At 61.3% G+C, this 113,493-nt stretch carries 112 protein-coding genes, 2 pseudogenes and 1 riboswitch (2 of these 115 only partly in view); of the genes and pseudogenes, 46 read left to right on the plus strand and 68 right to left on the minus strand.

The window, feature by feature from the left end; translation table 11 throughout:
- Both sbmA and LC298_RS15005 read right to left on the minus strand, forming a co-directional pair.
- Positions 1-332 carry the start of a peptide antibiotic transporter SbmA gene (gene sbmA / locus LC298_RS15000; protein WP_131569634.1) on the minus strand. 964 nt of this gene lie to the left of the window's left edge, so 332 of the gene's 1,296 nt are visible here — the first part of the coding sequence; it begins with the start codon at positions 330-332; its stop codon lies beyond the left edge, outside the window.
- Positions 333-1,021: 689 nt separating this feature from the next.
- A complete protein-coding gene (locus tag LC298_RS15005; protein ID WP_131569632.1) occupies positions 1,022-2,740 on the minus strand; it encodes a BCCT family transporter in 1,719 nt (572 codons plus the stop codon).
- A gap of 395 nt (positions 2,741-3,135) precedes the next feature.
- On the opposite strand from LC298_RS15005, the gene LC298_RS15010 reads away from it, so the two are divergent.
- Together LC298_RS15010 and LC298_RS15015 are read left to right on the plus strand one after the other, a co-directional pair.
- On the plus strand, positions 3,136-3,501 hold the full coding sequence (locus LC298_RS15010) for a hypothetical protein (protein WP_131569630.1): 366 nt from the start codon (positions 3,136-3,138) through the stop codon (positions 3,499-3,501).
- Positions 3,502-3,642: 141 nt separating this feature from the next.
- Positions 3,643-4,308, plus strand: coding sequence for a L,D-transpeptidase (locus LC298_RS15015; protein ID WP_131569628.1), 666 nt, complete (start codon positions 3,643-3,645; stop codon positions 4,306-4,308).
- 57 nt (positions 4,309-4,365) lie between these two features.
- Here LC298_RS15015 and LC298_RS15020 read toward each other — a convergent pair whose 3' ends face one another.
- The 3 genes from LC298_RS15020 to LC298_RS15030 form a co-directional block, all read right to left on the minus strand.
- A complete protein-coding gene (locus LC298_RS15020) occupies positions 4,366-5,163 on the minus strand; it encodes an FAD binding domain-containing protein (protein WP_131569626.1) in 798 nt (265 codons plus the stop codon).
- 22 nt (positions 5,164-5,185) lie between these two features.
- Positions 5,186-7,528: a xanthine dehydrogenase family protein molybdopterin-binding subunit gene (locus LC298_RS15025; protein WP_131569624.1), complete on the minus strand. Its 2,343-nt coding sequence runs from the start codon at positions 7,526-7,528 to the stop codon at positions 5,186-5,188.
- 112 nt (positions 7,529-7,640) lie between these two features.
- A complete protein-coding gene (locus tag LC298_RS15030) occupies positions 7,641-8,132 on the minus strand; it encodes a (2Fe-2S)-binding protein (protein WP_131569622.1) in 492 nt (163 codons plus the stop codon).
- Between the two features lie 489 nt (positions 8,133-8,621).
- Between LC298_RS15030 and LC298_RS15035 the strand changes: the two genes are divergently transcribed.
- Together LC298_RS15035 and LC298_RS15040 are read left to right on the plus strand one after the other, a co-directional pair.
- Positions 8,622-9,359: an ABC transporter ATP-binding protein gene (locus tag LC298_RS15035; RefSeq protein WP_131569865.1), complete on the plus strand. Its 738-nt coding sequence runs from the start codon at positions 8,622-8,624 to the stop codon at positions 9,357-9,359.
- A gap of 32 nt (positions 9,360-9,391) precedes the next feature.
- On the plus strand, positions 9,392-10,177 hold the full coding sequence (locus LC298_RS15040) for an ABC transporter permease (protein ID WP_199223310.1): 786 nt from the start codon (positions 9,392-9,394) through the stop codon (positions 10,175-10,177).
- A 99-nt stretch (positions 10,178-10,276) separates the two neighbouring features.
- Here LC298_RS15040 and pqqE read toward each other — a convergent pair whose 3' ends face one another.
- The 11 genes from pqqE to LC298_RS15095 form a co-directional block, all read right to left on the minus strand.
- Entirely contained in the window at positions 10,277-11,356 is a 1,080-nt protein-coding gene (gene pqqE, locus LC298_RS15045) for a pyrroloquinoline quinone biosynthesis protein PqqE (RefSeq protein ID WP_131569863.1), read from the minus strand.
- A 26-nt stretch (positions 11,357-11,382) separates the two neighbouring features.
- Positions 11,383-11,691 (minus strand): pyrroloquinoline quinone biosynthesis peptide chaperone PqqD, encoded by a 309-nt coding sequence (pqqD, locus tag LC298_RS15050; RefSeq protein WP_131569618.1) that lies wholly within the window; start codon positions 11,689-11,691, stop codon positions 11,383-11,385.
- Positions 11,688-12,467 (minus strand): pyrroloquinoline-quinone synthase PqqC, encoded by a 780-nt coding sequence (gene pqqC / locus LC298_RS15055; protein ID WP_131569616.1) that lies wholly within the window; start codon positions 12,465-12,467, stop codon positions 11,688-11,690. Before pqqC ends, pqqD begins: the two co-directional genes overlap by 4 nt.
- Positions 12,464-13,372, minus strand: coding sequence for a pyrroloquinoline quinone biosynthesis protein PqqB (gene pqqB, locus LC298_RS15060; RefSeq protein ID WP_131569613.1), 909 nt, complete (start codon positions 13,370-13,372; stop codon positions 12,464-12,466). The genes pqqC and pqqB overlap by 4 nt, the downstream gene beginning before the upstream one ends.
- 26 nt (positions 13,373-13,398) lie before the next feature.
- Positions 13,399-13,494: a pyrroloquinoline quinone precursor peptide PqqA gene (pqqA, locus tag LC298_RS15065; RefSeq protein WP_131569611.1), complete on the minus strand. Its 96-nt coding sequence runs from the start codon at positions 13,492-13,494 to the stop codon at positions 13,399-13,401.
- Positions 13,495-14,145: 651 nt separating this feature from the next.
- Positions 14,146-14,736, minus strand: a complete 591-nt coding sequence (locus LC298_RS15070; protein ID WP_223385692.1) for a hypothetical protein — start codon at positions 14,734-14,736, stop codon at positions 14,146-14,148.
- Between the two features lie 163 nt (positions 14,737-14,899).
- On the minus strand, positions 14,900-17,995 hold the full coding sequence (locus LC298_RS15075) for a molybdopterin dinucleotide binding domain-containing protein (RefSeq protein WP_131569609.1): 3,096 nt from the start codon (positions 17,993-17,995) through the stop codon (positions 14,900-14,902).
- Positions 17,988-19,166, minus strand: a complete 1,179-nt coding sequence (gene nrfD / locus LC298_RS15080) for an NrfD/PsrC family molybdoenzyme membrane anchor subunit (RefSeq protein ID WP_199223302.1) — start codon at positions 19,164-19,166, stop codon at positions 17,988-17,990. Before nrfD ends, LC298_RS15075 begins: the two co-directional genes overlap by 8 nt.
- Entirely contained in the window at positions 19,120-20,079 is a 960-nt protein-coding gene (gene dsrO, locus LC298_RS15085) for a sulfate reduction electron transfer complex DsrMKJOP subunit DsrO (RefSeq protein ID WP_223385693.1), read from the minus strand. The genes nrfD and dsrO overlap by 47 nt, the downstream gene beginning before the upstream one ends.
- Before the next feature lie 247 nt (positions 20,080-20,326).
- Complete coding sequence (locus tag LC298_RS15090) at positions 20,327-20,917, minus strand: DUF6691 family protein (RefSeq protein ID WP_131569607.1); 591 nt, start codon at positions 20,915-20,917, stop codon at positions 20,327-20,329.
- Position 20,918: 1 nt separating this feature from the next.
- Positions 20,919-21,479, minus strand: coding sequence for a YeeE/YedE thiosulfate transporter family protein (locus LC298_RS15095; RefSeq protein ID WP_131569605.1), 561 nt, complete (start codon positions 21,477-21,479; stop codon positions 20,919-20,921).
- Positions 21,480-21,744: 265 nt separating this feature from the next.
- Between LC298_RS15095 and LC298_RS15100 the strand changes: the two genes are divergently transcribed.
- A complete protein-coding gene (locus LC298_RS15100) occupies positions 21,745-22,830 on the plus strand; it encodes a YeeE/YedE family protein (RefSeq protein ID WP_131569603.1) in 1,086 nt (361 codons plus the stop codon).
- 158 nt (positions 22,831-22,988) lie between these two features.
- On the opposite strand, the gene LC298_RS15105 is transcribed toward LC298_RS15100, so the two are convergent.
- The 12 genes from LC298_RS15105 to LC298_RS15160 all read right to left on the minus strand — a co-directional run bounded on the left by LC298_RS15105 (position 22,989) and on the right by LC298_RS15160 (position 34,606).
- Positions 22,989-23,717 carry an HAD-IA family hydrolase gene (locus tag LC298_RS15105; RefSeq protein ID WP_131569601.1) on the minus strand — a complete coding sequence of 243 codons (729 nt, stop codon included), beginning with the start codon at positions 23,715-23,717 and terminating at the stop codon, positions 22,989-22,991.
- 1 nt (position 23,718) lies between these two features.
- Positions 23,719-24,423, minus strand: coding sequence for an HAD-IA family hydrolase (locus tag LC298_RS15110; protein ID WP_131569599.1), 705 nt, complete (start codon positions 24,421-24,423; stop codon positions 23,719-23,721).
- Positions 24,423-25,376 carry an MBL fold metallo-hydrolase gene (locus LC298_RS15115; RefSeq protein ID WP_131569597.1) on the minus strand — a complete coding sequence of 318 codons (954 nt, stop codon included), beginning with the start codon at positions 25,374-25,376 and terminating at the stop codon, positions 24,423-24,425. Before LC298_RS15115 ends, LC298_RS15110 begins: the two co-directional genes overlap by 1 nt.
- Positions 25,373-26,086 carry a ribulose-phosphate 3-epimerase gene (rpe, locus tag LC298_RS15120; RefSeq protein ID WP_131569595.1) on the minus strand — a complete coding sequence of 238 codons (714 nt, stop codon included), beginning with the start codon at positions 26,084-26,086 and terminating at the stop codon, positions 25,373-25,375. The genes LC298_RS15115 and rpe overlap by 4 nt, the downstream gene beginning before the upstream one ends.
- Complete coding sequence (gene cbbX, locus LC298_RS15125; protein ID WP_131569593.1) at positions 26,083-27,063, minus strand: CbbX protein; 981 nt, start codon at positions 27,061-27,063, stop codon at positions 26,083-26,085. The genes rpe and cbbX overlap by 4 nt, the downstream gene beginning before the upstream one ends.
- A gap of 69 nt (positions 27,064-27,132) precedes the next feature.
- On the minus strand, positions 27,133-27,552 hold the full coding sequence (locus tag LC298_RS15130) for a ribulose bisphosphate carboxylase small subunit (protein ID WP_131569591.1): 420 nt from the start codon (positions 27,550-27,552) through the stop codon (positions 27,133-27,135).
- 26 nt (positions 27,553-27,578) lie between these two features.
- Positions 27,579-29,045, minus strand: coding sequence for a form I ribulose bisphosphate carboxylase large subunit (locus LC298_RS15135; RefSeq protein WP_199223301.1), 1,467 nt, complete (start codon positions 29,043-29,045; stop codon positions 27,579-27,581).
- A gap of 39 nt (positions 29,046-29,084) precedes the next feature.
- Positions 29,085-30,164: a class II fructose-bisphosphate aldolase gene (fba, locus tag LC298_RS15140; RefSeq protein WP_131569589.1), complete on the minus strand. Its 1,080-nt coding sequence runs from the start codon at positions 30,162-30,164 to the stop codon at positions 29,085-29,087.
- 12 nt (positions 30,165-30,176) lie between these two features.
- Positions 30,177-30,656 (minus strand): phosphoglycerate kinase, encoded by a 480-nt coding sequence (gene pgk / locus LC298_RS15145; RefSeq protein WP_131569587.1) that lies wholly within the window; start codon positions 30,654-30,656, stop codon positions 30,177-30,179.
- Entirely contained in the window at positions 30,656-32,671 is a 2,016-nt protein-coding gene (gene tkt / locus LC298_RS15150) for a transketolase (RefSeq protein WP_131569585.1), read from the minus strand. Before tkt ends, pgk begins: the two co-directional genes overlap by 1 nt.
- Before the next feature lie 10 nt (positions 32,672-32,681).
- The gene (locus LC298_RS15155; RefSeq protein WP_131569583.1) at positions 32,682-33,554 is read right to left on the minus strand and encodes a phosphoribulokinase; all 873 of its coding nucleotides are present in this window, start codon (positions 33,552-33,554) and stop codon (positions 32,682-32,684) included.
- Between the two features lie 14 nt (positions 33,555-33,568).
- Positions 33,569-34,606: a class 1 fructose-bisphosphatase gene (locus tag LC298_RS15160; RefSeq protein ID WP_131569581.1), complete on the minus strand. Its 1,038-nt coding sequence runs from the start codon at positions 34,604-34,606 to the stop codon at positions 33,569-33,571.
- A gap of 111 nt (positions 34,607-34,717) precedes the next feature.
- Here LC298_RS15160 and LC298_RS15165 point away from each other — a divergent pair, with 111 nt between their 5' ends.
- Both LC298_RS15165 and LC298_RS15170 read left to right on the plus strand, forming a co-directional pair.
- A complete protein-coding gene (locus LC298_RS15165) occupies positions 34,718-35,668 on the plus strand; it encodes a LysR family transcriptional regulator (protein WP_131569578.1) in 951 nt (316 codons plus the stop codon).
- Positions 35,669-36,020: 352 nt separating this feature from the next.
- Complete coding sequence (locus LC298_RS15170) at positions 36,021-36,131, plus strand: pyocin activator PrtN family protein (RefSeq protein ID WP_263289226.1); 111 nt, start codon at positions 36,021-36,023, stop codon at positions 36,129-36,131.
- Positions 36,132-36,730: 599 nt separating this feature from the next.
- Here LC298_RS15170 and LC298_RS15175 read toward each other — a convergent pair.
- A complete protein-coding gene (locus LC298_RS15175) occupies positions 36,731-37,615 on the minus strand; it encodes a LysR family transcriptional regulator (protein WP_131569576.1) in 885 nt (294 codons plus the stop codon).
- 168 nt (positions 37,616-37,783) lie between these two features.
- Here LC298_RS15175 and LC298_RS15180 point away from each other — a divergent pair, with 168 nt between their 5' ends.
- The 6 genes from LC298_RS15180 to LC298_RS15205 all read left to right on the plus strand — a co-directional run bounded on the left by LC298_RS15180 (position 37,784) and on the right by LC298_RS15205 (position 44,776).
- Complete coding sequence (locus LC298_RS15180) at positions 37,784-38,632, plus strand: HAD-IIA family hydrolase (RefSeq protein WP_131569574.1); 849 nt, start codon at positions 37,784-37,786, stop codon at positions 38,630-38,632.
- Complete coding sequence (locus tag LC298_RS15185; RefSeq protein WP_131569572.1) at positions 38,632-39,558, plus strand: ABC transporter permease; 927 nt, start codon at positions 38,632-38,634, stop codon at positions 39,556-39,558. The genes LC298_RS15180 and LC298_RS15185 overlap by 1 nt, the downstream gene beginning before the upstream one ends.
- Before the next feature lie 3 nt (positions 39,559-39,561).
- Positions 39,562-40,476 carry an ABC transporter permease gene (locus LC298_RS15190; RefSeq protein ID WP_131569570.1) on the plus strand — a complete coding sequence of 305 codons (915 nt, stop codon included), beginning with the start codon at positions 39,562-39,564 and terminating at the stop codon, positions 40,474-40,476.
- A gap of 74 nt (positions 40,477-40,550) precedes the next feature.
- Entirely contained in the window at positions 40,551-42,104 is a 1,554-nt protein-coding gene (locus LC298_RS15195) for an ABC transporter substrate-binding protein (protein ID WP_131569568.1), read from the plus strand.
- Positions 42,105-42,182: 78 nt separating this feature from the next.
- The gene (locus LC298_RS15200; protein ID WP_131569566.1) at positions 42,183-43,055 is read left to right on the plus strand and encodes a metallophosphoesterase family protein; all 873 of its coding nucleotides are present in this window, start codon (positions 42,183-42,185) and stop codon (positions 43,053-43,055) included.
- Positions 43,052-44,776 carry an ABC transporter ATP-binding protein gene (locus LC298_RS15205; RefSeq protein WP_131569565.1) on the plus strand — a complete coding sequence of 575 codons (1,725 nt, stop codon included), beginning with the start codon at positions 43,052-43,054 and terminating at the stop codon, positions 44,774-44,776. The genes LC298_RS15200 and LC298_RS15205 overlap by 4 nt, the downstream gene beginning before the upstream one ends.
- Before the next feature lie 735 nt (positions 44,777-45,511).
- Here the strand turns inward: LC298_RS15205 and phnN are convergent.
- The 13 genes from phnN to phnG all read right to left on the minus strand — a co-directional run bounded on the left by phnN (position 45,512) and on the right by phnG (position 57,214).
- On the minus strand, positions 45,512-46,123 hold the full coding sequence (gene phnN, locus LC298_RS15210) for a phosphonate metabolism protein/1,5-bisphosphokinase (PRPP-forming) PhnN (protein ID WP_158284779.1): 612 nt from the start codon (positions 46,121-46,123) through the stop codon (positions 45,512-45,514).
- Between the two features lie 13 nt (positions 46,124-46,136).
- Positions 46,137-47,276: an alpha-D-ribose 1-methylphosphonate 5-triphosphate diphosphatase gene (locus LC298_RS15215; protein WP_131569561.1), complete on the minus strand. Its 1,140-nt coding sequence runs from the start codon at positions 47,274-47,276 to the stop codon at positions 46,137-46,139.
- Positions 47,277-47,354: 78 nt separating this feature from the next.
- Complete coding sequence (phnE, locus tag LC298_RS15220) at positions 47,355-48,908, minus strand: phosphonate ABC transporter, permease protein PhnE (RefSeq protein ID WP_131569559.1); 1,554 nt, start codon at positions 48,906-48,908, stop codon at positions 47,355-47,357.
- Positions 48,909-48,910: 2 nt separating this feature from the next.
- Positions 48,911-49,882 carry a phosphonate ABC transporter, permease protein PhnE gene (phnE, locus tag LC298_RS15225; protein WP_131569557.1) on the minus strand — a complete coding sequence of 324 codons (972 nt, stop codon included), beginning with the start codon at positions 49,880-49,882 and terminating at the stop codon, positions 48,911-48,913.
- 73 nt (positions 49,883-49,955) lie between these two features.
- On the minus strand, positions 49,956-50,864 hold the full coding sequence (gene phnD / locus LC298_RS15230) for a phosphonate ABC transporter substrate-binding protein (RefSeq protein ID WP_131569555.1): 909 nt from the start codon (positions 50,862-50,864) through the stop codon (positions 49,956-49,958).
- A 101-nt stretch (positions 50,865-50,965) separates the two neighbouring features.
- The gene (gene phnC, locus LC298_RS15235; RefSeq protein ID WP_131569553.1) at positions 50,966-51,811 is read right to left on the minus strand and encodes a phosphonate ABC transporter ATP-binding protein; all 846 of its coding nucleotides are present in this window, start codon (positions 51,809-51,811) and stop codon (positions 50,966-50,968) included.
- Between the two features lie 216 nt (positions 51,812-52,027).
- Positions 52,028-52,648 (minus strand): DapH/DapD/GlmU-related protein, encoded by a 621-nt coding sequence (locus LC298_RS15240; protein ID WP_131569551.1) that lies wholly within the window; start codon positions 52,646-52,648, stop codon positions 52,028-52,030.
- Positions 52,649-52,655: 7 nt separating this feature from the next.
- Positions 52,656-53,360, minus strand: a complete 705-nt coding sequence (gene phnL / locus LC298_RS15245) for a phosphonate C-P lyase system protein PhnL (protein WP_131569855.1) — start codon at positions 53,358-53,360, stop codon at positions 52,656-52,658.
- A gap of 2 nt (positions 53,361-53,362) precedes the next feature.
- A complete protein-coding gene (gene phnK, locus LC298_RS15250; RefSeq protein WP_131569549.1) occupies positions 53,363-54,139 on the minus strand; it encodes a phosphonate C-P lyase system protein PhnK in 777 nt (258 codons plus the stop codon).
- Positions 54,136-55,032: an alpha-D-ribose 1-methylphosphonate 5-phosphate C-P-lyase PhnJ gene (locus LC298_RS15255; protein WP_131569547.1), complete on the minus strand. Its 897-nt coding sequence runs from the start codon at positions 55,030-55,032 to the stop codon at positions 54,136-54,138. The genes phnK and LC298_RS15255 overlap by 4 nt, the downstream gene beginning before the upstream one ends.
- Entirely contained in the window at positions 55,029-56,144 is a 1,116-nt protein-coding gene (locus LC298_RS15260) for a carbon-phosphorus lyase complex subunit (protein ID WP_131569544.1), read from the minus strand. Before LC298_RS15260 ends, LC298_RS15255 begins: the two co-directional genes overlap by 4 nt.
- Before the next feature lie 3 nt (positions 56,145-56,147).
- Positions 56,148-56,759, minus strand: a complete 612-nt coding sequence (gene phnH, locus LC298_RS15265) for a phosphonate C-P lyase system protein PhnH (RefSeq protein WP_131569542.1) — start codon at positions 56,757-56,759, stop codon at positions 56,148-56,150.
- Entirely contained in the window at positions 56,759-57,214 is a 456-nt protein-coding gene (gene phnG / locus LC298_RS15270) for a phosphonate C-P lyase system protein PhnG (protein WP_131569540.1), read from the minus strand. Before phnG ends, phnH begins: the two co-directional genes overlap by 1 nt.
- A 105-nt stretch (positions 57,215-57,319) precedes the next feature.
- Between phnG and phnF the strand changes: the two genes are divergently transcribed.
- Positions 57,320-58,066: a phosphonate metabolism transcriptional regulator PhnF gene (gene phnF, locus LC298_RS15275; RefSeq protein ID WP_428977560.1), complete on the plus strand. Its 747-nt coding sequence runs from the start codon at positions 57,320-57,322 to the stop codon at positions 58,064-58,066.
- A 274-nt stretch (positions 58,067-58,340) separates the two neighbouring features.
- Here the strand turns inward: phnF and uxuA are convergent, their stop codons facing one another.
- Genes uxuA through LC298_RS15295 form a run of 4 tightly spaced genes read right to left on the minus strand, consistent with a single transcriptional unit; the run spans position 58,341 to position 63,025 of the window.
- The gene (gene uxuA / locus LC298_RS15280) at positions 58,341-59,528 is read right to left on the minus strand and encodes a mannonate dehydratase (RefSeq protein WP_131569536.1); all 1,188 of its coding nucleotides are present in this window, start codon (positions 59,526-59,528) and stop codon (positions 58,341-58,343) included.
- Between the two features lie 15 nt (positions 59,529-59,543).
- Positions 59,544-60,278 carry an FCD domain-containing protein gene (locus tag LC298_RS15285; RefSeq protein WP_131569534.1) on the minus strand — a complete coding sequence of 245 codons (735 nt, stop codon included), beginning with the start codon at positions 60,276-60,278 and terminating at the stop codon, positions 59,544-59,546.
- Positions 60,275-62,074, minus strand: a complete 1,800-nt coding sequence (locus tag LC298_RS15290; protein ID WP_131569532.1) for a glycoside hydrolase family 2 protein — start codon at positions 62,072-62,074, stop codon at positions 60,275-60,277. Before LC298_RS15290 ends, LC298_RS15285 begins: the two co-directional genes overlap by 4 nt.
- Before the next feature lie 3 nt (positions 62,075-62,077).
- Complete coding sequence (locus LC298_RS15295) at positions 62,078-63,025, minus strand: TRAP transporter substrate-binding protein (protein WP_199223300.1); 948 nt, start codon at positions 63,023-63,025, stop codon at positions 62,078-62,080.
- A 256-nt stretch (positions 63,026-63,281) separates the two neighbouring features.
- Between LC298_RS15295 and LC298_RS15300 the strand changes: the two genes are divergently transcribed.
- Genes LC298_RS15300 through uxaC form a run of 5 tightly spaced genes read left to right on the plus strand, consistent with a single transcriptional unit; the run spans position 63,282 to position 70,360 of the window.
- Positions 63,282-63,794, plus strand: coding sequence for a TRAP transporter small permease (locus tag LC298_RS15300; protein WP_131569528.1), 513 nt, complete (start codon positions 63,282-63,284; stop codon positions 63,792-63,794).
- Between the two features lie 11 nt (positions 63,795-63,805).
- The gene (locus LC298_RS15305) at positions 63,806-65,104 is read left to right on the plus strand and encodes a TRAP transporter large permease (protein WP_131569526.1); all 1,299 of its coding nucleotides are present in this window, start codon (positions 63,806-63,808) and stop codon (positions 65,102-65,104) included.
- A gap of 11 nt (positions 65,105-65,115) precedes the next feature.
- Positions 65,116-67,491 carry a glycoside hydrolase family 31 protein gene (locus LC298_RS15310; protein ID WP_131569524.1) on the plus strand — a complete coding sequence of 792 codons (2,376 nt, stop codon included), beginning with the start codon at positions 65,116-65,118 and terminating at the stop codon, positions 67,489-67,491.
- Complete coding sequence (locus LC298_RS15315) at positions 67,479-68,924, plus strand: mannitol dehydrogenase family protein (RefSeq protein ID WP_131569522.1); 1,446 nt, start codon at positions 67,479-67,481, stop codon at positions 68,922-68,924. Before LC298_RS15310 ends, LC298_RS15315 begins: the two co-directional genes overlap by 13 nt.
- Positions 68,921-70,360, plus strand: coding sequence for a glucuronate isomerase (gene uxaC, locus LC298_RS15320; protein ID WP_131569520.1), 1,440 nt, complete (start codon positions 68,921-68,923; stop codon positions 70,358-70,360). The genes LC298_RS15315 and uxaC overlap by 4 nt, the downstream gene beginning before the upstream one ends.
- 23 nt (positions 70,361-70,383) lie before the next feature.
- On the opposite strand, the gene LC298_RS15325 is transcribed toward uxaC, so the two are convergent.
- The 11 genes and pseudogenes from LC298_RS15325 to LC298_RS15375 form a co-directional block, all read right to left on the minus strand.
- Positions 70,384-70,740: a hypothetical protein gene (locus LC298_RS15325; protein ID WP_131569518.1), complete on the minus strand. Its 357-nt coding sequence runs from the start codon at positions 70,738-70,740 to the stop codon at positions 70,384-70,386.
- Positions 70,737-71,234, minus strand: a complete 498-nt coding sequence (locus tag LC298_RS15330) for a hypothetical protein (protein ID WP_131569516.1) — start codon at positions 71,232-71,234, stop codon at positions 70,737-70,739. Before LC298_RS15330 ends, LC298_RS15325 begins: the two co-directional genes overlap by 4 nt.
- On the minus strand, positions 71,231-72,841 hold the full coding sequence (locus LC298_RS15335; RefSeq protein WP_131569514.1) for a Fic family protein: 1,611 nt from the start codon (positions 72,839-72,841) through the stop codon (positions 71,231-71,233). The genes LC298_RS15330 and LC298_RS15335 overlap by 4 nt, the downstream gene beginning before the upstream one ends.
- A gap of 145 nt (positions 72,842-72,986) precedes the next feature.
- Positions 72,987-73,145: pseudogene (locus LC298_RS15340) on the minus strand (DUF736 family protein); the annotation flags it as partial.
- A 626-nt stretch (positions 73,146-73,771) separates the two neighbouring features.
- Positions 73,772-74,911 carry a Gfo/Idh/MocA family protein gene (locus LC298_RS15345; protein WP_131569512.1) on the minus strand — a complete coding sequence of 380 codons (1,140 nt, stop codon included), beginning with the start codon at positions 74,909-74,911 and terminating at the stop codon, positions 73,772-73,774.
- Positions 74,908-75,216 (minus strand): putative quinol monooxygenase, encoded by a 309-nt coding sequence (locus tag LC298_RS15350; protein WP_131569510.1) that lies wholly within the window; start codon positions 75,214-75,216, stop codon positions 74,908-74,910. Before LC298_RS15350 ends, LC298_RS15345 begins: the two co-directional genes overlap by 4 nt.
- Before the next feature lie 3 nt (positions 75,217-75,219).
- Positions 75,220-76,191 carry an ABC transporter permease gene (locus LC298_RS15355; RefSeq protein ID WP_199223299.1) on the minus strand — a complete coding sequence of 324 codons (972 nt, stop codon included), beginning with the start codon at positions 76,189-76,191 and terminating at the stop codon, positions 75,220-75,222.
- Positions 76,181-77,809 carry a sugar ABC transporter ATP-binding protein gene (locus LC298_RS15360; RefSeq protein WP_223385694.1) on the minus strand — a complete coding sequence of 543 codons (1,629 nt, stop codon included), beginning with the start codon at positions 77,807-77,809 and terminating at the stop codon, positions 76,181-76,183. The genes LC298_RS15355 and LC298_RS15360 overlap by 11 nt, the downstream gene beginning before the upstream one ends.
- Complete coding sequence (locus LC298_RS15365; RefSeq protein ID WP_131569508.1) at positions 77,755-78,957, minus strand: levoglucosan dehydrogenase; 1,203 nt, start codon at positions 78,955-78,957, stop codon at positions 77,755-77,757. The genes LC298_RS15360 and LC298_RS15365 overlap by 55 nt, the downstream gene beginning before the upstream one ends.
- Before the next feature lie 113 nt (positions 78,958-79,070).
- Positions 79,071-80,195 (minus strand): substrate-binding domain-containing protein, encoded by a 1,125-nt coding sequence (locus tag LC298_RS15370; protein ID WP_131569505.1) that lies wholly within the window; start codon positions 80,193-80,195, stop codon positions 79,071-79,073.
- A 58-nt stretch (positions 80,196-80,253) separates the two neighbouring features.
- A complete protein-coding gene (locus tag LC298_RS15375; RefSeq protein ID WP_131569503.1) occupies positions 80,254-81,078 on the minus strand; it encodes a sugar phosphate isomerase/epimerase family protein in 825 nt (274 codons plus the stop codon).
- A 293-nt stretch (positions 81,079-81,371) separates the two neighbouring features.
- Here LC298_RS15375 and LC298_RS15380 point away from each other — a divergent pair, with 293 nt between their 5' ends.
- The 3 genes from LC298_RS15380 (at position 81,372) to LC298_RS18210 (ending at position 84,511) form a co-directional block, all read left to right on the plus strand.
- Positions 81,372-82,775, plus strand: a complete 1,404-nt coding sequence (locus tag LC298_RS15380) for an ROK family protein (protein WP_131569501.1) — start codon at positions 81,372-81,374, stop codon at positions 82,773-82,775.
- 27 nt (positions 82,776-82,802) lie between these two features.
- Entirely contained in the window at positions 82,803-83,801 is a 999-nt protein-coding gene (locus LC298_RS15385; RefSeq protein WP_131569498.1) for a substrate-binding domain-containing protein, read from the plus strand.
- Positions 83,802-84,232: 431 nt separating this feature from the next.
- On the plus strand, positions 84,233-84,511 hold the full coding sequence (locus LC298_RS18210; protein WP_199223298.1) for a helix-turn-helix domain-containing protein: 279 nt from the start codon (positions 84,233-84,235) through the stop codon (positions 84,509-84,511).
- 783 nt (positions 84,512-85,294) lie between these two features.
- Here the strand turns inward: LC298_RS18210 and mntR are convergent.
- Positions 85,295-85,753: a manganese-binding transcriptional regulator MntR gene (mntR, locus tag LC298_RS15395; RefSeq protein WP_131569496.1), complete on the minus strand. Its 459-nt coding sequence runs from the start codon at positions 85,751-85,753 to the stop codon at positions 85,295-85,297.
- A gap of 91 nt (positions 85,754-85,844) precedes the next feature.
- Between mntR and LC298_RS15400 the strand changes: the two genes are divergently transcribed.
- Genes LC298_RS15400 through phnE (LC298_RS15415) form a run of 4 tightly spaced genes read left to right on the plus strand, consistent with a single transcriptional unit; the run spans position 85,845 to position 90,137 of the window.
- Positions 85,845-87,725 (plus strand): c-type cytochrome, encoded by a 1,881-nt coding sequence (locus LC298_RS15400; protein WP_131569494.1) that lies wholly within the window; start codon positions 85,845-85,847, stop codon positions 87,723-87,725.
- Complete coding sequence (locus tag LC298_RS15405) at positions 87,725-88,600, plus strand: phosphate/phosphite/phosphonate ABC transporter substrate-binding protein (RefSeq protein ID WP_131569492.1); 876 nt, start codon at positions 87,725-87,727, stop codon at positions 88,598-88,600. Before LC298_RS15400 ends, LC298_RS15405 begins: the two co-directional genes overlap by 1 nt.
- On the plus strand, positions 88,597-89,379 hold the full coding sequence (locus LC298_RS15410) for a phosphonate ABC transporter ATP-binding protein (RefSeq protein ID WP_131569490.1): 783 nt from the start codon (positions 88,597-88,599) through the stop codon (positions 89,377-89,379). Before LC298_RS15405 ends, LC298_RS15410 begins: the two co-directional genes overlap by 4 nt.
- Positions 89,379-90,137: a phosphonate ABC transporter, permease protein PhnE gene (gene phnE, locus LC298_RS15415; protein ID WP_131569488.1), complete on the plus strand. Its 759-nt coding sequence runs from the start codon at positions 89,379-89,381 to the stop codon at positions 90,135-90,137. Before LC298_RS15410 ends, phnE (LC298_RS15415) begins: the two co-directional genes overlap by 1 nt.
- A 3-nt stretch (positions 90,138-90,140) precedes the next feature.
- Here phnE (LC298_RS15415) and LC298_RS15420 read toward each other — a convergent pair whose 3' ends face one another.
- Both LC298_RS15420 and LC298_RS15425 read right to left on the minus strand, forming a co-directional pair.
- On the minus strand, positions 90,141-90,335 hold the full coding sequence (locus tag LC298_RS15420) for a hypothetical protein (protein WP_199223297.1): 195 nt from the start codon (positions 90,333-90,335) through the stop codon (positions 90,141-90,143).
- 187 nt (positions 90,336-90,522) lie between these two features.
- Positions 90,523-90,773, minus strand: a pseudogene (locus LC298_RS15425) (transposase); the annotation flags it as partial.
- A gap of 311 nt (positions 90,774-91,084) precedes the next feature.
- Here LC298_RS15425 and LC298_RS15430 point away from each other — a divergent pair.
- The 17 genes from LC298_RS15430 (at position 91,085) to LC298_RS15510 (ending at position 104,128) form a co-directional block, all read left to right on the plus strand.
- Positions 91,085-91,741, plus strand: coding sequence for a hypothetical protein (locus tag LC298_RS15430; RefSeq protein ID WP_199223296.1), 657 nt, complete (start codon positions 91,085-91,087; stop codon positions 91,739-91,741).
- Between the two features lie 223 nt (positions 91,742-91,964).
- Positions 91,965-92,195, plus strand: coding sequence for a hypothetical protein (locus LC298_RS15435; protein ID WP_199223295.1), 231 nt, complete (start codon positions 91,965-91,967; stop codon positions 92,193-92,195).
- 26 nt (positions 92,196-92,221) lie between these two features.
- Positions 92,222-92,401, plus strand: a complete 180-nt coding sequence (locus tag LC298_RS18215) for a PepSY domain-containing protein (RefSeq protein WP_223385700.1) — start codon at positions 92,222-92,224, stop codon at positions 92,399-92,401.
- 4 nt (positions 92,402-92,405) lie between these two features.
- Positions 92,406-93,071 (plus strand): response regulator transcription factor, encoded by a 666-nt coding sequence (locus LC298_RS15445; RefSeq protein WP_131569482.1) that lies wholly within the window; start codon positions 92,406-92,408, stop codon positions 93,069-93,071.
- Entirely contained in the window at positions 93,068-94,429 is a 1,362-nt protein-coding gene (locus tag LC298_RS18140; protein WP_131569480.1) for a sensor histidine kinase, read from the plus strand. The genes LC298_RS15445 and LC298_RS18140 overlap by 4 nt, the downstream gene beginning before the upstream one ends.
- 78 nt (positions 94,430-94,507) lie before the next feature.
- Positions 94,508-94,631: riboswitch (TPP riboswitch) on the plus strand.
- A 98-nt stretch (positions 94,632-94,729) separates the two neighbouring features.
- On the plus strand, positions 94,730-96,532 hold the full coding sequence (thiC, locus tag LC298_RS15455; RefSeq protein WP_131569478.1) for a phosphomethylpyrimidine synthase ThiC: 1,803 nt from the start codon (positions 94,730-94,732) through the stop codon (positions 96,530-96,532).
- 4 nt (positions 96,533-96,536) lie between these two features.
- Positions 96,537-97,526, plus strand: coding sequence for an FAD-dependent oxidoreductase (locus LC298_RS15460; protein WP_131569476.1), 990 nt, complete (start codon positions 96,537-96,539; stop codon positions 97,524-97,526).
- A complete protein-coding gene (gene thiS / locus LC298_RS15465) occupies positions 97,516-97,713 on the plus strand; it encodes a sulfur carrier protein ThiS (RefSeq protein ID WP_131569474.1) in 198 nt (65 codons plus the stop codon). The genes LC298_RS15460 and thiS overlap by 11 nt, the downstream gene beginning before the upstream one ends.
- Before the next feature lie 2 nt (positions 97,714-97,715).
- Positions 97,716-98,486 carry a thiazole synthase gene (locus LC298_RS15470; protein WP_131569472.1) on the plus strand — a complete coding sequence of 257 codons (771 nt, stop codon included), beginning with the start codon at positions 97,716-97,718 and terminating at the stop codon, positions 98,484-98,486.
- Positions 98,483-99,103 carry a thiamine phosphate synthase gene (locus tag LC298_RS15475; RefSeq protein WP_131569470.1) on the plus strand — a complete coding sequence of 207 codons (621 nt, stop codon included), beginning with the start codon at positions 98,483-98,485 and terminating at the stop codon, positions 99,101-99,103. The genes LC298_RS15470 and LC298_RS15475 overlap by 4 nt, the downstream gene beginning before the upstream one ends.
- Positions 99,100-100,065 (plus strand): HesA/MoeB/ThiF family protein, encoded by a 966-nt coding sequence (locus tag LC298_RS15480; protein ID WP_131569468.1) that lies wholly within the window; start codon positions 99,100-99,102, stop codon positions 100,063-100,065. The genes LC298_RS15475 and LC298_RS15480 overlap by 4 nt, the downstream gene beginning before the upstream one ends.
- A 2-nt stretch (positions 100,066-100,067) precedes the next feature.
- Positions 100,068-100,823, plus strand: coding sequence for a bifunctional hydroxymethylpyrimidine kinase/phosphomethylpyrimidine kinase (gene thiD / locus LC298_RS15485; protein ID WP_131569466.1), 756 nt, complete (start codon positions 100,068-100,070; stop codon positions 100,821-100,823).
- A gap of 311 nt (positions 100,824-101,134) precedes the next feature.
- Positions 101,135-101,344, plus strand: a complete 210-nt coding sequence (locus LC298_RS15490) for a hypothetical protein (RefSeq protein ID WP_131569464.1) — start codon at positions 101,135-101,137, stop codon at positions 101,342-101,344.
- Between the two features lie 532 nt (positions 101,345-101,876).
- On the plus strand, positions 101,877-102,539 hold the full coding sequence (locus tag LC298_RS15495; protein ID WP_131569462.1) for a GntR family transcriptional regulator: 663 nt from the start codon (positions 101,877-101,879) through the stop codon (positions 102,537-102,539).
- A 113-nt stretch (positions 102,540-102,652) separates the two neighbouring features.
- Positions 102,653-103,231: a biotin transporter BioY gene (locus LC298_RS15500; protein ID WP_131569460.1), complete on the plus strand. Its 579-nt coding sequence runs from the start codon at positions 102,653-102,655 to the stop codon at positions 103,229-103,231.
- Positions 103,228-103,674, plus strand: a complete 447-nt coding sequence (locus LC298_RS15505; RefSeq protein ID WP_131569458.1) for a DUF1284 domain-containing protein — start codon at positions 103,228-103,230, stop codon at positions 103,672-103,674. Before LC298_RS15500 ends, LC298_RS15505 begins: the two co-directional genes overlap by 4 nt.
- Positions 103,675-103,810: 136 nt before the next feature.
- Complete coding sequence (locus LC298_RS15510; RefSeq protein ID WP_131569456.1) at positions 103,811-104,128, plus strand: Dabb family protein; 318 nt, start codon at positions 103,811-103,813, stop codon at positions 104,126-104,128.
- 21 nt (positions 104,129-104,149) lie between these two features.
- Here the strand turns inward: LC298_RS15510 and panC are convergent, their stop codons facing one another.
- Positions 104,150-105,034, minus strand: a complete 885-nt coding sequence (panC, locus tag LC298_RS15515) for a pantoate--beta-alanine ligase (protein ID WP_131569454.1) — start codon at positions 105,032-105,034, stop codon at positions 104,150-104,152.
- Positions 105,031-105,876 carry a 3-methyl-2-oxobutanoate hydroxymethyltransferase gene (gene panB / locus LC298_RS15520; RefSeq protein ID WP_131569452.1) on the minus strand — a complete coding sequence of 282 codons (846 nt, stop codon included), beginning with the start codon at positions 105,874-105,876 and terminating at the stop codon, positions 105,031-105,033. The genes panC and panB overlap by 4 nt, the downstream gene beginning before the upstream one ends.
- Positions 105,877-106,085: 209 nt before the next feature.
- Here panB and LC298_RS15525 point away from each other — a divergent pair, with 209 nt between their 5' ends.
- Both LC298_RS15525 and LC298_RS15530 read left to right on the plus strand, forming a co-directional pair.
- Positions 106,086-107,219 carry an aminodeoxychorismate synthase component I gene (locus LC298_RS15525; RefSeq protein WP_131569450.1) on the plus strand — a complete coding sequence of 378 codons (1,134 nt, stop codon included), beginning with the start codon at positions 106,086-106,088 and terminating at the stop codon, positions 107,217-107,219.
- Between the two features lies 1 nt (position 107,220).
- Positions 107,221-107,505: a hypothetical protein gene (locus LC298_RS15530; protein WP_131569448.1), complete on the plus strand. Its 285-nt coding sequence runs from the start codon at positions 107,221-107,223 to the stop codon at positions 107,503-107,505.
- Between the two features lie 64 nt (positions 107,506-107,569).
- Here LC298_RS15530 and guaA read toward each other — a convergent pair whose 3' ends face one another.
- Entirely contained in the window at positions 107,570-109,141 is a 1,572-nt protein-coding gene (guaA, locus tag LC298_RS15535) for a glutamine-hydrolyzing GMP synthase (RefSeq protein WP_131569446.1), read from the minus strand.
- Positions 109,142-109,319: 178 nt separating this feature from the next.
- Between guaA and LC298_RS15540 the strand changes: the two genes are divergently transcribed.
- Positions 109,320-109,808 (plus strand): YciE/YciF ferroxidase family protein, encoded by a 489-nt coding sequence (locus tag LC298_RS15540; RefSeq protein ID WP_131569444.1) that lies wholly within the window; start codon positions 109,320-109,322, stop codon positions 109,806-109,808.
- Between the two features lie 64 nt (positions 109,809-109,872).
- On the opposite strand, the gene LC298_RS15545 is transcribed toward LC298_RS15540, so the two are convergent.
- The 5 genes from LC298_RS15545 to katG form a co-directional block, all read right to left on the minus strand.
- Entirely contained in the window at positions 109,873-110,487 is a 615-nt protein-coding gene (locus LC298_RS15545) for a 5'-methylthioadenosine/S-adenosylhomocysteine nucleosidase (RefSeq protein WP_131569442.1), read from the minus strand.
- A gap of 3 nt (positions 110,488-110,490) precedes the next feature.
- Positions 110,491-110,937 carry a PaaI family thioesterase gene (locus LC298_RS15550; protein WP_223385695.1) on the minus strand — a complete coding sequence of 149 codons (447 nt, stop codon included), beginning with the start codon at positions 110,935-110,937 and terminating at the stop codon, positions 110,491-110,493.
- A gap of 4 nt (positions 110,938-110,941) precedes the next feature.
- Complete coding sequence (locus LC298_RS15555; RefSeq protein ID WP_131569440.1) at positions 110,942-112,228, minus strand: RsmB/NOP family class I SAM-dependent RNA methyltransferase; 1,287 nt, start codon at positions 112,226-112,228, stop codon at positions 110,942-110,944.
- A 72-nt stretch (positions 112,229-112,300) separates the two neighbouring features.
- Positions 112,301-112,462: a hypothetical protein gene (locus LC298_RS15560; RefSeq protein ID WP_199223293.1), complete on the minus strand. Its 162-nt coding sequence runs from the start codon at positions 112,460-112,462 to the stop codon at positions 112,301-112,303.
- A gap of 146 nt (positions 112,463-112,608) precedes the next feature.
- Positions 112,609-113,493: the end of a catalase/peroxidase HPI gene (katG, locus tag LC298_RS15565; RefSeq protein ID WP_199223292.1), read on the minus strand. It continues 1,308 nt past the right edge of the window; 885 of the gene's 2,193 nt are visible here — the last part of the coding sequence; its start codon lies beyond the right edge, outside the window; it ends in the stop codon at positions 112,609-112,611.

Genomic DNA, 113,493 nt, shown 5'->3' on the forward strand with positions numbered 1-113,493 from the left:
GCCACGGAAATCTGAACGCCGAAATAGGTCGCGAAGAGAATGACCGCCGATCCCAATATGGACCAGATTTGCCAGCGGTGCGGGGACCATGTGAACCAGAAGGCGGCGAACATGCCCACCGCAATGATGTAGTAGACATAGAGCCACAGGAAACTCGGCGACCAGAAATAATGGATCCCGACGATCTGAGAATCTTCGGGCGTCGGCTGACCCAACCCGAGATATGCGCCCCATTCGCTCGCGCCCGCATACCAAAGCGCCATCGCAACGGCGGTCCAGACCAGCACGGACGGAAAGAACAGCTTTGGCTGGGGGAAGAAGGATTTGAACACAGCGGGCGGTCCTTGTGAGAGCTTGTCTTTGCGGCGAGGTGTAACGGAAATTGCGGCGAAAGCCACGTGGCGCGCGTCACATTCCCATCACGAGCGAGTGTGACGCGAACATGGCATGCCTCTCCGTTGCCACGCCCTGTCTCCAGTCTGGCCATTGAAAGATTCATGGGAAGCGGGCGGTCGTCGTCACGCTTCTATGAATGGTTTGGTGCGATCGGATCGACCGCCCGCCGGCTGCTCACCCGCCTCCCGGCCACGGCTCGCGGTCCCGTGGGACCGGCCGAAAAGCTGAAGGCTAGGGCCCGGCCGTAAGCTCTTGCCAGGCCGCATACCTTCTTGCGTTCCCCGGCCGGCACCGCATCCCTCCGCCTGATCGTCCGGTTCTAGACCCGGCTTCCCGTGGAGGAACGTCCGGCAATTATGCGGGAGATTTCAGAGGTGTGGATGGAACCCGGGCGGAAAAAATAAAATATCGAGACAGGGCAAAGGGTTAGAGGAAATAGTCAAAAAGACTTATCAACGTCCGGAATTCTTCTCCCTTCGGCAGGCCGTCTCGCCCCGTTCACCGTTTAACTCGATATGCGGAGCGATAGCGAAGCTCACCGGGACGAGAGCGTCCCGTCCCTCGGTCACAGAAGAGAGGAAAGGCGCGGACCGTGCCCGCGCCTTTGGGTTTTCGCAGGCAGCGGCTATTCGTCCGCCGGCAGCTTCCCGACCGGTGCCAACTCCTCTTCCGCAGAGCGCTCCGCATTCTTCCGCCGCTCGTTGGCAATCCCCCGGAATGTCGAGTACATCATCACCAGAAGGATGAAGGCGAAGGGGATACCCGTCGCGACCGCCGCGCCCTGCAACGCTCCAAGGCCGCCTCCGAGCAACAGCGCGATGGCAACAAGGCCCTCGAAGATTGCCCAGAAGACCCGTTGCGCCACCGGAGCATCGACCTTGCCGCCGGCAGTTATGGTGTCGATGACGAGAGAGCCGGAATCAGACGAGGTGACGAAGAACACGACCACCAGGAGAATCCCCACAAACGAGACGATCTGCGTCAATGGGTAGGCCTGCGCCATGATGAAGAGCTTCAGGTCCTGCGAAACCTCGCCGACCGCCGCGGTCGCATCGGCCATGACCTGCTCTATCGCCGCGCCGCCAAAAGTCGACATCCAGATAATCGATACGACAGTCGGCACGATCAGCACGCAGATGAGGAACTCACGCACGGTGCGGCCATAGGAAACGCGGGCAATGAACATGCCCACGAAGGGCGACCAGGAAATCCACCACGCCCAGTAAAAGGAGGTCCAGCCCTGCATGAAGTTGAGGTCGGTGCGCCCGAAAGGATTCGACAGCGGAACGACATTCGCAAGATACGCGACCGTATTCTCGAAGAAACCGGTAGCGATCGCCAGCGTCGGCCCGACGAGGAAAATGAAGACCAGCAGCAACGCCGCGAGAACCATGTTGAGTTCCGACAAGCGCTTCACCCCTGCATCGAGCCCGGCGACGACAGACCCGAGCGCGACGGCCGTGATCGCGAGGATCAGGACGACCTTCGCGACATCCCCCCCTTCGGTTCCAAGAAGGTGATTGAGGCCGGCCATGGCCTGCGTCGCGCCGAAGCCAAGAGATGTGGCGAGGCCGAACAGTGTGGCGAAAACGGCGAGCGTATCGATCACGTGGCCGGGCCAGCCCCAGACCCGCTCACCCAACAGAGGGTGGAAGGCAGAACGAAGGGTCAGCGGCAATGCCCGGTTGTAGGCAAAAAACGCCAGCGCGAGCGCCACGACGGCATAAATCGCCCACGGATGCAGCCCCCAGTGGAAGATCGTCGCCGCCATTCCCAGCCGTCTTGCCGCCTCGGGATCGCCGGACGCAGCAGACAACGGCGCCCAGTCGGTCCGCACGCCGGCATCCATCTCCATTCCACCAAGAGAGGACGCATAGTGCGAGAGCGGCTCGGACACGCCGAAATACATGAGGCCGATGCCCATGCCGGCGGCGAACAGCATCGCGAACCAGCCGGCATAACCGTATTCCGGGCGGGCTTCCGTCCCGCCGAGCCTGATGCCGCCGTATGGTGTGAAGATCAGGAACAGGCAGAACAGCACGAAAAGATTTCCCGCAAGGAGAAGCACCCAGTCGAAAACATTGGTCAGCCAGGCACGAAGGCCGAGGTCCCAGAACGAGCCCACAGCTACCGTTCCGCTGGCGTCGACGCCGTTGAAGAAGGCGTCCGCTCCGTCCTTGAACATGAGCGTGAAGATCACGAAGCCGACAATGACCACCGCCGAGACAAAGAACACGGGGTTATGGATGTCGAGCCCCATGAGCTGAACATTGTCCTGGCCAACCTCGTAATCGGTCTGGGCCGGGTGATCGGGTTCGGGAACGGATTGTGTGGAATCGTCCATGTGTCTTTCCTTCTTCCTTGCGGGGATGCTCTGGAACGCCGTACATCGACAGGGACAATCGTGACGGAAAACCGGCGCTTCGATAAGTCCGTATGCGACGTTCCCCAAGAGAAATCCCGCCCCAAGAGAAATCCCGCCCCAAGAGAAACGCCGCCCTGAGCGGCATTTGCGATACGCCGGCCCATATAGGCGAACCATCCATCCGGCGCACAGAGCCGCGCTCTGCACTGCGATCGCCGTCTCTTAGCAGCACCCTGCGGGCCATGTCACCCGGTGGCGCAGCCTGCGAAATGTTTGCATCGATCCGGTTCTTCCCTTATCTGCGCCGGATAACCTCACAATTGTTTGAAGTCGCTCCGATGGATCGGGCGGGAGCATCCGCGTAGAAGCACCCAATGAAGAGACTTACGGTCGCATTGTTGATGATAGTGCTGGTGGCAGGCCAGGCCATGGCGCAATCGCGTCTTGCCGCGGATCTCGCAACGGCCAGAGACACCTCCGGACCGCTTGCTGCGACAGGTGCCGAGACAGCCGCATCCGAGACAACCAAGCGGCGCGCATGTCTGCGAAAGGTGGTCGTACGCAAGGTCGATGACGGCTATGGCAAACTTTCCGCCATCGTGTGTGCAACCGACAAGAGCCTTGTTTCCGAAAACCATACGGCGATTGCGCCGTTTCAAACCGGGCCGACGCGACGCGGCCTCGCTTCCCGGTTGCCGCAGCGCTACACGGGAGCCGTCTTCCGACCGCCTATCGCCTGATTGTTCCAAGCCGGTGCTGGACCTCAGCACCGCGTTGCAATCCGAACATTCAGGAGAATATCCGTGAAAATTGAACACTCGCTACGGCGTGACCGCCGGTCCCCGGCATGCGCAAGCCCGGTCGCGGCAACAACCAACTTCATGTCACGACGAAGTTTCGTGTCCGGTACGGCGTGCCTTTCGGCACTTACCCTTGCGGGGTGCCAGACAGCACAGAGCCCTGTCGACGTCTCGCCCGCTCCCAAGCCCGCGGTCTCTCCGGCGGCCGTAACCGCCTACCGCGCCATGCCGGAAGAGAGATTCCCGGTCCCGGCGGTCGATCCGTCGAAAGTGCCCTCGAAGTACCATCGCCAGCAGGTCGTCTACGCGACAGACGAGGCCGTGGGTACCATCATCGTCGATACAAACACCTTCTTCCTCCATCTCGTACAGGAAAACGGCATGGCCATGCGTTATGGCGTGGGGCTGGGCCGGGCTGGCTTCGAGTGGTCCGGCCGGGCCAGAGTGGCCTGGAAGCAGGAATGGCCGAAATGGACACCGCCGGCCGAGATGATCGAGCGGCAGCCGGAGCTTGAAAAATGGAGCGCGGCCAATGGCGGCATGCCGCCGGGACCGACGAACCCTCTCGGCGCGCGCGCGCTCTATATCTTCAAGGGAAACGTGGACACGCTCTATCGGGTCCACGGATCGCCTGAGTACTGGACGATCGGCAAGGCGGTATCGAGCGGATGCGTCCGGCTCATTCAGCAGGACATCATCGACCTCTACAGCCGGGTGCCCGGCCAGGCACCGATCCTGGTCATCTGAGCCGATAGCAAAAAGGCCGCCCCCAAGGCGGCCTTTTTCATGCAGGCCGGCCGGCCCTCAGCCCGCTTCGGCGATGGCGCGCATTGCCATGACCTTGACCAGGTTGGCGCGGTATTCGGCGGAGCCGTGGATATCCGAGAGCATTTCGCCTTCGTTGACCGCCAGGCCTTCAAGGGCGGAGGCGGCGAAATTGGAGCCGAGCGCGCTCTCGGCCTCCTCCCAGCGGAAGACCCCGTCCATGCCCGCGCCTGTCACCGCAACGCGCACATCGTCGCCGGTCCTGGCGACGAATACGCCGGCCATGGCGTAGCGCGAGGCCGGGTTGGGAAATTTGGAGTAGGCGCACTTTTCCGGTGCCGTGAACGAAACCGCGGTGATGATCTCGTCCTCCTCCAGCGCCGTCTCGAACATGCCGGCAAAGAAGTCGCCGGCCGCGATCTCGCGCTTGTTGGTATGGATCGCCGCACCGAGCGCCAGCATCGCGGCAGGATAGTCGGCGGCGGGATCGTTGTTGGCAATGGAACCGCCGATCGTGCCCATGTGGCGCACATGCGGATCGCCGATGTGGCCGGCAAGCGAAGCGATGCCCGGACACACAGCATCAAGGTCGGCTGAGGACGCGACTTCGGCATGGGTCGTTGCCGCGCCGATGCGCACGTCCTTGCCATTGATGGAAATGCCTTTCATATCCGGGATATGGCGCAGATCGATCAGAGCGTCGGGCGAGGCAAGCCGTTGCTTCATGGTGGGAATGAGCGTCTGGCCGCCAGCAACGTATTTGCCGCCTTCGGCCGTCCCCATCTTTTTCGCCGCCTCTTCAACGGATTCGGCGCGGTGATAACTGGTCTCATACATGGTCTGTTCTCCCTCGCCTTTCTTACGCGGCGTTGACCGCCGCCCACACCTTCTGTGACGTTGCCGGCATGGTCAGGTTGTTGTTGCCGATCGCATCGGTGATCGCGTTGATAACGGCGGGCGGAGAGCCGATCGCCCCGGCCTCGCCGCAACCCTTGATGCCGAGCGGGTTGGTGGTGCACTCGGTCGTCTGGTGCGACACCTGGAAAGAGGGCAGGTCCCCGGCGCGCGGCATGCAGTAGTCCATGTAGCTTGCGGTCAGAAGCTGACCCCCCTCGTCATAGACGGTGCCTTCCAGCAGCGCCTGACCGATCCCCTGCGCGACGCCGCCATGCACCTGACCCTCGACGATCATCGGATTGATGATGTTGCCGAAGTCGTCGGCGGCGACGAACTGGATGATCTCGGTCTTGCCGGTCTGCGGGTCCACTTCGACCTCGCAGATGTAGCACCCGGCCGGGAAGGTGAAGTTGGCCGGATCGTAGAAAGCACCCTCCTTCAGACCCGGCTCCATGCCGCCCGGCAGATTGTGGGCGGTGTAGGCGTTCAGCGCCACCTCGTGCCAGCCGAGCGCCTTGTCGGTGCCGGCGACCTTGACCTGGCCGTTCTCGATCACGATGTCGGCCTCGTCGGCCTCCAGCAGATGAGCGGCGATCATCTTCGCCTTCTTCTCCACCTTGTCGAGCGCCTTGACGATCGCGCTCATGCCGACGGCGCCGGAGCGCGAGCCGTAGGTTCCCATGCCCATCTGCACCTTATCGGTGTCGCCATGGACGATCGAAACGTTGTCGATCGGAATGCCTAACCGGTCCGAGACCAGCTGGGCGAAGGTCGTCTCGTGACCCTGACCATGGCTGTGCGACCCGGTCAGCACCTCGATGGTGCCGACGGCGTTGACCCGCACTTCCGCCGATTCCCAGAGGCCCACGCCGGCGCCGAGCGAACCGACGGCCTGCGACGGCGCGATTCCGCATGCCTCGATATAGCAGCTCATGCCGATGCCGCGCTTCTTGCCGCGGCCCTCGGCCTCGGCCTTGCGGGCCGGGAAGCCATCGTAATCGGCAGCCTTCATCGCCGCGTTCAGAGAGGCTTCGAAATCGCCGGTGTCGTAGTTCATGATCACCGGCGTCTGGTGGGGAAACTCGCGGATGAGATTCGCGCGGCGCAGTTCCGCGGGCGAAATGCCCAGTTCACGCGCCGCCGTCTCCATCGTCCGCTCGAGCACGTAGGTCGCCTCCGGGCGGCCGGCGCCGCGATAGGCGTCGACGGGTGCCGTGTTGGTGTAGACCGCGCGCACATTGCCGTAGATGTTGGGGATATTGTACTGGCCGGACAGCAGCGTCGCGTAGAGGTAGGTTGGAGTTGCTGAAGAAAACAGCGACATGTAGGCGCCGAGATTGGCGATCGTGTCGACCTTCAGACCGACGATACGGTTGTCGGCGTCGAAGCCCATTTTCACCTTGGTGACATGGTCACGGCCGTGGGCATCGGTGAGGAACGCCTCGGTTCGGTCGGCCACCCACTTCACCGGCACGCCGGTCTTCTTCGATGCCCAGAGACAGACGATTTCCTCGGGATAGATGTAGATTTTGGAGCCGAAGCCGCCGCCGACGTCCGGAGCGATGACCCGTAGCTTGTTCTCTGGCGCCACGTTGTAGAACGCGCTCATGACCAAACGGGCGACGTGCGGGTTCTGAGAGGTCGTCCAGCAGGTGTAGTGATCCTCGGCCGCGTCGTAGTGGCCGAGCGCGGCGCGCGGCTCCATCGCGTTGGGAACAAGCCGGTTGTTGACTATCTCCATCTCCGTCACGTGGGCCGCGCCGGCGAGCGCCGAATCGGTAGCCTCTTCCTCGCCGATGCCCCAGTTAAAGATCAGATTGCCCGGGGCATTGTCGTGAATCTGCGGCGCACCGTCCTGAAGCGTCTCCGCCGGATCGGTGACGACCGGCAGAACCTTATACTCCACCTCCACGGCCTCGGCCGCGTCGCGCGCCTGCGCCCTTGTGTCGGCTATCACGATCGCAACAGCATCCCCCACATAGCGCACCTTCGACTGCGCCAGCGGCCGCCACTCGCCCATGTTCATCGGCGAGCCGTCTCTGGAATGGATCATCCAGCCGCAGATCAGGCTGCCGATGCCGTCTTCCGCCAGTTCATCGCCCGCCAGGACGTCGATGACGCCCGGCATGGCCTTTGCGGCGGAAACATCGATCCCCTTGATGTTCGCGTGCGCGTGGGGGCTACGCACGAAAACGGCCTGCTTCATACCGGGAACAACCATGTCCTCCGTAAAGCGGCCCTTGCCGGTGATGAAGCGTTTGTCCTCCTTGCGCGCAACTCTTGCGCCTATGCCTTCAATGCCCATGAAATCCTCCCATTCCTCTTGCGCTCACGGCCGCGCCCGCACTTTGCGCCGGCCCCCGCGGGGGGGGGCGCCAGCCGGCTGGCCTTGCCTCATTGTGTCCGTTGCGCCCGCTCTATTCCGCCGCCACCTTTGCCGCTCCCCCCATCTGTTCCGTGGCGGCGAGGACCGCCTTGACGATGTTGTGATAGCCGGTGCAGCGGCAGATATTGCCTTCAAGTTCGGCACGCACGGTCTTCTCGTCCAGCTTGCCGCTGTGGCGATTGATCATGTCGACCGCCGCCATGATCATGCCGGGCGTGCAGAAACCGCATTGCAGCCCGTGGTGTTCCTTGAACGCCGCCTGAACGGGGTGCAATTCGCCGCCTGCGGCCAGTCCCTCGATCGTCGTTACCTCCGCCCTCGCGGCCTGCGCGGCCAACATCGTGCAAGACTTCACGGCCTTTCCGTCGACATGCACCACGCATGCACCGCATTGCGACGTATCACAGCCAACATGCGTGCCCGTCAGTCCCAGGTGCTCCCGCAGAAAATGAACGAGCAGCGTGCGATCCTCCACATCGCCCGATACCGATCGGCCGTTGACCGTCATCTCTACCTTCGACATTGATTTCCTCTCCTCCCACTGTCTCCATCATCGGGTCGCTGACCCACGGCACCGCGGGGCGACCCTGCCGACCGCCTCGCCGGCCCCCCAGGGTTCCCGCTTGCCGGAAAACGGACATTACCAGCGTCGTGGCCGCCGGTCCAAGAACTTGTTTTTTACGGCGCGTCCTCCCGCAGGGGCAGGATGTGCACTGGAGACCAGGATGTATACAATACTTTAGGACAGTGGCGCTCTCGCAACCCGGCGCGGACCGTACGGCTCCCGCGAAACCGATGGTGCGAGCCGGCCACCCCTTTCGAAGCGGCCGTCAATCTTGCCGCACCGGATCCAAGACTATCCGGATTCCCTCTGACAGTCCGGGGCTCACACACCTGAGTTGCTTCCCGTGGGGCAGGATGACGCGTGACAACGCTTCATAGCCTACCGGGGCCGTATCGGTTCCCCGAACTCGACCTGAACATGATAGACCTTACCGACAAACAAGGAGCGATGTCGTTGGGCACCGGGCTGATGGTCGAAGATCTGAGCCATTCCTACGGCGCCAGAAAGGCGCTGTCGAATGTCAGCTTTTCAGTCGAAAGGGGCTGTTTTTGCGCATTGCTCGGACCAAACGGCGCGGGCAAATCCACCCTGTTCAGCCTCCTCACAGGATTATTCACATCGAAATCCGGCGATATCCACGTTGCCGGTTTCGACCTAGCGAAAAAGCCGCGATCCGCCCTCGCCGCGCTCGGTGTGGTCTTTCAGCAGCCAACACTCGACATGCATCTCTCCGTTCATCAGAACATGCGCTACTACGCTGCCCTCCAAGGTCTTTCGGGCAAGCATGCGACGCGGCGCATCGGCGAAGCGCTCGAGCAACTCGAGATGGCTGACCGCGCAGGCGAAAAGGTTCGCGCTCTCAACGGTGGCCACCGCCGTAGAATGGAAATCGCCCGAGCCATGCTCCACGAGCCAGCAATCCTGCTTCTCGACGAACCCACCGTCGGACTTGACACGTCGACGCGTCAGGCGATTACCGCTCATGTTCACAAGCTGGCGAGATCGGAGGGTTTGACGGTTCTTTGGGCGACCCATCTTGTCGACGAAGTAGAGGACGAAGATCAACTCGTCATACTTCACAAGGGGACGATACGTGCCGACGGAACTGCCGCCACCCTGCGAGGGGCACGCAACCTGGGAGAAGCATTCCTCGCGCTGACCGCTGCCGGGAACGAGACGGAATGAGCGAGCCGGTGAGAAGGCCGAGAGTCCCGGCCATGCTGGTGTGCACGCTCGCCATCATGAACCGGGAAGCTTCGCGTTTTGTCGGCCAGCGCGGACGCTTTCTTTCCTCACTTGTGCGGCCGATGGTTTGGCTGCTGGTCTTTGCGGCGGGCTTTCGCTCCGCACTTGGGCTTTCCATCCAGGAGCCCTATCAAACCTACATCACCTACGAGATCTACATCGTGCCGGGGCTGATCGGAATGGTGCAGCTCTTCAACGGCATGCAATCGTCGCTAAGCCTCGTCTACGACCGCGAAATGGGCTCGATGCGCCTGCTGCTGACCAGCCCGATGCCGCGCTGGTGGCTGCTGCTGTCCAAGCTCCTGGCCGGGACGGCAATCTCGATCCTTCAGGTCTATGTGTTCCTGGCGCTGGCCGCGCCGTTCGGCATCACATTTCCCGTACTCGGATATCTCGCCATTCTGCCGGTACTCATTCTTTCCGGCCTCATGCTCGGCGCGCTGGGGCTCTTGCTCTCATCGACAATCGACCAGCTGGAAAATTTCGCCGGCGTCATGAACTTCGTGATCTTCCCGATGTTCTTTCTTTCGAGTGCGCTTTATCCGCTCTGGAAGATGGCCGAATCTTCCGCGCTGCTGCGCAACATCAGCGCCATGAACCCCTTTACCCACGCGGTGGAAGCCATCCGCTTTGCCCTGCATCTGCAGGTCAACTGGAGCGCCATTGGCTGGACCCTCGCCGCCTTTCTACTTTTCTTTGCCGCGAGCATGTTCGGTTACGATCCGGCCAAGGGTCTCGTGGCACGAAAAGCCCGATAGTTCCGGCGGAGCGACCAAGACAATACCCGGCGGGAGGGGGCAAACCTGTCAAACGGCAGTGCAAGCGCGGCGCCCTCGCAAACCACCAAACGGAAACCCTCAGCGCGTGCGCTCCGGCGCGGCACGATACCGGAAATCCGCTTCCACGAAATCGACGCCAAGCGATTCAATGGCCTGATCGACGAGATATCGGTGGGGCGACTTCGCACAGACGGGATCGGCGAATGCAGCTTCGCCGGCAATCGCCATCGCCTGGCACCGGCACCCGCCGAAATCGATCTCGCGGCGCTCGCAGGTTCTGCAGGGCTGCTTCATCCATTCAGTGCCGCGAAAGGCGTTGAACGCGTCGCCGTCGTACCAGATCTGCGCAAGGCTCTTGTCGCGGACATTGTCAAAGACCAGCCCGGGTATCATTTCGGCCGCATGGCACGGAAGGACCTTTCCCGAGGGGTCGACGTTCAGACCGACGCGCCCCCACCCCCCCATGCACGCCTTCGGGTAAGTCGCGTAATAGTCGGCCGGTACATAGTCGATGACGAGAACGCCCTTCAGACGCCTGCGCGCCAGTTCGACTGCGGCTGTCGTTTCGGCAACTTGCGCGCGGGTCGGCATCAATTGTTGCCGATTCACCGTCGCCCAGCCGGTGAACTGCACCGTCGCGACCTCAAGCCGCCGGGCGCCCAGTTCGACCGCCAAGTCAATGATGCAGTGTATATCGTCCATGTTCTGCCGGTGGCAGACCGCGTTTACCGTTAACGGTATCCGGCGTTCCCTCACCATTCGCGCGACGTCCATCTTGCGACGGTAGCCGCCAGTGTAACCGCCAACGCGATCAGCGGCCTGCTCGTCGACGCCCTGGACTGAAAGCTGCACATGGTCGAGACCCGCATCGGCCAATGCGTCCATGCGCTTCTCGTTCAGGCCGATCCCTGACGTGATCAGATTGGTGTAGAGACCGCTACCGCTTGCAGCAGCGGTTAGCTCGACGAGGTCGGGTCTGGCAGCCGGCTCCCCGCCCGAGAGATGAACATGCAGAACGCCGAGATCGGCCGCCTCGCCGAACACCCGAACCCATTCCCGGGTCTCGAGTTCTTCCGCCCGGGTCTTCAGGTCGAGCGGGTTGGAACAATACGGACAGGCAAGGGGGCACCGATGCGTGAGTTCCGCGAGCATCGCCATGGGGGGATGGATGCCGGGAGGGGCGTTCACGATTCGAACTCCAGAAAACGCCGGGCACCCAGATCATCGAGGAAGGCGACGACGTCCTTTTCGATGACGTCGGCAGGCGCGTCGTAGGTCTCCGCCAGCGTGTCGATCACCTGCCGCAAGGTACTCTTGCCGTCGAGTTGATTGAGAATGGCGATCCCGGTCTCGTCAAGAGCCACGGTGCGCTCCGGGGCGAGCAATACGGTCCGGCCGCGGACCTTGTCTTCGCGCATGCGTACGCCTCTGGCGAGACGCGGCCGCGACGCCATGTTCAGCGATGCTTTCCGCTCGTTCACGGGGCCGGTCATGCCGGCTCCCTTTCGGGGACGACAGTCAACCCAGACCGACCGTTCCAGCCGCCCGGGGGAATGCGCCCCGGCTCGACGTAGGCCGAATGAAGCGCATCGAGTTGCGACCACAGCACATCGGTCTTGAATTCGAGGGCCGCAGCGGCGGCCAGCTGCTTTTCCGCGGTGTCGGCGTGATCGAGAACATAATTCAATCCGAACGCGACGTCCTTGGGCGCTTCATCGAGACGATGCCTGAAATAGGCGACCGAACTCTCGTCGGCGAAATCGTAATGGGCAAGCAGGCCGGCAATCCGCTCGGCGTGAATCTTCGGAGCGAACAACTCAGTAAGGGAAGCCGCCACAGCGTCGAGAAGCGGCATGTCGCGTACGAATCTGACATAGGCGTCCACGGCAAAGCGGGTGGCGGGCAGCACCCCCTCGCAGGATGCGACATAGTCCGCGTCGAGCCCCACCGCCCGCGCGAGTTGGAGCCAGCGCCGCAGGCCTCCCCCTTCATCGGGTCCGCCGTCATGATCCTCGATCCGGGAGCGCCACGCCCGGCGAAGGTCCGGGTCTTCACAGCGGGACATGAAGGCGGCGTCCTTCATCGGAATCCGGCTCTGATAATAGTAGCGATTGATAACCCACGCCCGAACCTGTTTGGCGGTGCATCCGCCTCCGTGAAGAAGCCGATGGAAGGGATGTTTGTCGTGATATCTCTCATCGCCGATCCTGCGCAGCCGCGCCTCGAAATCCGCGCGGGAAACCAGCTGCGTTTTCTTCGGGAGCGTCATGCCGAAATCTCCATTCCGTCGGCACCGACGGTCCATCCGGCCTCCTCCACGGCGCCGCGCTCGGGGGAGCCGGGTCTCCAGACCGGGTTGGTGTTGTTGATGTGGACAAAGACTTTCTTGCGCACACCGAGGCTGCCAAAGGTATTCAGAGAGCCCTCTTCACCGGACATGGCCATGTGCCCCATCCGCCGTCCGGTCTTCTTGCCTGTTCCGGTCGCTATCATCTCGTCATCGGTGAAAACCGTACCATCGAAAAAGACGAGATCGGCGTTGCGTAGCCGCCCGGCGAGCGCGGCCGTCATGCGCGCGCATCCGGGAATGTAGAAAACTTTCTTGTCTCCTGCGGTGATTTCGACACCCACGGTCTGTTCGCCCTCGAGATCGGTCTCGACCTTGCCCTGCTCCATGTAAAGCGGCACCTTTCCAGGCACCGCAAACAGCCGCGCCGTCAGACCCGGAGCAATTTCCACCGCCTGCTCCAGTTCGATGGCGGTGAAGCCGACCATCTCCGGATCGAGGGCGTTGAATATCGGATTGGCGGCCAGCGTCTCGACGACCGCGCGTGTCGCAAAAACGGTGAAAGCCTGCTTTTCCCGAAGGCTGAGGAGCCCTGCCACATGGTCAATGTCGCCATTCGTCAGCAGAACCGACGCGATCGGCGTATCCCGAAGGCTTCGCGGCTGAAGCTGCGGGTTGCTGTGAATCTGCTGTCGTATGTCCGGAGAGGCGTTGAGGAGGGCCCACGCGTTCCGGTCCGCCGAAACGGCAAGGGATGATTGTGTTTGCGGCAGCAGCCCGCTTTGACCCTCACGGGCGGCGTGGCAATTGTCGCAGCCGCAATTCCACTGGGGCAGACCGCCGCCCGCCGCAGCACCCAGAATCAGGGCGTGCAAAGACGATGACATCCCGCTCGCCCTGTGATCCGGCTACTTCAGAACAGGATCGGTTCGTCCCCGTCCGCCGGGGCGTAACGGGTCACTTCCATCCCGCAACTGACTTCGATAATTTTGGGCGCTTTCCAAGCCATGGCAGTTTCTCCTCTCGAATTTCAGGGCGTGAAAATTTGCTCATACCCCAAGACCGGCCCCTGAAAAACCGGACGGCCGCATCGGGATTACACTGACACTTGCTTAGGTCCAACACAAGTTCGCAGCGTTGATTTCGCCCTCTGGCGAGGTACGATTTCACGCTGAGAAGGCACGAAAACCGAAGTTTTTCCGTTGGCGCCTTCGTTGCAGCTCTCCCACCATGCCACCGGTGGGGCCCGGTTCTTCTCACTCCCACTCCATCATATCCTAGATGGATAGCGCATTATTTTTGCTGGTGTTTCTACGGCACTTGAACATCCGTACCGTCAGAAATACCGCCAGAATCTCAAGCTATTGAAGTCATTCATTTATTTTTATCGATCAAGTTTTTGTTATCAACGGATTTTTTCAATTCGCATTCCAAGTTGCGTAGCAAGTGCCGGTCTGAAATCACAGTCGTCATCGTCTCTAAATAAATGCTCCGCCTGAAACCGATCCTCCAACATCTGCGCCGATAAGTGCGCTTCACAGTTCCCCTAGCAATCCTTCACTTAGGTCGGCCGTTGCCGCGGTCCGCAAGAAACTGCACGCTGACACGGATTCAATCAATGAGTTTGTCGAGCAGCGAATACGAGGCTGCCACCTTCGGCTCACTCTCCAGCAAAGTCTGCCAGTCCCAGATAGGTGATGTCGATCCGCCCGACGTCCTCGCCTACGTTCGCGCGTAAAAGGCCGGCTCTTCCAGGGTTCAGCGCGGCCTGTAGATTGCCGATAAAGGCGCCGTCGGAGGAGAGAACCCGAGGCTGACCGTTCCAGTGATGAACCTGGACGGGTGTACCTGATGGTGGTGTAGCTGCAAGCCACGCCACATTCGCCCAGTATCTACGGTCAGCCCAAGTACGGTTTTCGTGCGGTGTGAAACTCTGAACGAATTCTGTCCACATTGCCTTTGTCTCAATCGTCGGCCAATCGGGCAGAGCACTCCGAGCTGCAACGGCTTCAGAATTGAGCCATTGCCGAAGCTCCTGCGCCGTCTGAAAGGTAGCACCTGTGTCCCCGACAGCCTTGATCGCTGCAAGTCTCGAATTGAAGCCTGCCTGGATGAGAATCGATGCGGAGCGATTGAGTGTGCCGGTTGCCACGGCCGGAACGGCATAGCCGAGCTCATAATCTTCGAGAGCAAAATTAAAGTCGCCAACCTTATCGCCGTTAGCAGCCGCGCGGACCCTGATCGCTTCCATCGCCCAAGGAAGGCGATATCCCCGAGCCCTGGCGCCATCGTGTAAGCAATCTTCAACTCTCTATCCTTTCGCGCAGACACGCCACCGCAGTTTGACGGACCTTGCATGCTCCCTGCCGCGTGATTTAGCGCCCGCACCCGAAAACCCCGGTGCGGGCCATCGGTCAGGCCGCGACAGTCGCCTTTTTCACCCGCACCGGCAGGCCCTGGCGCACGGCCGCACCGCTGATCGGTTCAAGCCACGTGCCCGCGATATTTCGCGTCGGATCAGCAAACCCCAAATCGTTCAGGTTCACCCCGGCACCAACCCAAGGATTGCCGCCAAAGGGCTCGCCATCGATCTGGTGTGCCCCGGCACCCAGTTCGCGGTGGCCAAAGCCGTGCTCGATCCCCAACGCACCGCGCATCACCGCGCGGCTCACCAGTGCGGTGCCGGTGACTTGCCCGCCGGGACTTTCAATCTCGATCAGGTCGCCATGCTCGACCCCGAACCACTCGGCATCAAGATGATTGATCAGCACCGGATTGTAGGGCTTGATCATCCGCAGACGGTCGAGCCCCGCGGCATAGGGATTCATCAGGTTGGACTTGAACGAGAAGGCCAGGAGCGGCCAGTCCTTCTGCGGATAGACCTCGCGCATCGGCGTGCCGTCGGCGAGCTGCGCGATCTGCAATTGCGGCACACCGCGGTGGCGCTGGCCGGTCTGGCTGTCGATCGTAGTGCCAACCTCTTCATTGTAGATGCACAATGTGCGCTTCCACGCATTTCCGAGATTTTCGCCGTCATTGGCTTTCTTGTAGGGCTGGTAACGGCCGCCGCGCGAATAAAGGTAGGCGACAGGGCCGCGCTCCTCTTCCGGTAGGACCGCCTCGATTTTCGGCAACAGAGGATCGAGGCCGCTCAGTTCGACGTCGTCTTCGGTCGCCTCCGAAAGAGGCTCGCCCTGAAAGGCAATGTTCGCGGCGGCACGCAGGAAGTAATCCTGGGCCGAGTTGAGTGGCAGGAGGGTGCCGTCGGCCCCCGGGATCGCCTCGTCGCCGAAGCCCTTGAGCCCCAGCCGCTTGGCGACCGCGATGAAGAAGCTCTCCATGCTGACCGGCTGAGCCTCTGCGGTCTTGACCTGGCGCGGCTCGATCACCGGCCAGCAGGCCGTGGTCATCTTGGTGAGGTTGCCCGACCAGGCTCCGGTGAAGCCCCAAACCTCATACATCACGGAATCCGGGAAAAGGTAGTCGGCATAGCGGTTGGTTTCGTTGATGAATCCGTCCACCGCCACGTAGAGGCCGAGCTTTTTGGGGTCGGCCAGCTTCTTGCCGATCAGCTTGTCGAGCCCCGCTTGCCCGTAGATCGGATTGGCCATGCAACCGATAACAGCCTTGATCGGATAGGGGTATCCGTCGAGCGCTGAGGGCAGGTGCTCGGTCAGCGTCGGCGGCGCCAGCGAGCGCCAGGGCGCGGTGGCCGGATAGGGGTTCTCGCCCGCAGCAACCTTGCGCTTGTATTCCGAGGATTTCTCATACGGGAATTTCGAGCGCGACAGGAAGATACCCTTGGGCTTGCGCATCCCTGGAAAGGCCTTGAGGTTATAGCGCGGGCCCTTGCCCACGCCATTGAACGAGCCGCCGCCATGAGCAGCCCCGCCTGTCCGGTTCATCGAGCCGGCCAGCAGGTTCAGCATCTGCACGCCAAAGGTGGCGTAAAATCCGCTGCTCGACATCATGCCGCCATGGCAGTCGGCGACAGCGCGGCGACCGCCAGCCTTGAACCGCGACGCGATCTCGGCGATCCGTCTCTCCGGCACGCCGCATTCGACCGCATAATCGGCCACGCTGTGTTCTTCGGCAGCCTCGCGCAGCAGCGTCAGGCTGCTCTTGACCGCGACACGCGTACCATCAGGCAGGTCCACCGCATCCGTGACGAAAAGCTCGCCGCGTGCTGCCTCGGCGGCCGCGATCAACTCACCTCCGGCAATAACCATTGGCCCGTCATCCTCGGCCTCAGCCTCAGTCAACCCCAAGTCTGACCGAAGCAGGAAACGGTCCTGACGCGGGTGTCCATCCTCGACAATCACCAGATGGGTGGCGTTGGTATGGCCCGCCTCGCCCGCCGCCTTGGCGGCCTTGTCTGCAGGGAGCGCCAGGAAGTCGGCGGCATAACCGTCATTGTCCATCAACCAGCGGATCAGGCCCATGGCCAGCGCCGTGTCCGAGCCGGGCCGCACTGGAACCCAGTTGGCGTGAACGCCAGCGGATTCAACCACCGAGGCGTTCAGCGCCGGATCGACGACGACATAATCGAGTGTGCCACGCGCCCGGGCCTCCGCCAGAAGCCGACCCTGACGCTTGAACGGGTTACCGGCCTGGCTGGGCGCCGAACCGATGAACAGACCGAATTTAGCATTGGCGAAATCGGGCTTCACATGAGCGAATTTCGCCATGTCGTTCATCACCGCGCCCGACCCCATCCGGAACGCCAGCCCGCAGTAAGAACCGTGATGGCCATAATTGCGAGTGCCGAAGGCGTTGAAGGCGAATCGCTTGAGCAGCGCCGAGCGGCCGTAGTCGGTGGCTTCCATGACCAGAAGCTGGTTGGTCTTCGGGCCGAACTCCGGGTTCTCCGGATCGATCAGCGTCTCGTAATCGTTAATCGCGCGCAGGCCCTCGACATCGCCCTCGCCGAAAAGGTCGCCACCCTCGCAAATCTCCTCGATCGCCCGCTCGAAGGAGATGGTCTGCCATTGGCCCGAGCCGCGCGGACCCGACCGCTTGAGGCAAGACAATACCCGGTGCGGACTGTCGATCTGACCGATCATCGCGTTGCCACGAGCGCACGCCGTCGAACGGTTCTGCTGCCCCATGTCACCGAGTGCGCTAACACTCAGCAACGCCTCGCGAACAGGTGTCGCGTGATCCAGGTGCTGATCCGCCGAGAGCGGATTGTAGGGATTGCCCGCAACCCGCAGAACCCGGTCGGTTCCATTCTCGATTCGCACCCGGACACCGCACTTCGTGGTGCAGCCGTAGCAAACGGTGAAGGCCATACGCTGGTCGGGATTGATTTCCAGGTCTCCGGTGTCGAGGTCGACACGGTATTCCGGCGCGGGCGCGTTGCCGTAGATCGGGTGATCGGGCTTTTCGCCGGCGCTTCCGCTCAGCCCGTGGGCGAGCTTTTCCAGCGGTTCGGCATAGCCGGCGACGAAGGTGGCAGCGCCGCCAGCGGCGACGGTGCCCTGAAGCAATCTGCGGCGAGTCTTATCCATAGCTCGGTTCTCCTTTGGTGGCGGAGAGCGTGTCTGCCCCGTCGCGACCGCCGTAGGCGGCCCGCCAGGGAACGAAGAGGTTGACGACGACGACCACGGCCAGCCACAGCCCGAAGGTGCCCACGATGCCGAGCAGACCTTGCGAGCCCAGCGACAGCGTGTAGTCGTTGAAACCGGCGGTGTGTTTGGCGATCGTCTGCACATCCATCAGGACGGTCCAGCGGAACATCCACGCCACGGCCAGCGCAAGGAGGCCGAGAATCCAGCGCGTGCCGCGCAGCGAACCCATCACTTCCATCAGTCCGGCGCCAAGGAACAGCAGGATGCCGGCGGCCACGCCCCAATATGCGGCCCGGCGCCAGCCGGCATTGTCGCGCACAGACTCCAGTGCCGCCGCAACGGAGCCGTCGTTGATCGCCAATCCTTGGGCCAACCAGCCTGCCGCGACCAGTCCGGCCAGAACCGTGGCGACCAGAATGATCGTAAGCATCTGGTCGCCAGCCAACGGGTGACGCATGCCGGAGAAGCGATTGATCACCACTGCCAGCCCCGCAGCTCCGATCACGCCGGTCAGAAGAAATATCGCCGGGAGGTATTCCGTATGCCAGAGCGGACGAGCCTTCAGGATGGCGACTTCAGCACCAGTGTATACCATTACCGAGAAGGACAGCACGACGGCGACGACGCCCACAACAACAACCAGCCAGCGTGGCGTTTTCCACTGCCCAAGCGGGATCCCGCGGGCGATCAGACCCTGCAGCCCGCCCGCGCCAGCGCGTGCCTTCAACGGGTCGCGCCAGATTAGCCAAGCAAGGAAAATTACCGCGCCAACATAGAGCGGAAGGAAAATACTGCCTAGCGACATCCACGAAGACGGCGTCGGATAGGCGTAGAAGTGCCAGAAGCGGAGCGGCTGGTGCAAATCAGCCAGCAGCGACACCGGGGCCACAATCGCGGTGCTCACCGCGCCAAGAAGCGCCAGCCGCGCCGCCGGCTTCCATTTCTCCCGACCCAGGATCGCGCCAGGAATCACCAACCAGAGAGAAGCATAGGACAACCCGATGAGAAAAAAATACTGCACCGCCCAAGGATACCAGGCGATGCCGTAGCGCGGTGCGACGAGTTCAATGCTCTGCATATTCGTACCCCAATTCCTGCCCTTCGCCGTCACGGATTTCCCACAGTTCGGGCGCCGCGGACGGGCGGTCGATAAAGCGTTCGTCCATGCCCAGATAGAAAACGTGAGGCACCGTGTTCTTCTCTGGCTGGAGCACCATCAGTTCGCCCCGATATTCCTCGACCATTTTCGAAATCTGGCTTCCCGGATCGTTCAGGTCGCCGATAATGCGCGCCCCTCCGACGCAGGATTCGACGCAGGCCGGCAGCAGACCGGCCTCCAGCCGATGGGCGCAGAAAGTGCATTTGTCGGCGGTTTGAGTGCGGTCGTTGATGAAGCGCGCGTCATACGGACAGGCTTGCACGCAGTAGGCACACCCCACGCACCGGTCGCTGTCAACCAGGACAATGCCGTCCTCCTGCTGATAAGTCGCTTGTACCGGGCAAACCGGCACGCAGGGCGGATTATCGCAGTGGTTGCACAGTCGCGGCAGCATGAACTGCACAGCGTTGCCGCTTTCCAAGCTTTCCACTTCGTATTGCGAAACGATTGTGCGGAATTTACCCAGCGGCGCCTGGTTTTCGATGTGACAGGAAACGGTACAGGCTTGGCAGCCAATGCACCGCCGCAGATCGATAAGCATCGCATAGCGTTTTTTCGGATCGCCGCCACGTCGCGGTGGCTGATCGTTTATTCCGGCGTTGGCCACCGTGGACAGCGGAACCAAGGCGGCACCGGCTGTAACACGAGCGACTTGTTGCAAGAAAAATCGGCGAGCAAGTTCCATAAGCTCTCTACTTTCTTCAGCACGGAATTTCCGTGTCCGTAATCCGTAAATGTTGCGCGCAGCTAAAGGTTGACCTAGGTCAACAACACGCAAGACGCATGGCTGGATTGCTTCAACCGCATAGCTGGCAAAGGTCAGCGAACTTGACCAAACCCAATCGGCGCCAACGGTATCTTTCATCAAAATCGCCGATAACGTCCGTTGGGGCAGATGGAATTTTCACTTTGTTCCGGGGAGAAATTCGCGGCCTCGGCGCCAATATTGAAGGAACGTCTTCCATCCCGGTCTTCAGAATGGCCCCTAGAGAGTGAGACAGGAAGCATGCTGTCCGTCGCCGAGCGGAGTTGGCGGAAAACCATTCCAAACGCTGGGATCGCAAAAAACGCGGCGCGTCAAAGCGATGCGCCGCGTTTCGTGTCGATCAACTCTATTCCGCCGGAACCACGGTTACGCGACTGCCGGACAAACGGTCTGGCAATGCAAAGGCCGCGGCGATAAAAACCGCACCGAGAGCGATGCCAAGAAGGTCTCCGCGCAGGCCCGATATCAGCGCCGGGTTATCAATCCCCGGAACGGTCCCGAGCGTCGCATTTCCGCCGGCGATTTTCGCCATCACCCATGTCCCTTCGAACCACTCATAGGTGGCCATGAAGGCCGCAGCACCGGCCAGGCCACCGCCCACGAATACCAGCGCGTCAAGTCGACCGGTGGCTGCCGAAGCCACTCCGGTACCCGGACAAAAGCCGGAGACGGCCCAGCCGAGACCGAGGAGAAGACCGCCGAAAAAGACACCGATATAGGCAGTCTTTACTGACATATGGCCGACCTCTACCAGGCCCGCGATCTGTCCGGCGAACATCAACACCGAGGCGATGCCAATGGCCAAAAGAATGGCCTTCATCAAATGCAGCACACGCAACGTCAGCATACCGATGATGAGGTTGGGCGAAGTGGCGCCGGCACGGTCAAGTGCGATCCCGAATAAAGCGCCGAGGAGGATTGCAAGAAGAATGGTCATGTCATGCCTCACGCGAATAGAGGAACATTGCGGTCGGGATGGCCGCCAGAAAGGCGCCCGCCGCGAAGATATAGCCGGAAACGGCGGTCTGCATGATCCCGCTCATCATGTGGCCGGACGTGCACCCGCCGGCGAGACGCGCGCCATAGAGCACCAGGAAACCGCCCAGGAAGGCGGAGGCAAAGCGCAGCGCCGGGGTTTTCCCGTAGTTGGCGAGCCAAACCTCGGGCATAAAGCGGTTCTTTTCGCGGAAACTCCCGCGTAAATAGCCCGAGACGGCTGCCCCGAGCGCGATCGCCAGCACAAAGATGAATCCGTAGTTGACCGGGTTGGCCACCGCCTTGGCGTATTTTCCGCCGCTCTTGTCCAGATAGGCGTTCGGCGAGGCATAGCCGCTTTTGGCCGCTTCGTCGGCGACCACCACTGCGCTATCGACGGCGTTCCAAAGCAGTCCGTCGAGAATCACGAATTGGGTGGAAACACCGATCGGCTTGACGAGTGCGACCGCCAGAAAAAATGCCAAGCCGAGCAGCACTCCTCCCGATTTCCATGACAAGAACATGGTTTTGCTCCTTTGTATATTTACGAATATAAATATTCGAATGTGTGGGAGCGGCGTTCTTTGATTTCGATCAATCTACGGGATTCACTTCACGGCCGGCGTCCGGAAAGCAGTGCGTTTTCCGACAAAATCGAGGAGCCACTCGATGCGGGCCGGTGCGCGATTTTTTGCCTCGCTCCGATTGATCTGCGTCAAATCGATTTCCTCGCCATATTCGAATAATTGAATGTGATTTGATTCCCTACAATGAGAAGGCGATCCGGACATGGAACTCGCGCAAGTCATAAACACCGTCGGGGATGTCAACATGCTCGTTGTCGGCGGCGTCGCCATCGGCTTTCTTTTCGGAGCATTCGCTCAGCGGAGCCGTTTTTGTCTGCGTTCGGCGACGATCGAATTCCGCAGGCGCGAACCCGGAACGAAGCTGGCGGTCTGGCTGCTCGTCTTCTCTGTCGCTCTAACTGGAACCCAGGCGGCGATTTTCGCCGGTTGGCTCGATGTCTCGCAAACGCGACAGCTAGCGACGACCGGAAGCATGTCGGGAGCGGCGATCGGCGGTTTGATGTTTGGCGTCGGCATGATTTGCGCGCGAGGATGCGCCAGCCGGCTGCTGGTCCTGTCTGCCAACGGAAACCTCCGCGCGCTTCTGTCCGGGTTGATCTTTGCCGTGACGGCGCAGGCGGCCTATCGCGGGGCCCTCGCGCCGCTCCGCGCAGAAATATCGAGCTGGTGGCTTATTGAAGGCGGGCCGGACCGCTCGCTTTTGACCTGGATGGGCCTTGACGGTCGGGCCGGGATTGCGTTCGGGTTGATCTGGCTGGTCGCCGGCCTCGCTTTGGCGACCCACCGGCGCGTCGGCCTGAATATCTGGATTGGATCAATCGGCGCCGGCGTCGCAATCGTCGCCGGTTGGCTTTACACCTATGCTGTTTCACAGGCTTCCTTCGATATCGTACCTGTCGAGTCGCTGACTTTTTCGGGACCTTCGGCCGATCTCCTGATGCTGACTGTTGCGCCGCACGAGGGGGCATTCGACTTCGGCATCGGAATCATGCCGGGAGTTTTCCTCGGGTCCTTTACTGCTGCCCTTCTGGCGGGCGAACTAAAGCTCGAGGGATTTCAAGGCGGCCATTCGATGCGACGTTACATCATCGGCGCCATCCTGATGGGCTTCGGCGCGATGCTCGCCGGCGGTTGTGCGGTGGGCGCCGGAATCAGCGGCGGTTCGATTCTCGCCCTGACCGCATGGACCGCGCTCGTTGGCATGTGGGGTGGAGCGATGCTGACCGACTGGGTGTTTGCCCAAGTCGATGAGGACACCGGAAAGGTATCCGCTCCTCTGAATGCGTGACTGTGCACCCGACAGGCTGCTGGTTCTGTCTGCCAACGGGAACCTCCGCGCGCGCCTGTCAGGTCTGATGTTTCATAGCGATGTTCGTTTCCAAGTCTCGGAGAGAAAGTCAAAACGGGACATAATCGGTTTGAAGTATCTCCTTTCACAACTTTGATTTATCCTGCGAGAAGCAGCCGTCGCAGATCGGACGGAATATCGCTCCCGCCCTCATCCGCCAACATTCTCCGGTATGAGAATGGTTCGTCCGAATGCGGCACAACGACATCGGCGAGCGAGAAGTCGTCACAGGCGGTATAGATGCTCGGCGTGGCGACGGTCGGTATGCCCAGGGCTTTTGCGGCGCGGAGCCCGTTCTCGGAATCCTCGAACACAACGCATTCATCCGCCGACATGCCGAGGTCCTTCAGGGACAGGGCGAACACCTCGGGGTCCGGTTTCTTATGCGTCACGTCTTCCCCCGTTCGAATCGAATGAAACTCGCTTAGAAGATCGAGGCCGACCGTGGCTTCGAAAAGACGGTAAACGTTAGGTCGGCTGGTCGTCGTCGCGATTGCCAGTTTGATTCCGCGAGACAGCGAATCGCGCATGATCCGTTCAATCCCGGGTCGCAGATCGACGTTTCCCCTGGTCATGAACGCACCGTAGATCTCGGTCTTGCGCCTGTGCAGTTTCGCGGCATCAACGGCTTCCGAACCGGTCTCGTCCGCATACACCTCGAGGCGCTCGCGTCCGCCGGTCACCTTGAGCAGGCGTCCGTAAAGTTCGCGACCCCAGACCCACGGCAGGCCCGCTTCCTCGAACGTCCGGTTGAACGCCAAGCGGTGCAGTTCCTCCGTCTCCGCCAGAGTGCCATCGACATCGAAAATGACCGCCCGCAACGCCATATCAGGCCAACTCGGTTATTTGCTCAAGCGCGGCGGGCAGATCCGTTAGCGTATCGATGACAGCATCGGCGCCCAATGTCGCCGGATCGTCCGGCGTATAACCGCCGCGCACCAGAACGATGCGCATCGAGGCGGCACGCGCCGCACCCACATCGGCGGCGCTGTCCCCCACCATGAGCGACCGCGCGACGGTCGAGCCAGTCTTCTCGAGCGCCGCCAGCAGCATGTCCGGCGCCGGTTTTTTTGCCAGGTGTGTCTCTGCTCCCTGGACCGCGACAAGATGCGGCGTGAAGCCGAAATGATCGGAGATCTCCTGCGTGAATGCGATCGGCTTGTTCGACACGATTCCACATTTCACGCCTGCCGCGGCGCAATCGGCGACCGTTTGCAGCGCGCCGGGCATGAGCGTCGTCAGATTCGTGAGATGGCCGCCATATATCGTCATCATGGCGTCAACAGCTTCCTCGAGCGCATCGCCCGCGAGGGGACGACCGCTTGCCGCTAGAGCACGTTCGACAAGCTTGCCGACCCCTCGACCGATCATCCCGCGGATTGAATCGAGCGGAAGCGGCCCCAGACCGAATCTATGCAGAAGCGTGTTCGTCGCCGCTGCAATATCCGGCGCGGAATCGACAAGCGTACCATCGAGATCGAAGAGGATCGCTTGGGGCCAGCCACGCCGCTCGTGGAGTGACGACTCGGGCATCACTCGAACTCCATCTGTTCGTAAACCCGACCGGCATTTTTCGTCGCCAATTCCTCGAAAGCGTCAAGATGGGCGTAAGGGCTCTGATCGACGTAATAGGCGTCGGTAAGGTCACCGCCCGCCTCGATATGTTCGCCGATCTTGCGGCGAACATAGACGAGATAATCCTTTGTATAGCGGCGAACCTGATCCATGTTCGTAGGGTGACCGTGACCCGGTATCACATAAGTCGCGCCAAGCGGTTCGAAAGCGTTGTCCCAGGTCTCGAGCCAATCGGCGGTCATCGTGTTATCAAAGATCGGCAGCAAACGTTCGTGGAACGCCATGTCGCCGGATACGACAAGGCTCTGTTTCGGCAGCCAGACCACGATGTCGCCTGGAGAATGCGCAGGCCCCAAATAGCGCGCTTCGATCCGGAAGTCTCCCATTTCGGCTATGTACTCGTCCTCGAAGGTTTCCGTCGGACCCTGCAGCGTGGTGCCGGCCGCCTTATCGCCGTTGTAGCGCCTCATGCCCTCCAGGATCTGCGCTGCGTCTTCCTCGAATTCTTCCGCGGCATCGACATGGGCGACAATCGGCACCCCCTGCTCCGCCCAGTAGGAATTGCCGAGCATGGCATGGCCCTGTCCGTTCTCGTTGATGACCAGCGTGACGGGCTGGTCCGTGACCGCCTTGATCTCTTCATGCAGCGCCTCTGCCAGCACATAGGCCGCCCCGCCATTGATGACGACAACTCCGTCGCCGGTGACGATAAAGCTGAGATTATTGTTGTGTCCCGTGTTCTCGTAGGTCGGAGGCGCGGTCGCGCCGATTGCCGAATAGACCCCCGGAATGAATTCGACCGGCTTCGAATAGAGCGGGCTTTGCGGATACTGGTCAGAGATCTTTTCGCTTGCCGCCAGTGGCGGGGCGAAAAGTACAGTGAGCGCCGCTAGAACTGCGATCCGTGTCATTGGGTGGTCTCCATGGGTCGTGTTTGCCGATCCGCAGTCTTCTCACCATTGGAAGCTGCGCGTATCGCGGCGATGTTTGCCCGATAAGCGTCTTCGGAACCACCCTTGAAAACGGCCGAGCCGGCAACCAGCACGTTTGCTCCCGCAGCGGCAACCAACGGGGCAGTTTCAGGAGTCACCCCGCCGTCGATTTCGATGTCGATCCCGCGATCGCCAATCATCGCCTTGACGCGTCTTACCTTTTCCACGACCGAGGAAATGAACAACTGGCCGCCGAACCCGGGATTGACCGTCATCAGAAGAACCAGATCCAGCCGGTCGAGCACATACTCGATCACGCTTTCCGGGGTCGAGGGATTAAGCGAGACGCCCGCCCTTTTTCCCATATCGCGGATCGCCTGCAGCGACCGGTCAAGATGCTTTGTCGCGTCCGCGTGAACCGTGATGACGTCGCAACCGGCATCAGCGAATGCGGCCAGGAAGGGATCGCAGGGCTCGATCATCAAATGACAGTCGAAGATCGCGTCGGTGCGATCGCGAACGGCGCTTATGACCGGGGGCCCGAAGGTGATGTTCGGCACATAGTGACCATCCATGACATCGAGATGAATCCAGTCTGCGCCGGCGCGCATGACTGCCTCGATCTCGTCACCCAGTCGGGAGAAGTCCGCGGAAAGCACGGATGGCGCAATGATGGTCTTCCGGCTCATTCCTTGTTCTCCTCTGTGGAGCTTTCGCGCGCACTGTCGGGCACACCCATCGTGAAGACGCGGCTGGCGCGCAAATCATCGGCAAGGATCGTAGCGAGGTCGTCAGCTGTCACCGGCACCGTGGCGTGCGAAAATAATCGGTTGGCCTGCCGCAACCGTGCCCGGTCGAGGGCGTTGCGGATCGAGCGCGCATTGGCGAAATGCGGTTGCTTGCGGCGCAGCTCGATATATTTCGCCATCAGCGCCTTCGCTTCGGCATCGAAGCGGTAGTTCTGCTCGGCCAGCATCGTCTCCGATATCTGAAGAAGCTCCGTGTCCCCGTAGTCAGGAAAGTCGATATGATGGGCTATACGCGACCGGAATCCCGGATTGGACTCGAAGAAGCGGTCCATGCGATCCTCGTAGCCCGCCAAAATAACGACAAGGTCGTCGCGATTGTTTTCCATTACCTGAAGTAGAATTTCTATCGCTTCCTGACCGTAGTCCCGTTCATTTTCGGGCCGGTAGAGATAGTATGCCTCGTCGATGAAAAGGACGCCGCCCATCGCTTTCTTCAGCACTTCCTTGGTCTTTGGTGCGGTGTGACCGATATACTGGCCGACGAGGTCGTCGCGGGTGACGGTCACAAGGTGGCCCTTACGCACGTAACCCAGACGATGCAGGAGACCTGCCATTTTGAGGGCGACCGTGGTCTTTCCGGTGCCGGGATTGCCGGTGAACGACATGTGCAGTGTCGGGGTATCGGTCGCCAGTCCCATTTCGCGGCGCGCCTTGTCGACAAGCAGGAGCGCCGCAGTCTCGCGAAGCCGCCGCTTGACCGGGGCGAGGCCGATCATGGTCTCATCCAGCTCGCGGAGAATCTCCGGCACGCCGCTTTCCTCAAAGGTCGAAGCGAGGTCGATGGACGATGGCCGCGCCTCCACTGGGTCGTCGGAGGTCTCCGCAATCTCGTCAGTGTACGTTGCCGATTCGGTCATGTCTCGCTCCACGAATTCAGATAACGGCCCCCGGACCTCGGAAGTCCGGGGAAAAGACGCTCTCGCGCTCTAGCCGTAACGGTGTCCTTCGGGTTCGCGGACCGCGTAGCTTTCCACCGAGTAACGGATGACCCGACCAGGCGCCTCCTGGCGAACGACACGGAAACCCGGCTCTTCCTTGGGCCGATTGACGATGAAGCTCATCCGGACCGATTCCCAGCCATGGGTGGCGTCGAAGGCCAGAACGCGGATGTATTTCCCGCCGTGTTCCTTTCGACACTCGTTCACCTCGTAGACCACTGCGGCGGCGTCACGATTGTCGAACATCGGATGCCCCCACATTTCCCAGTAGGTGTTTCGGGGATGCGGGTCATCCGTATATTCGACCGAAACCGCCCAGCCATTGTCGATGGCATATTGGGCCTGCGTGCGGATGTCATCGTCCGACAGATCCGGCAGGAAGCTGAATTGTCCTTGTCTGAGACGCATGTTGTTTCTCCTTGTCCTGGGTGCGTTTAAGCTGACACTTCCGGCGTCGGCGCAAAATCCGGCGCGTCCGTCGAAGCGTAGTCGAAGGTGACGTCCTTCCAGGTGTCGAGGGCCTGCTTGAGAGGCGTGCAGGTTTGGGCCGCATCGCGCAGGATGTCCTCGCCCTCATTCCAGATGTCGCGGCCAGCATTGCGGGCAAAGACCATCGCCTCGAGCGCCACCCGGTTGGCGGTTGCGCCGGCTTCGATACCGTGCGGGTGGCCGATAGTGCCGCCGCCGAATTGCAGAACGACATCTTCGCCCAGATAGGTCAGTAGCTGGTGCATCTGGCCGGCATGTATACCGCCCGAAGCGACCGGCATCATCTTGTTGAGCGAAGCCCAGTCCTGGTCGAAGAAGATGCCGTTTTCCAGCGCCATCGGATTATATTCTTCCCGGAAGATGTCGTAGTAGCCCTTGGTCGTGGCAGGATCGCCTTCCAGCTTGCCAACGACCGTGCCCGCATGCAGGTGGTCGACCCCCGCCAGCCGCATCCACTTAGCGATGACGCGGAATGACACGCCATGTGAACGCTGGCGGGTGTATGTCGAGTGGCCGGCGCGGTGCAGATGCAGGATCATGTCGTTGTCGCGGGCCCATTTGGCCATCGACTGGATCGCCGTATAGCCGATCACGAGGTCGATCATGATGATGACGGACCCGAGTGTCTTGGCGAACTCGGCGCGCTCGTACATCTCCTCCATGGTCGCGGCGGTGACGTTGAGATAGGTCCCCTTCACCTCACCCGTCGCGGCGCTGGCACGGTTGACCGCCTCCATGCAGTAGAGGAACCGGTCGCGCCAGTGCATAAAGGGCTGCGAGTTGATGTTTTCGTCGTCCTTGGTGAAGTCGAGCCCGCCCTTCAGCGCCTCGTAGACGACGCGGCCATAGTTGCGGCCCGAAAGGCCCAGCTTTGGCTTGACGGTGGCGCCGAGAAGCGGGCGCCCATAGGCATTGAGGCGCTCGCGCTCGACTACGATCCCGGTCGCGGGGCCCTGAAAAGTCTTCACATAGGCCACCGGCAGGCGCATGTCCTCCAGGCGCAGGGCCTTCAGTGGCTTGAAGCCGAAGACATTGCCGATGATCGACGCGGTCAGGTTGGCGATCGATCCCGGCTCGAATAGGTCGAGGTCGTAAGCGATATAGGCGAAGAACTCGCCGGGCGAATTGGGGACTGGATCGACGCGGTAGGCCTTGGCGCGATATTTTTCGCAGGCGGTCAGGCGGTCGGTCCAGACCACCGTCCATGTTGCCGTCGAGCTTTCTCCGGCGACCGCCGCCGCGGCCTCGACCTCGTCCACGCCGTCCTGCGGCGTGATCCGGAACAGCGCAATGACATCCGTATCTTTTGGCTCGTAGTCCGGTTCCCAATAGCCCATCTGGGCGTATTTCATCACGCCGGCGGAGTAGCGTTTCGCGCCCGTAACCGTCTTTATGTCTGACATGTCGTTCATCGGTTTTCCTTTCCTTTAATTACTGGAGCAGCGGGACAATCAGGCGGCGCGCGCGGTGGCGGTGGCCGGGTCGAGCCGGCCGGAGGCATAGCGCGTGGCCATTTCGTCCATCGGGATGATCTTGATTTTCGACGCGTTTCCGGCCGTGGCGAAGGCCTCGAAACGGTGGCGGCAGAGTTTCTCCATCGCGTCCATAGCCGGCTTCAGGAACTTGCGCGGGTCAAATTCCTGCGGCTTCTCGGTCGCGACCTTCCGGAACTGGCTGGCCATCGCCATGCGGCAGTCCGTGTCGATGTTGACCTTGCGAACCCCGTGCCTGATGCCCCGGACGATCTCCTCCACCGGCACGCCGAAGGTCTGGGGCATTTCTCCGCCGAACTCGTTGATGACGTCCTGCAGGTCCTGCGGAACCGAAGAGGAGCCGTGCATGACCAGATGCGTGTCCGGCAGCTTGGCGTGAATCTCCTCGATCACGTTCATGGCGAGGATGTCGCCGGTGGGCTTCCGCGAGAACTTATAGGCGCCGTGGGACGTGCCGCACGCAATCGCGAGCGCGTCGACCCTGGTGCGCATCACGAAATCGACCGCTTGGTCGGGGTCGGTCAGCAGTTGGTCTTGCGACAGCTTGCCCTCGGCGCCGGAACCGTCCTCTGCCGCGGCCTCGCCGGATTCGAGGGAGCCGAGGACGCCAAGCTCTCCTTCCACCGACGCCCCGACCCAATGCGCCATGCGTGAGACGCGTTCGGTGATCGCGACGTTGTACTCGTAGCTCGCCGGCGTCTTCATGTCCGCTTCCAGCGAGCCATCCATCATTACGGAGGTGAAGCCGTGGCGAATGGCGGTCATGCAGGTGGCTTCGTTGTTGCCGTGGTCCTGATGCATGCATAGCGGGATCTCGGGGTACATCTCGGTCAGCGCATCGATCATGCGCGAAAGCATGATGTCCCCGGCATAGGAGCGCGCTCCGCGCGAGGCCTGCATGATGACGGGCGCATTGCACGCACGAGCGGCCTCCATGATCGCGAGCCCCTGCTCCATGTTGTTGATGTTGAAGGCCGGAACTCCGTACGATTGTTCGGCGGCGTGATCGAGCAATTGACGAAGGGTGATGCGGGCCATATTCGGTTCCTTTCAGGCAGGTTCGGTCAGGTTTGTTTCGGGCGCGGGCAGCATCGCGGCGAGTTCGCCGATCCATGCGGCCGCCGGCTCCGGCAACTCGCCCGGAGCTGAGAAATAGTCGCCAAGCGCGCTGAGCCGGATCGCGAACGCACGGCTCAGGCGCCGTTCGTCCGGATGAAACCGAACGTTTTCAAGCAGAGCGATCGTTCCGAACGGCGTATCTGCAAGTCCGGCTTCCGCACCGCCGCCAACGCACTCGGCCACGAACCGTACCGGCACGCCGCTCGCTTCTTTCAGCGGCTTGACGAAACGGCGCAGGCTCAACGCCGCGTTGAAATCACCTTGTGGACTGCCGTAGCCGGCAAGGACCGCAACACGCGCACCGGATGTCGCGAGACCGGCAAGGTATCGACCGAATTCGGGTGTGAGGCCACCTACCAGATCGGCCCTGACGATCACGGTCTTGCCGTCGAGCGTGCCAGAAACATTCATCAGGAGGCCGCCCCGCGCAGCAAATCCCGCGCCTTCGAACAGACGGCGTCCGCCGTAATTCCGAAGTGCTTGTAAAGGTCGTCGGCCGGTGCGCTGGCGCCAAAGGAGCTCATGCCTATGAAGGCGCCGTTGTCCCCGGTCCAGCGGTCCCAGCCCAGCCGCGCGGCAGCTTCAATTGCGATACGCGGGGCATTGCCCAGGACAGAGCGCCGATGGTCCTCGCTTTGCTTCTCGAACAGTTCCCAGCAGGGCATGGAAACGATCGCTGCCCTGACGCTGCTCTCGGTCATCAGCTTGTCTGCTGCGGCCTTGGCGATCTCGACTTCGGAACCAGTCGCGATCAACGTAACATCTCGTTCGCCCATAGCTTCTCGCAGGATATAGGCCCCTCGTGTGGAACGGTTCTCGCGCGTGTGCGCTTCACGGAGCATTGGGAGCCCCTGCCGCGACAAAACCAGCACGCTCGGCGTCTTCTCCGAGGCGAGCGCCAGTTCCCAGGCTTCCGCGGTTTCGATGATGTCGGCGGGCCGGAACACGTTGAGGTTTGGCGTTGCGCGCAGCATCGCCAGATGTTCGACGGGCTGATGGGTCGGGCCGTCCTCTCCAAGTCCGATCGAGTCGTGCGTCATGACATAAATGACGCGCTGCTCCATCAGCGCCGAAAGACGCATTGCGCCGCGTGCATAATCGCTGAAAACGAGAAATGTGCCGCCGTAGGGAATGACCCCCCCGTGAAGGGCCATGCCGTTCATCGCTGCGGCCATGCCATGCTCGCGAATACCGTAATGGATGTAGCGGCCCTTGAAATGGCGTGGCGCAACCGAACCGAGGCCCTCGGTGACCGTCAGGTTCGAATGGGTCAGGTCGGCAGAACCGCCGACAGTCAGTTTCGTCGCAGCGTTAATGACACCGAGAACCATCTCGGACGCCTTGCGCGTCGCCACCTCGGTGGCCTCCTCGACATGGCGTTTCCGGAAAGCAGAAAAGTTCCGTCCGATGTTTCTCGGCAATCCTCCGGCAATTGCAGCTTCAAACCCCTTGCGCCTTCTGCTGGAGCCGAGCCGGGCTTGCCATGCCGAGCGCGCCCTCCGGCCTCGTATTGCGATAGAGCGCCACGCGCATGCGACGTTCTCGGGAATGACAAACGATTCATCGGCCCAACTGATGTTCGCCCGCGTCGCGGAGATTTCATCGGCTCCGAGGGGCGCCCCATGGATCTTCTCGGACCCTTCCATGTTCGGTGCACCCCTTCCAATAACCGTTCGGCAGGCGATCAGGGAAGGTTTTCTCGACTTGCGGGCTTTCTCGATCGCCTGGGCGATATCGCTCGTGTCATGACCGTCGACGATCCGGACCTCCCAGCCGGCGGCCTTGAAGCGCGCCGGCTGACTCATCGATGTGGACAAGGAGGTGGGTCCATCGATGGAAATCCTGTTGTCATCCCAGAGAACGATGAGTTTACCGAGATTCAGATGTCCGGCCAGATCAATCGCCTCGTGGCTGATGCCTTCCTGCAGGCAGCCGTCACCGGCGATCACATAAGTGTGGTGATCGACGAGTTTCGGTCCGAAGCGCGCCGCCATCATCCGCTCGGCGATCGCCATGCCGACGGCTGTCGCAAGCCCCTGCCCTAGCGGGCCGGTCGTCGTCTCGATACCCAGCGCGTGACCGTATTCGGGATGGCCGGCCGTCCGGCTGCCGAGTTGGCGGAACCGCTTCAATTCCTCGATGGGCATGTCGGGGTAGCCGATAAGATGGTGGATCGCATATTGCAGCATCGACCCGTGCCCCGCCGAAAGGACGAACCGATCACGATCCGGCCAATCGGATTTAGCGGGATCGATTTTGATGAAGCGGTTGAAGAGCACGGTCGCCACGTCCGCCATGCCCATCGGCATGCCGGGGTGACCCGAGTTTGCATTCTGGACAGCATCCATCGTCAGCGCTCGGATCGCATTGGCCATATCGCGCTCGCTCGCGGCCGCCTCGATGTTCGGTTCTACCTGGATATTCATGACCTTCTCCTCAGGACGCGCGACGTTTGAGATCCAGGAGCTTGTGGATCAGTGGCGTGAAGATGAGTTGCATGGCGAGATCGAGCTTCTCGCCGGAACAAACTATCGAATTGGCCCGCGACATGAAGCTGTCGTCCAGCATCGACAGAAGGTATGGAAAATCGATGCCGCGGGGGTTGGCGAACCGGATGACGAGCATCGATTCGGCTGGCGTCGGAATCCAGCGCGCCACGAACGGATTGGATGTGTCGACGGTAGGAATGCGCTGGAAATTGATATTGGTTTCGGAGAACTGCGGGCAGATATACCGGGCGTAGTCGGGCATGCGGCGCAGGATCGTATCGGTCACCGCCTCGGTGGAGTAACCGCGCAGCGACTTATCGCGATGAATTTTCTGAACCCATTCCAGATTGATCACCGGAACGACGCCGATCTTGAGATCGACATGACGCGGCAGATCCACCGCCCCAGTTTTCACGCAACCATGCAGGCCCTCGTAAAACAGCAGGTCGCTTGCTGGCAGATCCTCCCATTTCGTAAACGTTCCAGGCGGCGAGCCGAAAAATTCGGCCTCCTTGTCGTCATGAACATAATGGCGCGTCTTTCCTTTTCCCTTGCGTCCGTATTGTTCGAAAACTGATTCGAGAATTTCGAGTTCGTTCGCCTCGGGACTGAAATGAGAGAAGTTGTAATTTCCCTTCTCCTCTTCTTCCGCAACCTTTGCCTTCATCCCGGCCCGGTCGTAGCGATGGAACGCATCGCCTTCGATAGAGGCAGCAGTGATGCCTTCCCGCTTGAAGATCTTTTCGAACGTGTCCTTGACGGTCGTCGTGCCAGCGCCGGAGGAACCGGTGATCGCAATGATTGGATACTTGTTGGACATGAGATTTCGGCTCCCTAGGCCCGAAACAGGCCGCGATTACCGAACAGCGGATGCCGGTTTCCGATCGCCGATGGTTCGCCGTGATACCGCTTGATTTTCTCGACCTCCTTGCGCGAGCCAAAAACGAGTGGCGTACGCTGATGCAGGTCCGTCGGAACCAGATCGAGTATGCTGGTCAAGCCGTCGGTCGCGTGGCCACCGGCCTGCTCCATGAGCAGCGCCATGGGGTTGGCTTCGTAGACAAGGCGCAGCCGCCCTTGCGAATAGCCTTTGCGGTTGTCTCGCGGATAGAGAAATACACCGCCGCGGATCAGGATTCGGTAGGCATCGGCGACAAGCGAGGCGATCCACCGCATGTTGAAGTCGCGGTCACGCGGACCATCAGTGCCTGCCAGGCAATCGTCGACGTAAAGGCGAATGGCCTCGTCCCAGTGCCGGTAATTCGAGGCATTGACCGCAAATTCTGTCGACAACCGGGGAATCGCAATGGACGGATAGGCTTCGACAAAGGTGCCTAGTCGACTGGAAAATACGTAGATCCGCGTGCCGTTCAGCTTTGTAAGGGCCAACGCCAGTTGCGGTCCGTAGATGAAGAAACCCGCCGCCAATTGATTGCGGCCCGGCTGAGAAAAGGTATCTCCCACGGCCTCCAAGCGCGGCAGTATGGAAAAAATCGTGCCGATCGACACATTGGTGTCGATGTTCGACGAACCGTCGAGCGGGTCGATCGCGACCGCCAATTTGCCTTGCTGTGAGAGTTCGACGGGATTGGCCAGTTCCTCGGATGCGTAATGGCCAACCCCGGCGCGGCGCGCCGCGTCGATGAACCGGTTGTCGGCGTACACATCGAGATCCTTTTGGGTGTCCCCGCCCGCATTGTTCGACGAACGCTCCTCGGCAAAGGCCGCGCCGAGCGCTCCCTCGTTGACGGACTTGCGGACCTGCAAGGCGGCATCCGCGAACGCACGGATCACCGCGGCAATCTGGATGCGAACGGGATCGCGATGGCTCGTGAATGTATTGAGATACGCGTCCAGCGTTCGAGCTTGCATCGTGATCCTCCCGTGGCGGGTTCGCCGCCGTGCTCGCAAGGATCATGTTTTTTGAATATATGTAAACTTTATTAACTTTACTGTTCTGATAAATTTCTCTAACTTATCAGAATGCGTAGCCTGACACTCCGCCAGCTCCGGTCGCTTATAGCCATCGAGGAGACGGGAAAAATCTCGACTGCCGCCGAGCAGCTCAGATTAACCGGCCCTGCGGTGACTCTCCAATTGAAGCAGGTCGAGGAGGAGTGCGGACTTCGTCTCTTCGACCGAACCGCCGAGGGGATGCGCCCGACCGAGGCCGGAAAGGTTCTCTTGCAGGCCGCGCATGCGGTTCAAGGAGAACTTCGCACGGTGGAGGAAACGCTGGCCGATCTAAAGGGCGGCAAACGTGGCACACTCAGGCTCGGTGCTGTGTCGACGGCCAAGTATTTCGCGCCGCGCCTGATCGCCGGCTTTCAGAAAGTAAATCCGGCCATTCATATCGACTTGTTCATTGGCAACCGTTCGGAAACGATCGAGGCGCTGCGCGATCGCGAGATCGACATCGCTCTTATGGGAAGACCGCCTCGCGATCTTACGGTTAACGCACGGGTGTTTGGCGACCACCCATTGGTCATCATCGCACCGCCTGACCACCGCCTCGCCGATATCCGTGATGTCACGAAAGAAGATCTTCTTTCGGAACATTTTTTGCTGCGCGAACGCGGCTCGGGAACCCGCAACTCGTTGGAGATCTTTTTTGCCGATGTTCCAGACAAGCTAGAATCCCTTGGCGCGGAAATGGGATCGAATGAAACCATCAAGCAGGCGGTGATGGCCGGGCTCGGAATTGCGTTTATCTCCGCGCATACAATTGAACAGGAACTTCAGCTGAAAAAATTGGCCATACTCGATGTGACAGGCATGCCGATACGGCGCCAATGGTTTGCAATTTCGCGCAGCGACCGCTCCGTGACGCCGGCAATGGAGATATTCATTTCGTTCTTGAGCAGGCGGGGCGCCAGCTATTTGCCGATAAGTCCGAAAATCTACGCGGCGGGAGCTGCCGAGCTGGTCGGTTAGCGACGAACGTTTTTGTTGATATGGAAGGGTTCCGACTAAAGCCCGGCGCATTCGCAGTTCGAGATCCGCACTCACCCGGAACAAAGACGATGTTTACTTCGCGCGCTCGAAGAGCAGCAATGTGTTCGTCCCGGCCACCATCGTGATACGAGCCCACCCGCTATTTGCTGCCTTAAGCCGGCGATGGCCGCCTGCGCTATCCTCATGCCGTCGTTTGCTCCCGTTGTACTTCCTAGTTGCGCGGCTGATCATCGATAATTGTAGTCGGGCTACGAGGTTCCTACTGATGGCGAAGTATGATGGCCACGTGATCAGACCCGCAAAGATCGTATGCAAAGATTAATTTTCACACCTGGCGATCACCAAGTTCGTGAGAAAAGTGAACGCTGGCGAAATCGAGCTTCCGCTTACCAGAGCGGACCGCAGCCAGAAGAGCGCGAAGGACGTTCGCCTGCAGGGCTAGGGCTCGTATATCAACCAACGTCGCAAGATCGCATTGCCCCACGCTCGCGCGTTCCCTACCAAATAGCTACACGGATCGGCTGGGCACTCATTGACCCACTGGCAATTTGCTCGCGCCCGATTGGTATCGGTAACTTCAGCGGACAAGTACAGCGAGGCTTACAACTCAGCGAATCATAGAACTCTTATTCATTGATTTTATGCTGTTTTTTAAAACATTCGTCCAGTCCATCATGGGTGCAATGGCCAATTTCCTCTCGGAAGCGTTCACATCCGCAGGCATATTCATCCTGATTTCTCTTCTACCGAATGGAGCATTCGGCTGCTCGTACCGGATATATCAGTCACCCCCCCCCTCGCCTGCCAGTTTGTTCACGCCAACATGATCCAAGCAGACGAGACAGCTATTAGCGCTAACTCCGCTTCCGACCTAAAGCTACCGTCCGACTCACATCCAATGAATGACCGTCGCCGATCCCTTCTAGAAATTGCAGCTCGGGCATTCCACCATTCTCCTGCAGAAACGAGAAATCCCGATTGTCCGCACATCGCGGATTGCATTCTCGGGAGAACGCTCGACCACTAGATTTCGGTCGGCGCTCATTCCAGCTGGCTAGCGGCCCAAAATGCCCTCGTCGTCGCAAAAAATGCCCGGGACAGAAGCCCGTCTTCATCTTGCGGCATGAATACCACTTCGTCATAGAGCCTGTCCATATCCCGCACAGGGATGCGCAGAATCCCGCCGGTGCGGCCAGTCCCCTCGCGCCACATAAAGCCGACGCCCATGCCGTTGGCGACCGCCTCGTAAACGCCATCGCGTGTATCAAGCGACAACAGCGGAGCCGGCTCGAAGCCGGCCGCGCGGAACGCCCGGTCGACGATACGCTGCGTCGATGATCCCTTGGTGCGGAAAATCAGCGGAGCCTGCATCAACTGTTGGCAGGTCAGACTTCGGAGATGCGCCAACTCACTGTCGGGATGGGCAATGGCCACCACTTGTTGACGGACAAGCAGTTCCCGGCGGAAACGGCCATCGTCGAGCACGTTCGGGAGCACACCAATATCCACCCGGCGGGCAATGACGGCCCTCGTGATTTCCTCGAACGAACCGGTTTCAACCGAGATGGAGATGCCCGGATAGCGTTTGTTGAACAATGCGATAAGGGCCATTCCTGGCATCGAATTGCCCAATCCGATCGAAATGCGGCCGTCCAGCAAGGTGTTCTGGCGGTTCAATATCCGCGTCGCAGCGTTCTCGGCCTCCACCATGCGCTCGGCAGCATCGCACAACTCGGTGCAAAGCGGCGTCGGATGAAAATGCCCATTGCGGCGCTGGAACAGCCTGACGCCAAATTCCTCCTCGATCCCCTTGATGTGCTGGGAGATCGCCGGTTGCGAAATCCCAAGTTGCCGGGCGGCTCCGGCATAGGAGCCGGCCGTCGCCACGGCATTCACCGCTCTTATTCGCGTCAATGAAAGCGCCAAATCCCGATTCCCTTGTTCGATAAGGATTTCTTTGGTTCAGCAAAAGCATAGCTGTCGATTGTAAAGCCCCTGTCACAGTCGAGGCTCACCCTGTCCAGGAACGGGGCGAAGGCGTCGTTCAGATATCGCGTTTCACGACTGTCATCAAAACGAGCGCAACAGCAGCGCATGGCGCTGCTCGACCCACCGTCCTTCGACAGCAACAAGCCGGAGCCGTCAGTGCCGATTGGAAAGAAAACAATCCGAAACCTGGGCAGCGCCGACATCGATGGTTGCAAAGCTGTGTTTTGCGATCTCGACGGCTGCCTCATCGCTGGCCGGCATGTTTTCGACAATACGCTGGAGTTCGTTTCAGCCCATGCCGAAAAGCTCTGGATCGTTTCCAACAACTCGTCTGACACAGCACAAACGCTTTCCAACCGTATCTCCGCGCTGGGCCTGGATATTGACCCGGGCAGGATACTGCTCGCCGGCGAGCAGGCCATTCGCACGATCGCGAGAACGCGGCCCGGCGCGGCCGTGTCGATTTACGGCGCCTTGCCAATCCAGACGCTAGCGAACGCGCTCGGGCTTCGCTTTGACGGGGCTCGCCCGGAGATCGTGCTGCTGGCGCGCGACGCCGAATTCAATCTCGCGTGCCTGTCGAGACTGTTGGGCGAGTTACACAACGGCGCACAGTTCCTTGTCACAAATATCGACACTACCTACCCCGACGAAGCTGGGCGGCCGGTTCCGGAAACCGGCGCAATCCTGGCCGCTATTATAGCATGCGATCCGTCCATCCGCTTCAAAACCATCGGCAAGCCGTCGCCGGATCTCGTAAACCTCGCCTTGCAGCTCAGCGGCGCCGATCCGTCGGAATGCGTATTCATCGGAGACAACGACAAGACGGACGGCATCGCCGCCGCCGCAGCGGGAATTTCCTTTGTTCACGTCCAACGCCATGACGCAAACGGCATGGCGTCCAACGGCAAGATCGTGGCCTTGGCCGAAAACAGCCTTCCGGGGGCAATGTGATGTGGAGGCATGTCGTCCGCACCCTGACCAAGATGGTGGTCACGCTCTTCGTGATCGTGACGCTCGTGTTCTTCGCCACGCGGATGTCGGGCAATTCCATCGACTACATCATCGGCGAAAGCGTCACCCAGGAAGACCGGGAACTGCTGACCCGTTATTACGGGCTGGATGCGTCCATCTGGACCCAATATCTGAAATTTCTCGGATCGTTCCTCGACGGCCAGTTCGGCCTGTCCTTCCTGGAACGGCGCCCGGTCAGCGACATCGTCGCCGAACGCGTCTGGCCGTCGCTGCAGCTTCTACTGAGCGGGATCGGGCTCACGCTGCTGGTCTCCATCCCGTTCGGGATCGCCGCGGCCATCTACCGAAAGTCATGGATCGGTAGCGCCATCATGACCTTCGCCTTCGCCGGCTATGCGCTTCCCAACTTCGTCCTCGCCATTCTAATGGTGCTGGTCTTTGCATTCACACTGAACTGGCTGCCGCTCGTCGGCAACGGCACACCCTGGCACTTCATCATGCCGACCATCGCGCTGTCCGGCGCCCTGATCGCGGCGCTGACCCGCTTCACCCGCAACGCGATGCTCGACGTGCTGAGCCAAGACTACATGCGCACCGCCCGCGCAAAGGGACTGCCCGAGCGCACCGTCATCCTCAAGCACGGCTTCCGCAACGCCTCGATCACCATCCTGTCCGTGCTCGGGCTTCAGGTGGCGGGCCTCGCCGCAGCGGGAAGTGTCGTCATCGAGTCGATCTTCTCTTGGCCGGGGATCGGCGACCTTCTCGTCTCCTCGGCAATCCAGCGCGACTATCCGGTGCTGCAATTCGCCGTTCTCGCCGTCGCTCTCGCGGTGGTCGTCATCAACGCGGTCGTCGACATAGCCTATGCCTATGCCGATCCCCGCATCCGCCTCGGGGGCGCGTGATCGATGTCGGATACAGCCCTACCCGTCCGCCACGGCGCGGCGAACAAGCCCGGACACGGTGCCCTCGCCAATCTTCGCGGCATCTGGCGCGAAGCCAACTGGATCCAGCGCCTGGCGCTGCTCATTGCCGCAATACTGCTGATAATCGCCATCTTCGCGCCGTTGGTGGCGCCCCACGAGCCGACCGCCCAGAGCCTGATCTTCCGGCTGCGCCCGCCGATCGGCTTCGACCGGTTCAGGGACGGCTACCTGCTCGGAACAGATGAACTCGGGCGCGACGTGCTGGCGCGTTGCCTTTACGGTCTTCAACTGACGCTGGCGCTGGCCACCATGGGCGCCTGCATCGGACTGGTGCTCGGCGGCGGATTGGGCCTCGTGTCCGGCATCCTCGGCGGTTTGGTCGACGACGTCATCATGGGCGCGGTCGACGCCCAGATCGCAATCCCCTTCACGCTGATCGCGCTTCTGATGCTCGCCGTTTTCGGCTCCAGCCTTGAGGTGATGGTGCTGGTGCTTGGCGTCTACGGCTGGGAACAATATGCGCGCATCGTGCGCGGCGAAGTCCGCAAGCTCATGCAGATGCCTTTCATCGAGGCGGCACGCGCCGCCGGAGCAAGCGGGGGACGGATCGCCTTCCGGCACATCCTACCGAATATCGTCTCCCCGCTGGTCGTCCAGTTCACCCTGAACATCTCCAACATCGTGCTGCTGGAATCGACCCTGTCGTTCCTCGGTATCGGGGTCCAGCCGCCGACCGCCACGCTCGGCTCGATGGTTGGCATCGGGCGCGACTACATGCCGACCGCACCATGGATCGTAATCGCGCCCGCAATAATGATCCTGCTGGTGACCTTCGCTGTCCAGATCCTCGGCGACTGGCTGCGCGACCGCGTCGATGTCCGGCTGAGGAATCGCTGAAACAATCAACAAGAAGAGGCCGCAAAGGCCCGAACTGCAAACAGTAACGTCAACAACACTTATGGAGGCATGACATGAAAAGGCTTCTCGCAACGACTGCAATTGCGACCATTCTCGCCGGTCCGGTATTCGCTACCGAACTCACCATCGGCGCGGCCAATGTGTCGACCTATCTTGATCCGGGTCGCGACCATTCCAACGTCGGCTCGCAGTTCTACTACAACACATTCGACACGCTCGTCGAAAAGGACCACGACACGACCGAAACCAAATGGTTGCCGGGCCTGGCGACCGAATGGAAGCTGATCGAGCCGACGGTCATGGAGCTGAAGTTGCGCCAGGGCGTGAGGTTCCACAATGGCGAGGACATGACAGCCGATGACGTCGTCTTCTCGCTCAACCGCATGTATCAGGCGACCTTCACACCCTACAAGGTCCGCGCCCGGGACCGTCTCGAAAACTTCAAGGCAGCCGAGAAGGTCGACGACTATACCATCCGCATCCGCGTCGCCCGCGAGGAGCCTCTGTGGGAAACGCTCCTCAACCTGCAGCAGGTCATGATCATTCCGGAAGAATACACCAAGGGCCTGACCGGCGATCCGAAGGTCGCCGAGGATGACGACTACGAGGCGTTCTCCCTGAAACCGGTTGGAACCGGCCCCTACAAGGTCACTGAATTCGTACCGGGCGAACGTGTCGTTTGGGAGCGTTTCGACGGTTTCTGGGGCGAAAAGGCCCCGCTCGACAAGGCAACGGTCAAGCGCATGCCCGAGACGGCGTCGCGCATCACCGCGCTGAAAACCGGCGAGGCCGACCTGATCACCAACGTCGCTCCCGATCAGTTGTCGCTGATCGAATCCGACCCCACCCTGAAGGCCGTCAGCGCACCGACCGCCCTCTTCCACGTGATGATCATGAATGTGAACCATCCGAAGCTCAAGGATCCGCGCATCCGTCAGGCGCTGAGCCTCGCCGTCGACCGCGACACGCTCAACGATGCCCTTTGGCTGGGGAAGGCCATTGTGCCGTCAACCCACACACTGAAGGAATTCGGCGCGCTTTACATGCCGCAACTGAAGACCTTCGAATACAATCCGGAAAAGGCGAAGCAATTGCTCATGGAAGCCGGTTATGACGGTTTCGAGGTCACCTTCGACACCGACCCGGTCTACTACACCAACGGTCTTCTCGCTGCCCAGGCCATCACGGAGATGTGGGCCGCCGTCGGCGTCAAGGGCAAAGTGCAGGTCAGCGACAAGTGGAGCGGCAATTCCCCCGATCTCATGGTGCGCAACTGGTCGAACCCGATGTACTTCGCCGACCCGTTCGGTTCGTTCGGCGTAATGTGGGCGCCCCATGGCCCATCCGAATCGGAAGGCCGTTTCAACACCGACGAGGCATACGCCAAGACCTGGGAGCGCTTCCGCTTCTCCAAGAACGTCGAGGCCCGCAAAGCGGCCTATGCCGAACTGATGGACCGCATCAAGGCGGATCCTCCGGTTCTGCCGCTTTACCGTCCGTTCGAATCCTGGGCGATGAACAAGAACGTCAACTGGTCGCCAAAACCCGGCAACATTCCCTACGTTCTGGACTTCCGCGCCGGATCGATTTCCTTCGCGACGAACTGACGCGCACATTATCCGCCGCCGCCGGCTTGTCCGGCGGCACCCCTTCTTCCGCCATTGTCACTCACGGGAACCGTTTCCATGCCTGTCCGCATTTGCGTCATCGCCGATATCCATCACGGCAAGCCATCTGCCACCAAACGCGGTGACACCGCGCTCCCGCTGATGGAGGAATTCTCCCGCTTTTCCCGCGACGCCAAACCTGACTTCATCCTCGATCTCGGCGACCGCATCTCCGACATGGACCGCCAGACCGATCTCGTTCTCGAAAAGGAAGTCGCCGAAGCCTTCCGACCGCTCGGCGCGCCGCTCCACCACATCAACGGCAATCACGATCGCGACCATCTCGAGGTCGCCGACAACGAGGCCATTCTAGGCCAATCCATGCAGTCCGTGACATTCGACATCGAAGGATGGCGGATCGCCCTGTGGCGCGCGGACACGAAAATCAGCCGCGGACCCGACCACAACGGTTTCGTGCTGCACGAGGCCGATTTGCTCTGGCTGTCGCGCACCGCGCAGGCCGCCGACCGCCCCCTGCTGGTCGTCAGTCATGTGCCGATCTCCGGCCATGCGCAGACCGGGAACTACTATTTCGAGCGCAACCCCGTCAGCTCGACCTATCCGATGGCGGATCGCGCCCGCGCGGCGATCGCCCAGGCGCGCGTCCCCGTTGTCTGCCTCGCCGGCCATGTCCATTGGAACACCGTCACCACCGTCGACGGCATCACCCACCTGACGCAGCAATCGTTGACGGAGAGCTTCACCACGCAAGGCGAACCGGCCGGCGCGATGGGCATGCTCGAACTCGACGGCAACGTGAACTGGCGCGTCGGAGGCCGCGACCCGATCACCCACGGCTTCACCCCACACGCAAATCGCTGGACGCCGCCGATGCCGGTTTTTACGGATCATCCCGAAATCGCCGACCGGATCAGGACGGTTGCGCAATGAGTGACCTGCTCTCGGTGAAAAACCTCCACGTCGCCTTCGGCTCCAACGAGGCGGTCTCTGACCTCTCCTTCGATGTCCCCGCGCGCCGGACGCTCGCGTTGGTCGGCGAATCCGGCTCGGGCAAATCGGCGACCGCGCTGTCCATCCTGCGGCTGATCGAGCGCGAGGGCGGCACGATCACCGGTGGTTCGATCATGCTCAATGACGGCGACGGCACCGTCGACATCACCGCGCTCGACGAGCAAGGGCTCCAACGGCTGCGTGGAAACCGCATCTCGATGGTTTTCCAAGAGCCTATGACATCGCTCAATCCGGTCCTGACGATCGGCGACCAGATGTCGGAAGTCTTCATCCGCCATCGGAACATGACCAAGCGTGAGGCCTATGACGCATCACGCCAAGCGCTCGATAGCGTCCGGATACCAGAAGCCGCGCGACGGGTGGAGCAATACCCGCACGAATTGTCCGGCGGTCTACGCCAGCGTGTGATGATCGCCATGGCGCTCGCCTGCCGTCCGAAACTCCTTATCGCGGACGAACCCTCGACCGCGCTGGACGTGACGACCCAAGCGGAAATCCTCGACCTGCTCCGCGACCTGCAGGCCGAAATCGGCATGGCTGTGCTGTTTATCACCCACGACATGGGAGTGGTGGCCGAAATAGCCGACCGCGTCGTGGTGCTGCGCCACGGCCGCAAGGTCGAGGACGCCAATGTCGAGACGCTATTCGCCGCGCCGAAGGCCGCCTATTCGCGGCAACTGATGGCGGCGACCCCGAAACTGGGCTCCGGTTCGCCCGCCGCGCCGCCGCCGCGCGGCAATATTCTGGAAGTCAGCGGAATGACTACCCGCTTCAAGATGCGCGGCCGGATGTTCTCCGGCCACGGCGCGACCGTCGACGCCGTAAAGAATGTCTCGCTGGTGCTCGGCAAGGGCGAAACGCTGGGACTGGTCGGCGAATCCGGCTGCGGGAAATCGACGCTGGCGCGCTCGGTCCTCCGCCTTATCGAGCCAGCCAGCGGCACCATAGCGCTGGACGGAAACGACGTGACGAATCTCGGCCGCGAGGGTCTGCGCGGCCTGCGCCGTCATGCGCAGATGGTGTTTCAGGACCCCTATGCCAGCCTTAATCCCCGCCTTGCTGTGCATGAACTCGTCACTGAGCCGGCGCGAATCCACAATCTCGTCTCGTCGTGTGACCAGCGTGAACTGGCCGCCGAACTGGTTCGCAGCGTCGGCCTCGAGGAAGACGTTATCGACCGTTTCGCGCACCAGTTTTCCGGCGGTCAGCGCCAGCGACTCTGCATTGCCCGCGCCATGTCGGTGAAGCCGAAACTGATCGTCGCCGACGAGCCGGTCTCCGCGCTTGACGTGTCGATCGCGCGGCAGGTCACCGACCTGATGCTGGAACTGCAGCAGCGCGAGCAGGTCTCCTTTCTGTTCATCTCGCACGACATCGCCGTCGTCGAGCGGGTCAGCCAGCGCATCGCGGTCATGTATGCCGGCGAGATCGTCGAGACCGGCCCGGCCCAGTCGATCCTCAACGATCCCCGCCATCCCTACACGAGGCAATTGCTCGCCTCGGTGCCGAGGCCCGATCCAGCGCGGCGGCGGCGCCTCGGTCATGCGAATCCGGCGGCCCCGTCCGCGCCCGTTCCCCGGGCCGGGACCGTGCTGTTCGAGGCAGCACCAGGCCATTTCGTACGGGAAGATGCCGCATGAGAATACGCCGATCCGCACCGGCAGGAAAATTCCTTTGCCGGTTCCCACGAAAGTAACAGCCTCTGTGAAATGGCGAGCGGATGAGATCCGGCTGACGGGTGGAGGCGTGAATACACTGCAATCCGTCAGGTCGCTTTCGGTAAAGCTTGGCGGGTTGTCAAATCGGTCGATCCTGTCGCGCTCGACGATGTAAACGTGACCGCCATGGGCCGTGATCTCCGACAGGCCGACTCAGCCGGCACCCTTGGGTTCAAGCGGAATGAAGCCGTCTGGCGCCGGATTCGCTGGATCCGAGATGTCGATCATTCCAATCCCGCCCAACGGGCTGTCGAATTAGATAAGCATCATGCCGTCTTCGGTCGCCGCGATGATCTCGCCCGAGCTTTGGGATGCGGGATCCGACCCCACCGGTATATTGAGATTGACCGGACAGCGCGCCGATACAATTGAACACCGCGCCGCCATTGGCGGCACCCGGAATCGCGCCACCCAAGGCCGCCGCCGCAAGCGCGGTCATGGGGACCAGAACTCGGTTTTATGGTTCATGCCCATTTCTTCCCTGTTCAAAAATCCCAGAGGTTTTCAACGTGGCCGGTACCAAGACGATGACATCTGGCAGGAAACCATGCCGGTTCGAGGCCATGCGCAATGCAAAAATGGCAAATACCGGAGCTTGCCGGCTGCGGCCTTAGAGGATGTTTGCGCCCCGGTTTGCAAGTCGCCAACCATACGGAACTAGCTGGACCCACATAAACGGTCGATGTCCCGCCTGGCCGCAGCAATGACGTCGATAAAAGCTTCTGCTGCATCCTCCAGAGGGCCGCTATTGTCGATCAAAACCACCTTCTCCAAAGCCTCCGTCTCTTCCACCGTTCGCGATACTCGCGCGCGAATCTCTTCCAGCGGCTCGCGCCCGCGATTCGCGAGCCGCCGCGCTAGGATTTCAGCATCTGCGTGAAGCCGGATAAGCCGGACTTGCGGAAAAACAGCCATGACTGTTGCCATTGCCCTGCGGGAGCAGTTTGCCACCGCTATACCGCCGGCATTCACAAACGAGAGCGCCCCAGACGGTAAACCGTAGCGCAGCCCATGCGCATCCCAGGTCACCGCAAATTCGCCGTTTCGCTCGACCTCGCCGAAATCCGCCGGCGTCAGCGTATCGTGGTCTTCCGCGCCCCTGTCGGCTTCGCGCGTGACCGTTCTGCGCACGAACAAGACCTTGGCGTCGCCGGAAAACGCCTCCCGCGCAAGCCGGATAAGCGTATCCTTTCCGGAACCGCTTGGGCCGATCACCGCTAGCAGAAGGCCGCGCGAGCCGGCCTCCGTCACCTCCGAAACAACATTCATTCGCCTCGAACCGTTAAGCGACACGCCGTCCCTCGCGCCATACCGACCGGACAACCGGTACATCGGAATCTCGGCGCACGCGAACCAAGTCGCCCCGAAGACCTTCGGCGATACGGCCGCGATCCTTCAATCCGACCGTTCGGGCGGGCGTAGACGTTACCAGCTTGATCGCATCCGGCAGAGTGAATTCATCGTTGCCATCGCTCAGCACGAACGGCGCATAAATCAGGCTGAACGGCACATAGTCGGAGGAGAGGACGTCCAGCACTCTGGCCGCGACGAGGTCGCGCGCCGAGATGTTTCCCGAATGCGACATTCCACGCACGATGTTGGGCGCCCCCATCAGCACGGACATTCCGGCGGCATGCGATGCGTGTGCGGCCTCCATGCTTGTCGGGAATTCCGCCAGACGCACGCCGAAGGCCTTTGCCTCCTCGACATGGGCGGCGGTGGCATCGTCATGGCTGGCGATCGTGATATCCCGTTCGTGACACGCTGCGGCGATCGCCTTTCTGTGAGGCGCGGAATGGGTTTGAGAAGCATGGCGCCGCCGCTTGACGAAGTCATTGAATTGTTCGTCGCTCAGTCCACGCTTTTCCTTGTAGTAGAGCACGTACTGCTCCATCGTCTGAAATTGCCGTTGGCCGGGTGCGTGATCCATTAGCGATGCCAGTCGCACTTGGGGATCGGAGCGAAAATCGTCGAAATGCTCAAGGACATCGGCGGAGGAAACCTCGCAGCGCAAATGGATGAAATGCTCGGCGCGCAGCCGGTCATCACGCTGCGCCAGTTCAAGCCCATCGGCAATCGCGCGCATCTCGCCCTTCGCAAAACCGCCGTCCTCGTCGGAACCCATCCGCAGACAATCGAATACCGTTGTAATGCCGGACGCGGCTATTTGCGCATCATGCGCCTGCAGCGCGGCGATACCGTTCCAGCGTACACCAGGTCGTGGAGAATAATGGGGCTCGAGATGATCGGTATGAAGCTCGACGAGGCCCGGGATCACGTAATCGCCTCCCATGTCCTCTCCAAGCGCGGATCCGGACTCGTCAATTGCGGCGATGCGCCCATCCCTCACGAGAAGCGAGGCGTCCACGATTTCATCCTCCAGGACAAGCCGCGCGTTTCTGAGAATGAGTTCCTTGGACATCGTGCTGTACTTCTTGCCGGTTATTAAAGCGGAAGGGAGGGAGTCGGCTCCAGGCTCGCGCTTTGACCAATCAACCTGTCAGGTATCGCCCGTCAGCCTGCTTCTGAGCGCATTCGAGATATTGTCGAAAACAAAGACCACAACGAGGATCAGAGACACCATATAGGCGACATTCTCCCAGTCCGCATTGGTGCGCATCGCTTCCCACAATTTCAGGCCTATTCCGCCTGCCCCGACTGCGCCTATGATCGTCGCCGAGCGGGTGTTCGATTCCCAAAAATAGAGAGCTTGAGAGATGAACACCGGCAAGACCTGCGGCACGACGCCGAACCTCTGAACCGCAGCCGGCGACGCGCCGACGGATCGCACACCCTCGCGCTGCTTGTCGTCGATGTTCTCGAGCGTTTCGGAATAGAGTTTGCCGAACGTACCGGCGTCGGTGAAGAAGATCGCCGATATCCCTGCGAGCGGTCCCGGCCCGAAGGCGCGGGTGAAGAATAGAGCCCAGATTAGCATGTCGACGGACCTGAGGAAGTCGAAGACACGCTTCAGCACCTGGTTCAGAAACCGGTTCGGGGTGACATTGCGCGCCGCTACAAAAGACAGCGGAAAGGCGATTAAAACCGCGAAAAGCGTTCCGACGAAGGCCATCACGATGGTTTGCAGAAGTTTGATCCAGACATCGCCGTGCTGCCACTCGGCATTGTTGACGATGTTGTCCCACATTACCGCGATGTTCGCCCGGTCGAGATCGACGCGTTCGCCGGAAAGCGCTAGCGCCACCACTTGCGGGGACGACTTTCCCCAAAAGGGCGAGTTGGTGTCGAACCAGAAATTCTCCCAGCCGAGGAACCGGCGATAGACTTTCACTTCGTTCCATTTCACCTCCGCACGCCCGGCGAAACCGAAATAGGTGAAGACCTTCAGACCCTCGCCTTTCTGAACCGCCCAGCGTGGAAGTTCGCCCTGCGGCGTAACGTTTTCGTTTGTGCGGTCGATCCTGAGAACGAGAGTTTCGCCGCCACGCGTCACGCTGACCTCGTCCGCCGCCACCTCCAGCCGCGTACCGCCCCGGTACATGACAATGGCCGAAGTAATCCCGTTCCGCGTTTCGGTCACGGATTGCGGTTCGAAGACGTTTTTTTTCACCGCTATTTCCGTGCTAGTCGCTGACGAATTGGACGACATGTCGGAAAATTCGCCATCCCCCGTCCTGGTGGCAGACGAAGCGGGCGACATGAAGGAGCCGTCTGACGCAGCCTTGCTCGGATCGTTGCGCGGCGCATCGGCCGCCACCGTCACGGATCCGGTTCGCGTCTCGATCCAATCCGGATGAGGGTCGTCGCCCAACGGCGAGAACCGCGGAAACTTGATCTCGATATCCCCGGATTCGTATTCAATATCCGGGCGTACTTCGTAGGAGACCCAATCGGCGAGATAGTTTCCCGCCAGATTCCAATTCCCGTTGGCGACGACCGTGCCAATCGAGAAGAACCACCAGACATAGATTGTATAAAGCGCCAAGCAGATCATACCCAACGGCGCCGCAAAACGCTTTACCAGCGGCTGGTGAAAGACGTCCGGATGGCGGCGTTCTATATCGTCGATCTGAGCAGCGGCCAGCGTTGTCATGATCAGGGTCCGAATTCGAATGCTTGATTGCCGACGATCCGTTTACGCAGCCAAGCCGAGAACTGGTCCACGCAGATGATCGTCACAAACAGCAGGAGGATGATGGCAAGCGTCTTGGCCTCATGACCGCGACTGATCGACAGGCGGAGCGTCTCTCCGATCCCGCCACCACCGACCGCGCCGATGATGGTAGAGGCGCGCACGTTGATTTCCAGACGCAGCAGGAAATAGCTGATGAAATTCGGCATGACCTGCGGGACAATCCCAAACCACACGCGCTCGATCCAGTTTCCGCCGGCGGCCCGCAATCCCTCGTCGGGTTTCATGTCGGCGTTCTCGACGACTTCGAAATACATCTTGCCGAGTGCGCCGATGGAGTGGATCGCCACCGCGATGATCGCGGGGATCGGGCCAAGCGAAAAGATGGCGAGGAAAAAGCCGGCAATCACGATCTCCGGAAACGCCCGCAGGACTTCCATGAAGCGGCGTACCGCAAAGCGGAGCCACCGTGATCTGGTCAGGTTCTTGGCGGCGAGGAAGCAGAGCATGAAGCCGAAGCTGAACCCGACAAACGTCGCGAGCACCGCAATGTTCAGCGTTTCCATCATCTTGTATAGATATTCGGGTACGTAGAACGCCCCCCAAATGTATACTCGCCCGACCGGATAATCGTACTGGAAGCTGCCGTCGTAATAGGGGCTTTCAAGATCGAAAAGCGCGCGCCAGAGCTCGAAGGCATCACGCGGTATCATGTCGCCGACGAAGTCGAACAGATGCGGCAGGCGGTCGATGAACTTGCCGGCATTGGTCTCGTTGGCAAACCACAGCGACGCCGTCAACGCGAACGCAAGCCCGATCAATCCCAGGATCGTGTAGAGCCGGCGGGTATTGTTCAACTGACGCCAATGGCGTTCCACGTCGTACCGCCCGCCTGATGGGTTGGCGTCAGACCCGGCTGCATGTGTCACGGCCATCGGAATTCTTTCGGGTCAATCCGGTAAAATGCGCCGCGGATCATGCCCGCGGCGCAGGTGAAAGGCTGAATACTTACGAGCCTATCTTGGCTTTTCGGGCGGCGACGATCGTCTCGTAGAACGAATGATCGACATCGGTGAAGCTCTTGTACTCTCCGCCCTGGATGGACGCGAAGCAATCCGGGTGTTGTTCGGGCATCGCTTTCATGAACTCCACGAACTTGGCGCGGATGCTCTGATCGAGCTCGTTCGAAACCACGATCGGCCCGTTCGGGATCAGCGGCGAACGCCACACTTCGTTGACTTCGTCCATGTCGAGCAAGCCCTTCTCGACCATTTTGCGGATGTTGCCGGACGTGTAGCCGTCGGAGTACTCGCCGACGCCGGACGACCATGTCACGGCGCCGTCGAATGTGCCCTTTAACATTTCAAGAACGGTGTTTTCGTGGCCGCCGCCAAATCCGGTTTCGCCGAAATATTCATCGATCGGCATGCCGAGTTGCGCCGGCAGCGCTACCGAAGGCACGAGGAAACCTGACGTGGAGTCCGGATCGGCAAAGCCGAGCTTTTTGCCTTTCATGTCATCGATCGTTTCGATGCCCGAATCCCTACGGACGAGCATGATCGAATAATAGCCGGTCGCGCCGTCGACCTGCACAGTCGTCAGGACGGGATCGACCGCTCCGGGATCGGTCAGATAGACCTTGGCGTATCCGGATGCGCCGAGTTCGGCATAATCGAGCGTGCCGCCGAGAAGGCCCTGGATGACGCCGTCATAGTCGGCGGCCGGGAACAGCTTGACTTCTTTGACGCCGATTGCGGCGGGAAGCAGGTCGACCAGGCACTGGTTATTGCGAAGACGGTCAGCTTCGTTTTCGCCGCCAAGGATACCGATGCGGAAAATGTCTTGGGCCTGCGCGGAAATAGAGCCAGCTGCTACGGCGGCCAAAGCGACCGTCGTCAGTAGAACTTTCTTGAACATTTCGTCTCTCCTGTGTTCGGGATGTTTCCCCGTTTTTGGTTTGATCGCTCAAATCGCATCCGCGCAACGCGACCGACATCGCGCGGAGTTTCGTAAAGACCTCAGGCTCCGGCGATGGCGATGGCGATCTCGGGTGGAGCCGTTGGCCTGACCTTGGGTTTTCCGGCGGCGAAACTCGTGAACGTGACAGACTCGGAAAACGCTTCTTCGAGGCCGTCGGCGCCATAGATGCGCCGTGCGGCAGCTTCGGTCAGGTCATCGGGCCCGCCGTCGAAAACCACTTCCCCGGCGGCCATGCCGATAATCCGTTCACAATACGTCCGGGCCGTATCGAGTGTGTGGAGATTGGTAATGACCGTGATGCCATCGCTCTGATTGATGTCCCGAAGCGACTGCATGACCACCTGCGCGTTGCGCGGATCGAGCGAGGCGATCGGCTCATCGGCGAGAATGACTTTCGGCTCCTGCATCAGAGCACGGGCGATCGCCACACGTTGCTGCTGGCCGCCTGAAAGCGTCCCGGCACGCTGCAGGGCGGTACGCGAGATATCGAGCCGCTCGAGCGCCGCAATCGCCATCGCACGCTCTTCGCGGGTGAACAGGTTCAGCACGCTGGAGACCGTCGATCGGTGATTGAGCCTGCCAAGCAGGACATTGGTCAAAACGTCGAGACGCGGCACGAGGTTGAATTGCTGAAAGATCATCGCGCAATCGCGCTGCCAGTTGCGCAACGCCTGCCCGCTAAGCGACGACACCTTGGTGTCGTTGAAAAGGATTGAGCCTTCAGAAGGAACGACTAGGCGGTTGATCATCCGAAGAAGCGTCGACTTCCCCGCGCCCGAAGCGCCGATGACGCCAACCATCTGCCCGGCGGGTATTGTCAGATCGACCGATTTGACAGCAGTTGTTGAACCGAAACGGCGGGTCACGTTCGAAATGTCGAGCATCCACATCCCCAAGCTTTATGAGCCAAGTCGGGGTCTATGCGGCTTCCATCACCGGTTGATGTCAGTTCCGTATCGGTTTTGTGACACCTTCCAAAGCGCCATGGACGGCCGGAAAATTGCCCGTTTTACCGGCAAAGCAAGGGTTTTCAGCGTACCAGTTCGCGCACCGCACGGCCAACAAACTGACATGATCGATGAAGCTTATCGGCTAGCGCTCTAGAACGACTTGTGTTTTTCGACGAAAGCTTCGATGCCAAGCGCCCGGAAATCGTCCAGGGCGGCGCGCAAATCCGCATGCTCCCAATCCCACCAGCAAAGCGCCTGGAGGCCTTCGGCAATCGATTCCGGAAAGCGTTCGCGGATCGGTTTAGCGGGCACACCTGCGACGATCATATAGGGCGCAACATCCCTGCTCACCACAGCGCCCGCGCCGATGGCCGCGCCATTGCCGACCGTCACGCCCGGCAGGATCGTCGCACCGTGGCCGATCCAGGTGTCGTGGCCGATCACCACCCGGTTGCTGCGGCGCCAGTCGAAGAACTCTTCCTCGTTTTCGGCGTCATCGAAATAGTCGCCTGCCCTGTAGACGAAGTGATGCTGGGTCGCCCGCCAGGTCGGATGATTGGTCGCGTTGATCCGCACATGGCTGGCGATGTTGGCGAATTTTCCGATGATCGCGCACCACGCCTCAGTTTCCCGTATCAGGTAGGAATAGTCACCGATCTCGCATTCGGCGACGATGCAGCGCTCGTCGATTTCGGTGTATCGCCCGAGTGTCGTGTTGCTGACGCTGGCGGTCGGGTGGATGAACGGTTCAATGCCGAGCGTCTTGCGCATGACCGCCTCAGGCCGTCTTCGGCGTAGCAAATCGCGTCACGTCGATAATCGCGTCGGCGACCGCCTCGCGCACATCCTGATCGTGGAATATCCCGAGCAGCGCGACACCGGCCTTCTTCTTCTCGGCGATCATCTCCACCACCACCGCGCGGTTATTCGCATCGAGAGAAGCCGTCGGCTCGTCGAGAAGTAGCACCGGATGACCGGTGATGAAACCGCGCGCAATGTTGACCCGCTGCTGCTCGCCCCCGGAAAAGGTTGCCGGCGGCAATTCCCAGAGCGTCTCGGGCAGGTTCAGCCGCGCAAACAGTTCCGCGGCGCGTTCGCGCGCCGCCTCTGGCGATGTGCCGCGCAGCACAAGCGGCTCGCCGGCCACATCGAGCGCCGAAACACGGGGCACGACACGCAGGAACTGGCTGACATAACCGATCGTTTCGCGCCGGATCGCAAGAACCGTGCGCGGGTCCGCGGTTGCGAGATCGACATAGTCGCCATTGTGGTTGACCAGTATCTGACCCTCGCCAACGGCATAGTTGCCGTAAAGCATCTTCAGGATGGAGCTCTTGCCCGCGCCGGACGGTCCGCCAAGCACGGTGCACTGCCCCGCCTTCAGCGAAAGATTCACGTATTCCACCACCGGGATCAGGGTCCCGCCACGCAGATGCATGGTGAAATTCTTGGCGACATCGGAGACGACGATCGGGGTCGGCATCATCACACCTGCAAGATCGAGGAAACGAGAAGCTGGGTGTAAGGCTCGCGCGGATCGTCAAGCACCCGGTCGGTCAGGCCGGTTTCGACAACGGCCCCATCCTTCATCACCATTATGCGGTGCGACAGGAGCCGCGCCACGGCGAGATCATGGGTGACGACCACGACTGCAAGGCCGAGATCGTTGACGAGGCCGCGCAACAGGTCGAGCAACCGCGCCTGCACAGAAACGTCCAACCCGCCCGTCGGCTCGTCCATGAAGACAAGGCGCGGAACGGTGACGAGATTGCGGGCGATCTGCAGGCGCTGGCGCATGCCGCCAGAAAAGTCCCGCGGCTGGTCGTCGATCCGGTCGAGCCCGATTTCCACCCGCCCGAGCCAGTCTTCCGCCGTCTCGCGGATATTGCCGTAGTGGCGTTCGCCAACCGCCATCAGCCGCTCGCCGACATTCGCGCCCGCTGAAACGCTCATGCGCAAGCCGTCCGCCGGGTTCTGGTGCACGAAGCCCCAGTCGGTGCGCATCAGGAATCTTCGTTCCGCCTCTCCCATCCGGTAAAGATCGCGCATCTGTCCATCCCGCATCCGGTAGCTGACCGTTCCCGCGGTCGGCGGAAGACGCGTGGAGATACAATTCAATAGCGTCGTCTTGCCAGAGCCGGATTCACCGACAATCGCCAGCACTTCGCCAAGCCACAGTTCGAGGCCGACATCTTGGCAGCCGATGCGGTTGCCATAGAATTTGGAAACGCCGTTGACGCAAAGGAGCGGTTGATCGGTCATTGCGCCGTCTCCCGAGCATCGCCGGCCAGATGGCCGCGATGGCCTCCCTCGCGCCGTTTTTCGCAATGGTCGGTGTCCGAACAGACGAACATCCGCCCGCCCTTGTCATCGAGGATCACCTCGTCGAGATAGACGCCATGAGCAGCGCACAGCGCGCACGGCTCTACGAATGTCTGCACCTCAAACGGGTAGTCCTCGAAATCGAGGCTGACGACATCCGTATGCGGCGGAATGGCGTAAATGCGTTTCTCGCGCCCTGCCCCGAACAGTTGCAGGGCGTCCGACATGTGCATTTTCGGATTGTCGAATTTAGGCGTCGGCGACGGGTCCATCACATAGCGGCCTTCGACCTTGACCGGATAGGCGTAGGTCGTGGCGATGTGTCCGTTCTTGGCGATGTCCTCGTAGAGCTTCACATGCATCAACCCGTATTCGGACAGCGCATGCATCTTGCGCGTCTCGGTTTCGCGCGGCTCGAGGAAACGCAACGGCTCCGGGATCGGCACCTGATATACGAGGATCTGGCCTTCCTTCAGCTTTTCCTCGGGAATGCGGTGGCGCGTCTGAATGATCGACGCGGTTGCCGTGTCAGTCGTGGTTTCGACCTCGGCGACCTTGGCGAAGAAGTTACGGATGGAGACAGCGTTCGTCGTGTCGTCAGCGCCCTGGTCGATCACCTTCAACACGTCGTCCGGTCCGATCACCGCCGCCGTGACCTGCACCCCGCCCGTGCCCCAGCCATAGGGCATCGGCATTTCGCGCGAGGCGAACGGCACCTGATAGCCGGGAATGGCGATCCCCTTGAGGATGGCGCGGCGGATCATCCGCTTCGTCTGTTCGTCCAGATAGGCGAAATTGTAGGTCGCCAGCCCGTCATCTGTGTGAATCGTCATTCCGCCGCCTCCGGCATGGCACTGTCGCTATCGCTATCGCTATCGCGGCGCGCCGCGTGCTCAGCCCGCATGCGTCGCACGAGATCGAGCTCGGCCTGGAAGTCAACATAATGCGGCAGTTTCAGGTGCTCGACGAAACCCGTCGCCTGCACATTGTCGGAATGCGAGATGACGAATTCCTCGTCCTGCGCCGCAGCGACGATGTCTTCGCCCAGTTCGGTCGCCCTCAACGCCCGGTCGCACAGCGCCATCGCCATCGCCTTGCGCTCCGACTGGCCGAAGACGAGACCGTAGCCGCGCGTGAACTGCGGCGGCGCTTTCGATGAGCCTTGGAACTGGTTGACCATCTGGCATTCGGTCACCCGGATGCGCCCGAGAGTGACGGTGAAGCCCAGTTCCGGCACATCGAATTCGACATCCACCTCACCGATCCGGATTTCGCCGGCAAATGGATGCGAGCGCGCATAGCCGCGCTGTGTCGAATAACCGAGCGCCAGCAGGAAACCCTCATCGCCGCGCGACAGGGCCTGCAGCCGGGTATCGCGGTTCATCGGGAATTCCATCGGTGTCCGCGTCAGATCGCCGATTTCCTCGCTCTCTGAAACGCCGTCGTTCTCGATCAGGCCTTCCCGTGCGAGAATGTCGGAGACACGCACGACGGGCGTCTCGTCGCTTTCATGGCTTTCCGGCGCCTCCACTTCCTCGTCCCCGGCCAAAGCCGGGTCAAGCAGCCTGTGTGTGTAATCGAAGGTCGGGCCCAGCATCTGCCCGCCTGGCAAATCCTTGTAGGTCGCCGAGATTCGCCGCTCCACCTGCATCGCCGCCGTATCGACGGGTTCAGAATAGCCGAAGCGCGGCAGGGTGGTGCGATAGGCGCGCAGCAGGAAGATCGCCTCAATCAGATCGCCCCGCGCCTGCTTGATAGCTAGCGCCGCGAGATCGCGATCATAGACCGAACCCTCGCTCATTACCCGGTCGCAGGCGAGCGCCAGTTGTTCGGCGATCTGCTCCAGCGTCAGCGACGGGACCGAAGGGTCGCCGCGCCTGCGGTTGGCAAGCAACCGGTGCGCATTGCGAATGGCGGTCTCGCCGCCTTTGACCGCAACATACATCGCTCAAACCTCCCTTTCACCGATGCGCGTGGTGCGCGGCAGGCATGCAATGGCATTCTCGCTTGCCAGAACCAGATCGACACCGCGCGGATAATGGCCATTGATGTCCCGCCATTGGGTTTTGAAATGCCCGGGCATCGGGTGCGGTGCGATGGTCCGGCTTCCCTTGATGCCCGGCCCGCTCAATGTCATCGGTGCTCCGCTGGTCAACGTTTCCACCTGCATGATGATCGTCGTCGAGCGGTCGGGATATTCCTGCGTGCCGAGCGCGAAACCGGATAGCGGCTGCACATTTGCCGGATTGGCGACGATCGCGAAGCCGGCGTGTGAAATGAATTCGGCGAACGGCACGGCGGTGTGGAAGGAAAGCCAGCCCCTCACCGCATCGCTGCGCGCCAGCTCCGCTCCGAGCCAGAGGGGCGTGTCCGCATCGGCCAGCGTCAGCGCCACTGCAGCGGCAGTCGCATTGAGAGGCGACGGCGGCCGAACATCCGTGCTGACACCATGAACAGCGCCAGGCCGAGCCATTGCGTCCATCACTGCGCGAAAAACCGTTTGGGCCGCAAAAACCGGATCAGCGAACCCCCCTCGAGCGATCTTTTCACTTATAGTCATCAGTCCTCTCCGCGCACCATCGTGAAAAAATCGACCTTGGTGGCCGCTGTCTCGGCGCGGCGTTTTTTGTCGCGCACAACCAGCGACTCCTTCAACGGGCCAACGATCTCGGCGTCGATTTTCGATTCCATGTCAGGGTCTTGCGCCAACGCGTCGAGAATCGCGATCAGCTTTGCCTTGCGCCGGTCGCGGCCCAGCGCCACCGAATGGCCGACCGCACCGTTTTCCAGCCGTACGGTCGCCCGCGTCACTGTCGCCTCGCCGAAATTGAACAGCGCGCCGCCGCCTCCGATACGGCCCCGCAAGGCAACCAGCCCGATTTCCGGACCCCGCACCATTTCGCAAGCGGAGTCGATCCCGGCCCTGTCCCACAATTCGATCAGCTCTGCGCTACTTGCCGAAGCGAGCGTTGAAAGTCGCTCTTGCCGCGCGTTTCCCGCCGTGTTGTCAGCCATGCCGTTTACGCTACCACCAGAGAAAGCAAATTTGTCTATTGTTATAGACAAGCAAACATATTATTTTTTTAAAGACGACGAATGACAAGAGTGTGACAGGTGCGGATTTTGGCAGGGGCTTTACTTGAAAGAAAATCGGGGGTCGCGCTGTGGCGGCAGATCGCCGACCTGATCCGATCGGAAATTGAAACAGGCGCTGCCGCAAAGAACGGCAAACTGCCGCCGGAAATGAAACTCGCGGAACGCTATGGCGTCAATCGCCACACAGTGCGCGCCGCAATTGCCGCGCTCGAGCAGGAAGGCGCGCTCCGCTCCGAACAAGGCCGCGGCACCTTTGTCTGTATGCCCAGGCGTCTCTCCTATCCCATCGGGAAACGCACACGGTTTTCGGCCGGCCTTGAAGGCCAAGCGGAAACGTTTCGCACCCGGCTTGTGAAAACCGGTACCGCGAAGGCCAACCCGCAGGTTACCAGAGCATTGGCCTTGCCGGAGGGCACTGAATGCGTCTCGCTCGAAACGGTCAGCGAAACCGACGGCATGCCGATATCGCGCGCCATTTCCTGGTTCGATGCAGCGCGGTTCGGCAATATTGCGGAGGTCTTTGCCGAAAAACAGTCTATCACGATGGCGCTTGCGACAGACGGTATACCGGACTACGTGCGCCGTTGGACCACGATCGAGGCGCACCATGCTTCGCCGGATGATATCGCTCTTCTAAAGCTTTCGTCCGGCGCGATCGTGTTGGTGACGCACTCGGTCAATGAAGACTTGGACAACAGAGCGATCCAGTATTCCGAGACACGCTTTGCAGCGGATCGCGTCGAACTCTATACAAAGCTCCAAGACAGCTAGTTTCCGCGATCCGAAAACAGCGGAACAATCTCGACAGTCAAGGGCTCGGCGTTGGGAAATCCTGCCTACGACCAAAGGGCATTTCTAGCCCCGCGCTCGTCATGAAACGTTACAGGCCTACGCGGTCGTCTCCCTCGTATAAGGCGGCTTGGTGGACTTTCGACAAGGCCGGCACAGCTCCGGCGTGGAAGCGCAATGGCAGATATGCGCCGCCTTCTGCCCTTTCTCAAGCAACAAAACATCGTCCCTCATATTAACCGGTCTCTTCCGAGGTCTAGCTCTGCTGTTTCATCACTTCGCGAGCAGCCATCCAGGCGAGCGCACGCTCGACACCGCGGAGTTCCGCCAATCCCCGCAGCCGCCCAATCGCCGGATAGCCGGGACGAAAGCCCGTGCCCAGATCACTCAGCATGGCATGGCCGTGATCGGGACGCATTGGCAGCGCCTCGCCGCGGACGGCTTCAATGGCGCGCACCTCTTTGATCACAGCGACCATGTCCACGTCGCCGTCGAGATGATCCGCCTCGTAGAAACTCTGCCCATCCGCCTCCCGCCGCGTGGCGCGAAGATGCAGGAAATGCACCCGCTCGCGGAATTCCGCAAGCATCGCAGGCAAGTCGTTGTCATGTCGGACGCCCAAAGATCCGGTACAAAAGGTAAAACCGTTCGCGACGCCCAGCCACATCCCGCAAATCGCGCGCATATCCTCGGCAGTCGAGACGACGCGCGGCAAGCCGAAAATCGGCCGGGGCGGATCGTCCGGATGGATAGCGATACGCAAACCCGCCCGCTCGATTCGCGGCATCACACGAGCGAGGAAAGCGGCGAGATTTGCGCGCAGATCGCGTGGACCGATACCGTTGTAACGGGCGAGTTGAGCGCGGAATTCGTCGAGCGTATAGCTCTCCTCGGATCCCGGCAGGCCGGCGAGAATCGTACTTGTCAGCCGTGCGCGCTCCGCCGCGTCCATCGCTGCGTTGCGCGCCTCAGCCCGCTCAACGATCTCGGCTTGGTGACTCTCGGCGGCGCCCGCCCGGCCCAGCAAATGCAAGTCGAAAACAGCGAGATCGGCGGCATCGAAACGAAGACAGGACGCACCGTCTGGAAGCCGGTGATCCACGTCGGTACGCGTCCAGTCGAGCACCGGCATAAAATTGTAGCAAATTGTCGAAACGCCCTCGGCAGCAAGGTTTTCGGCGGTTGTAGCCCAAACATCGGCCTTGTCCTGCCAGCCGACCGCACCGGTCTTGATGTCCTCGTGCACCGGGATGCTTTCGACCACATTCCAACAAAGGCCGGCCGCTTCTATCGCCGCGCGCCTAGCGCGAATCTCTTCACGCGGCCATACGGTGTCGTTGGCTTGTTGATGCAAGGCCGTGACAACCGAAACGGCCCCGGTCTGCCGGATTTCGGCAAGGCTCACCGGGTCATCGGGCCCGAACCAGCGCCAGCAGTGCAGCATCCGTACCCCCGATATTCAGCCCTGCGACGCCGAGACGGAGGTAAAGAGATACCCGTCGAAATCCGGGTCTTCCGCATTGGAGAGATCGAACAAGGTCGTCCGCACGTTTTCGAGGTGTTGCCACATTGCCTGCCGCGCGGCCGCCGGATCTTTCTGCTGCAACGCAGTCAGAATCGCTTGATGGTCGCCAAGCCAACGCCGACGGTAGGAAACATCGAAAATCCGCTCGTGAAGCTGCGCCCACATCGGACTGCGGGCTCTCTTGCGCCACAATTCGTCAACGACATCCGCTAACGCAGAGTTCTGCGTTGCTTCCGCAATCAGTTGATGAAACAGCCGGTCACCCGAAAAATCCCCCTCGCCGGTTTCAATCTCCCGCGCCTCGAGCATTAGGGCCTCACGCATCTTCACGATGTAAGGTTTGGTTATCGTCCGCGCCGCTTGCTCGGCGATCGCACTTTCGAGGACCTGACGCGCCTGCAGAAGCTCGAACGGCCCGATATCATCGCGTAAATCGCCACTTCGGGCACCGGGTTCGACCAGTAAATAAATACCAGATCCCTTGCGCACTTCGACGAATCCCTCGATCTCCAGCATCATCACCGCCTCACGAACCACGGATCGCGGCACGTCGAATACCTCCGCGATCTGGCGCTCCGTCAGAATCCGGTCGCCAGGCCGGTAACCGCGGGCGACTATTTCCGCGCGCAACCTGTCAGCAATCTCGCGATAGCGCCTTCTAGCGGTCACAAACGAACCTCCTCCATGCGGGCCACCTCTTCATAGAACTCGGACAATACGCGAAAAGCTTCTTTCTTCGTGGCCTTGTCGGCAGCGATCAGGCCCTTCCGGTTGTAGCCCCGCTGAAATACGTTCTGCCGCCGCTCGACCCGAAAGTCGTAGAGTATCCAGGGCGACATGCCTTGCACCCAAGGAATGGCGCGCAGAATCTCCAATTGCCTGCGATAAACTTCAGCCTGATAGGACTCGCTGAAAAGTCCCCGCTCCGGTCCGCAGTCGGAAATATCGGCATCCGCCCCGGTTTCAGAAATCAGCACCGGCTTGCCGGGTTCCGAATTTCGCCCGATTGCGGCAAGGTCCGCGAAGTCATTCTCATACCAGCCATAATATTCGTTGATGCCAATCACGTCGAGGCAGTCGACCAACCGGTCTTCGATCCGGCAAGCGGCGTGGTTCACAAGGCAGGCAGCAGTGATGAGCCGTGTACCGTCCTCGTCCCGCGCGGTGCTGGCAAGAGCGGTCATGAAGGCAAGTCTGGCGTCAGTATCGGCGTTTTCGTTGCCGACAGACCAAAAGATCACGCTGGCCCGGTTGCGATCGCGACGGATGAGTTCGGTGAGCTGATTCCGCGCATCCTCGAAGGTTCGAGGATTGGCGAAGTCGATGGCCCAATAGACGGGAATTTCTTCCCAAAGCAAGAAGCCGAGTTCGTCGGCCAGTTCGGCGGCGCGTTCGTGATGCGGGTAATGTGCGAGCCTTAGGAAGTTGCAACCCAATTCTCGCGCGTGCAAGAATCGCCGGCGAAGATCCTCCTCCGAAGTACACTTACCCGTTAGCATGTCGTCCTCATGCACTGCAATCCCACGCAGCCAGACCGGTCGACCGTTCAGGAGGATTTCGTGACCGCGCACAACCACCGTCCGAAACCCGACCCGGTCGCGTATCTCATCATCACCTCCGCGCAGGATGACGTCATAAAGCCGTGGGTTCTCCGGTGACCAAAGTTCGAGCGCGGCTTCCAGAATAATCTCGCCACGACCGCCATCAACGGCGATTTCGCCCGAGACGCCCAGTTCCGGGATTTCTACTGTCGCGCAAGAAAGTCCCTCAGCCTCGACGACGATTCGAATGCGGCGATTGTTACCGTCGGCGACGAGGTGAACAAACATACTACGCAAAAACGCCTCAGGCAGGTCGTAAAGCGCGACCTCGCGGTAGATCCCTCCGTAATTGAACCAGTCGCTGTTGCGCATCGGCACACGGTCCAGCGTACGGGTGTTGTTGACACAGAGCATGAGCCAGTTTCGTCCAGGGCGCAGATGCCCGGTCAGGTCGGCGCAAAACGGTGTCGAGCCGCCGGCATGGTTGCCCACGAAACTGCCGTTCACGAACAGCTTGCAATCATATTGAGCCGCACCGATCCTCAGGATGTAACGTCGTCCCGGCACCGGCGTCAGGTCGAGCGGGCGTGTGTACCAGACCGAGCCCTCGAAGAAATACCACTTCTCCCGCAACATCTGCCAGCAGGACGGCACCGGCACCGTCTCTCCCACATAAGGATCGTAGTCCCAAGGCAGATCCCGCTCCTCCGGCGACGCCGGCTCCATCGCATACCAACGCTGGCGCAGCCCGGTATCGAGAAGATCAACGCAGAAGTTCCATGCGCCGTCGAGCGGCAATGCCTGCCGCCCGCGGGTATGGATAAGCGTCTCCGCATTCAGATCACATGTCTCGAAGGGACGAAAATAGTCCTCTTCATGCAGCGCCCGAAGCGCATTGCCGGCCAAGGCGGAGCGCTCGAGCATGGCCTACTGGGCTATCGCCTGGATTTCGCTGATGAGTTCGGCCACAAGCGGCGATTTGGCCGCGACCTCGGCATACATCGGCTGCACAGCAGAAATGAAGGGTGCTTTTTCAACGGTATTAACGTTGACCTCCATTTCGGTCTCCGCCTGCTTGATTGCAGCATCGGCCGTCTTGTTCCAGTTCTGACGGTGGAACTCTTGCGCCTCGCTTGCCGCCTGACGCATCGCGGCCTGTTGGTCCGGCGTCATGCCATCCCAGGTACATTTGGAGATGACCACGACCGACGGAATCATCGTGTGCTCATCAAGCGAAAAGAACTTCGCGACCTCTCCATGACGAGCGTTGGTCAAAGCGGTCGGATTGTTTTCGGCGGCATCAACGACGCCCTGCTGCAACGCACTGTACAGTTCGCCCCAATCGATCGGCGTCGGACTTCCTCCGAGAAGCTCGACCATGCGAATCGCCGAGGGACTGGGCTGCACCCGAACCTTCACGCCCTTGAGATCGTCCGGCGAATGGATCGGCTTATTGCCATAGAAAGAGCGCGCGCCCTCTGTCAGGAATGCCACGCCGAGAAATCCGTTATCGGCCGAAGCGTTCAAGATCTTCTGGCCGACTTCGCCAGAGACGACCTTGTTGAAATGCTCTTCGCTTTTAAAGATGTAGGGCAGGTTCATAGCGCTGTACGCGGGCTCAAACGCCTCGAGCTCGGAAGCATTCGATCGTGCCATTTCAAGCGCGCAGTTCTGCACCAGTTCCATCGATTCACGCTGATTGCCCAGTTCGGCGTTCGGAAAGACCTGGATCGAAAGCTCACCGCCAGTCAGGTCAGACAACCGTTTGCCCATGAATTCCATGCTAATATGCGTTGGATGGTCGGCGGGGTTGTTGTGGCTAAGGCGCAGGACCGTCTCGGCCTGTGTGAGCGCCGTTGATGCGGCCAGCACCACGGCGGAAAGCGCAAATTTGCGCCAAATCGTCGTCATCTCGTAATCCTCCCGGGTTGTATTACCATCGTCTGTCGGCCTTTGACGGCCTCCAACCGGCAACAATCAAAATATGTCGACCAGAATCTGTTTTTGTCAACTAATTTTCAGATTTTGGTTGACCAATTTTATTTCTTGCCCGAATATGCCGCCATTGTTGAGGGAGGACGACTATGAACGCAGGCGCGGTCGTGTGCAGTTGCGCGGCGTAACGGGCTTGATGGCCCTAAAACGCGCGCTTGACGTTTTCCTAGCGACAGCGAGCGGCGCCATACTGGCCTTGGTCGCAGGGGCAGTCATCTGGCAGGTGGTTACGCGCTATATCCTCGGCATTCCCAGCACCAGCACGAGTGAGATCGCGCGGCTTCTATTCATGTGGCTGGCGCTGCTTTCCGGCGCCTATGCGTTCGGGCAAAAGCGGCATCTTGCAATCGATTTTCTACCCCAGACCCTGACCGGCCGGTCGCGCACCGCCGCCGAGGCAACGATCCTTGCCATCGTGGCGATCTTTGCCGGTCTCGTGATGGTCCGAGGCGGAAGTGACCTCGTCCTGCGCACGCTAATGAGCGGCCAGATTACACCGACGCTTGGCTTGCCGATGGGCTGGATTTACGCCGCGATCCCGGTCGCAGGTGGCGCGATCCTCTTCTACTGCCTGTGGTTCGCGCGCGGGTTGGCGCGTGGCGAGGACGACGGCATCCTCCCTTCGTCTGATAGCAACACCACGGGTTAGGGGCGTTCGCAATGGGCCAAGCAAGTCTTCTTCTATTCGGCTCCTTTGCCTTGCTGATGGCGCTGGGCGTGCCGATCGCATTCGCGATTGGTGCCGCAGCCGCGTTGACATTCCTTCTTTTCATGAACTTCGATCAGTCGATGTTCATCGTAGCCCAGCAGATGGCCTCGGGACTCGATAGCTTCACCCTTCTGGCGATCCCGTTTTTCATTCTCGCAGGCAACATCATGAACTCGGGCGGCATGGCGCGACGGCTGGTGGATTTTGCCCAAATCCTCGCCAGCCCTCTTCCCGGCTCGCTCGCCCATGTAAATGTCATCGCCAACATGCTTTTCGGTTCGATCTCTGGGTCTGCAGTGGCGGCGGCGGCGGCGGTAGGCGGGGTGATGGCGCCGATCCAGAAGCGCGAAGGCTACGACCCCGCTTTCGCCGCGACGGTAAACATCACTTCTTGCCCAACCGGCTTGCTCATACCGCCGTCAAATACCTTCATCGTCTATTCGCTTATTACCGGGGGCACATCAGTCGGGGCGCTATTCCTGGCCGGATACTTGCCAGGAATCCTCATGGGACTCGGCATCATGCTGGTTGCGGGGATCGTCGCACGGCGTAAAAACTATGCGCCTGCACCGCGCCCTACCTGGACGGATGCGCGCACGGCTACCCTAAACGCGATCTTGCCGCTCGGCCTAATCGTCGTCATCATGGGCGGGATCATCGGTGGCGTATTCACTGCGGCCGAGGCCTCGGGCATCGCCGTCCTTTACACACTTTTTGTCACGCTCGTCTGGTACCGCGAGATCGGAATCCGCGACTTGCCCAAAATCCTGGTGGAATCCGCGGTAACGACATCGATCGTGCTGATGCTGATTGGCGCCTCGATCGCGATGTCGCGAGTGATGGCTTTTGGCCAGATCCCGCAGGCCATTGCCGAGGTCATGCTCGGCATATCCGACAATCCCACGGTGATTCTGCTGGTAATCACCATGGTTCTCTTGTTCGTAGGTACCTTTATGGACATGACTCCGGCGCTTCTGATCTTCACCCCGATATTCCTGCCAGTGGTCAAGCAGATAGGCGTCGACCCGGTACATTTCGGCGTTATCATGACCTTCAACCTGTGTATCGGCATTTGCACCCCGCCGGTAGGATCGGCGCTGTTCGTCGGTTGCTCGGTCGGCGGTGTGCCGATCACTCGTGTTCTGCGACCGATCCTGCCGTTCTTCGCCGTGATGATCTCCACCGGATTGATCGTCACTTTTATGCCGTGGCTGAGCCTCGCTCTGCCACGTTACTTCCTTGGCTACTGACAGGGTGCGGAATGCGGCGGCTGAAAAACTGGCAGATCGGGCGTCGTTTACCCGCAGGCATCGAACTCGCGCTCGAGGGAGGCAGCCTCATGCGGCTGCAGGTACTCGACAAGACGCTCTTCCGCATCTCGCTTGTCAACCGCGGCCTTTGGCGGCTGGATCGCACCTGGGCCATCGCTCCCCAGGGAGACACTCCCTGGGAAGGGCGCGCGCGTGACGATCTGTCTGGCTTCCCCTGCCCCGCGCACGAATTGGACGCCGAAGCCGAGCGCATCACGCTGGCGACCAAAGACCTGCGCTTGCTAGTCGGCAGGCCGCTGCGCCTGACTTGGCAGGCGCTTATCGGCGGCACGTGGAAGACCTTCGCCGAGGACCGCCCTACCGGAGCCTATCTGCTGGGCAGGACCGACCATGCCGCCGAACATTTCTTGCTGCGTGCGCCGGGCGAACGGATATACGGCCTCGGCGAGAAAGCGGGCCCACTTGAGCGCTCGGGTCGACGGTACGAGATGCGCAACCTCGACGCGCTCGGATACGACGCACAAACGACTGATCCGCTTTACAAGCATATCCCCTTCACGCTGACGCGAACCGAGACCGCCGGCAGCTACAGCCTTTACTATGATACCGCCGCTACCGCGTGGTTCGACCTCGGCAACGAGCGCGATAACTACCACCCGCCCTACCGCGCATTCCGGACCGCCGATGGTGATCTTGACTACTATATGCGCTGGTCGCCGGACATCATGACGTTGGTGCGCGAGCAGGCGAGAATGACCGGGGGCACAGCCTTTCCGCCGCGCTGGTCGTTGGGCTACTCCGGTTCGACCATGGCCTATACCGATGCCCCAGATGCCGAGTCCCGGCTGGCCGGGTTTCTCGACGAACTAGACCGATACGATATCCCCTGCGACAGTTTCCATCTTTCGTCGGGCTACACCGCGATCGGTAACAAGCGCTACGTGTTCCACTGGAACCGCGACCGGTTTCCCGATCCTGATCAGTTTACCGCACGATTCAATACCGCCGGCGTGCGGCTCATCGCCAACATCAAGCCCTGTCTGCTTAACGATCATCCGCGCCGGGCCGAGGCCGAGGAGCAGCACCTCTTCATTACGGATAGCGAGACCGGCGAGCCCGAGTCCTCGGTGTTCTGGGACGACGAAGGCTCGCATCTCGACTTTACGAATCCCGCGACGGTAGATTGGTGGAAGCTTCACGTGCGCCGCGAACTGCTAGATCGCGGAATCGCCGCAACTTGGAACGATAACAACGAATTCGAGGTCTGGAACCGGGAAGCGCGCTGCGCGGGCTTTGGACGGCCGCTCGACATCTCTCAGATACGTCCTATACAGGCGCTGCTCATGACGCGGGCTTCCGATGCGGCACAACGCGCCCATGCGCCGGACCGCCGCCCCTATTTGGTGACTCGCTCCGGAGGCACCGGCATTCAGCGCTATGCCCAGACCTGGACCGGCGACAACCACACTGATTGGGAGACCCTGCGCTGGAACATCCGCATGGGGCTCGGTCTGTCACTTTCGGGATTCTTCAACATCGGTCACGATACCGGCGGCTTCGCCGGGCCGCAGCCTGGCCCGGAGCTTCTGTTGCGCTGGGTTCAGAATGGTATCTTTCATCCGCGTTTCACGATCCATTCGTGGAACGCGGATAACAGCGCAACCGAGCCGTGGACCCATCCAGAGGTTACCCCATTGGTCGCCGCAGCAGTCCGTCTGCGTTACCGGCTTCTGCCTTATCTCTATACGTGCCTGTGGCGCGCCGCAGCCGCTCAGGAGCCAATCCTGCGGCCGCTCTTTCTCGATCACGAGGACGATCCGGCCAGCTTCGCGGACAGCGACGAATTTCTGCTGGGCCCCGATCTTCTGGTTGCGACCGTAGTTGAGGCTGGAGCTACACGCCGCCGCTTGCGCCTGCCCGTAAACGCGACCGGCTGGGTAGACTTCCATACCGGTGTCTGGCACTCTCCCGGGAGCGACATCGACATGCCGGTGACGCTCGCCTCTGTCCCGCTTTTTGTGCGTGCCGGTTCGGTTCTTCCACTATCGATCGGCGCGCGACGCGCCACCCCCGAAGCCGAGACAGCAAGAGAACTGGCGATCTACCCTGCCCCCGGTGACTTCGCTGTCGAGTCGCTTTGCTACGACGACCGCGACACAACCGGGGCATTGGAGGGCGATTATTGCCTTACGCGCCTGCATCTTTCGGGTGTGGGCAACGAGTTGCGCCTTGAAATTTCACAGAGCGGTCGTCGCGAACCGCCGCATCCGACGTTGCGGCTTCATCTCGCCACTGGCGATTCCCGCCGGCTGACATCTAACGGCGCGCCAGTAGCCGCAAGTGCGGAGGTCTCATGGCGCACCTGACCGTCCGGCGCGGGACCCTCCAACCTCGCCTTCTCCACATCGGATTCGGGGGCTTTGCCCGCGCGCACACGGTGGCCGTGGTACAGCGGATGCTGGACGCTCTACCTGCGGCACAAGCGGACTGGGGCATCCGCGTCGCGCGGCTCCATTCCGGCACCGAGTTGCTGAACGCCCTAGATACGGCCGGCGGATCCTATGTACTCGTCGAGATCGATAACGCCGGTGCCCGTACAAAGCAAATCGACTGCATCCTCGGTACATTCCAGCCTGCACGCGACGGAGGAGAAGCAGTCGTTCGAGCGCTGAGTGAACCCGAACTCATAGCTGTCACGCTAACCGTGACTGAAAAGGGTTACTGCCTGCGAAATGGAATGCTGAACAGCGAGGATCCCAGCGTCAAGGCCGATCTGGCGCGAGGCGGATGGCGAAGCCTGCCCGGCCTTCTGGTCGAGGGTTTGAACCGCCGTCGCACAGCGGGACTTCCCGGGCTGGCCCTACTGTCCTGCGACAACCTCCCCGAAAACGGCAGATTGCTGGCGCGATCAGTTCTCGACTTTGCCCGGGCGCGAGATGCCGGTCTCGCTGACTGGATCGCCAAGACGACGACATTCCCGTCATCAATGGTGGACCGTATCACCCCGGCTCTTGACAATGAGGGCCGAGCGCTCATCGCGGATTTGACCGGTGCCGACGACCCCAATGGCATTGTGACCGAACCCTTCCTGCAATGGGTAATAGAAGACCGGTTTCACGGCCCTCGCCCACCCCTCCATCTCGGCGGCGCACAGTTCGTGACCGACATCCGGCCATGGGAGGCCATGAAACTTCGGATGCTAAACGCCAGCCACACGATGCTTGCTCATCTCGGCGGCCTCTTGGGTTTTCAGACGATCGACGAATGCATGGGCGACAACAGGTTGGTGGAGGCCGCCCGCCGGTTAATGCTGGACGAGGCCGCACCCACGCTGCCGCCGCTCGCCGGGGCCGATCTGCCGGGCTACGGCCAAGCCCTCCTGGCGCGGTTCGCCAATACACATCTGCGCCACCGCTGCAGCCAAATCGCCACCGATACCAGCCAGAAGCTACCCCAGCGCCTGCTAGCGCCGATCACATGGCATCTAAGCCGTGGTAGCGCCTGGCCGATCATGTCGCTGACCGTAGCCGGCTGGATGGCTTGGGCGCGAGGCCGCGACGATTCCGGCCGCACTCTACCGCTTAACGATCCGTTGGCCGAGCAAATCGGCGAGGCTGGCGCGATCCCGGACGGTCCCTCATATGTTGCCGCGCTACTCGCTCTGCGCGAAATTTTCCCACCGAATTTGTCCGGAGATCCGCGTTTCGTCTCCGCCATCCAGTCCGCATACGCTTCCTTGCGGTCCGAAGGAGTACGCACCGTCCTCGACCGCGCCATCTCTCATCGAGATCTGCCATGACACGGTTTCTCGGCCCTGACTTCCTGCTCGACACCGAACCGGCGCGGCGTCTCTACCATGAGGTGGCTGCGGGCCTGCCGATCGTCGATTATCACAACCACTTGCGCCCCGAAGATATAGCCCAAAACCGCAGTTGGGAGTCACTTGGGGAAATCTGGCTCGCAGATGACCACTACAAATGGCGGCTTATGCGCTGGGCGGGCATTAACGAAGAACGGATCACCGGATCGGCCGATTTTCGAACGAAATATAACGCTTTCGCCACCGCGCTGCCCCGCGCGCTCGGCAATCCGGTTCATCACTGGGCGCATCTGGAATTGTGGCGTTACTTCGGCCTCGGGGGAACGGTTCTGTCACCCGAGACGGCCGATCATTGCTGGGAGGTCGCAGGGAACTGCCTCGCGCGACCGGACTTCCGCGCTCGTGGCCTGCTCTCTTGCATGAATGTCGAACTTGTCGCAACCACCGACGATCCTACGGACAGTCTCGAACATCACAGGGTCTTCGCGGCCGAGACGGACACAGAGTTGCGAATGATCCCAACCTTCCGCCCTGACCGCGCTTTCGCAATTGAGGCACCGGACTTCACCGACTGGATTGAGAGGCTCTCGGCTTGCGCCCGTCAACCGGTGCGGCGCTGGGACGACCTTCTCGGCGCGCTCGATGCGCGGCTCGATGCATTCCTTGCAGCCGGAGCCCGGGCCGCGGATCACGGCATCGACTGTCTGGAGGCCGGCGAAGAGGTCAGCGCAGTGAAGCTTGACGCGATTCTGTCCGCCCGGCTCGAAGGCAAATATCCCGATGAGTCCGAAACCGCGGCTTGGCGGTCTGCGCTCCTCATCGCGCTTGGGCGCGCATACGCGGCGCGAGACATGGTGATGCAGCTCCATATCGGCGCGCTGCGCAACACCCGCAGCCGCCTTCTAATGCAAGTCGGACGCGATGCCGGCGGAGATTCGATCAGGGACCGCCCGATCGCCGAAGGGTTGAACCTGCTGCTCGATCGGCTCGACCGCAGCAACGAATTGCCGCGCACGATCCTCTACGCACTCAATCCGGCGCTAAACCCGATCCTTGTCACAACCGCCGGCAACTTTCAGGATGGTAGCCGGGCAGGCAAAGTCCAGGCAGGCGCAGCCTGGTGGTTCAACGATCAATTGGATGGAATGCAGTCTCAAATGACGCAGCTCTCGCAAATGGGCCTGATCTCGACATTTACAGGGATGCTAACCGACAGCCGTTCGTTGCTTTCATTTCCACGGCATGAGTATTTCCGCAGATTGCTGTGCCGGATGCTTGGCCGATGGATGCAGGACGGCCTCGTCCCGAACGACTTCGATGCCCTTGCCGAGATGGTACGCGACATCTGCTATCGCACACCACATGCGTGGTTTGCCAGAAAGTCGGTCGACGTCGGAACCGCGCGCTTGAGATAGCGGGCCAGATCGAGCTTCTTCAGTTAGTGCGGATGCCGAATATCGTGGAAGAGCTGCTCCAGGAAAGGGATGCGCAAATGCTCCTGCGCCATTTCCAGGTCGAAAGGCTCGGCATCTTCGGTGCGGTTCCAGAGTATCCAGGCGGCAAACAGGCTGCAGAAGGCGGTCTGAATGAGGCTAGACCGGAAGAACCGATCTCCCTTCTCGTCATCAAAGTCGAAGGACAGGCCAAGCGTGTTTCGGTAGCCGTCCAGAAGCGGCGCAACGGGTTTAAGATCATCGGGTAGGGCGTCCTTGGCGTTGCGCACTTGCCAAGCCAAAGCCTTGGCCAGATCGGCCGGGTCGGCAATCGGCGCGAAATCAGTTACCGAACGGGTCACGAGCTCGATGAGGTCGGCTTGCGCCTGCGCGTCAACATGGAGCTTGGCGTCTTTTCCAGACGCATTGCTCCACAGATCCACCGTCGCGATGAGATCGCGCTGGTCCGGCGGAATTGGCGTGCCTGCTCGCGCACATTGTTGACGAGCACCACGCCGGGACGACTGAGATAACAGCCGATCTGGTCGTTCCGCTCGGTTGTAACGGCGATGTCTTCGAGTGTCGCATCCGGCGTTTTGATCTCACCGAACACGCCAACAAACAGGCCGGAGTCTGCAAGTATGAAGTCCGGACGGTCTGTGCCGCCTTCCTTGGACTCCGATTTTCCAGTGCGGATCTCGAAAGGCAGGTTCTGTGTGCGTAGGATCGCGCTCAACAGATCACGTGCCGCCAGATAGAAGGTTTCCTCGGTCGTCGAACCGATTTCGCTCAGGCGCCGCGTCTCGGCGACATGGCGGGCGGCTTCGGTGGCGAGATTGTCGACATGCGCGCTCATTGACCCGTCCCCTCCCGCTCCGGTCCAGCGTCACGTTGCTGCCTTGCCTGAGCCTCATCCGGCACCTTCGCTACCGCTGTACCCCGGAGCCCGTCATTGACAAGGCCTCCCAAGAAGCTCGCGAACGGAGTGATGTTCTGTTTGACGCTCGCCTGCTCGAGGGCAGCCATATAGTCGTTGCGGCGCTCGACGGGGATCGCGGTCCAGGGATAACCGCCGGATGCCAGCATGACATTCATCAGGAAGCGTCCCATGCGGCCGTTGCCGTCCATGTAGGGGTGGACATAGACAAAGATGAAATGTCCAAGCACGACCCGCACGGCCGGGTCCTTTTCGGCGGCAAGGAGTTCAAAGAAGACCGGCATCGCATCGCGCACCGCGTGAGGGGCCAGCGGTACATGCATTGAACTGCGGATGAACACGCGGTCGCTGCGATATCCGGCAAGGTCAGCCGGCCTGACAAGGCCGGCGGTCACGCTCGGGGCGAAAAGCTCACGATACCAGTCACCGTGATCGCGATCGGCGACCGTGCCGGGATTTTCGTTGCCCAGCACGGTGCGCACGCTTGTCTTCACGGCCTGAAATGCAAGGTGGTAGCCGCGCGCGGCCAGCGCGTCTCGATGCTCGCGATCCTGTTCGTCCTGATCCGGATTCGAGTTGCCGGAACGCACGCGTTCAATCAGTGCCGGGCTGACACGGTAGCCCTCGATCGAGAGCGAATGATAGGCATCCGTCACGTAGATGTCGTCGAGACGTTTCAGATAGGCTTCGATATCGTTGGGACGGCCGGGCGCAGGCGGGAAGTTGTCCGCGATATCCGCACGCATCGCCTGCCACATCAGGCGAATGCGTCCGGCATATGCGGAGCGCTCGCGGGCGGGCAGGTCGAATTGCAGCCGGCTTTCGAACGGATCGGTTTCGCGGACATTGTAGCCTGCGGCCTCCATGTTCTTGACGATGTCATCGGCGATGCGTTCGCGGCCGATATTGCGAAATGCTCCTGCCAAACGTCCGGCAACGACGCTGTGCCCGCCTTCGAGCAAATGGGCAAGGATTTCCGAAGCGTCGGCAAAAAGTGCGAGCGCCGTGCGGGCGTCGGTTGGGCTTTGCGCGAAGAAACCGGCCGAAGCCTCCACCAGCGCGGCGGCGGGCTTGTAAAGGCGCAGGTTGTCTTCTTCGACGATATCCTTTCCCGGCGGAAGCGCGGCCCGGACATCGAAAATCGAAGTGCCGTGCATCAGCTTGGTTGGCTTGTTGCCGCCTTTTTCGGCACGCACCAGAAGCTGCGCAGGTACGGCACGGTTTCCGGCATGCAGTTTGAGGGATTGTTCCGGCGCAATGCACCAGGTTGTGCCGAAGCGCTCCCTCAGATATGCGGCGCAGAAGTCCCAGAAGGATGCATACCAGGGAGTCGTGTCTCCATCCCGGTCGTTTGGGCTTGACGGAATGTACCAGCCCTTCATCATCTCCTGCAGGAACCCGTTCTTGAGCAGCCGCTCGCGGTGGGTGCGCGTCAGGCTGTCCGAGCGGATCGCAACTGCGCCGTCATCCTGCAGCGCTTTGAGCACTTCCAGTGATTCAGCCAGTTTTTCGGAAGGAGTCGCCATCAGGCCTGAGCCGCCGTTCGGTTATTGCGTCGCGCGGCTCGTAGGTTTTAATGCCGGACGATTTTTAGGTTATTCGGTATTATCATGACTAGGTTTTTGTGTCGATCCAATGCAAGGGCATTTCGCATGGCTGGTGCCAGCGCGCCTAACCATCCCGTCTGTTCCACACCAGGAACGCCACGCCATCCTCCTCGAACAGAGCAGCCCGGATCGGTTCCGGGAAACTCGGATCGCCGAGCACCACGCTCAGATAGTCGCGCGGCTCGTCGCCTGAGGTCTTCGCCTTCCAGGCGGCGCCGAGCTCAGCCCGGCCAGCATACCGCTGGAAATACCATCAAAGTGGGTTTCATGCCCAATATGGCGCAAGATGCGCCAGAACAGACCAAGCTGGAGAATTTATTGATTTCAACAAATTAAGGCTGGTGGAAATTTCTTCGCGCCAGCCCCAGATGGAAAATCGCTAATCAAATGCATCATAAATAGGCCTTCGCAAAGCGCAAGAATTCCGTTATATTACAAAGGCTTACAGCGTTCTTCTCCCCTCACTCCCACTCCATCATATCCCGGGCGAATAGCACGGTGTTTTTACAGGCTTTTCTTTTGCAGCCGACAAGCCGTACCGTCAGTAATACCGTCACAATCTCAAATTATTGAAATTGTTCACTAATTCCGCTGATCAAGTTTTCGTTACCTGTCATGCAATGTTAGGGGCAATCTGGATTTGCGCTCAGATGCGCTACTTCCAGCTTATCATCAGCCATCAGAAGCGGTTGGTATGCTGTCAGCTCTCGGCCCGAAGCGTCATTGCGCGCCCATTCAAAGCTGCAACGCCGCGGGTCGAATCGGCCATTCTCTGCACTTGCGAGATCAGCCGATTCGTGAGCATCGGCTCAGCAGGACATCCATTGACGGAACGGCGATAGACCGCGGTCACCGCGCGGCCGACCCGAGGTCCACCCAGACGCCGTTGCCCATTGACGACCGGAGGCAGGACGCGATGAACCGCATGCCTGCCAGCCCGTCTTCGATGCTTGGTATCGGAACTTGGCGGGTCCCGTTTGACGCGCCGGCGCGGATCAGTTTAGCGGCGTCTGAATAGATGGTCGCGAAGGCCTCGAGATACCCTTCAGGATGCCCCGCGGGAGTACGCGCCGTGACGTTGGCGCTAGATGTCACACCAGCGCCGGCTCTTGTGAGGATGCGTCGCGGTTCACCGAAGACGGTGAAGGCAAGCGAATTCGGAGTTTCCTGGCTCCATTCGATGCCGGCCCGGTCGCCGTAAACGCGCAGGCGAAGCCCGTTTTCGTTTCCGACCGCCACCTGGCTGGCCCAGAGGGAGCCGCGTGCGCCAGTCTTGTATCGCAGTCGAACCTGCACATCATCGTCGACCCGGCGGCCGGCAACGAATGTGTTGAGCTCGGCGGAAAGGCTCTCCGGGGCCGCTCCGGTTACGAAGGTGGCCAGATTGAACGCATGCGTTCCAATGTCGCCAACACATCCGCCGGCACCAGAGCGCTCTGGGTCGGTGCGCCAGTCTGCCTGTTTGGTCGACAGCGTCTCGGTCAGCCAATCCTGGGCATACTCGACCTGCACGACCCGCAGCGCGCCCAGATCTCCGTTCGCGACCATCTCGCGCGCCTGCCGGATCATCGGATAGCCAGTGTAGTTATGGGTTAGGACGAAGTGCCTGCCCGAGCGCATGACCGCGTCGGCAATGGCGTCGGCGTCCTCCGCAGTCGCGGCCAGCGGCTTGTCGCAGATCACGTGGATGCCTGCATCGAGAAAGGCAACTGCGGGGCCTGCGTGCATGTGGTTGGGGGTGACGATGGCAACCGCATCGATGCCATCCTCGCGCATGGCCTCGGCCTGGGCCATGTAGCGGAAGTCGGCGTAGCTTCGCTCGGGCACGATGCCGAGGCCGGAAGCACTGGCTGCGGCGCGTTTGGGATCGGAACTGAGCGCGCCGGCGACCAACTCCCATTCTCCATCAAGCCGTGCGGCGTACCGGTGGACCGCGCCGATGAAAGCGCCGTGGCCGCCGCCAACCATGCCCAGCCGCAGGCGTCTCATTCAATCCACTCGCTGAGCATCGTCAGGTGCCGGATCTCAACCGGGCGGGCGAGCAACTCGCCCTGTCGGTCGAACAGCGGCTTGAGATGCGGCTTGGTCAGATGCTCGTCGAGGTCGGCCCGTGTTTTCCAGTTCTCGTAGAACACGAAGACACACGGATCGTTGGCATCGGAATGGAATTCGTAGTTGACGCAGCCTGCCTCGGCCCGCGTCGGAGCGACTTGCGCGATCAGGATCTCGTGCAGTTCCGCGCGGGTCTCGGGCTTTGCGACGACAGTTCCGATGATTGTGCATCCCGGGATCATGAGTCAGCTCCTTTTCTGGCTTAGCGCCACGGCCAGGATGATAATGCCGCCGCGGGCTATCAGCTGCTGGCTGAACTCGAGCCCCATCAGGATCAGACCGTTGTTGATCAGACCGATCATCAGCGCCCCGACGATGGTGCCGATCACCGTGCCGTAGCCGCCAAACAGGCTGGTGCCTCCGAGGACCGCCGCGGCGATGACGCTGAGTTCGTCGCCCTCGCCAAGCTGGAACCGGCCGGATTGCAGACGACCGGCATAAAGCATTCCTGCCAAGGCCGCCGCCATCGACGAGATGATCAGCACCCGGAACTTGATCGAGCGAGTGTCGATGCCGGAGTATCGTGCCGCGGTTTCGCCGCCGCCGGTGGCCAGTACCCGACGTCCGAAGCCGGTGCGCTTCAGGACAAAATGCCCGATGACGCCCAGGACCAGCATCCAGATTAGCAGAACCGGAATGATGCCGATGGATCCTCCGCCGAAGAGCCAGGAATAGGCAGGTTCGATGATCGGAACCGCGGCAGTGTCCGAGACCCACATCGCCACGCCCTTTGCGATGCCCATCATCGCCAAAGTAGTCAGGAACGATGGAATGCCGATGCGCGTGGTCAAGAGGCCATTGAAAACACCGACCGCGATGCCAGTTGCGAGGCCCGCCGCGACGCCGAAGAACATGCCGCCCGCGTCGATGGCTATAGCCGCCGTGACCGAGGCAAGCCCCGCCACGGCGCCGACCGACAGGTCAATCTCTCCCGACGACAGCACGAAGGTCATCGCGATCGCCATGACCGCGATCATCGCGGTTTGGCGGACAATATTCAGCAGGTTGTTGGGATTGAGGAACCCCTTGTCGTTTAGCGTCAACGCGAAGATCAGGAAGATCACCACGAAGCCAATATAGATGATGTTCTGACGCCAATTTGCCAGTCCGATGCGGGCCAGCATCCCGGGTCCGGAGAGTGTTTCACTAGTGGACATGTGCCGTTCCCTGATGTTTCAGGGCCTCTTGGATGTGGAATTGCAGTTTCTGTTCAGCCGCTTGGAGCTGATGCATGGCGTCATCGGCCGACAGGTCAGGGTCGTCGAGGTTGTGGCGCCCGTAGGTGCCGGCGGTATGGCCCTCGCTCATCACCACAATGCGGTCGCAGGCCGTCAGCAGTTCAGAAAGTTCCGACGAGATCATCAAAACTGCCTTTCCGGCCTTGGCCAGATCGCGGACCAGCCGGATGATTTCCGACTTCGAGCCGATGTCGATCCCGGCGGTCGGTTCGTCCAGGATCAGGATGTCCGGATCCGCGGCCAGCCACTTGCCGATTACCACCTTCTGCTGATTGCCCCCCGAAAGCGTGGATACCGCATGTTCGCGCGTAGCGGTCTTGATGCTCAGATGCTTGATCTGGTGATCGGCGGTCTCGCGCACGGCGTGATTGTTGATGATGGAACCTGACGAGACGTGGTCCAGCACCGCCATGGTGAGATTCGAGGCAACCGAATGCGCCGCGATGATGCCTTGGGTGGCACGGGCCTCTGGCACAAGGGCGATGCGGGCGTCGATGGCGTCTCGCGGCCTGGCGATCTGGATCGGTGTGCCCGCGACGCGAATTTCGCCCGACTGGATTGGGTCAATCCCGGCGATGACGCGCGCCAGCGACGAGCGGCCAGAGCCCAGCAGCCCCGCCAGACCCACAACCTCGCCACGGTGCACGGTCAGCGATACGTCTTTCGGCTTGTGCAGACCGCTGACGTTGTCAAGCTCCAGAAGCGGTTCGCCCAGATCGACCTCCTCGCGCGTAACGTCCGCCAGCCCGCGCGAGCGCTTGCCGACGATATGCTCGATCATCGTATCGATCGGCAGATCCGCCAGCGGCGCCGTGATGACGTGGCGGCCGTCGCGCAAAATCGTGGCGCGGTCGGCGATCCGGGCGATTTCGTCCATCCGGTGGCTGACATAGATGATCGCGACGCCTTTTGCCTTCAGCTTGCGCAGAAACGCGAACAGCCGCTCGACGTCCGAGACCGACAAGGCGGTCGAGGGTTCGTCGAGCACAAGCACGCGCGCATCCTGACTGATCGCCTTGACGATCTCGGTCAGCTGCCGCTGGCCCGCTCCAAGGTCACCCACGAGCGCTTTGGGATTCACCTCGACCTCAAGCATGTCGAACAGTTCTTTCGCCTTGCGCTCGGCGACTTTGTCGTCGATCAGCCCGGTGCCGGTCTTCGCCTCGCGGGTCAAGAACACGTTTTGGGCCACGGTCAGCGTCGGGATCAGGCTCATTTCTTGAAAGATCATCGCAACGCCGGCCTTGCGCGATGCTTCCGGCGACATCTCGGTGATGGTCTTGCCGCAAATCTCGATGCTGCCCGCGTTGGGCACATGCACCCCGTTCAGCACTTTCAGGATCGTCGACTTGCCGGCCCCGTTGCCGCCCAATAGAGCATGGATCTCACCGGCCCCGACCTGGAAATCCACGTCGATCAGGGCTTTCACGCCGCCAAAATGCTTGGAGATTCCGCGCATGTCGACGGCGTGGATGCTCCCGGTCATGCCGGTACCTTTGCCCGGTCTCTTGCCATCTGGGGCTTTACCTTCGTCCATTGGCCCGTCTCCCCCGCTTCGATCAGCGCGTCGGCCACCAGCTCGCAGGCATAGCCGTCGGCAAAGTTCGGCGACGGCTGTTTGCCATTGGCGATCGCCTTGAAGAAATCATAGCACTCGATGATCTTGGTCTCGGAATAGCCGATGCCAAGCGCCGGGATCGGCCACAGGCCCTCGCCGTATGGATGCGTCGGCCCAGTGTAGACGGTGCGGAAGCCGCGGGCGTCGCCGGGATCGTTCCGGAACATGACCTGCAATTCGTCCCGGCGCTCGTAGTTGAACAGGATCGACCCCTCGGTGCCGTGAATCTCCAGCGAGATGAAGTTGTTGCGACCCCAGGCGTTACGGGTCGCCTCCAACGAGCCGATGGCGCCATTCTCAAATCGCAGCATCGACACGACTTCGTCGTCGACATCGACCGGCGCGCGTTCGGAATCGGTACGCTTCTCGCTGGCACCCAGCTTATCGACCCCGCCCGCCTGTACCGGGCGCGTCTTTACGTAGGTCGGCGTGAGTGCGCTGACCTCGGCGATTGGGCCGACAAGATAGTGTGCAAGATCCACAACATGGGTGCCGATGTCGCCGATGGCGCCTGACCCGGCGATCTTTTTCTGAAACCGCCATGACAGAGGCCCGTCGGGGTCGGCCGACCAGTCCTGCAGATAGGTACCGCGAAAGTTCAGCACATTGCCAATCCGGCCTTCCTCTATGTATTTCCTGGCAAGGGCCACGGCAGGTGTGCGGCGATAGTTGAAGGCGACCATGTGGATTACGCCAGCTTTCTGAACCGCGTCCAGCATCGGCTTCGCCTCTTCAGCGCCGCGCGCCAGCGGTTTCTCGCAGATGATATGCTTGCCTGCCTTGGCCGCCATGATGGCGATTTCGGCGTGCACGTTGTTTGGCGCGCAAATGTCGACCACATGGATATCGTCCCGCACGATCACCGCGCGCCAGTCGGACGATGCCTCGTCGAATCCGAAACGTGCCCTTGCGTCATGCGCTAGATCGTCGGTCACATCGACAACGACCTTGCGGTGCGGAATGGCCGGAGCGGGCCAGAAGAACATCGGCATCGCCGCATAGGCCATGGCGTGGGCCTTGCCCATGAAACCGCCGCCGATCATCGCAACATTAAGCGTCTTGGTCATGTGTCTTGCTCCGGGTAAAGAGCGGCCGGGGTGCGCGCTTGGCGCACTGCGGGCCGCGGAAATCCTAGGGAAAAGGCGGGCCGGCGGCGGTAGGTCGCCGCCGGCCCCGAGCGTCACTTCATGCTTTTCTGGATGTTACGCGTAGCTTCCGTGCGGTAGACGGTCTGCCAGGCGTCGAGTAGGTTGTCCTTGCTGACTGGCAACGCGGGAAGTGCGACAAAGGCCGGGGCGTCCTTGCCCAGCAGGCCGTAGCCCGCAAGCATCGCCTCGGCGACGCCCTGATCGAACGGACGCTGCGCGCCCAAACCCTTGACGAAACCACCCTGGGCCATGTTGATCGCCACGTTCTCTCCCAAGTCGATCGTAGTGATGACAAGGTCGTCGCGCCCGGCGACCCGCGCGGCAGAGATCACGCCCTCGGCGGGCACGTCCCAGACCGCCCAGATGCCGTCAAGATCGGGGTTCGAGGTCAGCATGGCGCTAGCCACCTTGTCGGCGTCGCCGGTGAAATCCGGCCCGCCGATGCCCTGCTCAGCGACAATCTCAATATTCGGATAGTCCGACGCGACAGTGGCCTTGAAAGCGTCGTAGCGCTGCCGCGTCACAAAGAAGTCGGCTGCGTGGTAAACCAGACCGATCTTGCCGCCGGCCTCGCCCAGCGCCTTGGCCATCAAATGCGCGGCGGCAACCCCATTTCCGTAGTTATCGGCCGACACCACCGAGATATAATCCTCGCCCACCGTCAGCCCCGGCGGCGTGTTTTCCATGAACACGATCTTCACGCCGGCTATAGCGGCGCGTTTGTAGGCAGCGGCAGTTGCCGAGGGATCGGTCGGAACCGACACGATGACGTCGGGCTCCTGCGCCAGCACGGTCTCGATATCGGCGACCTGCTTTTCCGGCTTGAAACCGGCGTCGGTGACCGCGATCACCTTGATGCCCATCTCGGCGAACTGGTGCTTTAGGCCCTCGACCTGGGCGCGCGACCAGTCATTGCCGCCGTAATGCATGACAATCGCCGCAGTGGCGCCCATCGCCTTGATCTGGTCGATCTCGTCGGCGCTCAGCATCAGGTTCGAGGCCGGGCTGGGGTCTTCGCCATTCGGGCCTTTAGACAGAACGGTCGTCTCCAGCGCGGCTAAGGCTGCGTCAGGGTCGGCAACTACCGGCGTCGTCAGCCCGGCTGTCGCCAGAAGCGCCGCCATCGCGGTGCCGGTGAGGGTTTTTAAAATCGTCATTTGAAGTTCTCCCGTGTTGGACGCGGACCGTATCGGTTCGCCGTTTGGATAAGGCCTGTCAGGCCAGTTCGAGACATTTATCGAGGTAACTCTTGCTTAGCTCTGCCCCCTCGCGCGGGTCGTCCCAGGCGTCAAGCTCCACGGCCACCCAGCCATCGAATTCCGTATCGCGCATCGCGTCGATGATCGGGCCGCTGTCAAGGTCGCCGCGGTCAAGCGGCGTAAAGGCGAAGGGCTCGCGCTGCCAGCCCTTGAGATGCACGTAAGAGATCCGGTCGCGGTGCTCGCGGATCATCTCAGCCGGATCGCCGCCCGCTGCGGCCAGATGCGCGGTGTCGGGGCAGAAGTCGATCGAGGTTTCCTTGAAGATGCGCCGCACCTGCTCGGGCGTCTCGACGATGGTCGTCAGATGCGGGTGGTAGTGCGCAGTCAGTCCGCGCTCTTTCGCGATGCCGACGACCTGCTCCAGCGCTGTACCGAGTTTGGCGTAGTCGCCGTCACGAACGCCGTCGAACCGTTTCGCTCCGCCGCCGACCACGAAATGCGGGGCGCCAAGCTCGGCGGTGCGGTCGGCCGCGCAACGGATACGCGCCAATTCTTCAGGCAGAATCTCGTCGAATATGAAGTTTCCGCCGGAATAGGCAGCGACCAGGCTAAGCCCGTTGTCGTCGAGGAGCTTTCGAAACGACTTGGCCGAATGGTCCAACAGGTTGCCGTCGAAAAGCTCGACGCCCTGATAGCCGGCGGCAGCGATGTCGGCGAAAGCCGCGCCCATGTCGCCGAAGGTCCGGTAGGTCAGCTCGGTGATCGATGTAACGCCGACGGCGTTGCCGCCGAGCGGCCCCCAGCAATTCGCCTGATAAGCCAGCTTCCATTCGCTCATTTCGGTCTCCTATCGGCGCATTTGCCACTTCCTGCTCCGCGCCGCCGGACGTGTCGGTGGCAGATTTGCACATGTTAATGCGCCTGAAATTCCTTAGTCAACATTATTTCAACATAACTTTGCTATCTTTTGATGTTTATCAACAAAAGTATGGACTTGCCCGGCGAATTTCGGTTCGGTATCGAGGAAGATGACGGGAGATTCCGCTTTGAAGCGCCGCACAATACCTCGACACAGCCCCGACAAGGCCGAATCGCCCAACCCCGAGGCGCGCGGAATGGGAAGTCCCAGCCGTGGCTGACTTGGCTGTCAGAGAAAAGCGAGCGGCAAAGCGCGGCAAGGGCCGCCCGCGCAACTCCGAGGCCGCGGCGCCCAGCCTGGCGGCGATCCTCAACCTTGTGCGAACCGGCCGCGCCACGACCCGCCAGGAAATCGAGCGCGCCAGCGAACTCGGACGTGCTGCGGTCGCCGACCGCTTGGCGACACTTGGCGAACTCGGTCTGGTCGACGAAAGCGAGTTGGGCGAGGCCAGCGGCGGGCGTGCGCCGAGACTGGTGCGATTCAATGAGGCCGCCGGTCATATCCTCGTTGCGACGCTCGACCAAACGGCGCTTGGCGTGGCGCTGTCCGACCTGTCGGGCCGACTGCTAATCGAACACCACGAGGCGCTCGACCTTACCGCCCCCGCAGAAGCCACCATCGGGCGGCTTGAGACCCTCTTCGACTGGCTATTGGAAAGAATCGAGCCGACGCGTCCGGTCTGGGGCACAGGCATATCGATGCCGGGACCGGTGCAGTCGCCACCAGCAAGCGGATACCTCACCGATTCGCCTCCACTTCTGCCCGCCTGGGATGGAACACCGTTCGTCGAACGCCTGATTGCCCGCTTCGCCGCTCCTGTCTGGCTGCGCAGCTCTGTCGAGACGATGGCGATGGGTGAGGCAAAGGCAGGCGAAGGTGTGAACGCGCCGCACATGCTACTGGTAAAGGTCGGCAAACGGATCGGCGCCGGGCTGGTTGTCGGCGGCCGGCTCTATCGCGGTGCGCTCGGCGCGTCCGGGCTAATCGGCCAGCTGCCCGTTCAGGCAAACGGTCGCACTGGACCGCTGGAGGTCCTGGCTGGCAGTGACGCGATCGCCCGCGAGGGTCTGGTGGCGGCCGAGGCCGGGCGAAGCCCGATGCTGGCCAACGTCCAGAAGCGCACTGGCGCGATCACGGCCATCGACGTCGGTCAGGCGGCGCAGACCGGAGATCCCGGGGCGATGGAAATCATGTCGCACAGCGGGCGGCTGATCGGGCATACGGTGGCAACGTTGGCCAACATGCTGAACCCGTCGCTCATTGTGTTGAGCGGCTCGATTGCGCAGACCAACGATATCCTTCTGGCCGCTGTGCGCGAAACCGTCTACGGCGAGTCGCACCCGCTCGTGACCCGAGATTTGGGAATTTGCGCCTCGCGCCTGGGCAGCTCGGCCGGACTCGTCGGGGCCGCGGCCGTGGTGGTCGACGCGCTGTTCGAACCGGGTCACTTGCGCAGTTGGATTCTGAATGGCACGCCGATCGCGGCACCCGATTTCATTGAATTGATGCGGCAGGCACGAACGATCTGCGCTAGCGGAAAGAGCCAAAGTCGCGATGCGCTGGCGCCGCCGGCAACCGAAGGGACGTCGCCGGCGGCGCAGGCCGGCCCAGACTGAGAGCAAGGAAGGACACCGCGAGACCCCATGTCGATTACCGGATTAGGCCCACATGGCGAGCGGGCCGCCGCGCCGAGTCGCGTCGCGCTGACAGAGGACGATATCAAGTCAGCACGCGGCGCGCGATTCTCGGTCGCCATCGTGTTTCACACGACCGACAGCGACTGGTCGAGACAGTCCCTGGCAGGGATTGCAGCGACGCTCGGTCACTGCGGTGCCGTAGTCACCGAGGTGGTCGACTGCGGCTTCGACGCTGGCCGTCAGATCGAGGCGCTCACGCGGCTCAAGGACGAAGACGTCGACGCGATCGTATCGATTCCGGTCGCCAACGCTGCGGTTGTCGAATCGCACCGCCAGGTGGCGCGCGCCGGCAGACGTCTTATCCTGCACGACAACGTGCCGACCGGCCTTCTTCCTGGCAGCGACTACACCTCGCTGGTCTCGGCCGACAATTTCGGCCTCGGCCTGATCGGCGCCGAGCTCTTGTCGCCGCATGTCCAGGCAGACGCCGATGTCGGGCTGCTGACCTACGGTGTCGATTTTTACGCGACCAACGAGCGCGACATTGCCTTTGCCCGGTGGATGCGGGCAAACCGGCCCGACCTGGTTGTGCGAACCCAACGCTTCGCCGCCCTTGATCGGGTCGGCGAAGCCTTGGAAGAACTGATCGACGATCGTGCCAGGCTTGCCGGGCTTTTTGTGGTTTGGGACACGCCCGCGATGGATGCGGTCGCGACACTTGAGCGTCGCGGCCTGGATCTGCCGGTCACGACCGTCGATCTCGGGCTGGGCGGCGCCATGAACCTCGCCGCTGGAAAATCGATTGTGGGCATTGCGGCCCAACAGCCGTATATGCAGGGCGTTGCCGTCGCACAAACCGCCATATTGTCGCTACTGAACCGCCCGGTGCCTGGTTGGGTCGCGCTCCCGGGGCTTGCTGTCACGCGGTCCAACGTTGCCGAAAACTACCAGCAGGTCTGGAGCTCGGCTGCACCCGCTGCGCTTCTCGCCGCACAACGCGAATGACCGCGCAGGTTGTGCTGGATTGGAAGTTCAATTAGCGCAAGGCACTCGCACGATCCATACTTCATGTCTTTTTGCAACCGCCACAACAGCATGGAGCTCGACCTTGCAATTCCCAGGTTCGATCTGCGACCAATCGTTTGACCGAGACACACACAGATGTCAGGCGAAGGGGTGAATAGTTTATTAAATCTCCGATCGGACCGCCGCAGCGCAAAGAGCACCGCGATTTCGCCGCCTGTCGTAGGTTCGCGTTGCGCAGTGGGCGCAATGGGCCGAGATCTGGGGTCGCTGCAAGCGCGGAGAGTCGATGAGCTCGATCGGGCGGCGGTTTGACTGGCAGTCGTCCTCCGTGTTTTCGGTGATCTCGCCGACGGGTGGCATTCGTCCGGCGGAGCGGAAACGTGGCGCCCGGGCTATCAGACTCAGCGAACGTGAAGATATCTCCAGAGGGCTCAGCGTCAGGCGGTCCTTACGCGCGGCACCTTGGGCGTGCACCATCGACGATCAGCCGGGAGGTCAGACGCAATGGCCGGACTGACCCCTATCGGACGGCAGCCTCCGATCAGGCCGGTTGGGATCGTGCCCTGCCTCTCAAACCGTGCGAGCTGGCTTGCTACCCGGCCCTCAGCCGTATGGTATTGATGGAGCTGCAGCGAAATTCCGCTTCCCGCCCAATCTGGCCTTATTTTGCGTGCTGTGGAAGAGGATGAGGCCAAGGAACACAAAGGAGTTTCGATCTGCCCCAATGTTCGCTGCGGTACGTCTCAATCTGTCCAACAAGAGATCTCTGAAACACAGGAAAAACTAAACGAAAGACTGCCCACTCGCTGCGAATGACATTCTCATATACACCATAAACAAGCCTGCCTGATTCTCATAAAGTCGTTAAAAACCAAAGCTTTACTAAAGCGCCCTTCCCCTCACTCCCACTCCATCATATCCTAGGCAGAAAAAGCGTTGTTCTTTATTGGCGTTTTTATCGAGCCTTGGAGCCCGTACCGTCAGAAATACCGTCATGATCTCAAGCTGTTAAAATCATTCATCTATTTCTGGAGATCAAATTTCCGTTACTAGTAGCGAGCCAGCCATCATGACCATTTTCTGCTATGCGCATAGCAACCCTCCAACAGCTCTGGCCGTTTGCAGCTGATCATGCGCCGACATCGGCAGTATTTGCAGGGAGGCTGGACACCCAGATGAGATTACGTTCCGGGGTCTTCAGGTAGCGTCGCTATTCGCAGTGGTAACACGACAATCGCAATCAGCCCGCTGAGCCATATGTTGCACGACTTGTTAAGCTACCGCCGCGCGATGGCGCCCGCCTTGCCGCAGGATCGATCAGGACGGCGCTCAGGTCGAAACGCATCCAGTGAATATCCGAGATGCTGCGCTCGTCAGGCAAATGGCAGGCGATCGAGCTCGGCATCGCCATAGCGCAGCTGTCCACCTTCGCTGCCGGTATCGATTGGAGGGCCGTGAACTTTTTGGCGCGGTCATGGATGACCAATCTTCCGTTTGAATGCCGCAAGTGTCGCGTCACTGACGTGGTGCTCAATCCCCTCCGCATCGCGTTCCGCTGTTTCTTCGTCGATGCCGAGGCTCCGCAGGAACGCCACTACAATCCTGTGCCGCCTCCGACAGGCCTCCGCCAGCGCCTGGCCCTCGTCGGTGAGGAATATCGCGCGGTAGGGTTCCCGCCGAACAAGCCCCACGTTTCTGAGCCGGGTGATGTTCTTGGTGACGGTGGGCGCTTTCACTCCAAGGCGTTCGGCTATGTCGACCGGACGGGCCTCTCCCCGCGTCTCGATCAGCTCGGCAATCAACTCGACGTAATCCTCCGCCATTTCGCTCTCATGCGCCTGACGGACGGTTGCGAAGCCCTTCGCCTGTGCTTCGGGAGCCCTGTCGGCAGCTTCGAATGTTTCACGCCCATGTGATCGTGGCTTTGTCATGCCCGGACTGTGCATCGAGAAAGAATGATTGACAACTTGTTTGCTCTGGGTAGATAAATTAGCCACGTCTAACTTTTATGAGGAGACTACGTTGACCGGGAAGATCATTGGACTGTTTGTCGCGGCAGTCTTCGGCGCGAGCCTTGTGGCCGGACCGGTCTCCGCGACACCGGCGAAGGAGGCCCCATGGCTTCCCGAGGCGGCGGCCTACCGGCTGACGCTTTTCCTGGGAAATCTAGAGCCGCTACCTTGGGACGAGATTGAGACAGCGTGGTCGGAACCCTACCGGAACTCGGAGTTCTCCACCGGCGCGTTGGCGTGGCTGGAAGCCGAAAGCGGAGCAGACGCCGCGCTGCTGTTGGAAGCCATCGCCCGCCAAGACCGGCAGGCAGTCTTCGCCGAGGCGACGCGGCTGATCGCGCTCAGGATCGATGAAGAACTCGACGCGGCACTGGCGGCCGAAAACTCCGCGACCGCGCAGCAGGCGTTGCGTACGGCGCGCGAACTCTATCGCGCCTTCGCGGACGGCGTCGCTGCTGCCGATTCCGAGGTCGCGAGGCGCATCGGCCTCGCTTGGCTGGAACTGGCCAGCAGCACCGGATCGTCCGGCGTTTTGGGGGCCGGTGCGGCCCCCGCTGATCACGATGCCATGGCCGCCGCGCGTGCGGTCATCTCTGACTACCTCGCAGAGAACTACCTTGTGGACCGCTTCGCTCCGCGGGAAATGCTGAGCGCGCTGCCTGAGGCCGCCGCGCTGAGCGGTCGCACAATCGAGTTGCCGCCGAGTCTGCCGCCCGGCTCCGACATCTTCGATCAGGACCCCCTGCCGCTGCTTGTTCTGAACTTCGAGGAACAGGGAATCGACGAGACCGACCTGCCGCTCGTGGCCTATGGCGACATGCTGTTCGACAGCGCGCAGATCTTTGGCCGCCCGGCGCGCGACCTCGGGATCGCCTGCTCGACCTGCCACAACCGCTCGGACGTCAACCAGCGACTGTTCATTCCGGGCGCCAGCCATCAGCCTGGCGCGATCGACGTGGATGGCGCGTTCTTCAATCCGATCTTCAACGACCGGCGCGAAGATCCGCTCGACATTCCGAGCCTCCGCGGCCTGCGCTTTACCGGCCCCTACGGTCGCGACGGTCGCTTTGCCTCCTTGCGCGACTTCAGCCGCAACGTGATCGTCAATGAATTCGGCGGCGACGAACCGACGCCCTTCATGCTCGACGCGCTGGTCGCCTACTTGCTCGAATTCGACTTCCTGCCGAACTCGATGCTGACGTCTGACGGACGCCTGACCGAGACGGCCACGGAATCGGCTCGGCGCGGCGAAGCGATCTTCAACCGGCCATTCGCGGAGCTCGGCAACCGCTCCTGCGCCAGTTGCCACGTGCCGGACGGAAACTTCCTCGATCGGCAGGCGCACGACATCGGCTCGGCCAAGCCAGTCTATGAGGGTGCGCGCGCCGGTGCGTTCGATACGCCGACGCTACTCGGCACAGCCTCCACCGCCCCTTACCTCCACGACGGATCGCTGCCGACCCTGGCCGCGGTGGTCGACTGGTTCGACGAGACGAAAGCGCTTCAGCTGACCGACGCGGAGCGCGCTGATCTTACGGCCTATCTCGAAACCGTGGGCGCGGCGGACGAGCCCTACGAGGCCTTTGACGCCGAGAACACCGCCTTCCGGTTGGCATTCTCGGAATTGACAACCTTCGCGTCGACACTGGATGCGCTGCTCCCCCGGCGGGACGCTGAACACATCTTGCTGCTGACCGACACCGTGGCCGCCGACCTTTCCGCCGACGCCAGCACCATGTCCAACCTTTCCGCACGACCCGAAGTCTATGCGCTTGCGGAGCGACTGACCGAGGTAGGCGCGGCCGTACGCGCAGAAGACTGGGTTGCGGCGGAGGCGCGCTGGTCCGCGTTTAGGGCCGAGGCCAACGCAATTGAAGAAAGGGCGTTCTGATGCCGATACTGCTCACCCGCCGTACGCTGCTGACCCTTGTCGGTGCAAGCGGACTGGCTCTTGGTACTTCGGTCGCGGCGCAGGACCGTGGTCTGCGCCTTGCCTTCATTCCCCAGGAAAATCCTGAGAAGCTTCTGGGGGATATCGAGGCCGTCACCGGCTGGTTGGCCGAGGAACTGGGAGTTCCGGTCGAGGGTTTCGTCACCATCGACCATGCCGCCGCGGTCGAGGCGCTCCGGAACGGCGACGCCGACATCTCCTTCATGGGGGCGTTGCCTTTCGTGCTGGCCGAAGCCGAGATCGGCGCCGTGCCGCTGCTCTCCGAGGTCTACCGCGGCGCGCCGAGCTACACGGGCCGCATCTTCATTCGCCGCGACAGCGGCATCCAGACGCTCGCGGACCTGCGCGACCGCGATATCGCCTTTGCCGACCCGATCTCGGAATCGGGCTACCTGTATCCGCTCACCGAATTCGTGCAGGCGGGGCTGATCCAGAGCCCCGGGGAGGCGGAAGCGTTCTTCGGCCGCATCTTCTTTGCTGGCGGCTACCAGCAGGCGATGCAGGCAATGGCCGAGGGTCTGGTCGATGCCGCGGGCGCAAGTCAGTACGCGGATCTGCTCCTCACTCCTGATCAGCAGGCCCAGGTGACCTGGATCGCGGAGAGCGAGGCAATCCCGAGCCATCTGGTAATCGCGCGCCCCGGGCTGGACTCCGACCTCCAGGCGCGGTTCGTCGACGCAATGATGAAGCTCAATGAGCCGGAGAACCGCGACAAGCTTCAATATCTTTACGGCCCCGATGGATATGTAAAGGCCGATCCCGCTGATCATGATGGGGTGCGCGACATGGCACGGCGGTACGGTCTTCTGGAATGACCACGGCCGTCGAGATCGACGACTTAAGCTTCGCCTACCCGGGCGCAGACCGTCCCGCGCTGGAGCGCGTGTCGCTCATGGTCCCGGCGGGCGAGAGCGTGGCTCTGCTCGGCGCATCCGGGGCCGGCAAGACAACGCTCCTGGCGCTGCTCGACGGCAGGCTGCTGGCCTGGCGAGGACGTGCCTCTGTCCTGGGAGCGCCGATCGATCCCGATCATCCGCCGTCACGTGACCGGCGCGCTGACTCGGGCTTCATCTTCCAGGAATTCGCCCTGGTCGAAAGGTCCACGGTTCTGCGCAATGTGCTGAACGGCCGTCTGGGTCGGATGCCGCCTCTGCGCGCGGTTCTCGGTGCGCCGACGCCAAGCGATCTGGAGGTTGCCCGGGCGGCGCTGGATGATTGCGGCATCTCCGATTTGGCCGACCGCCGGGTTGACAGCCTCAGCGGCGGTCAGCGGCAACGCGTCGCCATAGCACGTTGCCTCGCACAGGAGCCTCGATTGATTCTGGCGGACGAACCCGTGAGCAACCTCGATCCCGCGCGCGCCGCCGAAATCCTGACGCTGCTGACCGGGGTAGCAGGGGCACGCGGAGCGACCGTCCTCTTCTCGTCGCACCAGCCGGACTTGGCACGCCGCTTCGCGCAGCGCATCGTCGGTATGCGAGGCGGGCGGATCGTCTTCGACGTGCCTGTCGCCGAGTTGAACGAGGACGCAACAGCGGACCTGTACCGGGATGGGGTGTCTGTGTCCGATGTCGGTCTCAGGGCGGTGACGTGATGCGGTCACGCCGGTTCGGCGGGATTGCGGCCGGGACGTTGGTTGCCGGCGCAGTTCTCTGGTCTTTCGCCACGTCCGACCTGGAGGTGTCGCGCATGATGTCGGCCGGGCCGCGCGTCGCCGAGTTCCTCGGCCGGATGTTCCCGCCGGATCCGACCGTGATGGACGAGATCGTGAAGGGAAGCGCGGAGACCCTGCGGATAGCGATCCTCGGATCGCTAGGGGCCGTGATTCTGTCTGTTCCGCTCGGGATTCTGGCGTCGGAGACGATGGTCTCGCCGGTGCTCTATCGCCCGGTCCGGACGCTTCTCGCCTTCATCCGCGCCGTTCCGCTGATCCTCGTCGCGATGCTCATGGTCGGTGCGGTCGGGCTCGGCCCCTTGCCCGGGATCATCGCGATAGCCTTCCACGCGACGGGGATGCTTGCAAAATTCTATGCCGAGGCGATCGACGGCGTCGCCCGCCGGCCCGTCGCCGCGCTGGAAAGCGCCGGCGCCGGGCCGCTTGCACGGCTCAGACACGCGATCTGGCCCCAAATGGCGCCGGTCGTAGCCCGCGACACGATCTTCCGGTTTGAGCTGAACCTGCGCGAGTCGTTGATCCTCGGCATCGTCGGGGCTGGAGGGATCGGCTTCTATATCCAGACCTACGTGCGCTCTTTCCAGTACGACAAGGCGGCGAGCGTCACTCTGGCCGTCATCGTGATGGTGGTCGCAATAGAGGCGATAAACGTGGCCCTGCGCCGCCGGTTTGCCTGAACGTCAGTGTCCATGGGCAAGAGCGCCCTGCGCCATGCGCTCGCCAATCGGTTCCCCGCCCGAATGGGGTACTTCGACCCGGTGACCGTTCAAGAGCCGGAGCGCGTTGGCCACGACAAGCAGAGACACACCTAAATCCGCTGCGATAGCGCCCCACATCGAGGCCATGCCAAGCGCGGTCAGTCCGACGAAGAGCATCTCGGCGGGCCTTTTGCCGCAAACCGTGGAAAACCGGCAAGCTCCGGATAGAGCGTTGTTGCCCAACCGGCTTCGTCGCGAATGAAACGTTCATCGAAGACAGGCACGAGGTTTAGGACTTCATCATAACGATCTTCGAGTCTGTCAAAAGCGTGCTCAAACAATTTCACGCCCTACATCTTTTGAGTCCCCATGTTGCGCCCGCTGCCAAGTGATGGGCCCGGATAATGGTAACGTCGATCATCTGAACCTAATCGAACTTGCGCCGCTATCGTCGAGCACATCTAGAACCATCTCTCACATACCTAGCAGCGTCCAGCGCCGGAAAAGGCGGTAAACGGATGACCATTTGCCTAACTCTTCAAACAAATCTCGCCACGGTGAACCGGCTCTCGCAATCCAGAAAACGGCGTCCGGCACTTGGCGATGATCACAAGCGGGGCGGTCGCCACGACCTTGAATAGCAATCAGAATGGGCAAAGAACGTCCCCCGACGTTCTCCATCACCAAACCCGCCACAGTATTCTCGGTAAAAGCTAACTTGAATCAGCTTTTCTCTGATTTTGTAATCCAGTTAATCAACCCGGCATAAAAAATACACCATCACATTTCCAACGTAATGCTAGATAATTTTCGCGACGATCCTGACAAATCACTGACAACCGATATCAGCTGTTCGTCAGCGATGCTTTGTTATCGTTTATACGGCAGTGGTCGTATCGACTATGCCGTAACTATAGGAGAGAGAAATGAATTTTACCAAGAACATCGCTGTCCTTTCCGGGGCCTGCGCTACATTCGTCCTTGCGACCGCTATTATTCCGGCTTCTTCCGACGGGGCGTGGAGCCAGCACATCGTGTCTGCAGCCTTTGCTCAAGACAATGGAGCCACCAGCGGTTACGGTGGATCCGGCGGCGGCTCGAGCAGTGACCACGGCGGGTCCGGCGGCGGCTCGAGCAGTGACCACGACGGGTCCGGCAGCGGCTCAGGAACCGGTTACGGTGGATCCGGCGGCGGCTCGAGCAGTAGCCACGGCGGGTCCGGCAGCGGCTCAGGCACCGGTTACGGTGGATCCGGCGGCGGTGGTTTCGATGGTGACCGGGGTAGCCGCGACCGGTCCGCATACGGTATTAACCGTGATGACAATCGCAAAGCGCGCGATGACAATAGCGGTTTCGGCCGATCGAGCGTCCAGCTCCAACTGGACCCGTCCAACTTGCCGCGCCTCCTTGATGGTTCGCTGGTTGCGGTCGACAATCTCAATCGGGTTCTTGAGGTCGAGTTGAGCGAACCCGGTTCGTTGAGGGTTGTCGCTAGGCCGCGAGATGAGGATGCGCGCCAGAAGCCCGGCCGGATAACCTCGGTGCGGCTGCTTTCGTCATCGCAAGTTCGCAACGCCAGGTAGTCTGCCTTCCCTCGGGCAGTCCTGGCGGCAAGAGCGGGTTTGTCCCGCTCTTGCTTTTCTCTGCGGCATACGTATCGTTTGTTACCTATGAAAAAAACCGTTCAGGATGTTGCTTGGCGGCGACGGGCGCTTTTGCAAGGAACCTGTCGGTTTCTCTCCGCAGCCCTCATATCCGCCATTTTGGGACAAGCTTCTATCGCCTACGCTAGGGATGGCGGCGGCGGTGGCGGCTCTGGCGGCGGCAGCTCTGGCGGTGGCGGCTCTGGCGGCGGCAGCTCTGGCGGCGGCAGCTCCGGCGGTGGCGGTTCCGGCGGTGGCGGCTCTGGCGGTGGCGGCTCTGGCGGTGGCGGCTCCGGCGGTGGCGGCTCTGGCGGCGGCGGCTCTGGCGGCGGCGGCTCTGGATCTGGGAGGGGCTACAGGCCGCTCAACCAGCTTGAAGCAACGCGTGCGGTGAGAGAGGGCGTAGTGCTTCCGCTCAAGGTGGTCTTGGAAAAAGTCGAGATGAACTACAAGGGCGCAGTCATTTCAGTTGTTTTGCTTTCGAGAGGTTACCGCCTTGAATATCGTTTCAAGATACGCAGCGACCGTGGTTCGGTCCGCACCATCCGCATAGACGCCCAAACAGGGCGATTTCTCGGATTTGGTTCTCTGTTTCGGTGACGCTGTGCGCATTTTGCTTGCCGAGGACGATCCGGTAATAGCGGACCATGTTATCGCAGCTCTCAACCGGGAGGGCTACACGGTCGAACACAATTGCAGCGGCCTTAGCGTGTGGGAAAGCGGTGATTTCGGCGGCTATGACGCTGTTATCCTTGATCTCGGTCTACCGGATCTTGATGGTCTAACCCTACTGCGTCGGTGGCGACGCGACGGCAATATGGTTCCTGTTTTGGTTCTGACCGCACGGGGCTCCTGGATGGAGCGGGTGGACGGATTTGAAGCTGGAGCTGACGATTACCTTCCCAAGCCTTTCCGAAATGAAGAGTTACTGGCACGTTTGAACGCCCTCTTGCGTCGTGCCGGTGGAAGTGCTCCCGCGCTGTTCAAAGTTGGCCGTTTCAGCCATGATGAAGCGCGTAGATCTATTATGTTCGATGATCAGCCCGTCGACCTTTCTCCCCAAGAATACCGCGCTCTGTTATTGTTGATGGCCGAACCGAACGCTGTTCTTTCCGCCTATGAACTAGCTCTTCATGTCCAAGGTCGGGACGACGATGCCGCCAAGAATGCTGTAGAAGCGATGATCAAGCGAATCCGCCGCAAAACTTCCCCCGATGCAATCGTGACGCGCCGCGGCTTCGGTTATAAATTAGGGGATGAGGAAACGTGAGTGAATCGCTCAGAGTGCGTCTCTTTGCCGGTGCTGGTTTTTTTATCACCCTCGGTCTTCTCATGACATGGTTCAGTCTGCAAAAGGTTTTTTTTCAATATATCTCGGCAGAATACGAGCACGAAATGTCGATGATAATAGACACACTTGCGGCCGACTTAGAATTTCTCGATGGTGGAAGATCGACTCTTGGCGGAACCCCTCTTGATCCGCGTTTTTCTTTGCCAGCAGGCGGGCGATACTGGGCAGTTGATGATGGAATTGAAATCACCCGTTCGCGCTCGCTGTGGGATATGCAGATCGATTCGAATGGCCTCAGCACATCTCGATATAGCGTCTTTTCGATAGGCCCTGGTCCGGACGGCGATCCAATCCTCCTGCTTACGCGCAAATTAAGCTTTGATACCCCAAGCGGCCTACGCAACGTTATTTTTTACGCTGGCTTTCCCCAAGGGGAAATGCAGCTTGCACTTAACAATTTCCGGTACGAGCTTGCCAGAATGCTGGCCTTAACCGCTTTAATGTTGTTACTTGCGGCAGTTCTGCAAATACTGCTCGGCTTGCGACCGCTGGAGGAGTTGCAATCACAGGTAGCCCGTTTACGAACGGGTGCCGTGGAAAGGTTGTCGTCAAAGGGGCCGATCGAGGTTCGGGCACTCGTCAGCGAGATAAACGAACTGCTCAGGGAGAAGGCAACTGCAGTGGAGCGCGCCCGTGCGCGCGCTGCCGATCTAGCACACGGGTTGAAAACGCCGTTGACTGCAATTTTACAAGTCGCCGAGACGCTGCCGCCGGCGACCGGAGGACTCATTATCGAACATGTAGAAGTGATACGCCGCCGATCCGACCGGCAGTTACTGCGTGCTCGTCTCGCCGTAGGACAGAAGAGTGGAGGAGAAGACTTCAAAGTTTTTGCCACCAAGCTCGTCCGGGTGATTTCCGCTATTCCGGTGGATCGCCAGATCGATTGGCGCATTGAGGTTGCCGATCGTCTAGCAGTACCGGTCGACTCCGCCGACCTCGCCGAAGCGGTGGGCAACATACTCGATAATGCGCGCAAATGGGCATCATCTCTAGTATGTCTGAAAGCGGAGCGGCGAGGCTCGAAATTAAACATCGAAATTGCAGATGATGGTTTCGGCATCGCAATTGGGGATCGCAAGCGTATTCTGGCGCGGGGCATGCATACGAACGACCCGCAGAGCGAAACCGGGCTTGGTCTGTCAATTGCCTGCGAAATCGTTGAAGCTTATGGGGGTTCTCTCAGCCTCGCGCCGGCCGAGATCGGGGGATTGAAGGTAACAATTGAACTGCCGGGATCCACGTCCACCTGCGTCCAGAACCCTTCCACGCACTGATCTGGCATCTTTGCTGGGCAGCGACCAAGCAGAGCTCTTTTCGAGCTTGACAATGGCGGCGCATTCGTCCCACTACTGTGACGTAGCCAGGGGAGCTCCGGCAAGGAGCTGAGAGGCCGACGGATGTGTTTTCACATCGGCGCGGCGACCCTTTGAACCTGATCCAGTTAACGCTGGCGGAGGGACGGTACAGCCGCAAATGTCCATGGCGCTTTTGGCGCGTGGTCTCCATTTCGGTGCCTGTATTCCACATCCAGCACGCGTGAATTGGATCTCTCCAACCGGTCAGGGGAGAGCCCGATGAACGCGATTACGCCGACTGTCACCGAGGGGCCGCTGCCCGCTTCGCGCAAGATATACATATCCGGAGAGCGGCATCGCGACATTCGCGTGCCGATGCGCCAAATCGATCTGCATCCGACCGCCGGCGAACCGCCGGTAACGGTCTACGACGGTTCGGGCCCTTACACGGATCCGGATATTAGGACCGATATTCGTGGAGGGCTGCCGCGCATTCGGTCGGAATGGATCGAGGCGCGTGGCGATGTGGAGGCCCATGACAGCCGCAGGGTGAGGCCGGAGGACAACGGCTTCGTTTCCGCGGACCGGCTGACGCCGGAATTTCCCGTCAAACCGCGCCCGCTGCGCGGCAGGCGCGGCAAGGCGGTGACCCAACTGGCCTATGCGCGCGCCGGGATCATCACCCCGGAAATGGAGTTCATCGCCATCCGCGAAAGTCTCGGCCGTGCGCAACCGGAGGAAAAACACAAGCGCGACGGCGAATCGTTCGGCGCCTGCATACCCGACCAGGTCACGCCCGAATTCGTCCGCGACGAGGTGGCTGCCGGCCGCGCCATCATCCCCGCCAACATCAACCACCCGGAAAGCGAACCGATGATCATCGGGCGCAATTTCCTGGTCAAGATCAACGCCAATATGGGCACCTCCGCCGTCACCTCCTCGATGGAGGAAGAGGTCGACAAGATGGTCTGGGCAATCCGATGGGGAGCGGACACGGTGATGGACCTGTCCACCGGGCGCAACATCCACAACACACGCGAATGGATCATCCGCAACAGTCCGGTGCCGATCGGTACCGTGCCGATCTATCAGGCGCTGGAAAAGGTGGGTGGCATCGCCGAGGACCTGACATGGGAGGTGTTCCGCGACACGCTGATCGAGCAGGCGGAACAGGGCGTCGATTATTTCACCATACACGCGGGCGTGCGGCTGCACATGGTGCCGATGACTGTGGACCGGGTGACCGGGATTGTGTCGCGCGGCGGCTCGATCATGGCGAAGTGGTGCCTTCATCACCATAAGGAGAGCTTTCTCTACGAGCATTTCGACGAGATCTGCGACATCTGCCGCCAGTACGACGTTAGCTTCTCGCTGGGCGACGGGCTGCGCCCGGGATCTATCGCCGATGCCAATGACGAAGCGCAATTCGCCGAGCTGGAAACGCTGGGTGAGCTGACCAAGATCGCCTGGGGTAAGGACTGCCAAGTGATGATTGAGGGTCCCGGCCATGTGGCTATGCACAAGATCAAGGAGAACATGGACAAGCAACTGGAGTGCTGCCACGAGGCGCCCTTCTACACGCTCGGGCCGCTCACCACCGACATCGCGCCGGGCTATGACCACATCACCAGCGGAATCGGCGCCGCCATGATCGGCTGGTTCGGCTGCGCCATGCTGTGCTACGTCACCCCTAAGGAGCATTTGGGCCTGCCCGACCGCGACGACGTGAAGACCGGGGTGATTACCTACAAGATCGCCGCCCATGCCGCCGATCTGGCCAAGGGCCTGCCAGGGGCGCAGCGGCGCGACGACGCGCTCAGCCGCGCGCGGTTCGAGTTCCGCTGGGAAGACCAATTCAACCTCGCGCTCGACCCCGAGACGGCGCGAGATTTCCACGACCAGACGCTGCCGAAAGAGGCGCACAAGCTGGCGCATTTCTGTTCGATGTGCGGACCGAAATTCTGCTCGATGCGCATCTCGCACGACATTCGGTCCGAGGCGCAGAAGGAGGGCATGGCCAGGATGGCGGAAAAGTATCGCAAGGGCGGCGACCTCTACGTGTCTCCCGGACCGGAGGAGTGAGGCCATGCGGGTGACCGTGATCGGGGCCGGGGTCGCCGGCCTCGCCTGCGCGACCGTACTGGCCGAACGGGGCGCCGAGGTCGAGGTGATCGAGCGGAGCCCGGACCTGCTAGCGGATGCCTGCTCGCGCCATGCCGGGGGCATGCTCGCCCCCTGGTGCGAACTGGAAAGCGCCGAGGAACCGGTGGCGCGCCTCGGCGCGGAGGCAATAGACTGGTGGGAAGCCCGGGTGCGTGAGGTCTGGCGGCAGGGTAGCCTGGTGCTGGCGCCGCCGCGCGACCGGGCCGAGCTCGACCGTTTCGCGCGCCGCACCGAACGATTCGCGCGCGTCGGCGGCGAGGAAATCGCCGAACTGGAGCCCGATCTCGCGGAACGGTTCTGCGCCGGGCTGCTATTTGCCGAGGAGGCGCATCTGTGCCCGCGCTGCGCCCTCAAAAGCCTGGCACAACGGTTGCGCGAGATGGGCGTTGCTTTTCGCCACGGGGTCGATGGGCGCGAGGCCGGTGCCGGCGCCAGCACCGATCTGGTAATCGACTGTCGCGGTTTCGCCGCGCGCGACAGTCTGCCGGAACTGCGCGGGGTCAAGGGCGAAATGCTCTTGGTGCGCACCCGTGACGTGGCGCTCAACCGCCCTGTCCGCCTGCTGCATCCGCGAATCCCGCTCTACATCGTGCCGCGCGGCGCCGAAGACGGTCTTTACATGGTCGGGGCAACAATGATTGAGAGCGCCGAGCGAGACCGGATCACCGCGCGCTCGATGGTCGAACTGCTGAATGCGGCTTATGCGCTGCACCCCGCCTTCGCCGAGGCCGAGATCGTCGATATCGGCGCCGATGTGCGTCCGGCCTTCCCCGACAACATGCCGCGGCTGTGCTGGCGAAACGGCCGGCTCTACGTGAACGGCCTCTACCGACACGGCTTTCTGCTGGCCCCGGCGCTGGCGCGAATGGCCGCGGACGCGGCACTTGGAAAGGAAGCGCTTTATGCGCATTGAGGTAAACGGCAAGCCGCAAGATATCCAGGCGCGAACATTGGCGGAGGCACTGGCAGAACTCGGACTCACGGACGCCGTGCTGGCCACCGCGGTCAATGGCTGCTTCGTGTCAAGCACTGAGCGCGACGAGATCCCGCTCCAATATGGCGACCGGGTCGAGATCGTTATGCCGATGCAAGGAGGGTAATCATGAACTTCTACGGCGTCGACCTCAACTGCCGGCTCATGCTCGGCACCGCGCAATACCCCTCCCCGGCCGTCATGGCCGAAGCGGTAAAGGCGTCAGGTACGGAGGTGGTGACGGTCTCGCTCCGGCGCGAATCCGGCGCCGGCCGCGCCGGCCAGGACTTCTGGAGCCTGATCCGCGCCCTCGGCGTGCGCGTGCTGCCCAACACCGCCGGCTGCCGCTCGGCGAAAGAGGCGGTCACCACAGCCCGGATGGCGCGTGAGGTATTTAACACCAAATGGATCAAGCTCGAAGTGATTGGCGAGGAGGACACGCTGCAGCCGGACGTGTTCGGCCTTGTCGAGGCGGCGCGCATTCTGGCCGAGGACGGTTTCGAGGTATTCCCCTATACCACTGAAGATCTTGTCGTCGCCGAACGCCTGGTCGAGGCGGGCTGCCGGGTGCTGATGCCCTGGGGCGCGCCAATCGGCTCGGCGCAGGGCCTCAACAACGCCTTCGGCCTGCGCGCGCTGCGCGCCCATTTTCCCGAGGTGCCGCTCGTGGTGGATGCCGGCATAGGGGTGCCGTCCCATGCCGCCCGCGCCATGGAAATGGGATACGACGCGGTGCTGATCAACACGGCGATCGCCAAGGCGGGCGACCCGGTGGCGATGGCCGCGGCCTTCGCACGCGCTGTCGAAGCCGGCCGCCTGGCTTGGGAAGCCGGCCCGATGGAACCCCGCGAGATGGCCTCTCCCTCCACACCCGTGATCGGTCGGGCGGACCTGGCGTGACGCGGAAGTTCGATCTCGATCCTTTTTATCCCGTCGTTGGTTCCTCCGGCTGGATCACGCGGCTGGCGCCGCTCGGCATCCGGCTGATCCAACTCCGGGTGAAGGACCGCGCGCCGGCGGAAATCCGCGCCGAGGTCCGTCGGGCGCGCGACCTCTGCGCAGCGCATGGATGCGCCCTGGTGGTCAACGACCATTGGCAAACGGCCATCGAGGAAAGATGCGAGTGGGTGCATCTGGGCCAGGGCGATCTCGACAGCGCGGATGTGCCGGCCATCCGCAGGGCCGGAATTGGGCTGGGTTTGTCGACACATGACCACGCTGAACTCGACCGCGCGCTTTCGCACGATCCCGACTATGTCGCTTTGGGGCCCGTCTACCCGACCATTCTGAAGAAGATGCCTTGGGCACCCCAAGGGTTGGCGAAAGTCGCCGAATGGAAAAACCTGATCGGCGACCGGCCCCTTGTCGCCATCGGCGGATTGAATCCGGAACGTCTGCCGGGCGTTTTTGCCGCCGGGGCGGACATTGCCGCGGTTGTCACCGACATCTCGCTCCACGCCGATCCGCAAGAGCGCACGCGCCAGTGGCTGGACGCGACACGGAAAGGGACGGCATGAGCCGCTACGCACGCCAGATGATGTTGCCGGAAGTCGGCGAGGCGGGGCAAGCGAAGCTTGCCGCCGCCCGCGTTACGGTGGTCGGCGCGGGAGGTTTGGGCTGTCCGGTACTCAGCTATTTGGCTGGCGCGGGTTTGGGCCGCATCGCGATCGTGGATCCCGATGCGGTGGATGTGAGCAACCTTCACCGGCAGCCCCTTTACCGCATGGCCGACCTGGGAAAGCCCAAGGCACGGTTGGCAGCGGCGGCGATCGACGGATACAATCCCGATATTTGCGTGACGGCCCATCCTTACAGGCTGGCTCCCGACAACGTCGTGGAATTGTGCGACGGCGCCGACGTCGTCATCGATGCCGCCGATAACTTTGCCACGACCTACACGCTGTCCGATTATTGCCTGGCCACCGGAACGATCCTGGTTTCTGCTTCCGTGCTCGCTTTTTCCGGTTATGTCGGCTGTTATTGCGGCGGACGTACCCCAAGCGTCCGGGCCGTCTTTCCAGAGTTGCCGGCCAAGGCAGGCAATTGCGCGACCGCCGGCGTCAGCGGCGCGGCGGTCGGCGTCATCGGAGCGTTACAGGCACAGATGACGATAAATTGCGTGCTGGACATCGAACCGTCGCCGCTGGGGCGAATGATGCGCCTGGACCTGAAGCGATTGACGGTTTCCGGATTCTCGTTTGCGCAGGCGGCGGAGCCGGCACGTTGTTTCCGGCATGTCTCCATCGCGGATGTGGAACCGGCGGATGTGCTCGTTGATCTGCGAACCGTCGAGGAGGCGCCGGAACCGATCATGCCGCAGGCACGACGCGGCAAGGTGGACAATATTGTCGCCTTGGCAACCCCCGCAAAAAACCGTCGCGTCGTCCTGTGCTGCCGCACGGGGTTGCGCGCGTGGAATGCGGCGCAGCGCCTTGCCAGGGCTGGCCACACCGAACTCGCATTGATCGCAACAGGCTAGTGATGCCTCCGGCAATCATCGTCATCGGCGGGTCCGATTCCAGTGGCGGAGCCGGGGTTTCCCGGGATGTTGTCACGCTCGCCGGCTTCGGGTTCAAGGCGCGGCCCGTCCTGACGGCGGTAACCGCACAGACGGATAAGGCCGTCACCGCAGTCGAACTGATCGATCCGCAACTTGTCGTCCGGCAGTTGCGCGCCGCTTTCGACAGCGGACCGGTGAAGGCGGTCAAGATCGGCATGCTCGGCACTGAAGCAACGGTGACCGCCATAGCGGATACCCTCGCCAGCCACAAGCGCGCTCCCGTGGTGGTTGACCCCGTGATTGCTTCTTCCTCCGGCACCAGGCTGCTTTCTGCGGAGGGGATTGAAGCGCTCAAGCAGCACCTGCTGCCGCTTTGCGATATCGTGACGCCCAACCTGCCGGAGGCCAAAGCACTGATCTTTGGAGACAAGATCGGCGAAGCGTGTGAGATCGAGGCGCAGGCGAACGCGCTGCTGGATCATGGCGTGCGTCATGTGCTGATCAAGGGTGGGCACGACGACGGAAACGAAGCCGCTGACCGATTGTTTTCGAAGGAGGGAGGCGTACGCCGTTTTGCGGCCCCCCGTTTGTCGACCGAAATGCGCGGTACCGGGTGCATGCTTGCCAGCGCCATCGCCGCGCATCTTGCCAACGGGCTGCCTGTCGAGGCCGCATGCATGCTGTCAAAAGATTTTCTTCACCAGGTACTGAAGGGTAATGTCGATTGGACGCATTGAACCGCACCGGGTCTCCTGGATGCATCAAGGGCAGCATGAGAGCCACTGGTCGGCGATTATGTCGATCTCGGCGAAGATTGGCTGCGCGCCGCAGACGCTGAACGAGTGGGTCAAGAAGACCGAGGTCGAACGCGGTGAACGAGCCGGTGTCACGACCGAGATGGCCGATCGGCTGTGGGCGCTGGAACGGAAGAACCGATCCCCTTCTCGTCCTCCACGTCGAAGGACAGGCCAAGCGCGTTCCGGTAGTCACCAAGAAGCGGAGCGACAGGTTTAAGATCTTCAGGTAAGGCATATTTCGCGTCTCGCGCTTGCCGGGCCAGAACCTTGGCAAGATCGGCCGGGTCGGCGATCGGCGCGAGATCGTTGGCCGAACGGATGACGAGCGCGATGAGGTCGGCTTGCGTCTGCGCATCAACATGGAGCTTGGCGCCTTTTCCAGACGCATTGCTCCACAGGTCGACGTCGCAATGAGATCGCGCTGGTTCGGCGGAACTGGCGTGCTCTGCTCGCGCACATAACCCGGGGCGCACGCCAGAAGGCCAAACCCGCGCCCGTTGTTGACAAGCACCACGTCGATACGACTGAGATAACGGCCGATCTGGTCGTTCCGCTCGGTGGAAACGGCGACGTCTTCGAGCATCGCATCCGGAGTCTTGATCTCGCAGGTCTGTGCCGGATTCCTTGGATTCCGACGTGCCGGTGCAATCGAACAAGTTGCCCTCGTGACCGGTCACGGGGACTGGAAAATATCCGGCCGGAGGGATTGCATGCCCTCGCCGCGAAGCGTGTCGCATGAATACTGGTCGCGGGGCCTGATACCCCCACTGACATGCATCTCCGGCAGCGGGTAATCCCAACGCTCCACGAGAGATCGTTTGTGGACATCTACGATCAGGGCTCGTCAATGTTGCTCTGCGCAACTTGTTGTGGCGCAACGCATTGTCGAATTGGTCATGGTTCAGTAGACTTGATCAGCCGGACAGTGCTCTCGGACCAGATGCCCCGCCTTTTCGGTCGACAGCCCGCCGTGTGCAAATTATCTATAAACCCATGACAACGAGAAACACGCGCGCCGCCCAGATCGCCCAGACCCTTGCCGACAGAATCGTTTCCGGCCAATTGGCGCCGGGCGCCCGCCTGAGGCAGGACCACGTCGCCGAGGAGTTTGGCGCGAGCCACGTGCCGGTGCGCGAAGCGTTCCGCAGGCTCGAAGCGCAGGGTCTCGCAATCAGCGAACCGCGGCGCGGCGTGCGGGTGGCGTCGTTCGATCTTTCGGAGGTCCGCGAGGTCGCCGAAATGCGTGCGGCCCTGGAAGCGCTGGCGCTGCGCAATTCCGCGCAGCATCTGACCAAGGCCATACTCGATGCCGCCGAAGAGGCGACCCGCGAAGGCGAGACGGCGAAGGATGTGCGGAGCTGGGAGGACGCAAACCGCAGGTTCCACAAGCTCATTCTCGATCCCTGCGGAATGCCGCGCCTGCTTGCCGCCATCGACGATCTGCACATGGCAAGCGCCCGCTTCCTCTTCACCGCCTGGCGTTCGGGCTGGGAACCCGGCACCGACCAGGATCACCGCGCGATCCTCGCCGCCCTACGGAAGAGCGAGACGGATGAGGCCGCAACCATCCTCTCGCGTCACGTCCGGCGGATCGGCAGGAAGCCGATCAGGAGCGCGTCGGGCGGCACGCGCGACGCGTTTGCCATTATCGGCTGATTATCCGCGCGAACTGGTGATGTCCGCTTGCACTCACCGGTGAGGTGTGGCTTTATATAGATGAAAACTCGAAATTATAGATAATTTTCGTTCGACCAGACAAGGAGCCTCCCTTGAACCAGTCCGCCAATGCCATCAGACCGACCTACAGCCCCTTGCGCCTCGACAGCCGGTCCATCGGCGTCAGGATCGCCGCCATATTGGGCGGAACGGTCCTGTTGACGCTGTCATCCTACATCACGGTCCCGATGTATCCGGTCCCGGTGACCATGCAGACCTATGCCATTTTGATGGTGGCGGCCCTCTATGGCTGGCGGCTGGGCACGCTGACGGTTCTGGCATGGCTCGGCGAAGCGGCTGTCGGCATGCCCGTTCTCGCCGGCGGCGCCGGCGGCCTCGCCGTCTTCGCCGGCCCGACCGCCGGCTACATCTTCTCCTGGCCCCTGATCACCGCGCTCGTCGGCTGGCTCGCCGAGCGCGGCTGGAACGGCAAGCGCCCGGTACTCGCATTCGCTGGCATGCTCGTTGCCAGTGCTCTCTGCCTCACCGTGGGTGCCGCATGGCTCGCCGCGTTCATCGGGCCCGAAAAGGCGATCACCGCCGGTGTCCTGCCCTTCCTTCCCGGCGACGCCCTCAAATCCGCGCTGGCCGCGGTAACCCTGACATTTGCCATGCGTAAAGTCGGGTCGTGACCGTCCGTCTGCGCCCCCATCATCTTCTCTGCGTCCTCACCTATGTAGGCGAGGGCTATGGCGCCAGCTTCACCGCCAACTATGACGTGATCGCGGAGCGCATCGCCGACGGCGAGGACATCCTCCTCGTCGACGGCGCCGACGACATCTGCGCTCCGCTGCTGGCCGAAGACGATCCGCACTGCCACCGGCAAAGCGTCATAGAACGCGACGCGAAGGCGACCGAAGCGCTCACCGCCCCCCTCGCGGGCTCCGTTCGCACCGGCGAGCGCGTGGTTCTGTGCAAAAAGACGCTCGAGCGCCTGCGCGATGCCTTCGCCCGCGGCGCCATCCGCAGCGCCTGCGTCGGCTGCTCGTGGGAGTCGCTGTGCAATGCGATCGCTGAAGATGGCTACGCTCAAGCCCGCGTCAGGTCCTCGGCCGCAGCGACCTTGTCGTCATGAGGACGATTCCCTTCGAAAGACTCATTCGAAACTCCGAGTCGGTTGCGCCGGCACCCGCTTCATCGTGGCGTCGATGCGAACGAAGCCAGTTCGTTCCCTCGCCCCACACGCAGCGCCAACAGTCAGGTTGTCATCCATGATCCGCCACATCGTTCTGTTCACCGCCAAGTCCGGCAAGGACATCGAGCCTATCCGGCAAGGGCTCGAGCTCCTCACGCACATCCCGCACGCATCGCGCCTCGAGATCGCTTTGAACCGGAAGTCCGATCCAAAGAGCAAGGTCGTCGATGTCGTCGTCTATGGCGAGTTCGTCAATGATGCGGCCCTTGCGGCCTACAAGGGGCACGCGCTCTATGCCGAAGCCATCAAACGCGTGAGCCCGCTGCGCGAACTCCGGTTCGCGGCCGACTATGATGTCAGCAAGGCGGCTACCGGCTCCAGGGAAGAGGGCTGAGATCGCCGGTCCGTCCGGACTTCAAGCCGCGACCGAGGCGACCGTCTCCGCATCAGGTTCCGGCCGGACGCACACATTGTCAATCAGGCGGATGTCCCCGAGCCAGGCGGCCACCAGGAGGCGCGCCGGGCGATCGGCGGACTGGAGCGGCGAAAGGTCGTCATTGGCCCGCAATTCGAGATATTCGACGCTGGCGTAACCGGCATCGAGGATCGCCTGTCGGGCCGCCAAGAGCGTGTCGCCGACCGGCGCGCCTTGCGAAAGCCGTTCGGACACGTCGAAGAGTATCGCCGATAGCCGCGGCGCCGCCTTGCGTTCCAGGGGCGAGAGCCGGACATTGCGCGACGACATCGCCAGACCGTCTTCCTCGCGCACCGTCGGGCAGGCGACGATCCCGATCGGGATATCGAGATCGCGAGCAAGCCGACGCACCACATGCAATTGTTGAAAATCTTTCTCGCCGAAGAAGGCGAGATCGGCGCCGGTCTGCAGAAACAGCTTCGCCACGATGGTCGCGACACCATCGAAATGCCCCGGCCGATACGCCCCGCACAAGCCTTCGCTCACGTCGATCACCGACACCGTGGTAGAGAAGCCGGCCGCATACATCTCCGCCCCATCCGGCGCGTAGAGCATGTGGGCGCCGATGAGCGCCAGCTTCGCGGCGTCTTCTTTCTCAGTGCGCGGATAGGCGGCGAGATCAGCCGCGCTGTTGAACTGCTTCGGATTGACGAAGAGCGTCACGATGACCCTGTCGGCCTTCTCGAGCGCGGCGCGCACCAGGCTCAGATGGCCTTCGTGAAGGGCGCCCATGGTGGGAACGACCGCTATTCTGAGCCGCTCGCGGCGCCACGCGGCAACGGTCGCCCGCAGTTCCGCCACAGTTCGGACGATCGGTACGGTCATGCGGTCTTTGCTCTCTGGACAGGTCTGGGCGCATCGCCGAACAGATGCTCGGGCGCGGGGAAACGCCGCTCTCGCACGTCAAGCGCGTAAGCGGCGATCGCCTTGTCGGCGGCCTCGCCCAATTCGGCGTAACGCTTCACGAATTTGGGCCGGAAATCACCGAACAGGCCCAGCATGTCGTCGGCGACGAGGATCTGCCCGTCGCATGCCGGCGACGCGCCGATGCCGATGGTCGGGACCTTTATCTCCTCGGTGATGCGGCTGGCGAGAGGCTCGGGCACTTTTTCAAGCACCACCGCGAAAGCGCCCGCCTCCGCCACGGCGTTCGCATCCTTCCGGATGCGCTCGCCATCATCTCCCCTGCCCTGCACGCGATAGCCGCCGAAGGCATTGACCGCCTGCGGCGTCAGCCCGACATGGGCAATGACCGGGGTGCCGCGCGCCGCGAGATATTCGATCGTACCCGCCATCGTCTCGCCGCCTTCCAGCTTGACCGCAGCACAGCCGGTCTCCGCCATAACGCGCGCGGCATTGGCAAAAGCCTGCCGCGGGCTTTCCTCGTAGGAGCCGAACGGCATGTCGACGACCATCAGCGCCCGCTCGAGACCCCGGCGGACCGCCTTGCCGTGCATGATCATCATGTCGAGCGTGACGCCGAGCGTTGAATCGAGCCCGTGGAGGACCATGCCGACACTGTCGCCGACCAGCACGACGTCGCAGTGTGCATCCACCAGCCGGGCGACCGGGGTCGTATAGGCGGTCAGGCAGACGATCGGCGTCTTGCCCTTGCATGCTGCGATATCCGGCAGCGCGAGGGCCCTCGAATGTCCCGATGCGGTCATGATTTCTCCTCCCTGAAGGGTTATTTCCCTTTGGTCAGGACCGTCTCGCATATATTTGTGCAGTTGCGAACATCTAAACCGCATTGCACAATGAAATCTTCCGCAGCTTCGTCTTAACCCGCCTTTCATTCCCGTCTCGCCATATGTCGTCCGAAGCAACTCGCCTTGCGCGGGTCACGTTTGAGCGCCGCAGATTTCCGAAACAGCCGATGAGCCATATGCCGGGTTCGCCATACATCCTCCTGCGCGACGATATCGAGGGCAGCGAGATGCTGTTCGCGCGACCGCTCGAATTGGTCCGCGCCGACGATGCCGATGGGGTGATCGCCGCCCTCGATCGGCTGGAAACGGCGAAGCGGGCGGGCAAGTGGAGCGCCGGGTATTTTTCCTATGAGGCGGGCTACGCCTTCGAACCGAAGCTGCGTGCGATCCTGCCGGACAAGCGCCGCATGCCGCTCGTCCTGATGGGCATCTTCGACGGACCGGAAGAAAGACCGGTCACGGGTGGTGATCATGCGGAGGCCGCGCTTACCGACATCCGCCCGATCTGGTCGTATGAGGATTACCTGCCGCGCTTCGAACGCGTGCACCAGCATTTGCGCGAAGGCGACTGCTACCAGGCGAACCTCACCTTCCCGATGTCCGCGAGATGGCATGGCGAAGCTGAAGCGATCTTCGACGCGATGACCGATCGCCAGCCCGTCCGCTACGCGGCGCTCGTCGATCTGGGCGGGCCAAAAGTGCTGTCACGTTCGCCGGAATTGTTCTTCGCGGTGAACGAAGAGGGCTGGATCGAAGCGCACCCGATGAAGGGAACGGCATGCCGCGGCTCCACGCCGACGCAAGATGCCGGGTTCATCGAGTTCCTGCGCAACGACACCAAGAACCGTGCCGAAAACGTGATGATCGTCGATCTCTTGCGCAACGATATCTCGCGGATCTGCGAGCCCGGCACGCTGTACGTGCCGGAACTGTTCCGCATCGACACCTTCCCGACGGTGCACCAGATGGTCAGCCGCGTGCGCGCGAGGCTGGCGGCCGACGTCACGCTCAGCGACGCCTTCGCCGCCTTGTTCCCCTGCGGTTCGATAACCGGGGCGCCGAAACTGAGGGCGATGCAGATCCTGCATGGTATCGAAGGATCACCGCGCGATGTCTATTGCGGGTCGATCGGCTTCATCGCGCCTACGGGCGCGATGCGCTTCAACGTGGCGATCCGCACCGTCACGCTGCATGCGGACGGGCACGCGGTCTTCAATGTCGGCGGCGGCATTGTTTTCGATTCGCAAGCGCGCCCGGAATATGAGGAATGCCTGTTGAAGGTGCAATTCGCAACCGGATGAGGTGGATCATTTGCAGCTGTTATTTCACGAAGTGATGTTGAGACATTGTCAGCACGTTCATCGGAACGAAGCCAGGGCAGGCGACATTCACTGCTTTTTGAGCGGGATTGCTCAGCCCGGCCGGCATACCGCTGGAAATACCGTTAAAGTGAGTTTCATGCCCAATTTGGCGCAAGATGCGCCAGAACAGACCAAGCTGGAGAATATTGATTTCAACAAATTAAGGCTGGTGGAATTTTCTTCGCGCCAGCCCCAGATGGAAAATCGCTATTCAAATGCATCATAAATAGGCCTTCACAAAGCGCAAGAATTCCGTTATATTACAGAGGCTTACAGCGCTCTTCTCCCCCTCACTCCCACTCAATAGTGCCCGGGGGTTTCGACGTGACATCATAGACGACGCGGTTGATGCCGCGGACTTCGTTGATGATGCGGGTGGCTGTGTTGCCGAGGAAGCTCATGTCGTAGTGGTAGAAATCCGCTGTCATGCCGTCGACGGACGTGACCGCCCGCAATGCGCAGACGAATTCGTAAGTCCGTCCATCGCCCATGACGCCGACGGTCTGTACCGGAAGCAGAACGGCAAACGCCTGCCAGATCGCATCGTACAGCCCGGCCTTGCGGATCTCGTCGAGATAGATCGCGTCCGCCTCCTGAAGGATGCGAATCTTCTCGCGCGTGACACCGCCGGGACAGCGGATGGCGAGGCCAGGGCCGGGAAACGGATGCCGGCCGATGAAATGGTCCGGCAATCCGAGTTCCTTGCCAAGCTCGCGGACCTCGTCCTTGAACAGTTCCCGCAGCGGCTCAACGAGCTGCATGTTCATGCGTTCGGGCAGGCCGCCGACATTGTGGTGGCTCTTGATCGTGACCGACGGTCCGCCGGTGAACGACACGCTTTCGATCACGTCCGGATAAAGAGTACCCTGGGCGAGAAAATCGGCGCCGCCGAGCTTTCGCGCCTCCTCTTCGAACACCTCGATGAACAACCGGCCGATCGTCTTGCGCTTTTTTTCAGGGTCGGCTTCGCCCTCGAGCGCGCCGATGAACGTGTCGGCGGCGTCGACATGGACGAGATGGAGATTGTAGTGCTCGCGGAACATCGCAACAACCTCCGCAGCCTCATTCATCCGCATCAGGCCGTGGTCGACCAGCACGCAGGTGAGGCGGTCGCCTATCGCCTCGTGGATCAGCAGCGCAGCGACGGATGAATCCACCCCGCCTGACAGCGCGCACAACACGCGGCCATCGCCGACCTGCTCCCGGATCGCGGCAATGGCCTGGTCCTTGTAGGCGGCCATCGTCCAGTCACCCTTCAAGCCTGCAATCTTGTGAACGAAATTGGAGAGCAGCTTCGCGCCGTCCGGCGTGTGCACGACCTCGGGGTGGAACTGCACGGCGTAATATTTGCGCGCTTCGTCGGCGGTGGCGGCCAACGGGGCATTCTGCGACGAACCGATCACCTCGAAACCGTCCGGCAATTTCGTCACGCGGTCGCCATGACTCATCCAGACCTGGTGGCGCTCGCCGGTGCTCCACACTCCGTCGAAGAGCGGGCTGGAAGCGTCGACCTGCATATAGGCGCGGCCGAATTCGCGGTGATGCCCGCCTTCGACCTTGCCGCCCAATTGCTCGGCCATGACCTGTTGGCCATAGCAGATGCCGAGCACCGGAACACCGCTGTCGAAGACGATCTGCGGCGCGCGCGGGCTGCCGATATCGGTGGTCGAGGCTGGGCCGCCCGACAGGATGACAGCTTTCGGCTGGAGCCGCTCGAAGCCCTCGGCGGCGGATTGAAACGGCACGATCTCGCTGTAGACCCCGGCCTCGCGAACGCGACGTGCGATCAACTGCGTAACCTGCGAGCCGAAGTCGATGATGAGGACGGTGTCGGGGTGCTGGATAAGGTCGGAAACGCTCATGACGAGCGCTTAGGCCAATGCGCGGGAGGATGCAATTGCCCGCTCCGGGAGCATTCGCTGTTTCCCCAACCGGGGATGACAGCCGCCCGCCGAAATATGTGCGGCGGGGCGGAACGAAGGCGACCGGTGAGCCGTTCTCGAGATGTCCCAGCCCCACAACCTCCAGGGAGAGACCATCATGGCAATCAAGGACCTTAACGACTTGTTCGAGCACACGCTCGAAGACATCTATTTCGCGGAAAACCACATCCACAAAAGCCTGCCCAAGATGATCGAGAAGAGCACGAATGCTTCATTGAAGAAGCTCTTCAAGGACCATCGAACGGAAACCGAAGGCCAAATCGAACGGCTCAAGAAAGTGTTCGACGTGATCGGCAAGAAAGCTTCGGGCGAGGAATGCCCGGCGATCGAAGGCATCGTAAAAGAGGCCGAGGAACTGATCGACGAAATCAGCGACGCCGAAACGCTCGACGCCGCGCTGATCGCGGCTGCCCAGGCCGTAGAACATTACGAAATCACCCGCTATGGGACGCTTCTGACCTGGGCGGAAGTGCTCGGCCACGACGAGGCGATCAATCTGCTTCGGGACAATATCGAGGAAGAAAAGAGCGCCGATTCCAAGCTGACCCGGCTCGCCGAGGACAAGCTAAACCAGAAGGCCGCGTAGGCCGTCTCCGAAGACCAGCCTCGGGCCCCGCTCAGCGAGCGGGGCCTTTTCGTGCCGCTAGTTTTCATTCCAGCGACAGCAAACCATCCCGCATCGCGGCCTCTACCAGATCGACAGCAGCTGCCAGCTTCTCGTCGATGACGTGCAGATATTGCGTCCAGTCATCGAAATGATGGAGGTCTGCGGCGCCGTCCGAGACGCCGCGCAGACCAACAAGAGGCACGTCGAAGGTCATGCAGGCGCGCAGGATCGCGAAGGTCTCCATATCGACCATGTCCGCGTCGATGCCATCATAGGCGGCGCCGGATACGATGTTCGCCCCGGTCGAGAGGCGCGCCGATGGAATTCCGTCAATCGAGAACGGAAGCGCCACTTCGGCCGGAAGGTCGAGAAACGGCGTCCGGCCCTTTTCAAAGCCCAGCGGCGAGGCGTCCATGTCGCGATAGCCGACGCCTGCAATCTGATAGACCTCCGCCTGTTCGAGCGTGCGCGAGCCCGCCGAACCGAGCGAAAAGACGATGTCGGGACGACTGCCGGCCAGCGCGCGGGTCACATTGACCGCGGCCTCGACCGGTCCGACACCGCAGATCAGCGGCATGAAGCGGGATTTCAGATGATCGCCATACTCGGCATCGGCGGCCATGACGTAGAGAATTCGCGCTCCGGCCACCGTCTTCATGGATCAATCCCTGATGTTGGCGCGGCCGTGGATTGCCATCAGGGTGGCGGTCATGGTCGCGATCTTCTTCTCGGCGCCGTCCCGGAGGGCGAATGCCGCGCCATCGGAAACGGTGATCGTACGGCCGGGTTTGACCACCGTGCCGACGAAGCGGAAGCGATCGCCTTCCGCCGGCGCAAGCAGATTGACCTTGAACTCGATCGTCAGAATCCCCGCATCGGGCGTCATGGTGCTCAGCGCTGCGTATCCGCAGGCAGAATCAAGCACGGCGGCGACAATGCCACCATGCAGAAAGCCGTGTTGCTGGGTTAGCTTCAGATCATAGGGTACGACGATTTCGACTGATCCGGCACCGACCGCGTCCAGCACAGCGCCGATGGTGCGCATCGCCGGCTGGCGCGAAAAGCTGTCCTGGATGCGCCGGGTTACATCGTCCGTCAATTCAGCCACCGGGTCACCCGTTGCGCTGCATTACCGCGAAGAAAAAACCATCCGTTCCTGTCGCGCGCGGGGTGAGCGTGATGCACTTCATGTCCGCCGACCAAGGCTGCGGCTTGTCGAAACCAAACAGTTCCTGCCACACTTCGCCCGCCGAGAGAAGCTCATAGTCCGCATGCCGGTCACCGAAGGCGTATACCTGGTGCTCGTTTTCCTGCGGAAACACCGAACAGGTGACGTAAACGAGAAACCCGCCCGGCCGAACATATTTGCTGGCGGCATCGAGCACCGAAGCCTGCTCCCCCAACCGCTTCTCAAGCGAGGAAGGCTGCAACCGCCACTTCGCGTCCGGATTGCGCCGCCACGTCCCGGAACCGGTGCACGGCGCATCGACAAGCACGCGTTCCATCCGGTTTTCGAGACCAGACAGGTCGGCGTCGGCTGCATGCACCTGAACATTGCGCGTCTCAGCCCGCTTCAGGCGTTCGAAGATCGGCGCCAGCCGAGACTTGTCCGCATCCCAGGCGTGAACCTGACCCTTGTTCTCCATGGCGGCGGCGAGCGCAAGCGTCTTGCCGCCGGCGCCGGCGCAGTAATCGAATACCTGCTCGCCCGGTCTCGGAAACACCAGATCGGCAACAATCTGGCTGCCTTCGTCCTGAACCTCGAACCAGCCTTTCTGGAAAGCCGGTTCGACTTGCACGTTCGGGTGCCGCGAGGCACCCTTCCCGGCGGCGATGCGAAGGCCATGCCGCGCAATCGGCGTATCCTTGGCGCCGGCCTTCGAGAGCTGCTTGCGGACCTTCTCCCGGTCGGCCTTCAGGGTGTTGACGCGCAAATCGAGCGGCGCGCGCTCGGAAAGCGCCGCCGCCTCGGCGACCCATTCGTGATCGAAATTCTCCTCGAAGAAATCCGCGGTCCAGTCGGGAACGTCGGCTTCGACATAGGGCGCCGCGAAGGCGAAATCGCGTTTCAGCGCCGAGGCAAGCGCGTCTTCGGGGATCTTGGGCGCGAACCGGTCTTCAGCGAAGGCCTCGCGCATCTGGGCAAGACTAACGGACCACTGACGCCAGAGGGTTCCAAAAGCGAGTGACGCGGGCGAATCGTCAGCCATCAAATGAGCGGTTGAGAGCTTCTTGCGAAGAGCATCGTGGACAAGATTGCCAATTACGGCACGGTCGCCCGATCCGGCGAACCGGTGCGCAAGGCCCCAGTCCTTCAGCGCATCGGCCACAGGACGGCGTCTTGTCTCGATGTCCTGCAGCACCTCGATAGCTGCACCGACCCGTCCGCCGAGGCGCATGGAATTTGCTCCGCTTGAAAACTCCAGCGTGGTTACAGAGGGGACGGGATGTTGGCAAGGCAGAGACGGCGCTCAAGGCGTGAAGTGGACGCCGATATAGTATGGCCAGACGATCAGCGCCCACAGCCCTTTCCAGAAGGTCAGTTGAAGAAAACCGATGGTGAACAGCCAGCCGGCGAACCAGATGAGGCCAAGTCCGCCGTGCTGCTCGATCCGGATGCGCTGCTTTTCCATGGGCGGTCCTCCCGATTGCTCTTGTTGCGTACGCTCGCCATCCAACGGGAACGGAATGAAAGGCGCATTGTCCGGGATCAAGACGCAAGAAAGCCGGCGCGGGTGAAGCGCCGGCTTTCGGTGGTCCGGGACGTTAAAGGCGTGGATCAGGCGACCTCGAAGCGGTCCGCGTCCATTACCTTGGCCCAGGCCTTCACAAAATCCTGCACGAACCTCTTTTTCATGTCGTCCTGGGCATAGACCTCGGAAAGGGCCCGTAGCTGGGAGTTAGAGCCGAATACGAGGTCGACGCGGCTTGCCGTCCACTTCACTTCCTCGGTCGCGCGGTCGCGGGCCTCGTAGACATGCTCGTCATCCTCGGACTGCTTCCAAGCGGTGCCCATGTCGAGCAAGTTGACAAAGAAATCGTTCGTGAGCGTGCCGGGCCGGTGGGTGAAGACGCCGTGCGGCGTGCTCCCGTGGTTCGCCCCAAGAGCGCGCATGCCGCCGATGAGGACCGTCATCTCGGGAGCAGTGAGCGTGAGGAGTTGTGCCCTGTCAACGAGAAGCTGCTCGGTCGGCACGGTGTATTCGGCATCGACATAGTTGCGGAAGCCGTCGGCTTTCGGTTCCAGCGGCTCGAAGGATTCCGCATCCGTCATCTCGGCCGTCGCGTCGGTGCGCCCCGGCGTGAACGGCACGACGACATCGTGGCCGGCCTCGCGCGCCGCCTTTTCGACCGCCGCCGCGCCGCCGAGTACGATCAGGTCCGCGAGCGACACCTTCTTGCCCCCGGTCTGGGCATCGTTGAACGCCTTCCGGATGCCCTCGAGAGTCTCCAGAACCCGGGCAAGCTGTTCAGGCTCATTGACCTCCCAGTCCTTCTGCGGCGCGAGGCGGATACGGGCGCCATTCGCGCCACCGCGCTTGTCGGAGCCTCGGAAAGTCGAGGCGGACGCCCAGGCAGTGTAGACGAGCTCGCGAACCGAAAGCCCGGACGCAAGTATCTTCGACTTCAGTTCCTCGATCTCTGCGTTACCGATCAGTTCGTG

The organism is Oricola cellulosilytica (genome assembly GCF_019966575.1).
GTDB classification, from domain to species: Bacteria; Pseudomonadota; Alphaproteobacteria; order Rhizobiales; family Rhizobiaceae; genus Oricola; species Oricola cellulosilytica.

Excerpts from the sequence above, each read along its gene's own strand:
- LC298_RS15305 (WP_131569526.1), top strand. The coding sequence starts at position 63,806 with ATGGGCCAAGCAAGTCTTCTTCTATTCGGCTCCTTTGCCTTGCTGATG.
- LC298_RS15260 (WP_131569544.1), bottom strand. The coding sequence starts at position 56,144 with ATGTATGTTGCGGTCAAAGGCGGCGAGACCGCCATTCGCAATGCGCAC.
- LC298_RS15020 (WP_131569626.1), bottom strand. The coding sequence starts at position 5,163 with ATGTATGAGACCAGTTATCACCGCGCCGAATCCGTTGAAGAGGCGGCG.
- LC298_RS15215 (WP_131569561.1), bottom strand. The coding sequence starts at position 47,276 with ATGTCCAAGGAACTCATTCTCAGAAACGCGCGGCTTGTCCTGGAGGAT.
- LC298_RS15035 (WP_131569865.1), top strand. The coding sequence starts at position 8,622 with ATGTCGTTGGGCACCGGGCTGATGGTCGAAGATCTGAGCCATTCCTAC.
- LC298_RS15160 (WP_131569581.1), bottom strand. The coding sequence starts at position 34,606 with ATGCAAGCTCGAACGCTGGACGCGTATCTCAATACATTCACGAGCCAT.
- thiC (WP_131569478.1), top strand. The coding sequence starts at position 94,730 with ATGAACGCGATTACGCCGACTGTCACCGAGGGGCCGCTGCCCGCTTCG.
- LC298_RS15030 (WP_131569622.1), bottom strand. The coding sequence starts at position 8,132 with ATGTCGAAGGTAGAGATGACGGTCAACGGCCGATCGGTATCGGGCGAT.
- phnL (WP_131569855.1), bottom strand. The coding sequence starts at position 53,360 with ATGCCGACCCCGATCGTCGTCTCCGATGTCGCCAAGAATTTCACCATG.
- LC298_RS15460 (WP_131569476.1), top strand. The coding sequence starts at position 96,537 with ATGCGGGTGACCGTGATCGGGGCCGGGGTCGCCGGCCTCGCCTGCGCG.
- LC298_RS15100 (WP_131569603.1), top strand. The coding sequence starts at position 21,745 with ATGGAACTCGCGCAAGTCATAAACACCGTCGGGGATGTCAACATGCTC.
- LC298_RS15355 (WP_199223299.1), bottom strand. The coding sequence starts at position 76,191 with ATGTCCACTAGTGAAACACTCTCCGGACCCGGGATGCTGGCCCGCATC.
- LC298_RS15350 (WP_131569510.1), bottom strand. The coding sequence starts at position 75,216 with ATGATCCCGGGATGCACAATCATCGGAACTGTCGTCGCAAAGCCCGAG.
- phnN (WP_158284779.1), bottom strand. The coding sequence starts at position 46,123 with ATGAATGTTGTTTCGGAGGTGACGGAGGCCGGCTCGCGCGGCCTTCTG.
- LC298_RS15480 (WP_131569468.1), top strand. The coding sequence starts at position 99,100 with ATGAGCCGCTACGCACGCCAGATGATGTTGCCGGAAGTCGGCGAGGCG.
- pqqB (WP_131569613.1), bottom strand. The coding sequence starts at position 13,372 with ATGTCATCGTCTTTGCACGCCCTGATTCTGGGTGCTGCGGCGGGCGGC.
- LC298_RS15185 (WP_131569572.1), top strand. The coding sequence starts at position 38,632 with ATGTGGAGGCATGTCGTCCGCACCCTGACCAAGATGGTGGTCACGCTC.
- LC298_RS15200 (WP_131569566.1), top strand. The coding sequence starts at position 42,183 with ATGCCTGTCCGCATTTGCGTCATCGCCGATATCCATCACGGCAAGCCA.
- LC298_RS15510 (WP_131569456.1), top strand. The coding sequence starts at position 103,811 with ATGATCCGCCACATCGTTCTGTTCACCGCCAAGTCCGGCAAGGACATC.
- LC298_RS15420 (WP_199223297.1), bottom strand. The coding sequence starts at position 90,335 with ATGCTCTTCGTCGGACTGACCGCGCTTGGCATGGCCTCGATGTGGGGC.
- pqqD (WP_131569618.1), bottom strand. The coding sequence starts at position 11,691 with ATGACCGGCCCCGTGAACGAGCGGAAAGCATCGCTGAACATGGCGTCG.
- LC298_RS15205 (WP_131569565.1), top strand. The coding sequence starts at position 43,052 with ATGAGTGACCTGCTCTCGGTGAAAAACCTCCACGTCGCCTTCGGCTCC.
- LC298_RS15130 (WP_131569591.1), bottom strand. The coding sequence starts at position 27,552 with ATGCGTCTCAGACAAGGACAATTCAGCTTCCTGCCGGATCTGTCGGAC.
- phnC (WP_131569553.1), bottom strand. The coding sequence starts at position 51,811 with ATGCTCGACATTTCGAACGTGACCCGCCGTTTCGGTTCAACAACTGCT.
- LC298_RS15525 (WP_131569450.1), top strand. The coding sequence starts at position 106,086 with ATGAGCCATATGCCGGGTTCGCCATACATCCTCCTGCGCGACGATATC.
- LC298_RS15300 (WP_131569528.1), top strand. The coding sequence starts at position 63,282 with ATGGCCCTAAAACGCGCGCTTGACGTTTTCCTAGCGACAGCGAGCGGC.
- LC298_RS15310 (WP_131569524.1), top strand. The coding sequence starts at position 65,116 with ATGCGGCGGCTGAAAAACTGGCAGATCGGGCGTCGTTTACCCGCAGGC.
- phnD (WP_131569555.1), bottom strand. The coding sequence starts at position 50,864 with ATGTTCAAGAAAGTTCTACTGACGACGGTCGCTTTGGCCGCCGTAGCA.
- LC298_RS15105 (WP_131569601.1), bottom strand. The coding sequence starts at position 23,717 with ATGGCGTTGCGGGCGGTCATTTTCGATGTCGATGGCACTCTGGCGGAG.
- LC298_RS15255 (WP_131569547.1), bottom strand. The coding sequence starts at position 55,032 with ATGACGATTCACACAGATGACGGGCTGGCGACCTACAATTTCGCCTAT.
- uxuA (WP_131569536.1), bottom strand. The coding sequence starts at position 59,528 with ATGCTGCACTGCTGGCGCTGGTTCGGGCCCGATGACCCGGTGAGCCTT.
- uxaC (WP_131569520.1), top strand. The coding sequence starts at position 68,921 with ATGACACGGTTTCTCGGCCCTGACTTCCTGCTCGACACCGAACCGGCG.
- LC298_RS15040 (WP_199223310.1), top strand. The coding sequence starts at position 9,392 with ATGCTGGTGTGCACGCTCGCCATCATGAACCGGGAAGCTTCGCGTTTT.
- LC298_RS15495 (WP_131569462.1), top strand. The coding sequence starts at position 101,877 with ATGACAACGAGAAACACGCGCGCCGCCCAGATCGCCCAGACCCTTGCC.
- panB (WP_131569452.1), bottom strand. The coding sequence starts at position 105,876 with ATGACCGCATCGGGACATTCGAGGGCCCTCGCGCTGCCGGATATCGCA.
- LC298_RS15095 (WP_131569605.1), bottom strand. The coding sequence starts at position 21,479 with ATGTTCTTGTCATGGAAATCGGGAGGAGTGCTGCTCGGCTTGGCATTT.
- LC298_RS15560 (WP_199223293.1), bottom strand. The coding sequence starts at position 112,462 with ATGGAAAAGCAGCGCATCCGGATCGAGCAGCACGGCGGACTTGGCCTC.
- LC298_RS15540 (WP_131569444.1), top strand. The coding sequence starts at position 109,320 with ATGGCAATCAAGGACCTTAACGACTTGTTCGAGCACACGCTCGAAGAC.
- pqqA (WP_131569611.1), bottom strand. The coding sequence starts at position 13,494 with ATGGCTTGGAAAGCGCCCAAAATTATCGAAGTCAGTTGCGGGATGGAA.
- tkt (WP_131569585.1), bottom strand. The coding sequence starts at position 32,671 with ATGAATATCCAGGTAGAACCGAACATCGAGGCGGCCGCGAGCGAGCGC.
- LC298_RS15470 (WP_131569472.1), top strand. The coding sequence starts at position 97,716 with ATGAACTTCTACGGCGTCGACCTCAACTGCCGGCTCATGCTCGGCACC.
- LC298_RS15165 (WP_131569578.1), top strand. The coding sequence starts at position 34,718 with ATGCGTAGCCTGACACTCCGCCAGCTCCGGTCGCTTATAGCCATCGAG.
- LC298_RS15180 (WP_131569574.1), top strand. The coding sequence starts at position 37,784 with ATGGCGCTGCTCGACCCACCGTCCTTCGACAGCAACAAGCCGGAGCCG.
- LC298_RS15155 (WP_131569583.1), bottom strand. The coding sequence starts at position 33,554 with ATGTCCAACAAGTATCCAATCATTGCGATCACCGGTTCCTCCGGCGCT.
- phnK (WP_131569549.1), bottom strand. The coding sequence starts at position 54,139 with ATGACCGATCAACCGCTCCTTTGCGTCAACGGCGTTTCCAAATTCTAT.
- LC298_RS15110 (WP_131569599.1), bottom strand. The coding sequence starts at position 24,423 with ATGCCCGAGTCGTCACTCCACGAGCGGCGTGGCTGGCCCCAAGCGATC.
- pgk (WP_131569587.1), bottom strand. The coding sequence starts at position 30,656 with ATGAATGTTTCTGGCACGCTCGACGGCAAGACCGTGATCGTCAGGGCC.
- LC298_RS15005 (WP_131569632.1), bottom strand. The coding sequence starts at position 2,740 with ATGGACGATTCCACACAATCCGTTCCCGAACCCGATCACCCGGCCCAG.
- mntR (WP_131569496.1), bottom strand. The coding sequence starts at position 85,753 with ATGACAAAGCCACGATCACATGGGCGTGAAACATTCGAAGCTGCCGAC.
- LC298_RS15010 (WP_131569630.1), top strand. The coding sequence starts at position 3,136 with ATGAAGAGACTTACGGTCGCATTGTTGATGATAGTGCTGGTGGCAGGC.
- dsrO (WP_223385693.1), bottom strand. The coding sequence starts at position 20,079 with ATGAAAGATACCGTTGGCGCCGATTGGGTTTGGTCAAGTTCGCTGACC.
- pqqE (WP_131569863.1), bottom strand. The coding sequence starts at position 11,356 with ATGGCGATGCTCGCGGAACTCACGCATCGGTGCCCCCTTGCCTGTCCG.
- LC298_RS15075 (WP_131569609.1), bottom strand. The coding sequence starts at position 17,995 with ATGGATAAGACTCGCCGCAGATTGCTTCAGGGCACCGTCGCCGCTGGC.
- LC298_RS15405 (WP_131569492.1), top strand. The coding sequence starts at position 87,725 with ATGCCGATACTGCTCACCCGCCGTACGCTGCTGACCCTTGTCGGTGCA.
- thiS (WP_131569474.1), top strand. The coding sequence starts at position 97,516 with ATGCGCATTGAGGTAAACGGCAAGCCGCAAGATATCCAGGCGCGAACA.
- LC298_RS15555 (WP_131569440.1), bottom strand. The coding sequence starts at position 112,228 with ATGCGCCTCGGCGGACGGGTCGGTGCAGCTATCGAGGTGCTGCAGGAC.
- fba (WP_131569589.1), bottom strand. The coding sequence starts at position 30,164 with ATGGCCCGCATCACCCTTCGTCAATTGCTCGATCACGCCGCCGAACAA.
- LC298_RS15315 (WP_131569522.1), top strand. The coding sequence starts at position 67,479 with ATGGCGCACCTGACCGTCCGGCGCGGGACCCTCCAACCTCGCCTTCTC.
- LC298_RS15190 (WP_131569570.1), top strand. The coding sequence starts at position 39,562 with ATGTCGGATACAGCCCTACCCGTCCGCCACGGCGCGGCGAACAAGCCC.
- LC298_RS15330 (WP_131569516.1), bottom strand. The coding sequence starts at position 71,234 with ATGAGCGCGCATGTCGACAATCTCGCCACCGAAGCCGCCCGCCATGTC.
- phnG (WP_131569540.1), bottom strand. The coding sequence starts at position 57,214 with ATGGCTGACAACACGGCGGGAAACGCGCGGCAAGAGCGACTTTCAACG.
- rpe (WP_131569595.1), bottom strand. The coding sequence starts at position 26,086 with ATGAGCCGGAAGACCATCATTGCGCCATCCGTGCTTTCCGCGGACTTC.
- LC298_RS15360 (WP_223385694.1), bottom strand. The coding sequence starts at position 77,809 with ATGGACGAAGGTAAAGCCCCAGATGGCAAGAGACCGGGCAAAGGTACC.
- LC298_RS15345 (WP_131569512.1), bottom strand. The coding sequence starts at position 74,911 with ATGAGACGCCTGCGGCTGGGCATGGTTGGCGGCGGCCACGGCGCTTTC.
- LC298_RS15370 (WP_131569505.1), bottom strand. The coding sequence starts at position 80,195 with ATGACGATTTTAAAAACCCTCACCGGCACCGCGATGGCGGCGCTTCTG.
- phnE (WP_131569559.1), bottom strand. The coding sequence starts at position 48,908 with ATGACAACGCTGGCCGCTGCTCAGATCGACGATATAGAACGCCGCCAT.
- LC298_RS15375 (WP_131569503.1), bottom strand. The coding sequence starts at position 81,078 with ATGAGCGAATGGAAGCTGGCTTATCAGGCGAATTGCTGGGGGCCGCTC.
- phnE (WP_131569557.1), bottom strand. The coding sequence starts at position 49,882 with ATGGCCGTGACACATGCAGCCGGGTCTGACGCCAACCCATCAGGCGGG.
- LC298_RS15015 (WP_131569628.1), top strand. The coding sequence starts at position 3,643 with ATGTCACGACGAAGTTTCGTGTCCGGTACGGCGTGCCTTTCGGCACTT.
- LC298_RS15240 (WP_131569551.1), bottom strand. The coding sequence starts at position 52,648 with ATGCGCAAGACGCTCGGCATTGAACCGTTCATCCACCCGACCGCCAGC.
- phnH (WP_131569542.1), bottom strand. The coding sequence starts at position 56,759 with ATGACTATAAGTGAAAAGATCGCTCGAGGGGGGTTCGCTGATCCGGTT.
- phnE (WP_131569488.1), top strand. The coding sequence starts at position 89,379 with ATGCGGTCACGCCGGTTCGGCGGGATTGCGGCCGGGACGTTGGTTGCC.
- LC298_RS15430 (WP_199223296.1), top strand. The coding sequence starts at position 91,085 with ATGAATTTTACCAAGAACATCGCTGTCCTTTCCGGGGCCTGCGCTACA.
- LC298_RS15025 (WP_131569624.1), bottom strand. The coding sequence starts at position 7,528 with ATGGGCATTGAAGGCATAGGCGCAAGAGTTGCGCGCAAGGAGGACAAA.
- LC298_RS15290 (WP_131569532.1), bottom strand. The coding sequence starts at position 62,074 with ATGCTCGAGCGCTCCGCCTTGGCCGGCAATGCGCTTCGGGCGCTGCAT.
- guaA (WP_131569446.1), bottom strand. The coding sequence starts at position 109,141 with ATGAGCGTTTCCGACCTTATCCAGCACCCCGACACCGTCCTCATCATC.
- LC298_RS15410 (WP_131569490.1), top strand. The coding sequence starts at position 88,597 with ATGACCACGGCCGTCGAGATCGACGACTTAAGCTTCGCCTACCCGGGC.
- LC298_RS15545 (WP_131569442.1), bottom strand. The coding sequence starts at position 110,487 with ATGAAGACGGTGGCCGGAGCGCGAATTCTCTACGTCATGGCCGCCGAT.
- thiD (WP_131569466.1), top strand. The coding sequence starts at position 100,068 with ATGCCTCCGGCAATCATCGTCATCGGCGGGTCCGATTCCAGTGGCGGA.
- LC298_RS15135 (WP_199223301.1), bottom strand. The coding sequence starts at position 29,045 with ATGAACGACATGTCAGACATAAAGACGGTTACGGGCGCGAAACGCTAC.
- pqqC (WP_131569616.1), bottom strand. The coding sequence starts at position 12,467 with ATGACGCTCCCGAAGAAAACGCAGCTGGTTTCCCGCGCGGATTTCGAG.
- LC298_RS15365 (WP_131569508.1), bottom strand. The coding sequence starts at position 78,957 with ATGACCAAGACGCTTAATGTTGCGATGATCGGCGGCGGTTTCATGGGC.
- LC298_RS15335 (WP_131569514.1), bottom strand. The coding sequence starts at position 72,841 with ATGGCGACTCCTTCCGAAAAACTGGCTGAATCACTGGAAGTGCTCAAA.
- LC298_RS15070 (WP_223385692.1), bottom strand. The coding sequence starts at position 14,736 with ATGGAAGCGATCAGGGTCCGCGCGGCTGCTAACGGCGATAAGGTTGGC.
- cbbX (WP_131569593.1), bottom strand. The coding sequence starts at position 27,063 with ATGACCGAATCGGCAACGTACACTGACGAGATTGCGGAGACCTCCGAC.
- LC298_RS15385 (WP_131569498.1), top strand. The coding sequence starts at position 82,803 with ATGTCGATTACCGGATTAGGCCCACATGGCGAGCGGGCCGCCGCGCCG.
- panC (WP_131569454.1), bottom strand. The coding sequence starts at position 105,034 with ATGACCGTACCGATCGTCCGAACTGTGGCGGAACTGCGGGCGACCGTT.
- LC298_RS15115 (WP_131569597.1), bottom strand. The coding sequence starts at position 25,376 with ATGACACGGATCGCAGTTCTAGCGGCGCTCACTGTACTTTTCGCCCCG.
- LC298_RS15195 (WP_131569568.1), top strand. The coding sequence starts at position 40,551 with ATGAAAAGGCTTCTCGCAACGACTGCAATTGCGACCATTCTCGCCGGT.
- LC298_RS15090 (WP_131569607.1), bottom strand. The coding sequence starts at position 20,917 with ATGACCATTCTTCTTGCAATCCTCCTCGGCGCTTTATTCGGGATCGCA.